Consider the following 115,343-nt stretch of genomic DNA (forward strand, 5'->3'; position numbering starts at 1 on the left):
ATTCGCCCTCGAGCCGCTCCGCCCGCCCGGAGCGGATGTCGGCGATCGATTCCGAGATGCGCTTCAGTGGCGCGAGGCCGAAGCGGACCTGGAATACGGTGGTCAGCAGCAGCACGATGCCGAGCGCCGTAAACGTGCCGCCGAGATAGTAGTCGAAGCTCCGCGTCTCGTCGAAAATCTCGGTGGAATCGCCGGCGACGCTGACGAGAAATTTACCGTCGCCGCCGAGATCGACGGGACGCTCGACCATGCGCAGGTTCTGGCCCTCGGGCCCGTCGACATAGGCGAGCCGGATGCCGGCAGCGGTGAGCTCGGTGCCCAGCTCCTCCAGCTTCGGCAGCTTCTTGTCCCAGAGCGATTTCGACGTGCGCACCTCCGGCTTTTCGGTGTCTGTACGCGTGATCTGCCAATACCAGCCGGACAGCGGCAGCGCGAACAACGGCTCGCCGAGGGATTGGAATTGGCGGTCGGGCGGCTCATCGGGGGTCGCGACCTCCGCGACGAGCGTGCGTAGAGAGAGATTGAGGCGGCGGTCGAAGGCACGCTCGGTGGCGTTCTTGTAGACCGAGGATAGCACCACGCCGGTGATGGCCAGGATCACCACGAGCCAGGCGGTCGCCGACAGGAACAGTCGGTTCGCAAGGGAACTCGCGGGCATCGGAATGATCCCGGAGGCGCGGGGTGGCATGGCGTCGGCGGTCATGACCGGACCAAGGCCCCTGTCGGACCGCGCGTCAAGCCCAGAGGCCTCAAGCAGCCGGCGGAGTCAGGAGATAGCCGAGGCCGCGGACGGTCTGGATGATGTCGACGTCGAGTTTCTTGCGGATGCGGCCGACAAAGACCTCGATCGTGTTGGAGTCGCGGTCGAAATCCTGGTCGTAGAGATGCTCGACCAGCTCGGTGCGCGACACCACGCGCCCGGAATGGTGCATCAAATAGGCCAGAAGCCGATATTCGTGCGAGGTCATCTTGACCGGATTTCCGGAGACGCTGACCCGGCCGGTCCTGGTGTCGAGCGTGACCGGGCCGCAGCTGAGTTCGCTCTGGGCGTGTCCAGTCGAACGGCGCAGCAGCGCGCGGATACGCGCCAGCACCTCCTCGAGATGGAAAGGCTTTGCGACGTAATCATCGGCGCCGGCGTCAAAACCCTGCACCTTGTCGCTCCAGCGGTCGCGCGCGGTGAGGATCAGGACCGGCATGGTGCGGCCGTTGCGGCGCCAAGCTTCCAGCACCGAGATGCCATCCTTCTTCGGCAGGCCGATATCGAGCACCACGGCATCATACGGCTCGTTGTCGCCGAGGTAATGCCCCTCCTCTCCATCGAAGGCGCGATCGACGACATAGCCGGCGTCGGTCAGCGCCTTGGTGAGCTGGCGATTGAGATCGGGGTCATCCTCAACAACGAGCAGGCGCACGCTTCTCTCCAAAGATAGGCTGCAAGGATAGGCCGTGATTGACAGCCTAAGATGAGCAATTCCGGCGTGAACCGAGTATGAACGCGGGGAACCGCTGACGTTACTTTTTGGTCATATACGACTTGTTGGGCCGACGCGACTGCGCCCGCCAGGCCAGCGGACGAGCCGACAGCATGGCGGGCGCAATCTGCCGCGTTACACGGCGAGTCGGAAGACGGATGTCCCGTCAGCTTGCCGTCAGGTTCGGAAGAACACGAACCAGACGACAGCGAGGATCAGGATCGCAAGCCCGGTCGAGATGGCGAGCAGCGCGGCCACCGACGGCCCGGGTTCGCCCTGGCGTGCCTCGGTCGCGGTTTCGACGATCTGACGTTGCTCGCGCGTGGTTGCCATGGTGACCTCAATCTCCGGCTGTCGCCTCCGATTGCCGCGACCTCCTCGCGGCCTGATGTCGGGGGCAACGCCCGATCCGATGCGATGTTCCGACTTTTGCCGCTCGATCAGGCAGCAACCATGCGCCCGGCGACCGGTTAACGCAGTTGCAAGATTCCGCGCCGGGCCGTGTATGATTCGGTGTTCCCCGATGATAACGTAGTCGGTCTGTCCTTATTGCGTTTGGAGTAGCCCATGGCCCCCCGCGCCAATTGGAAGGGTTTTCTGCGTCTCTCGCTCGTGACCTGCCCGGTCGCGCTGTATCCGGCCACGTCGGATACCGAGAAGGTCTCGTTCAACCAGATCAACCGCAAGACCGGCCACCGGATCAAATACCTCAAGGTCGACGCCGAAACCGGTGACGAAGTGACCTCCGAGGACATCGTCAAGGGCTACAAGGTCGACACCGACACCTATATCGAGGTCACCAAGGACGAGCTCGACGACATCGCGCTCGACTCGACCCACACCATCGAGATCGACGAGTTCGTGCCGAAGACCGACATCGACAACCGCTATCTGATCCGCCCCTATTACCTCGTACCCGACGGCAAGGTCGGCCACGACGCCTATGCGGTGATCCGGGAGACCATCCGCAGCATGGACAAGGTCGCGATCGGCCGCGTGGTGCTGACCAACCGCGAGCACATCATTGCGCTGGAGCCGCTCGAGAGCGGGCTGATGGGCACGCTGCTGCGCTATCCCTACGAAGTGCGCAGCGAGACCGAGTATTTCGACGACATCCAGGACGTCAAGCTGACGAAGGACATGCTCGACCTCGCCAAGCACATCGTCGAGAAGAAGTCCGGCGCGTTCGAGCCCGAGCTGTTCGAGGATCATTACGAGACCGCGCTGATCGACCTCATCAACAAGAAACGCGCGGGCACTCCGATCGCGGCCAAGGCGACGCCAAAGAGCGGCGGCAACGTCATCAACCTGATGGATGCGCTGAAGAAGAGTCTCGCAGGCGAGAAGGACGCGGCGCCGGTGGCGAAGGTCGCCAAGGAGACGGTCAAGGCCAAGAAACCGAAGAAGCGCGTCGAGGGCCAGCGCGAGATGCTTTTGCCCATCGCCGGCAAGGGCGGCAAGGAAGCAGCCGCCAAGGAAGCGGCGCCGAAGAAGGCCGAGAAGCCGGTGCGCACGACGGCACGGACGAAAAAGGCCGGCTGACGGCATCGTATCCATCGACCGCCGCGATGCCTCCCCCATCGATCGGGCGGCCCGTCGACAGACAGCCTCAACAATCCGTTAAGCGGGGCCGCCATCTCCGGCGCGACCGCACCATCATGCTGCCCCGGGTATTCATACGGGAGATAAAATTAACGATCGATTCCCCTTGCGCGCAGCATGGTCGCGCCATCGATTGAGCCAAGAACGGCGCGCCCGTGCAGAAGCAGGAAGTCCGGAAGAACTATATCGGTCTCGTGAACGACACGAGCGAGGACGAGCAGACCGCCGACACGGCACTGCGGTCGCAGCCCCACGTCATTGCCTATCTGCTCGGACGCCTCGCAGACGCGCTGAAGGGGCGTCACAAGGGCACACCGGGGCCCATCGCGCGCTGAGACGGCGCGCTGGAGAGACTGACGGTTTGTGTCCACTTGAAGGGGTTCGAGAAACCATAGTTTAACGGGTGTTACCTTATGACGCATCAGGCGAGGTTCGCCGAGCCTGCACGTTTGACGCGCGTAAAACCTAGTCGATCAATTTACCATTTTGATAATGAGCCGAGCATACATTGGACCGAATGATGAGGAGTTGGCGATGACTTTGCTCAGGTCTTTCCTTGCCGATGAGAACGGCGCCACCGCGATCGAGTACGGTCTGATTGCCGCCGGCATCGCACTTGCGATCGTCACGATCGTGCAGAGCACAGGCAGCGCGCTCCTCAACAACAAGTTCAACTCCATCAGCTCGGCGATGAAGTAACGCCGCAATCTCCCCATCGCGAGCGCAGCGAAGCAATCCGGAGTCTTTCCGCGGAAAGGATTCTGGATTGCTTCGCTGCGCTCGCATGACGGCGTGCGGGCGACGGTGCCGTTCTTCCACTCACTTTTCAAACAGCGGACACACCTCCGCGCTCCCGCGGCTCTCGCCCGAGTTTTGCGCTTTGCTCTCGCCCTCATCGAGACAAGGGCGCAGGGAAGGCCGGGCGCCGGCTGGCACCCGAGATCCCGTGTGCGATCAAACGCGCACGGGTGGACCACAGGTGACGCCGGGACATCCCGGCCTTCCCTGCGCGGATGGTTTTAACGGTGTCCTTCGTGCTCTCCCCGGGGAGCGATGCACTATTGCCCCCGTCGCCATGCAGATGGCTGACGCGCGTGCCCGGTCGGGCCGCCACATCACCGCATGACTTGACGCACAGACCCCGGGCGTCAGGACCACACGACTTCTCCGTCCGCGCACATCCCCACTCTTTCATCCGCGACGGCTGGCGTGCGCTCACCATCGCGGCCGAACGGAGATGCTGTCAGCGCCGTGTCGTATCGCGCCTGTGGCTGCTCACGGTCTCCCGCCCTGCAACCAACCTCGCGCGCCGACGCCGTCGCGGCCACCGCACCCCTGCCCGCGTCCCGTGACGGTCGCGAAACGCCCCTTGTGGCGAGCCGAGGTGACGCGACACATACGGTAAAACAGAATTTCTGTAAATACGAATATTTTGACGGCGGCCGATTGACCCGCGGCTTGCGTGTTTTGCCCGTTGGGCAGCACAAGGGATTGTAGCCCGGACGGAGCGAGCGAAATTCGGTCACAGTCACGTAGCCGTGGTCTGGTTCTGCGGTACCTTTATTCAATATGCAATGAACGACATCCGAGGAGTCGGCACCTAACTCCCAACCGTCTCCGACGACTCGACGTCCTCTCGCGAACCAAACAATCGATGACCTAGTGGTTCAAGCGTGCGAACTATCTCTTCCGACAAATCCGCTGCCATAGCCGGATCACTCGATTCAACGTTAGCTCTTAGATTGAAGGCTGCCTTGGCCCACCACTTCCAGAGCACGATCTCATCACGCTGAGCCGCCACGCCGCGCATGTCGGATAACAGAACCCGCGCCATGTGAGGGTCCTGCGATCCAAAATAATATCCCAGATTCACTGCGGTCTGGGCCCACGAGTCCCAGAGCTGAGCGTCGTCACGTAGCACAGCAGCGTGCCAAATCTCTATGAGCAGCGCTCGTGTCGCCGCTAGATCGCTTGATCCAAGTCCCCGGGTGAAATTGATGCAAGCATCACCCCACTGTTCCCAGATCGCAGCGTCGTTACGTTGCGCTGCGACACTGCGCATATCGTCCAGCAAAGCTTGCGCCGCGCCCGGATCAAGCGGCCCGCTGTCGTGCACCAGATTGTACGCAGCCTGAGCCCAAAGTTTCCAAAGTGGGGCTTCGTCTCGGTGTTCCGCTAGGCCGCGCATCTCATCCAGCAAGGCGCGCGCCGCGAGCACATCGTATAATCGGAGGTTAGTTATTAGACGGAAGGCGGCCCTGGCAAATTGTTCCCAGAGCCGTGCACCGCCACGCTCCTTCGCTACGTTGCGCACGTCGTCTAACAAGGACCGCGCTGCGACAAGATCGCTTGATCCATCCGTCAACCAGACGGCGGCCATAGCCCAAAACTCCCAGAGCGAGGCTTCGTCACGCCGCGCTGCCACGTCGCCCAGGTCGTCCAGCAACCGGCGCGCAGTAGCGGGGTCTCGTGCTCCCAAAACCTGGGCCAGATTGACGGTTGCCATGGCCCATTGCACCCAGAGCGCGGACTCGTCACGACGCACAGCCACACTGCCTATATCGTCCAGCAAGGCTCGCGCTGCAGCCGGATCGCGTACTCTCAGGTCAATAGTTAGATTGACGGCAGCCTTGGCCCAAAATTCCCAGAACTGTGCACCGCCATTCTCCGTCGCCAGATCGTGCATATCCTCCAACAAGGCCCGCGCACCTGCTGGATCGCGCAACGGGAGGGTGCTCATCAGATTGACGGCGGCCATTGACCAGGCCAATTGGGGTTTCCGTTCCGCCAATGGACGTTTTCGCACCCAACGAAGCATCTCGTGGCCGGGGAGATCGCGATGCGCTAACAGCACAAACTGTGCCATGCCAAGCGGGTTGGATCGCCATGCGAGTCCGCAGAATCGAGCGCGATCTTCATTCGAGAGATTGCTCTGAGCGAGGCAACCCAGCGCGAAATGCTCACCGACGATGTCCGGCTCCAAAGGCGCAATATCTTCACCGGACTCCCTACCCGTCATCGCGAGAAACATCATCGGATGGCGGTCAACATCCCAAGATGGAAGCAACTTCTCCGCAAGGAGCGACAGCGCTCCAACACGCAGCCCTCCCAACATTGTTGCCAAGGCCAAAAGCCGCTCTTCCTTGGCCGTCATTCCTGCCGGCTTCCAGTATGCTTGGCGATCACGATCGATGACTTGGTCGAGCAAGCGGTCAGCGTCAAAATGACGGATATCGTGGCCTGCAACGATGGCATCAGCGATAAAATACGCAAACAGCGCGCGGCGCTCCCCGTCGATCTGACTAAGAGCCCCCAGCGTTCGGCTCTTTTCCGGCAAAGCTTTTCCAGCCTGCTGGAATACAAACTCGAAAATAGGCCAAGGATCAGAAATAGCCACCAGATGCAAATTAGGGAAGCGGTCAGCGTTGACCTGCGCTCTTGTCGTTCCAATCCCTACTATCTTGTCGAGCCAATCACCCTCGCCCGAGCGTTCGACGAGGAGAACACGTACCGGCGCGGCAAGCTTCAATGTGCCGTCGGCCATGCTTCGCCCAGCCACCGCCCGAAGAATTCGGCCTACACGATCTGTGTCGCGGGCCGCGTAATCGATCACGATGAGCGTCGGCATTAGCGGCTGCCATCGACCCCAATCGGGCTCCTGTCCATCTTGAGATAGAAACCCGGCGTGCCACTCACTATGGATAGCTAGACAAAGCTCTAGTGCCATTCGGCTTTTTCCGACTCCTCCAGAGCCGTGGATCACCATCCAACGAAACCGCTGCTCTAGGTTACCCAGGAAATCCAGTAAAAAACCGACCTCTGTCTCGCGCCCGAAGAACGGCAGCACGCGAGCGCTGTATATAAAGCGTGTGATGTGCCCGGGATTGACGTGATTAAGGCGCAGCAACGGTGCCCGATAGTCTGCCTCGACACCGCCCGGCGGAATACCCTCTACCAGCAAGAATTTCTTCAAGATTAGAAAGCTGGTGCAGCCAGAAGTTGCCGGCTTGACAATAGCGCGGTGGCCAACGCCGCCGACAACCTGATAACTCGGGCTCCAAGGCCCCATAGCGCTTACCGCCCCCACAATGGCGTCGTCCGCTGCTCCAACATATTCGGTGATGACCCGCCTGTCGGCCTTCGCTTGTCCCCACGCGACGCCAAGGGAGTGCAAAAACTCGGAATTGGGATCCAGGTCCTCGGCTTGCTTGCTGGTTAGAGGTATATGCTTCAGCAGGGTGGCGAAGCCGGAGCCTTGATGCGGTGTAGCAAAAGTCAACAAACGGCTCACACGCAACGGCTGACTGCTGTTCAATCTCTCTGCGATATAGTACCGCGCTACAAGGCCTCCCTGACTGTGTGCGATCAGGGCTATGTCAGAATACTCCGCATAGCGGGTTTCGATCTCGGTCTTTAAACTAACTGAGCAGATCGCAAGCGAGGGTTTCGATCCAATCGCCCCGCTGCTGTATTCAAACGTCCTTACATCATACAGCTCCTTAAGCTCTGTATCCTCGCGTATTAATTCGGGAAACCTTTGCCAGGTACCGTTTGCCGTTCCGCCAAGACCATGGATGAATAGCACCAACTTTCTCATTGGAGTCTCGCCTTCGCTCTGCTCCGCAATATCGTCAGTCAAGTATGAGGCCCATTTACACTACCACAACGTGAGAAGCCCCAAACAGCAAATCCGGTTGTAGGCTGAGGAGAAGTTCGGGCTACGGCCGCTATCGCGTTAGCGCGTGCCGAGACCCGCACATTGGATCGCGGAGGAGAATCCGCAGGCGCTTGGCGACGGGTTGATAGGATTTCTGGCCGACGCAAGAACGTAGCCCGGATGGAGCGCGCGGCGAAATTCGGGCGGCTGTCCTCTCATCCCTTGCGAAGCGTCCATCGCTCCTGGGGCTCGTCAGCCCAACAGGCGCCAAGACCAAGCATCGTGATCCAGGTCTCCGCAAGCTTGCCGTCCTCGATACGATAGGCCTGCATACCGGCGCGGCTGCGCGTCTCGCCGGTCGTCTGATCCGGCCAGACAAAAGTGAAGCGGAACCACGCACGATCCGACGTGAAAGAGTGATCATAGACGACGACCCTGATTCCAGGCCGGTCTGTGTGTACGGCCCGCAATTCTGCCGCGTATTCGTCTCGCGTCACGGACCGGTCGCCCTTCTCATCGTGACGAATGTAATGTGGTCCCACGCAGTCTGGGATCAGATCGTATTGGCCTTCATGCCAGACCCGTTCCCAACGATCGAAAAGAGCGCGCACATTGTCGGCCATGTCACCTCCAAAATTGAGATCCAGCTCGCGATTTTAGGCTACACTGCAAATCTCCTGCCGAAATGCAGACCTCACACCGAGAAATCTCGCGAGCCCCCGAAAGATGCGAATGAAAAGCGCGACACTCCTTGCATTCAGTTTTGCACTTGCTGCGCTCTGGTCGCAGGACAGCGCGAGTGCACAGACTTCGGGCGCGCCGCCGGTTTCGCTTGCTCCTCCGTCGAGCAACGCTCCAAAGGTATCGCCACCTCAAGCAGGCACCAAAAATTCCAAACCCTCGGCAAGGCACAATGGCGAGCCGCCATCGGTGGCGAACGACACCCTCCCGCCTCTGCCGCCGCCAAATGCGGCCACCGACTATGACGGCTTCAGTGTCGGCGCCGGCGAAGACAACGACACGCCCGATCAGACGCTGCCTGCCGCGAGGTCTCGCGCGGCAAAAGGCGCCAAGCCCAATCCGGATACAAATGGCGTCGATCAAGAGGATGAGGCGCTGAAACGCAAGCTGACGATCTGCAAGATCTGCAAGTAGAAGCCTCGCCGCATACCTGACCTACCACAACGCAGCGAGCCCGTGCTTTACGCATCGCCAAAATCCTGATCCTCTCTCATCAATCAGCCGGATCAACCGGCCATGCCAGGGAGAGAGACGCCATGAAGCTTGGCACCGCCATTGCGGAAATCATGCGGCGCGAGGGGATCGAGATCCTCTGCGGTTATCCCGTCAATCATCTGATCGAGCACGCGGCAAAAGCCGAGATCCGCCCCGTGATGGTGCGGCAGGAGCGCGTCGGCATCCATATGGCGGACGCGATCTCGCGGGTGACGTCGGGACGCACGATCGGCGCGTTCTGCATGCAGCATGGGCCGGGCGCGGAGAACGCGATGGGCGGCGTCGCGCAATGCTTTGGCGAATCCGTGCCTGTGCTGGTGCTGCCGATGGGCTATCAGCGCAGGCTTTCGCATATCGAGCCGAACTTCAATTCCAGCGAGGCGATGAAACCGTTCTCGAAATCCTCCGAGCCGATCATTCTCGCCGCCGAGGTCGCCAACATCTTTCGACGCGCGTTTACAAAGCTGAAGAACGGCCGCGGCGGGCCGGTGATCGTGGAAATTCCCGCCGACATGTGGAATGAGGAGGTGCCGGAGCCGCTGAACTACACGCCGGTGCTGCGCACCCGCTATGGCGCCGACCCCGTGCACGTGAAGGAAGCCGCCGCTATCCTCGTCACCGCCAAGCGGCCGGTGATCTATGCCGGCCAGGGCGTGCACTACGCGCAGGCGTGGCCGCAGCTCAAACGCCTCGCCGAGCGACTGGCCATTCCCGTCACCACCAGCCTCGGCGGCAAGTCGTCGTTTCCGGAAACGCATCCGCTGTCGCTCGGCTCCGGCGGCCTCGCAGTGCCGCGCGCGGTACCGATGTTTCTTGGCGAGGCCGACGTCATCTTCGGCATCGGCTGCTCCTTCACCGAGACCAGCTTTGGCATCGCCATGCCGAAGGGCAAGACCATCATTCATTCGACGCTCGATCCGAGCCATCTCAACAAGGACGTCGAGACGAAGATCGGCCTGGTCGGCGATGCCGGGCTCGTGCTCGATGCGCTGCTGGAGGAGATCGGCAAAACCGTCACGTCTGATCGCGATGCCTCCGCGGTCGCCGCCGAGATTGCCGCGTCCCACAAGGAATGGCTTGCCAAGTGGATGCCAAAACTCACCAGCAATGATGCGCCGCTCAATCCTTATCGTGTGCTGTGGGACCTCCAGAACACCGTCGACATCAACAACACCATCATCACCCATGATGCCGGCAGCCCGCGCGACCAGATCTCGCCGTTCTGGAGGGCGGTCGAGCCGCTGTCCTATCTCGGTTGGGGCAAGACGACACAGCTCGGCTATGGCCTGGGGCTTGCGATGGGCGCAAAACTCGCAAAGCCCGACAAGCTCTGCATCAATGTCTGGGGCGATGCGGCGATCGGCTTCACGGGAATGGATTTCGAGACCGCGGTGCGCGAGCGCATCCCGATCCTATCGATCCTGCTCAACAATTTCTCGATGGCGATCGAGTTGAAGGTGATGCCGATCTCGACCGAAAAGTATCGCTCGACCGACATTTCCGGCGACTATGCCGCGATGGCGCGCGCCTTCGGCGGCTATGGCGAGCGGGTGACGAGGCCGGAGGACATCGTGCCCGCGATCAAGCGCGGCATCCAGAAGACCAAAGAGGGCACGCCGGTGCTGCTGGAGTTCATCACCAGCAAGGAAACCGAGGTCTCGCGGCCGGGGACCTGAGCGGCCCCCAGAGGATAGCGGGCGGAAGGTGCTTTCATGAATCTGGCGCGGCTCATTCGGCGTCAACTCCTTTCGCTGTCCGGCGTCGGCCTCATGCTGGGCGCGCTGTTTTTCGCGGCCGCGCTGACGCCGACGCTGGTCCCGCGCAGCTATCTCACGCAAGGTGTCCTCACCGGCGGCTGCTTTGCGATCGGCTACCTCGCCGGTGTGCTGTGGCGCCGGCTGTGGCACTATCTCGAGCTGCCCGAGCCTTCAGCACGCGCGAGATCGATGGCGAATGCACTTGCCGCCGTCGTCTGCCTGCTCGTCGTCATCGTCTTCCTCTGGCGTACCGCCGAATGGCAGAACTCGATCCGCGCCGTGATGAAGATGGCGCCGGTCGAGACGGCGCATCCGTTCAAGGTCTGTGTCATCGCGCTAGTCTCGTTCGTCGTGCTGCTGGTGCTGGGGCGGCTGTTCGCTCTTGTCGCCCGCTTCCTCGCAACGCGCACACGGCGCGTCATTCCGCGGAAGGTCGCGAACGTCCTCGGCGTACTGGCTGCAGGCCTGCTGTTCTGGTCGATCGCCAGCAATGTCCTGATCCGCACGGCGTTCAACGCGCTCGACTCCTCCTTCCGCGAGCTCGATGTTCTGCTCGAGCCCGAGCGGCCGCAGCCGACCGCGTCCGACCGGACGGGAAGCCAGGCGTCGCTGGTGAAGTGGAAAGAGCTCGGGCGCATGGGCCGCCGCTTCATTGCCTCAGGCCCGACCGCAGCCGAGATCGGCGCCGTCACAGGACGGCCCGCCCGCGACCCCGTGCGGGTCTATGTGGGCCTCGCCAGCCGCGACACGGCGCAGGCGCGCGCCCGGCTTGCGCTCGACGAGCTCAAGCGCCAGCACGGTTTTGACCGCAAAGTCCTGATCGTGATCACACCGACCGGCACCGGCTGGATCGATCCGTCCGCGATGGATACGGTCGAATATCTCCACCATGGCGACGTCGCGAGCGTCGCGATGCAGTATTCCTATCTCAACAGCCCGCTGTCGCTGCTGTTTCAGCCCGAATACGGCGCAGAGGCGGCGCGCGCGTTGTTTGCGGAGATCTACGGCTACTGGACGACGCTGCCGAACGACAGACGGCCAAAACTGTATTTGCACGGGCTCAGTCTCGGCGCGCTGAACTCGGAAAAATCCGCCGAGCTGTTCGAGACGATCGGCGATCCAATCGCCGGCGCGCTGTGGAGCGGGCCGCCGTTCGAGAGCCGCAACTGGCGCTCGATCACCGCGAACCGCAATCCGGGATCGCCGGCCTGGCTTCCCGAATTCCGCGACGGCCGCTTCGTGCGCTTCATGAACCAGAACGGGCCGACGGTATCTCCAGATGCGCCCTGGGGCCCAATGCGCGTCGTCTATCTGCAATATGCCAGCGACGCGATCACCTTCTTCGCCTATCGCGACGCCTATCAGGCCCCGGCCTGGATGACGGCGCCACGCGGGCCGGACGTGTCGCCGGAGCTGCGATGGTATCCCGTCGTCACGATGCTGCAGCTCGCGCTCGACATGGCGGTTGCGACCAATACGCCGATGGGCTTTGGCCATGTCTACGCGCCCGAGCACTATGTCGATGGCTGGGTCGCGGTGACCGATGTCCATGACTGGTCTGCCGAGGCGCTAGCGCGACTCAGGGAGCAGCTTGCGACGAAGGCGCGGAAGGCGAACACAGGCGATGCCGACGACGATCCAGACCGCGGCGGCTAGCGGTCGCTACTCCGCCATCTCGACCGGCTGCGTGACGGACGGACCGGCCAGCGGCCGTTCCTCCATCATGATCAGGCAGAGCGAGGCGGTGGTCATCAACGCGGTGGCGGCGCCAAAGACGTAGCGGAACGCATGCCGCATATCTTCGACCGGGATCGCCGGGATGGCGCCGGCAGCATGATGTTCACCGGCGAGCGGAATGTCGGCACCGAGCGCGATCAGCAGGATCGCGGCAAACGCTGCGACCATGAACGAAGACATCAGCGAGCGGAAGAAGTTCATCGCCCCGGTGATGGTGCCGACCTGCGGACGCGCGACCGAGTTCTGGAGCGAGACCACGCAGACCGGGAAGGTCGTGCCGAGGCCGAGCGCGAACGCGGCCATCAGCGTCAACAGCCCCCATAGCGGCAAGGCCGTCAGCGTGAGGCCGAGCGCGCAGATCGCGGCCCAGGATGTGCCGACAATGGCGACGCGCTTGTAATGCTTGGCGCGCGCCATGGTGCGGCCGGCGATGGCCGCACCTATGGTCGAGACCGCCGCAAGCGGAATAAGCGCAAGCCCCGCCTCGCTGGCGGTGAGGTGGTAGACCGACTCATAGTAGAGCGGCAGCTGCACGGTAAGGCCGGTCATCGCTCCGAGCGCGCAGCCACCGGCGGTCAGCGCGAACGGCGCGACCGAGCCCGAGAGCAGCGGCAGCGGCAGGAACGGCTCGTCGGCGCGGCGCGCGTGCCATACGAAGGCAACGACGAGCGCGACGGCGGCGCCCACCATCGACAGCACGGTCGGCGACAGCCATTTGTAGCGCGTGCCGCCCCAGGTCAGCACCAGCATGAAGACGACGGCAGAGGCCATCAGCAGCACGCCGCCGAGCCAGTCGACCTTGCGCTTGCGGTGGAACACTGGGATCTTCTTCATCTTCGGCAACAGCAGCGCAAGTGCTGCGGCGGTGAGCGGAAGGTTGATCCAGAAGATCATCGACCAGTGCAGATGCTCGGCGAACACGCCGCCGATCACCGGGCCGAGAATGCCGCCGACCATCCACACACTGGAGAAATAGGCCTGGTACTGGCCGCGCTCGCGCGCGCTCACGACATCGGAGATCACGGTCTGCACCACCGGCATGATGCCGCCGCCGCCGAGGCCCTGAAGGCCGCGCGCGAGAATCAGCATCGGCATGCTCGGCGCGACCGCGCACAGCACCGAGCCCGCGACGAACAGGCTCAGCGAGACGATGATCATGACCTTGCGGCCATAGATGTCGCTCAGCGTCCCGAACACCGGCGCGACCGCGGTCGAGGCGAGCAGATAAGCGGTGATCACCCAGGACAGGTTCGAGACATCCTGGAACTGGCGTCCGATGGTCGGCAGCGCAGTGGCGACGATGGTCTGGTCGAGCGCGGCCAAAAACATCGTCAGCATCAGGCTGATCACGATGGTCCGCACCTCGTCCTTCGACAATGGCGCGGGCGGCGCGAGGGAGGGAGCGTCATCGACGCTCATGACCTCGCCCGGAAGGCGGGTCAATTCCTCGGCGATGTCATCGGGCAAAGTCTGGATATCGGCAGTTTGGCTGCTCTGCCGTGCGATCTTGTTCATTTCGGGCGTGTCAGACGTCGTCTTGGTTGCGGCGCAAAGCCGCGAAGGATTCGTTCTATAAACCCAATCTAGACAGCAAACTTCTTCTCAGGCAGGCACCGCGGCGCATGGGTGCATCCCGCCGCGGGGTCATCCCGAAGACGTGATCTGAGAGTGCGGGCGGATCAGTCCCGATCAGTCCGTTTTCAATCCTTGGGACGGCGCTTCAGGCGTGCCCGCTTCGGCAGCTGCCCCGGCCATTGCACGATGTGGTGCTCGAGCTCCTCGTCCGGGATGTCCCGCTCGCTGCCCTCGACCCGGCCGCGTACGGAGACGCCGGCCTCGTGCACGGTGTTGGGATCGCCGGAGACCAAGGGATGCCACCAATAGAGGTCTCTGCCCTCGGCGACGAGCTTGTAGCCGCAGCTCGGCGGCAGCCAGTTCAGGGTCCGGACATTGGCGGGCGTCAGGCGGACGCAGTCCGGAACCTTGTCGGAGCGATTCGGGTAGTCCTTGCAGGCGCAGCTCGCCCCATCGAGCAGCTTGCAGCCGACATGGGTGAAATAGATGTCGCCGGTATCCTCATCTTCGAGCTTGTTCAGACAGCAGCGGCCACAGCCGTCGCACAGGCTCTCCCATTCGGCGTCCGACATCTCTTCCAACGTCTTGGTTTTCCAGAAGAATCCATCCTGGTCTGAGGGGCGTTTGGGAGCTGCGGTCATGCGTTCGACACGTCTCGAAAGAGCTACGGCTGATGTCATCTACGGCGGGCCTGATGGCGCTGCAAGCAACGCCCTGACAAGGCCCGTAATGAACCGGGGTTCAATTAGGTCTGTTGTTCAAAATGGCGAGCCTGACCATTGGTTTATAGTCCCCACTCGGCTAGAAGAACAGCAAGTCCCCAACGGTCGCGCGCCGGGCGCCTTGGGTTTGCCGCAACATTCCCGCAAGACGTCTCGGTGCCGCCCCGGCCGGGTGCTTGAACGCTTTCGAACCGAGCCTCAAGGGTTCTAGGTGGTCCAGAACACACCATCCAACTGGAAGAGCCGCGTCCGGAATTTCTTTCTGGACCTCGACGCGCGCATCGACTCCTCGCTGTTCTCGTCGGCCAAGGGCATCCGCGAGCTCTACGAGCGCTACTCGACCTTCATGGATCGCTTCTATGTGGGGCGGTGGAAGCGCTGGGTGTTCATCGAGCCGCTGTCGGAGGCTGCGACCATCGGACTCGGCGGCCTGGTGCTGCTGCTGACGCTTGCGATCCCCGCCTTCCGCGAGACCGCGGACGAGGACTGGCTGAAGAAGTCCGACCTCGCGGTGACCTTCCTCGACCGTTACGGCAATCCGATCGGCAGCCGCGGCATCAAGCACAACGACTCGATCCCGCTGGAAGATTTTCCGGACGTGCTGATCAAGGCGACGCTTGCGACCGAAGACCGCCGCTTCTACGACCATTTCGGCATCGACATCGCCGGCACCGCCCGCGCGCTCGTCACCAACGCGCAGGCCGGCGGCGTTCGCCAGGGCGGCTCCTCGATCACGCAACAGCTCGCGAAAAACCTGTTCCTGAGCAACGAGCGCACCATCGAGCGCAAGATCAACGAGGCCTTCCTCGCGGTCTGGCTGGAATGGCGTCTCACCAAGAACGAGATTTTAAAACTCTATCTCGACCGCGCCTATATGGGCGGCGGCACTTTTGGCGTCGACGGCGCGGCGCATTTCTACTTCAACAAATCCGCGCGCGACGTGACCTTGGCCGAAGCCGCCATGCTCGCCGGCCTGTTCAAGGCGCCGACCAAATACGCGCCGCACATCAACCTGCCCGCCGCGCGTGCCCGCGCCAACGTCGTGCTCGACAATCTCGTCGACGCCGGCTTCATGACCGAGGGCCAGGTGTTCGGCGCCCGCCGCAACCCGGCCTTCGCCGTCGACCGCCGCGACGAGGCTTCGCCGAACTATTATCTCGACTACGCCTTCGACGAGATGCGCAAGCTGGTCGACACCTTCCCGAAATCCTACACCGAGCGCGTCTTCGTGGTGCGGCTTGCGATCGACACCAATGTGCAGAAGGCCGCGGAAGACGCGATCGAGAACCAGCTGCGCCAGTTCGGCCGCGACTATCACGCCACCCAAGCCGCGACCGTCGTGTCCGATCTCGACGGCGGCATCCGCGCCATGGTCGGCGGCCGCGATTACGGCGCGAGCCAGTTCAACCGCGCGGTCGACGCCTATCGCCAGCCCGGCTCGTCGTTCAAGCCCTACGTCTACACCACCGCGCTCTTGAACGGTTTCACGCCGAACTCGGTCGTGGTCGACGGCCCGGTCTGCATCGGCAATTGGTGTCCGCAGAACTATGGCCATTCCTATTCCGGCGCGGTGACGCTGACGCAGGCGATCACGCGCTCGATCAACGTCGTGCCGGTCAAGCTGTCGATCGCGATCGGCCAGAAGGAGCAGCCGAAGGCGCCGAACCCGGCCAAGATCGGCCGCGCCAAGATCGTCGAGGTCGCGCGCCGCTTCGGCATCAAGGCTCCCCTGCCCGACACGCCGTCGCTGCCGATCGGCTCGGACGAAGTCACCGTGATCGAGCATGCGGTGGCCTATGCGACGTTCCCGAACCGCGGCAAATCGGTGACGCCGCATTCGGTGCTGGAGGTGCGCACCGGCGCCGGCGATCTGGTCTGGCGCTGGGACCGCGACGGACCGAAGCCGCGGCAGGCCATTCCTGCCAACATCGCCGCCGACATGGCCGGCATGATGAGCCACGTCGTCAGCGAAGGCACCGCGCGCCGCGCCGCGCTCGACGGCATTCCGACCGCGGGCAAGACCGGCACGACGAATGCTTATCGCGACGCCTGGTTCGTCGGCTACACCGGCAATTTCACCTGCGCGGTCTGGTACGGCAATGACGACTATTCGCCGACCAACCGCATGACCGGCGGCTCGCTGCCGGCGCAGACCTGGCACGACATCATGGTCGCGGCGCATCAGGGCGTCGAGGTGCGGGAGATCGCCGGCATCGGCATGGGCCAGAAGCTGCCACCTGAACGCGTTGCCAACGCGCAGGCCAATGCGGCACCGAAGGTGCTGGAGACCAAGCCCGGTCCGCCGCCCGTGCTGACCAAGCGCGGTGCCGACATTCTGGTGCGCGTCGAGAAGCTGCTTGATGACGCCGCCAAGACCGCGACCAAGTCGGCCACCGACGACACGACGAAGCCGGCCAAGCCGGCCTCGGCGTCGAGCGCGCTCGCCTTCCCGCAGAACTACGCGGCGGAAGACAACGCGAACGCATCCACCCCGCGCAAGAACTGACAAGACCCGTGCGGCTGATCCTGATCACATTGACGGCTCTGTTGCTCGCGGGCGTGGTCGGCGTCGGCGCGACCTGGATGACGACGACGCGCGGCACCGAGATCGGCGCGCTGACCATCGGCCCCTGGACGGCGCGCCCGCGCACCGGCACCGCCGACGTCGATCCCTATTCGCGCGCCACCATCGTGCGCAACGGCGAGCTGCCGATCGGCACCGGCGACGGCGTCGCCTTCACCGCGACCGCCGACGACAAGAAGAAGGCGCTCGACGGCCGCTGCGACGTGGTGGTCTCCGGCGTGACGCCGCCGGCGCGGTTCTGGACGCTGACGCTCTACGACCGCAAGGGCCATCTCGTCGCCAACTCGCTGCAACGCTACGGCTTCACCAGCCAGGAGATCATCCGCCAGTCCGACGGCACGTTCGAGATCCGCATCGCATCGCGCTCGCGCGCCGGCAACTGGCTGCCGACCGGCGGCATCGAGCGCTACGCGCTGATGCTGCGGCTCTACGACACCCCTGTCGGCGTTGCGACGCGCACCCAGCGCGACGCGCCGATGCCCACGATCTCGACGGTGGGCTGCTCATGATCCGGCTCGCATTCACGATTCTGGCCGGTGTGGTGCTCGGCCTCGTGGTCCATCTCGTCAGCGTGCTGGCACTGCCGCGGATCGCGACGCAGGACGCCTATTCGCGGCTGACGCCGATGACCAAGCTCAACGGCGTCACGCAGCTTCCGCTGGCCGATCCCAACACCTCGCCGATGCCGTTCATGGACCCGGCCTTTGCGCTCGCGATCTGCCGCTATGATCTTTCCGGAGGGCCGCTGAAACTCAAGGTCCCGGTGAGCCAGGCCTACACCTCGCTGTCCTTTTACACCCGCAACGAGATCGCCTATTACGCCATCAACGACCGCTCGGCCGGCAAGAAGGTGATCGAGCTCGACCTCATGACCGAAGCGCAGCACAACGAGCTGCCCGAGGACGAAGAGGTCACCGCCGCCGACCGCCTGATCATCGATTCCCCGACCCAGACCGGCCTGGTCGTGATGAAGGCGCTGGCCGCCGAGCCCGGCCTGATGCCGCAGGCGCAGGCCTCGCTCGCGGCCGCGACCTGTGCGCCGCAGACGGATGCACCGGCCAAGGCGGAAGCGCCGCGCGGGCGGCGGTGACACGCGGCGGTTTCCGGCAGCTCAAGACAAAAACTGAAAAACAACCCCATGCACAGTAGCTGGGGTGTTGAAACCGTTGGACTAATTTAACGCTCACCCTGATCGCTTGCGCATTGCCTGTGAAGAACCGAGTCCACGGCAAAATTTCTGTTTTATCGAAATAGACTTGACTCGTCGGGCAAAACACTGGCAGAATGGCATCGTCGAAAGTTCGTCACACCCGCGCGGAGCAATCCGTCGCGGGTTTTTTCATGTTGGAGCAAGAATGCCATGATCAAGGAACCATCGTCGTCCGCCGCGGTCATCAAGGCCGCTTTGCCAGCGAATTCAGAATTGGATTTGGAGGGCTGGCCTGGCTGGATTCGCGAAGCGCCTGCATTCGGGCGGACAACTCCGGCATCGCTTGATTGCGAGTGAAGGGAGCTCCAGAATACCAAATTGCGGATCGATAAACTCGAAGGGGAGCCCACATGCATTCAAGGATGGCGCCTTGGGCCTTTGTGCTCGCTGTTCCCGACATCAACCGAAGCTCTCAGTATTTTCACGACGTGCTTGGCTTCGAAATCGGTTGGGAGGATGCAACGGATTGGCGACTGGCCGAACGGGGCGGCGTGCGGATCATGTTGGGCCAGTGCCCGGCCGACATCCATCCGAGCGCGCTTGGTTCTCACAATTGGTTTGGCTATCTGGATGTCGATGATGTCGATGGTTTGCACGCAGAATTTGCGGCGCGAGGAGCGACCTGCTCTGTTCCCAAAGATACTCACTACGGAATGCGTGAGATCGTCGTAACCACAATAGACGGGCACAGGCTTGTGTGCGGCCAACCATTGAAAGGAGGTTGATCTCGACGGCCCGCGTCTGCCCTTAGCCGACTTCCGCAAGTCTCTTCCGTCAGAAACCACAGGCTGCGTAAGTCTTGCGAGCCAGACGGTAATGCGATCCGACTTCAACGAAGTCGACATCGAGGCACTGATTGCCCTCGCGGAAATCGCGGGCAAGCCCTTCACAATTGAGATATTCGATGTTGATCCGCCAGCGATGTTCCTGCGGGTTGTAGGTCGCAAAATCATGCTGCGCTGCGGCCGGCCCCTTGCAAAGCCCGGCGATGTATTGCCGGATCTCCGGAGGCAGATCGGAAATATGGTGCGCGTCCCAGGGGTCCTGCTTGTTCATAGAAGCAGCTTGAACGATCGATCCCTGACATAGCAGGAAAGCCAGCAGGCAGTGGCGCCAAAACATCGGAGCCTCCCTGAGGTCGTTTGATGAGGAGATTAGTCCCCTCACTGCCGGACTTCCAGCCGCTTGCGCTGCCGCCGTTGGCCCGCTCCCGGGGCAGAGTTGAGGCCAGCCCAGCACGTCCGCTTCTCGTTTTCCAAATGCTAGCGCGAGAAGCTGACTGGAGGCTGACGACCGACGCGGTGGAGTGTCGCAGATCGCGGATCGGGGCTCGCCTTTGATTCGTCGGGCAAAACACTGGCAGCATGGCATCGTCGAAAGTTCGTCACACCCGCGCGGAGCAATCCGCCACGGGTGTTTTCATGTTGGCGGCCGGAACGACGACTGAAGGCGGGCCAGCACCTTATTGTCATGGACTGTTCGGTGGGCCATGTTTCTTTTTCGCGGGACCGGATGGAGGAAGAGCTATGACCGAGAGCCGTCAAACCCATTGGCAAGACGTCTACAGCAGGAAGGGTGAAAGAGAGGTCAGCTGGTTTCAGGCAAGCCCGATTCTCTCGCTTGAGCTGATCGAAAAGCTTGGCGCGGTCACGGATTCGTCCGTCATCGACATCGGAGGGGGCGCCTCGCGACTTGTCGATCGCCTCGTCGATCGCGGTTGTCGTGATGTCACGGTGCTCGACCTCGCGGAGGCCGCGCTGCGGACCGCGAAGGGGCGCCTTGGCGCACGTGCCGACCGCGTTCATTGGATCGCGGCTGACGCGACGATCTGGGAGCCCGAGAGGGCCTACGACATCTGGCACGACCGTGCGGCATTCCATTTCCTGACAGAGGAGCGCGACCGCGCGGCATACATTGAGCGGCTCCAGCGGGGCGTGAAAACAGGAGGGCACGCCATCATCGCGACGTTTTCGCTCGACGGTCCTGAGAAATGCAGCGGCCTGCCGGTGATGCGATACGACTCGCAGAGCCTCGGGCTAACCTTCGGGCGAGCATTTGAGCTTGTCGATGCCCGACTCGATGTCCATTCCACGCCCTGGAAATCGGATCAATCGTTTCAATTCAGCGTGTTTCGCCGTTGTCGCTGAGCCGTTGCGGGCCTGACAGTGCTCGGGTGGCGTGAAACTGGACCGCAGGTTCTGCACGCCATGACTTTCGAGCTTGCGCCGGAGCCTCGTTTTCTCAGGAACGTCCCAGCTCATCAGCCGTTTGCCTGCGAAGGAGACTGAGGATGTCTAGAAACAAAACCGGTCACGGAATCCTGACTGACGACAAGGGGCAAGAACAGCCTGCCGACAAGGAACGCGCACAGGAGTCGGGTCATATGCCCAGGCAACCTGGCATACCCAAGCAACCTGACACGGACAAGGATGACGAGATGCAGCCGACCCGAGAGAAGAGCGGTTTCTAGTCAGGTTTGGTCGTGCCTATAGCGTTCGCGCACGATCTGTTCCGCCATCCGATCAGCGGCGCGATTTCGATAACGCCAAGTCAGGGTGCCGTAAATAAGCGCTGTCAGGAGGATCAGAGCGCCAACGAAGTAGACGGCTTCGAGTCCCATAGCTGCCTCCAAGGGGCCGCGCTTCCTATAAGGAGCGTCAGCGGATTTGATCGAGGTTCGCCAGCAAGTCCCGCAGCAGATCACGCGCAACCTCTTGCGGGGTTGGGCGTCTGAAAATGCTGAGGAATCGTTTAAGCATTCAGCTCGAACGAGAATCTTCACCCAGAGTTCCTATCGCGTCATTCACGCCGACTGCATGAGGAACAATGTAAGCGCCCGGAGCATTCAATAGTGTTTCGGGTCAACTTACGGGATAGCCTGGTGACGGTCGCCCACAATCCGCCGCGGATCGCGAAGGCAAACGGTATCGACATCTGTTACGACACCTTCGGCGATGCTCAGTCCGAGCCGCTGGTGCTGATCATGGGCCTTGCAGGCCAGATGGTCCAATGGGACGACGCCTTTTGTGTGCGGCTTGCCGCGCGCGGATTTCGCGTCGTCCGATTTGACAACCGCGACAGCGGCAAATCTTCCAAACTTCCGGGCAAACGGCTGACGTGGTGGGAAGCGCTCAAGGCCCTTGTCCTGCACATGCCGCCGGCTGCCTCGTATACATTGCGAGACATGGCACGCGATACCATCGCGCTGATGGACGTGCTCGGCATTCGATCGGCTCATATCGTTGGTGCGTCCATGGGCGGCATGATTGCCCAGGAGATTGCGATTGCGTTCCCAAAACGGGTTCGGTCGCTGATTTCAATCTCGTCAACCACAGGCAATCCCGATTTGCCGCAGCCGAGTGCCAAGGCCATTGCCTTGCTGAGTGACCCGCAACCCACGGACCGCGAGAAATTCATCGCGCGCTTCAAGCGGATGTGGAAAGTGCTCCGGGCCGGCCGCTTCCCCGAAGATGAAGCTCTCGATCGTTCCCGCGCCGAACTTGTGTATGATCGGGGTGTCAATCCGGTCGGCGTCGACAGGCAGATCCGGGCCGTCCTCGCATCGGGCAGCCGCAAGGAGCTTCTGCGCACGGTCAAGGCTCCGACCCTGGTGATTCATGGCACCGCCGATCCTTTGGTTGACCCGAAGGCCGCTCAGGATACCGCAGCGTCAATTCCGGGGGCTAAACTGATGTTGGTTGCGGGCATGGGGCACGCGCTACCGATAAGGATGTGGCCGCAAATCATCGACGCCATCGACAAGCATGCGCACCAGGCGAGTGCGATCGCAGCGCGAGTCGCGTGAAATTCATATTTCCGCGGCGCTCTGCGCTTCCGTCAGCCTGGTCAAGTGGACGGGCGGTTCGCCCTCAGCTGCCCAGCGCAGACTCGCCGATTTGGCGACCGGGTACACTGACGTGGACCTCATGCCCCTGGCGCAGCGCCAAGGATGCGGCGGCGACCGCCGACTCGAACGCCGCTTCCTTCGTGGCATATTTGCTTTTGACGTCGCCGTCATGCAGCACGCCCCACTCGTCATGCACCGGTACGATCGCGTATTGAGCAAGGCCCATTGTCCATCTCCTATCGCTGCGTGACCTGCGATTGCGCGGCGTTCACCCGCCACACCGTGTTGCCGCTGTCGTCGGCGATCAGCAGCGCGCCGGTCTTGTCGATGGCGACGCCGACCGGACGGCCGCGCGCCTGGCCGTTGCTGTTGAGGAAGCCGGTGACGACGTCCTGCGCTGGCCCGCTCGGCTTGCCGTCCGCAAAGGGTACGTAAACGACCTTGTAGCCGTTCAGCACCTGGCGATTCCAACTGCCGTGCTCACCGACAAAGGCGCCGCTGCGATAGGCGCCCGGCAGGCCGCTGCCGGCGGAGAAGGCGAGCCCGAGCGGCGCGACATGCGAGCTCAGGGCGTAATCGGGCACGATCGCCCTGGCGACGAGGTCCGGCCGCTGCGGCTTGACGCGGGGATCGACGTGCTGACCGTAATAGCTGTAGGGCCAGCCATAGAAGCCGCCGTCTTTCACTGACGTCATGTAGTCGGGCACGAGATCGGGGCCGAGTTCGTCGCGTTCGTTCACCACCGTCCACAACGCGCCGCTCTGCGGCTCGAAGCTGAGGCCGTTCGGATTGCGCAACCCGCTGGCAAAGATCCGCCAGCGGCCACTGGCGCGATCGACTTCGAGGATGTCGGCGCGATTGTGCTCGGCCTCCATCCCGTTCTCGGTGATGTTGCTGTTCGAGCCGACGCCGGCATACAGCTTCGAACCATCGGGGCTCGCAACCAGGCTCTTGGTCCAATGGTGGTCGATCGGGCCGCCCGGCAGCGGCGTGAGCACCGTGCCCGGCGCGGTGATCTTGGTGTCGCCCTCCGAGTAGGGATATCGCACGATCGCGTCGGTATTGGCGACGTAGAGATCGTTGCCGACGAGCGCGACACCGAACGGCGAGTTGAGATGGTCGAGGAAGACGCTTTGCGTATCCGGCACGCCGTCGCCATTGGTATCGCGCAGGAGCGTGATACGGTTGCTCTCACCGGTGTCGCCGCCGGAGGTCGCCCAGGACTCGATGAAGCCCATCACGATCTCCTTGGGGCGCTTGATCGCAGCAGCCTTCGGCGCCTTGGATTCCACCACCAGCACGTCGCCATTGGGAAGTACATACAGCGAGCGCGGATGCTGCAATCCGGTCGCGAAGGCCTTGGCCTGCAAGCCCTGCGCAACCGTCGGCGTCTCGTCCTTCTTCCAGCCGACGATGCGGGCGATGTGCATCGGCGGCAGCAGATATTGCTGGATGTCGGGCAATTTCGGATTGGCGCCGATCTGCGCCTTGGGATCGCCACTCCCGTCATCACAACCGGCGAGACATAATAGCGAAGAGCACAGCAGTGCGCGGGTCAGTTTGGACATCATCGCGCAACTCCCACACCGTGGCGGTAGACCAAAGCCCAGCCGAGCCAACCCGTAACCGGCAAGATCAGCACGGTGAGTGCGGAAAGAACGAGCCCTACCGGCCACACCGACGTCCAGGCGTCACGCGTATGGATCGCCGCATTGAAGATCGCCAGGATCAGCGCGACTGCATTGCCGATCAGATGCGGCCATGCCGGCGCTTGCATCCGCACCAGCCGGTTGCCCAGGAAATCAAACAGGCCCGCGATGGCCGCCAGCAGGCCGAAGAAGACGCCAGCGACTAGAAGCCAAGCGGAGAAATCAGCCCACATGATCTCGGCGGTGACGACATAGGCAATGTCGGTCAGTAATGCCCCGACGAAGCACGCGATCGGTATCGGCACCAACATCGGATGGATTGGATGGCCCGCAATCTCCGCGGTGGACGTCGGACGGACTGCCCCGGAAGAGACATTGCTCATTCACGTTTCTCCAAGGAACGATGCCGCCTCGCGTTGACGAGACGGCAACATTCACTCACTTCTCCGGATGACCGGTGCCCGGCTTCGTGGTCTTCGGCGCCTTGCCGTCTTCGACACGACCTTCATTGCGCAGATCGCGGCCTTCCTGGGCCTTGCGTTGACTTTCCGCGGACTTGCCGTGCTCGTTGATCTCTTCCTTGATATAGCCGGCGCCTTCCTTGATTTCACCCTTAACGCTCATATCGATCTCCCTCTGTTGCCTGTGTCACGATTGATCGTGTCACAAGGGCAATTCATCAGAGATCACCGCGTTCCTAACGACGGCTCGGCTGAACGATTGGGGAACCTCAAACGGGCGTGAACTCCCTTGTTGCGAAGAGCCGAGGAACGTTGCCGATCGGCTCTCACCGCATGAGCGGGCGCAACATCATGCCGATCTGTGCGCTGTCCCGTCGGCCTGCGCTAAAGCCTCGCCTGCGCGACCCGCTCGCGCAGGCGCGGAACGACGAAGTCGACGAAGGCGCGGAGCTTGAGCGGCAGGCGGCTTTGCGTATCGTAGACGAGATGCACCGGACGAAGCTGCGGCTCGAACGCTTCGAGCACCACGGCAAGACGTCCGGCGCGGACATGCCCGGCGATCTGATACGACACCGCGCGAACCAGGCCCGCGCCCGCGAGCGCGGCATCGATGGCCGCGTCGATCGTGTTGACGCTCAAGCGCGACCGGAACGAGACGGTTTTCTCGGCGCCATCGCGCTCGAATGTCCACGTGCTCAGGGCAGACACGCTCTGGAACGAGACCAGGCGATGCATTTCGAGGTCAGCGAGCGTCACGGGAATTCCGCTGGCGGCGAGATAGTCCGGGCTGGCGCAGATGACGTGCCGGACCTCTCCGACGCGCGTCGCGATCAGATTGCTGTCCGGCAGCGGGCCGAGGCGCAAGGCGACGTCGACCTGGTCTTCGAGGAAATGCGCGATGCGGTCGGTCAGGACAAGACCAACGGATACTTCGGGAAAGGCCTCCAGGAAGCGCGTGACGATCGGCAGCACATGCATCCTGCCGAACATGATGGGTGCGGTGACGACGAGGTCGCCCTTCGGCTCGCTGTATTCGCCGGATGCCATGCGCTCGGCCTCGGACAGTTGCTCGAGGATCGATTTTGCTGAGGTGACGTAGGACCGCCCGGCCGGCGTCAGCTCCAGGCCCTTGGCCGAGCGGATCAGCAGCGTCGCCTTCAGATGCGCTTCCAGCTCTGCGACCTTCCGGCTGACGGTTGCCAGCGGGAGCCGCAGCTCGCGGCTCGCCTTGGACAGGCTGCCGCTCTCCACCGCCGCGAGCAGCACGGTCATGGCCTCCAGCCGATCCATAAGGCCTTCCATAAGACGAGAGGGCTCCTCTCGGTCTTAGCAACTTCCGGGCAACGCTGGAAGGCCCCAAAACAGACGCGACGGCAGAACGGCAACGCATCGCCGACGGGCCGATCGCCAAAAAGGGAAGCCCCATGACCCATCAAACCTATCACCGCACGGCCACCGTGAACGGCCGCAAGGTGTTTTACCGCGAGGCCGGCGATCCCGCCGCCCAGACCATCCTGCTGCTCCACGGCCTGCCGACCTCCAGCCAGATGTTCCGTGAGCTGATGCCGGCCCTAGCCGACCGCTTCCACCTCATCGCGCCCGACTACATCGGCTTCGGCCATTCGGACGCGCCGTCTCGCGAGGAGTTCACCTACACGTTCGATAACCTCACGGCGCACATCGCAGGCCTCGTCGATGTGCTCGGTCTGACCTCCTGCATCCTCTACATGCAGGACTATGGCGGGCCGGTCGGCTTCCGCCTGTTCGCGCAGCGCCCCGATCTCGTGAAGGGCTTCATCATCCAGAATGCCAATGCCTATCTGGACGGCGTCGGCGATGCTCCCAAGAAGGTCCTGCTGCCGCTGTGGGAGAACCGCAACGCCGGAACGGAGAAGCCGGCGCGCGACTTCGTCGGCATCGAGGGGACCAAATTCCATTGGCTCGTGGGCGCGAAGAATCCCGAAGCCATCAATCCGGACAACTGGATCCTCGACCAGGCGCTGCTCGATCGCCCCGGCACGCAGGATTACCAGGTCGATTTGCTCGAGAACTACAAGACCAACATCGCGCTCTATCCGGACTGGCAGGCCGCGTTCCGCAAGCACCAGCCGAAGACGTTGATCATCTGGGGCAAGCACGATCCGTTCTTCATCCCGCCGGGCGCCCGCGCCTACCTCAACGATCTCCCGGACGCAAAACTGGTGTGGCTCGATAGCGGGCATTTCGTGCTCGACGAAAATGTTGCGCAGGTCGCCTGCGAGATCAAGGCGCGGTTCGCGCCCGGTAGCGACGCCAAGACCGCTGTCGCCTGAGCGGCACAAGCAATCCAGACCGCAGATCAAGGACAACCACGATGGACCGTCGCCTTCTCGTCCTCTCCATAGGCATGTTCGCGCTCGGCACCGACAGTTTTGTCGTCGCCGGCGTGCTGCCCGAAATCGCCCGCTATTTCGATGTCAGCGTCGGCGCGGCCGGGCAGATGACAACGATCTACTCCGTCACATTCGCATTGCTGTCGCCGACCATTGCCGCGGTCGCGGCCGGCGTCTCACGCAAGACCATGCTGATCGCTGGCGCTGCGATGTTCGTGCTCGCGAACCTTGCGACGGCGATCTCTCCGACCTTCACCATCGCGCTGCTGACGCGGGCGCTCGCCGGCATCGGCGCCGCGATGTTCTCGCCGACCGCCACCGGCTCCGCGGCCATGCTGGTGCCGCCGGAGCGGCGCGGCTACGCGCTCTCCATCGTCGTCGCCGGCCTGACGCTGTCGACGGCACTGGGATCGCCCGCCGGCGCTGTGATCGGCGGTCTTGGTGACTGGCGCTACACGATGCTGTTCGTCGCGGCGCTCGGCACCGCCGCCGGCCTCGGTGTCTGGGCGTTCCTGACCGAGGTGCCGCTGCCGCCGGCGGTCTCGCTGTCGAAGCGCCTCGCGCCGCTGGCCGACTCCCGGATCCTGCTGACGCTTGCGACGACCTTGATCAATCTCAGCGGCATCTTCACGGTTTACACCTATTTCGCGGTCGCCTTCGACCGCGCGATCGGCAATGACGCGCTCGTGCTTGGCGGCCTCCTCGTGCTCTGGGGCGCGGGCGGCACGGTCGCAAACCTCGTCTTCGGCCGGCTCATCGACCGCATCGGCTCGCGCATGGTGATCCTGTCGACGCTCGGCGTGCTCGCCATCGTCAGCGCCTCGATGCCGTGGACCAGCGCCAGCCTGTGGACCGCCGTGCCCGTCGTCTTCATCTGGGGCGCCGCCGGTTGGGGCCTGCTGGTGCCGCAGCAATATCGCCTCGTCGCGCTGGCGCCGTCGATCGCCCCGGTGCTGCTGGGACTCAATACCGCCGGCTCGTTCTTCGGCATGTCGGCGGCGGGCCTGATCGGCGCTGTGGCCATTCCCCTCGTCGGCGCTCATTATCTCGGCTTTGTCGGCGCGGGCCTCGCAGTGTTGGCCTTCATCATCGCCGAACTCGCGACCATGCGCATCGCCGCCGCCGAGAAGAGCCGGAGCACGATCTGTAGCGTGCCGGCTTAGCTGCAAGAACAAGCTTGAGCCGACGCGGACCGGCACGCCGAAATTCTTTTGCGGTGCCGGCAAATTTCAAGGAACTTGGCCGCCCGCGAGGAGTCGAATCCTTTGCTCTCGGCCCCCACCCCAAGCCCCCCAAGCCCCCAGGGGCCGGGAGAAAACCTTCCCACAAGGTTGGCGACCTCGACGGCTATGATGCGCCGGGGTCGTTTGCGCGAGGCGTTTCTGCATTGATCGGAACAAGGACGGCGGCGAATTCGTTGATGCATCATGATCACGCCCGACCAGCTTCCCATCGTCAACGCCTCGCTCGATATCGCCTATGACTATCTCGAGCAGTCCGGACAAGTCGAAAGCCGGGAAACGGCGAGGCGCCTGATCATCGAGAGCATCGCGACACAGCTGCGCACCGGCGAGCGCCGCCCCCTGATGCTGGCGAACCGCGCTGTCGAGAGCTATCAACGGACACGCACCGAGCATCGCTCCGCCGGTATCGCCCGGACGGCGCTGCCGGAATTCTCGTTCCCGTAGTACTGGCGTCCCCACCTAGAATTTCAGGGTCGTTCGCAAGCCGAATACCGCGGCATTTCGCAGCGCCTTTCCGGGCAGTGAACCAGCGGGCAAAGTGGCGCCGCCGCCGGGGTTGACGATGTACTGAAAGTTCGGCTGCACGGTCCAGCCGTCCTTGACCTGATACTGGTACACGGCCGTGAGAAGCCCCTCAAAACTGCGTACCGGCCATTGCGGACCAACCAGGCTGCGGTAATCACTGTCCAGCGCCTGCGCATGCTTCGAGACATGGGCATAGCCGGCCGCGATGCCGAACTTGTCATCCGGACGCGCGTCGCTGAGCCCGATCAGCTCGAGGCCGCCGTCGGCGTAGAGATCGATCAGGTTGCGGTCGGCCGGCGCCCCCGACACGCGCGCGAAAATGCCAACGCCGCGATCGTCGCTGTGAGGCACACGATAGACCTGTTGCTCGAAGACCGCCCATCCGCCGATGTCGCCCGAGAGAAGCAGAGGCTCACCGCTGCTCGTTGGCGCGGCGAGCGAAACGCCGTTCGAGGCAAGGCGCTGATCGGCGAAGGAGCCGAAATGGCGCCAGCCTCCTAACTTGATCTGCCCAGTGAGGTTGGGATCGCCCTTCTTGTTGTTCCAGGCATATTGGATTTGCCCGAGCAGCAGCGGCGGATCGTTGACACGGAAATTCACGCCATAGCGATCACGCTGCTGCGGGTCGCCGGGACCGGGACCGGCCTGATCGCCATCGAAGATGCCGCCGAGAGCGGACAATTGGCTGGTGACATTGACGAGCAGGCGCGCGCCCATGGCCGCCAAAGGCGGCGACGGACCGCCGCTCGGCAGGTCGAGCGAGGTGATGGCCGGCCATCCCATCGAGGAGTTGGTGAAAACGTCAGTATATTTGGTGTTGAAGAACTCGCTGTCGGCCGCGAGTTGTCCGAGCTTGAGCGAGACTTTCTTGTCGCCCCACTGCTTCTCGAAATAGGCTTCGTAGAGCCGGGTCGAAGGCAGAGCTTCGATCCCGCTGGCGACGAAGAAATTCTGCAGATTGGAGCGCGAGAGACCGTCGCCGTGGATCTGGAACATGTTGGCGTGAAAGGTGAGCTTGTCGAGACCGGCAAGCTTGTCGAGATCGACGTCGAGCGCAAGGTTGAGCCTGCCCTCATAGACCGCGCCCTGCTTCAGACCGCCGGTGGGATTGCCGAGAGCCTCGCCGATATAGGTTGCCGCGAACTTCACGCCGTACGTCTGCCAGGGATTGGGTAGCAGTCCCAGCGTCTTTTCCTCGACCGTGCTCTCGCCCGTATCGGGATCGGCCGGCTTGTCGTCGTCGGTCTTCTTGTCCTCTTGGGCGAAGGACTGGGCTGCCGCTGTCAGGTACGCACCAAGCGTCAGGGCGCGCACGACATGTCTGATTGCTTGGGCGCTCACGATCACCTCCCGGGCAATCAGTGACGCATGTTGGCACCCGACAATCAACCAAGTTGATGAGTCGGCGCTGTGTGCACTTTTGAACTTTTCATAGTTCCGGACCCTTGCTCGGGAACCGATGGTGCGATGAGAGCAGCGAGCAAAGTCGCCCGACTTCGGTCAGCCCTTGGAAACGACCGCACGGCCGTAGGGACTCGCGACCGGCGGGTTGGCGGTTTGCGCTGCGAGCTCGCCGATCAGGCGGTCGGCATCGGCCGCCATGCCGTCGGGGGCCTGGATCACCAGCCGCTCCAGCGCCCAGCGATAGGACGAGACGCGCTGCTCGAGCGATTGCTGCACCCACTGGATGATCAGCGAGTTCTCCTGCATGCGCGCGACCGCGTCGGCCTTTTCCTGTGGCGAGAGCGCGGAGACGCGCGCCATGCTTGCTTCGCGCTTCTTGTCGAGATCGATGACGCGGATCGCGCTGGCGAAGAACGGCTCGAAGCGGGTGATGTCGTTGCGGACGTCCTCGATCAGCTGCGCGTAGCGCGAGGAATGCGAGCGATGCGGCTCGTCGATCAGCGTGCGGCCGTACATGGTGCGGTCGAACACGATCTTCTGCCGCCACGGCGACGGCAACGCCTTGTAGTCGCCGAACACGCTCTTCCAGGCGGGGCGCGACAGCGGCGGCTCGATGATGGGATAGGCGAGATCGCGGAGCTGGCGCTCCTCGTCGGTGAGCTGGAATTGCGAAGCCTTCAGGCCGAGGCTGCCGGTGACCTCGGTGCCGAGCCAGCGATGCATGTCGTCGCTGCGCATGCTCTCGCGGGTGCGGCCGAAATCGCCGCCGCTACAGGCGGCGAGCGTCGCACCCACAGCTGCGAGCAGGATGGCCGATACGACGGTGCGGATCTGGCGGATGGCTTCCGGCATTGCGATGTGCCGGACGTCAGCGGCGACGACGACGACGCCCCGGCGCTGTGCCCGCTTCCGGCCCACGATCGCCGCTGGTTTCGTCCGCCTCGCGCTCGATGCGGATCACGGGAAGGATCAGAATCGTTCCCATGTCCGCGCGCGGTGTGACGTCCCCCGACGAGCCCACCCGGCGACCGGCCGGAAATTCGATGATGATCCCCATGTCTGCTCTCTCAATTGCCGCGCGACAAAATGCGCCCCTGCAACATGCGGATCATTAGGATCAGTTTATGGTTAACGGGGTGTAAACGGGGCGTTCGGACCGTAACCGCACGGGCGCGCGCGGGCCGTCCCGTTGCGGCACGACAACAGCTGAAATTGCGCGGCCCGCTTCACATCTCGTTTTCCTTAACGAGGCTTTAAACGAACACCATATAGGCTGAGGCAAGAGTCTTTCCCGAGTTGCGTACGCCTCCATGACCAAGTCGCTGTTTCCCGGATTCGACGGGTTGATGACACTCTCCCGTCGCGAGGGCGTCGATGTTCGTCCGACGCTCTTGCGCGTGCTGACCGACCTCTATGTCCAGTCGGCCGTCCACAGCGAGGACGAGCAGCGGCAATTCGTCGAGCTCGCCACGCGATTGATCGACCAGGTCGACGATGCGACGCGCGCCGCGGTCAAGGCGCGGCTCGCGATCTATCCGCATACGCCGGTCCCGATTCTTCAGAAGCTCGGCCTGGTCGCAGCCCAGGAAGGCCGCAGGATTCCCTTGGCGCGCGAAATCCCCGCTCCTGCGCCGGCCCCTGCGCCTGCCCGCACGCCGACCGAGGCCGAGCTGCGCATGGCCGCCAACATGGCGATGCAGCCAAAGGACGCGGCCGAGATCCACGACATGTTCTTCCGCGCGGGCGCGACCGAGCGCGCGCTGGTCCTGCACAATCTGGCACAGACGCCGCTCAAGGCCGCGCCGCGGATTCCGACCGTGCGCGCCAAGCGCGCCATCCAGATCCTGGAGATGGCGGCGATCGCGGGCGATGTCGAGAACTTCACCTACGAGCTCGGCGACAGCCTGATCCTGCCCTCGCGCGTTGCCGCGCAAATCGTCGACGATGCCGGCGGCGAGGCGCTCGCGGTCGCCGCCCGCGCGCTCGACATGCCGAGCCCCAACTTCCAGCGCATCCTGCTGTTCTTCAAGCCGGAGATCGGCAATTCCGTGGAAATGGTCTACCGGTTGTCGCGACTCTACGACCGCCTCAGCGACCGCTCCGCGCTGGTGATGCTGGCCGCCTGGCGCGGCTCGACGCTCGCCGTCACGCGGGCGAAGTATCAGCCGTCGCTGCATGACAGTGAGCGGCAGCGCGTACGTGCCGGCGCAAGCCAGACGCGACCCGCCGTGCAGCCGGGCTCGAGCCCGGCGGTACGGACAGGCAGCGGCGGATCAGAGCGCTGAAGCTTCCACGTCGTCATTGGGCAGCAGTTACGTCTTCGCCAACTCCAGAAAATGCCGCCCTGCGCGGTCCTCGGTCTCGACGATCCAGGCGTCGGGGTCGAAACGGATTTCCTTGGTCAGGCGCTCCTCGACCGCCGGCTCCGGCATCGGCTGCGGTGCGGCAGGCACGAAGAAGCGATCGACCGGCCGGCCGTCGTCATAAGAGGTCTGCGGCGCCGGCACGTAGAGCATTGCATTGCCGTCGAGCAGCGACACCTTGACGAACACCGCGCCCGCTTCCTCGGCGCCGCGCCGGCGCACCGCGCCGAACACGCCCTCGGTCTGGCAGCGGCGCAAATAGGCCGCGACCCATATGTTTGATTTCAATCGCATCGAGAACACGATAGGCCAGCGCTGCGACCAGCACCAGCCTCGCAAGCGCAACGATTATTCGACGGGATGGCCGATGGCAGCCGCAAGCTCGCGCAGCAGGCGGTCGGAGACCTGGCCGGTGACCGGCATCTTGTGCTCACGCTCGAATTTCTGGATCGCAGATTGGGTCTCGCCGCTCATCGTGCCCGTGACCTTCAGCTGGCCATAGCCATATTCGGACAACGCGCGCTGCACGCCGGAGAGGCGACGCGCCGCGGGGCTCTGCTGCGTCGGGATCGGCGCCGGCGGCCGGGCGACGGCCACGGCCGACGGTGTCGGCGCCGACGTCGTGGCCTTGACCAGATTGGCCATGGGATCGCCCGCGCGCGGCGTCGATGCGGTCGCCTCGACGGCCGGCCCCTTCTCGGCGGGTTTGGGCTCGACGCGAAATTCGGTGGCCTTCGGCTCGAGCGGCGAGGTATCTGCGCCGACGGGCCGCGGCCGTGGCAGGGGATTGGACAGCGGCATCGCCGACGGCGCGGGAAGATTGATCACGGTGCCGAACATCGGCGCCGGATGCCGGCCGGTCTGGAGGAACAGCGCGTTGGCAACGATGGCGCAGACGGCGGCGGCGGCAACGAGGCCGGCCAGCGTGTCCTTGGGACTATGCAGCAGCACGCGCATCACGAGATTGCGCTCGGTCTCGACATCGATGACCGCAGCTTTGGCGCCGCGGCGGCGCGGAGCAGTGTCGTCCTTGGCAGACTTCTTAGGCACTTTTCTTCACCAGAGCAGGTTGATCCTGAACTTCATGACGCAGCACCGGATTGAGCGTCGCGATCTTGCTCTCGGCCGGTTTCGCCTGCGGCGGCGTGTAGACGAGCGGCAGCTTGACGGTGACGGCGGTGCCCTCACTGAGCTTGCTTTGTACCGTCAATTCGCCGAGATGCAACGCCACTAGGCTCTTCACGATCGATAGCCCGAGGCCGGTGCCTTCGTGGCGGCGCTGATAGGTCTTGCCGGCCTGGAAGAACGGCGCACCGATGCGCTTGAGATCGTCGGGCGCGATGCCGACGCCGGTGTCGCTGATGCGCAGCGTCAGCTGCGAGGCGGAGGCTGCCGCCGAGACGGTGACTTGACCGCCGCGCTCGGTGAACTTGACGGCGTTGGCGACGAGGTTGAGCACGATCTGCTTGAACGCGCGCGGGTCGCCGGTCATGACCGGCAGATCCTGCGGCGCATCGGTGATCAAATCGATGCCGTTCTCGCGCGCCTTCAGCGCCAGCAGATTGCAGCAATGCATCAGCGCGGCGCGTGGCGCGAACGGCTCCGACGCAATCTCGAAATTGCCGGACTCCATCTTCGACATGTCGAGGATGCCGTTGACGACCGACAGCAGGTGCTGGCCGGAGGCATTGATCAGCTCGGCATATTCCTTGCGCTGGTGAGCGCCCAGCATCAGGGTCTGCTCCTGCGCGATCATCTCGGAGAAGCCGATGATGGCGTTGAGCGGCGTGCGGAGCTCGTGGCTCATGGTGGCGAGGAAGCGCGTCTTGGCGGCATCGGCCGCTTCCGCGGCGCTACGCGCCTGATCGAGCGCCTGCTCGGACAGCTTGCGATCGGTGACGTCGCGCATCACGGCGACGACTTCGAGCTCGGCCGCCGCGTCGGCGCGTCGCTCCTGCTCGAGCGGACGGCAGCGCATCTCGACCCAGATGAAGTCGATCTGGCCGCGCTCGCTGCCCTCCTGCCGTAGCCGGAACTCGACACTGCGCACATCGCCGCGCGCGGCATCCGACAATGCGGTCAGATAGGCCGGCCGGTCGGCGACATGGACGCGATCGAACAGGCCATGACCGAGCAATTGCGCGACGGGCATGCCGAGCATGGCCTCGGCCGCCTGTGAGATGAACTGCACCGCGCCATTGCGCCGATGCCGCGAAATCACATCGCTCATGTTGCGCGCCAGCAGGCGATAGCGCTCTTCCTCGCGTGACAACAGCGCGACGCCGGTGCGCGCCAGCGATTCGGCACCAAAGGCGAGGCCCGTGGCATAAAGCGTCGCGGACGCAACGCCGAACGCCATCAGCACGCCGCGCTCGGCAGCACTCACATCCGCTTGTGGCAGCCAGCCGAGCTGACTGATGAGGATCAAAGTCCCGGCGCAGGACAATGCGAGCAGCGAGGCAAAGGCCGCGACACGGCGCGAGGCCGACAGCGCGGCTTCCAGGGGAACCACGACCAGCCAGATCGCGGCGAACGATTCGATGCCGCCGGTGCTGCCGGCAATCGCCATGATCAGGCCGGCAAGCGCCAGCGACGACAGCACATGCGCGCCCTCGTAACGGCCGGTGCGCGACAGGAACCAGGACAACAGGATCGGCGCGATCAGCCAGGCGAAGGCTGCGACCTCGATCGCGCTCGGCGCGCCGCGCAGGACGAGATAGACGGGAAATGCGGCAAAGGCGGCCAGGCTTCCGAGAAGCCGCGGCGCCATGAAGGCACGATGGCGCGCTCGCGTCAGCGCATCGTAACGCGCGGAGGGATGCAGCAGCGCATCGAGACAATCGCGGATGATACTCAAAACTGTCACGGGTCTCGCGCTTCGGCTCAATCGTCTCGAGAAGACGCGCCGGAACGCCTCCTTATTGTTGCGCCAACGTGTCAGAGCGACCTTAAACGAGTGCTAAGGCGGATCGGCCTGCCGGCTGACACCGTGTTTTCGTTGAGATTTTTAGGCGATTTGGCGATGTCATCCATGGGGATGGTGAACACAGGGTTTCGCCGTCCCGCTCATGGTTTCGAATTGGTGGACGCGCGGCCCGCAGCACCACGGATGCCCGTATCAATCGAAAATTTACGAGACCGCGATCCGCGACAAATTTTGCGTCAATTTTCCGCGAATTAAGCGGAAGGCAATCACTTGCGATTTATCGAGGATTGCTAGGTCGCTGGCGCCACGCGGAGATCGTCGTGGGCCAGATCTAACATACAGGTTCGAAAAGATGCGCTTTCTGCTCCGCATCACATTCTGGCTCGGGCTGGTGCTCGTGCTCCTGCCGCGGGACAAGACGCCCGAATCGGAGAAGCTGCCGCAAATCGGCGCTGCCGATGCGGTGCAGGCTGCGACCGCGGCCGTCTCCGATGCGAGCCAGTTCTGCAAGCGCCAGCCGGCGGCCTGCGAGGTCGGCGGACAGGCTGCGACGATCATCGGCCAGCGGGCGCAGGATGGCGCGCGCAAGCTCTACCAGATCATCAATGACAAGAAAGAGCAGATCACCAACGGCAAGAACGACAAGATCGACAAGATCGACAAGAAGGCGCCCGACCACACCGGCTCGATCAATGTCGCCGGTGAAGGCGATGCGGCCGCGAGCGAGGCGCCGCGCGACACGCTGTCCCAGGACGATCTCGCGCTGGAATGGCACGGCCCGGAAGCGGCGAATTAGGCCGCAAATCCTATCGATTTCGGCAGCTCCCGTCCCTATATTGGCTTGAACGGGACCAATGGGCCATCATGACGACTATCGACGACATCAGGGACAATTTCGAGCTGCTGGACGATTGGGACGACCGCTACCGGTACGTCATCGAGCTCGGCCGCACCCTGGAACCGCTGCCGGAGGCGGAGCATTCCGCCGAGAACAAGGTGAATGGCTGCGTCAGCCAGGTCTGGCTCCAGAAGCTGATCAATCGCGATGGCGGCGCGCCGATCCTCAGATATCGCGGCGACAGCGACGCGCATATCGTGCGCGGCCTGGTCGCGATCGTGCTCGCGCTCTATTCGGGCCGCACGCCGCAGGAGATTCTTGCAACCGATGCGATCTCGGTGTTCGACGAGTTCGGCTTCCGCGACCACCTGACGCCGCTGCGCTCCAACGGCCTGCGCTCGATGGTCGAGCGCATCAAGACCGATGCGAAAGAGGCGCTGGCGGAGGCGTCGTAAAAATTACTTCCGCTTCCGCTGCTGCTGTCCCAATCCCATCTTCTTTGCGAGTTGCGAGCGCGCCACTGCATAGTTCGGCGCGACCATGGGATAGTCGGCCGGGAGGCCCCATTTCTCGCGATATTGCTCGGGCGTCATGTTGTACTGGGTGCGCAGATGGCGCTTCAGCGATTTGAAGCGCTTGCCGTCTTCCAGACACACCAGATAGTCCGGCGCGATCGACTTCTTCAGCGAGACCGCGGGCTTTGCCGGCTCGAGCGGCGCCTCGACGCGACCCGACGACACCCGCGTCAACGCGCCATGCACCTGGCTGATCAGGTTCGGAATCTCGGCGGCCGGCGTCGGGTTGTTGCTGAGATAGGCCGAGACGATGTCCGCCGTCAGCTCGATGAAATTCTTGGCCCCGGCATCCGACATGGGCTCGACCTTTCTGCAATTTGATTCCGTCGCGCTTCATTGGGCGGCGGCGAAGTATTTCCTGTCAACAATACGTTTGGCCGAAATGCGACGACTGATGAATATGAGCCGATTACTGGTGAGTAGCAAGAAAAGCGGCACTTTACTTGAGCCCGGCGCTCAGGACCTCTGGTCGAGATGGGCGCGCAGCTCGTCGATCGAGGCAAAGCGCATCATGCCCTCAGGCATCTGCGCCTCGATCGAGCCGTCGGAATAGAGCGAATAGGCCATGCCGTCGACGACGCCGGATTTGAGCACCGTCACCGGCGGCTCAACCGCAGGAGGCGGCGGGGCCAGCGGCAGCTCAGGTGCGGGCTGCGGTGCGGCGGGCTCGAAGGTCGACGGCGTGCGTGGCGACGGCGGTGGACGACGCGCCGCGACCGGCTCCGGCGCCCGGGCGCGATCGGGCTTCGGCCAGGCATCGTCGAAGCTCGCGGGTGGAACTTCCGGCGCGGCGGGCGCCGCGAGCTCGGCAGATTCTTGTGGGGGCGCCCCTTCGGTGGTCTTCGCCTCGGCGCGCTCGCGCTCTTTGCGCGAGGTCGAGGCGAACAACAGGTTGCGCCGGCGCGGAGCTTCGGGAGCTGCGGGTTCAGGCGGTTCCGGCTCAGCCGGAGGCTCAACACGCGGGCGCTCGCGCGCGGCTGCTTCGCCCTGCCATGGTGGCGCGGCCGGCGGCGGCGCGGCCGGCATCGCCGGAGCGGGCACAGGCTCGAGCGCAGGCGCGCCAGGCGCCGCGCGACCCGGCAGCACGGGCCTGACTCGAACCTCGGACGGTGCAGCTGATCCGGCCAGCCGGCGGGCAATGGCTTGCAGCTCCAGCACCACGGCGTAGAGGCCGACCAGTAACATTCCGGAGCAGACGCCGATCGTGCCGGAGATTATGAGGGTGCTGCCGAGGCTGAAATCCCTGATCGAATAGCCAAAAGCGACCGCAAGGAGGCCCGCCACCACGGCGAAAATCCCTGCAATCAACAATGCTACGCTCATCGAACTCACCCCCGGCCGCGCATCCATGCGCGGCACCTGTTACGCCACGATACCGTCATACTGCGTTCCTCGCCAACGACCAATTGCCGGCGCCGTTCCTAAAGGGAAGGATATCAGGGACTTATTCACATTCCCTTCAGCATCGACCCGCTAGCTCTTATGGTCTGCCGGTTTTCGGGATTTGCTGCGCCGCATCAGGAATTTAGCCATAATGCCCAATTACTTGGTAATGGAACTGCGCTATAGGGAATCCGGGGAACAGGCCCGCGCGCACCAGCAGGGCCGAGAGGGGCTTCCGGGTCACCAATAGCCATGACATCCATCACGACCTCGGCGATCGACACGCCTCTCGGGCGCTCGGTCGAACGCACCTGCGACGACCTCGCCATGCTGGTGCTGGCAGCCGTCGCCGTCATCGCCGGCCTGACCTTCCGCGACTACGGGCTCGGCTGGGACGACTACACCCACGCCGAATATGCCGATCTGTTGCTGCGCATGTACGGCTCCGGCTTCAGGGACACCGCGGCGCTCTCCTTCGCCAACCTCTATATGTATGGCGGCGGCTTCGACATGGTCGCAGCCCTCCTGCACAAGATCCTTCCGCTCGAGCTGTTCGAGACGCGACGCCTGGTCGGCGCGATCGTCGGTGTGATCGGGCTTGCCGTGACATGGCGGCTCGGCCGCCGCGTCGGCGGACCGCTTGCCGGCCTCGCTACGCTGCTGCTGCTCGCGCTCTGCCCGATCTTCTACGGCCACATGTTCATGAACCCGAAGGATGCGCCCTTCGCGGTGGCGATGATCATCCTGATGCTCGGCCTGGTGCGGCTTGCAGAGGAATATCCAAAACCCTCGCCGCGTACGATCCTGATCGTCGGCTTAGGTGCCGGCCTCTCGATCGGCTGCCGCATCCTCGGCGGGCTCGCGCTGGTCTATGCCATGGCCGGCTTCGCCCCGCTGTTCCTGGAGGAGCTGCGCACCGAGGGCGCGCACGAAGCAGCCCGCCGCTTCGCTCATGTCGTCTATGTGCTGCTTCCCGGCCTCGTGTTCGGCTACCTGGTGATGGGGCTGATCTGGCCGTGGTCGATCATGGAGCCCGGCAATCCCTTCGAGGCTTTGACCTACTTTTCGCACTTCTTCGAGAAGCCCTGGAAGGAGATGTTCGACGGCGCGATCGTGTCCGTGCCTGATATGCCCTGGTCGTATCTGCCGACGCTGTTCGCGCTTCAGCTGCCCGAGGTGATGCTGGTGCTGATGACCGGCGCCGTGTTCAGCACCTTCGCCATGCTGCCGCGCCGCGAGGTTCCGGCGCGCCGCAAGACCATCCTTTTGATGCTGACGCTGGCTGCGACCCTGCCGCTGGCGATCGCGATGGTGAAGCGGCCTGCGCTCTACAACGGTATCCGCCATTTCGTCTTCGTCATCCCGCCGATGGCGGTGCTCGGCGGCGTTGCGTTTGCCTGGACCATGGAACGCCTGCGCGCCAATCACCGCGCCTGGCAGCCGGTCGTGCTCGCGACCTTCTGCTTTGGCCTCGCGCTGCCGCTCGCCGAGATGATCCGGCTGCATCCCTATCAATACACCCATTTCAACCACATCGCCGGCACCGTGCGCGCCGCCGACGACCGCTTCATGCTGGACTATTGGGGCCTCGCGCTGAAGCAGGCCTCTGACGAGCTGCGCGAGCAGCTGATCGAGCGCCAGGAAGTGCCGCCGCGCAATCGCAAATGGAAGGTCGCGGTATGCGGCCCGCAGCGCCCGGCGCAGGTCGCGCTCGGGCCCGACTTCACCATCGGCTGGGATTCCAATGCCGCCGATTTCGCCATGACGCTCGGCGAGTTCTACTGCAAGGGCCTGCCCGCGCCGGTGATGCTCGAGATCAAGCGCGACGACGTGGTGTTCGCCCGTGTCTACGACATCCGCGGCCGCAGCATTTCCAGCCTGCTGTCGATCCCGGCACCGTAGTATTTTTCTCTCGGCTGTAGCCGGATGGAGCAAAGCGAAATCCGGGACCTTTGATGTGGCCCCCACATTACGCTTTCGCTCCATGCGGGCTACGCTTGGCTGCTGCGATTCGACCGCCTTGCCGCCGGCCTCAGCCGAGACTAGGCTGCCTCCCCGCAACAACGAGGTTCGGAGAGATTTGCCATGTCACCAGCGGAAGCGCGCCTGAAGGAAGTGCCGTCGAACATGACGGAGGCGGAGTGGCAACAGCGGGTCAATCTCGCCGCCTGCTATCGCCTGGTCGCGCTGTACGGCTGGGACGATCTGGTCGACACCCACATCTCCGCGCGCGTGCCGGGGCCCGAGCATCACTTCCTCATCAATCCTTACGGGCTGATGTTCGACGAGATCACGGCGTCGAGCCTGGTCAAGGTCGACCTCCACGGCAACCAGCTCACCGAGAGCGAGTACAGCATCAACCCGGCTGGCTTCACCATCCATTCGGCGATCCACGAGGTGCGCGAGGACGCGATCTGCGTGCTGCATCTCCACACCCTCGACGGCACCGCGGTGTCGAGCGCAGCCGAGGGACTGTTGCCGCTGAACCAGACCGCGCAGCTCGTCACCCACGATCTCGCCTATCACGACTATGAGGGCATCGCGCTCGACCACGACGAGCGGCCGCGGCTCCAGAACGACCTCGGCGACCACAACCACATGCTGCTGCGTAACCACGGCACGCTGACGGTCGGCCGCTCGGTCGCCTCCGCCTTCGAGCGCATGTACCACCTCGAGCGCGCCTGCTCGATGCAGGTGCGCACCCGCGCGCTCGGCACGCCGATCTATCCGGTCGAGGAGATCGCGATCGAGAAGAACACCGAGCTGCTCGCCAACCGCGACCGCGCCGAGCTGCGCGCGACCAACCTGGTCTGGCCGCCCTTGCTGCGCAAGCTCGACCGCGAGCTCCCGGGCTACCGGTCTTGAGATTAGTGGAATTTCGTGTAAGGTGGTTGCTAACACCCTCTACACGTTTTGGAATGAAACGCCGCCCAATTCCGGGCGGCGTTTTTGTTTTGACGCTTCGTAGCGTGGGTTAGCGAAGCGCAACCCACCATGGTTCCGCGACTGTGGGACGAAGTTGGTGGGTTACGCTTCGCTAACCCACCCTACGGCACCGGTACCTACTTCACCTCGGCCAATGCCGCGAGGATCCTTGCCCAGGAGCGGATGCCCTTCTGGAAGCTGCGGAGGTCGTATTTCTCGTTCGGCGAATGGATGTTGTCGTCATCGAGGCCGAAGCCGACGAGCAGCGAGTCCAGTCCGAGTGTGCGCTTGAAGTCGGCGACGATCGGGATCGAGGCGCCCGAGCCCATCAGCACGGTCTCCTTGCCCCATTCGTCGGTCAGCGCCTGCTTGGCGGCGGCGAGCGGCTTCATGTTCCAGTCGAGCGCGATGGCGGGCCCGGCGGAATGGTCGCCGAATTCGACCTTGCAGTCTCCGGGGATGCGCGCCGACACGTAATCACGGAAGGCTTTTCGGATCCTGGCGGGGTCCTGGCCTTCGACCAGCCGGAACGAGACCTTGGCCGACGCGATCGACGGAATCACCGTCTTGGAGCCTTCGCCGATATAACCGCCCCAGATGCCGTTGACGTCACAGGTCGGACGCGTGGAAGCTTGCTCGATCAGGAGCCGCCCCTTCTCGCCCGCCGGGATCGACAGGCCGATCGGCTTGAGGAAAGTCTCGGGCGTGAAATCGAGTTTCTTCCACTGCGCCAGGACGTCCGGCGGGGTATCCTTCACACCGTCGTAGAAGCCGGGGATGGTGATGTGGTTGTCATCGTCGAACAGGCCGCCGAGGATCTTGGTCAGCACCCGGATCGGGTTCATCGCGCTGCCGCCGAACACGCCGGAATGCAGATCGCGATTGGCGGCCGTGATCTTCACCTCTTCATAAAGCAGGCCGCGCAGCGACGTCGTGATCGCCGGCGTGTTGCGGTCCCACATGCCGGTGTCGCAGACCAGCACGTAGTCGGCCTTGAACTCGTCCTTGTTGGCCTCGATGAAGGGCACGAAATTCTTCGAGCCGACTTCCTCCTCACCTTCGATCAGGAAGGTGATGTCGATCGGCAGCGAGCCCGTGACCTTCTTCCAGGCGCGGCAGGCCTCGACGAAGGTCATCACCTGGCCCTTGTCGTCCTCGGCGCCGCGCGCGACGATGATCTTGCGTCCGTCGGCATGGTCGGTCACGACGGGCTCGAACGGCGGACGGTGCCAGAGGTCGAGCGGATCGACCGGCTGCACGTCGTAATGGCCGTAGAAGATCACGTGCGGCCGGCCGCCCGCCTTGGTCTTGCCGACGATGGCGGGATGACCGGCGGTCGGCCTCACCTCGGTGGCGACGCCGAGGCTTGCGATATCCTTGGCAAGATGCTCGGCGGCCGCCTTGCAATCCTTGGCGAAGGCCGGATCTGCAGAAATCGACTTGATCCGCAACAGCGCAAACAGACGCTCCAGGCTGTTGTCGAACTCCGTGTCGATGTGGTCGAGCACGGATTGAAGCTGCGCGTTGGCCATGGTCGTATTCCCCGACTTTTGAATCTCAAGACGGCTTAAGTTGAAGACGGTTTGGGTTTTAGCCCTGTCGCGGCCTCAGAGCCAGCCGCAACCGGCGGATGCCGGATGTGCCATGCGAGCGCGACGCCAAGGACCGCCGTGGCCATGAGGTTGTTGCCCCAGGCCTGGATGACGTTGGGAAACAGCTGCAACGACAGCACCATAAGGATGCCGGCGAGGCCGAGCGCAAGCCAGGTTCCCAGCCGAACATTGGCCCGTGCATCGAAGGCGGCACGATGCATCAGCACCGTGATCGGGAAGAACAGCCACATGAAGTAGTATTGCCGCGCCAGCGGCGAGGCCACCGTCATCAGGCAGAACAGGATGCCGAGCTCCTCCGCGTCAGATCGCGGCGTTCGCCGCCGCTGTGGCGGCATGACGGCGAGAAAGCCGAGCCCGAGCAAGGCCGAGACCGCGAGCACGATCCAGTTCGCCGTCTTGTAGTCGACGTCGATGATGTTCATCGTGCGCGGCGGCTTGCCGGGATCTTCCTGATTGTAGTTGATCGGCCGCACCAGCCGATGGGTCACGGCAATGATGGACTGGTTGACCCATGACCAGTTCTGCTCGTCACGCTGACCAAAGCCCTTTTCCGAGCTCGAGCCGACCATGCCTTGATACCAGGTCTTGAGCTCGGCCGCGTTGCGCTCGAAGCCGCGGATCGGGGCCGGCACGACATAGAGAAGGATGCCGATGAAAGCGACCATGCTGACGACGGCCGCCCATTGCCGGCGCCAGATCAGATAGGGCAGCACCGCGATCGGATAGACCTTGATGGCAGTGGCGAGCGCGAACATGAAACCTCCGAGCCAGGACCGCTGGTGCTGGAGGCTCCAGAAGCCGTAGAGCATCATCGCCAGCAGGACGAGGTTCGGCTGGCCGAGATCGAACATGTCGAACACGAAGGTCACGGTGACGATCACCGGCAGCGCTTCCAGCCAGGGGCCGGGCTTGCGATCCGATCCGGTCATGGCATTGGAGAGATTGCCGGTGGACCACCATACCACCGCGTTCAGGACCGACAGCATGGCGTAGAGCGGGATCTTGCCGAACCAGCTCGGGATGGCCAGCAGGATCGCCGGCAGCGGCGGGTAGATGAATTCGAACTGGTGATTGACGTCGCTGGGATAGAGCGGGCCGCCGTGCAGCACCTGCTGCCCGGCCCAGTACCACAGCGCATAGTCCTTGGTCTTGCCGTTGTGGCCAAAGATCTCCGGACCGAGGACATCGGCGGTGAGGATGACGCAGCAGAGCAGGAAGAGCAGATCGAGTGGCGCACGCAGCGACAAGGTTCTGAGCGCGCCGGGTTTGTCGGATGAGTTCGATGAGGTCACATGATGTCCAGTCGGAAACAGATAGCACGTAGCAGACCGACCGGCGCTTGGAGAGCCCCCTCACCCGAATTATTACCTGGCAAAAATGCCGCCGATCCGCGCAACCGGAGCGGACCGGCAGCCCGCAGTCCGGTCGTTCTGTCTACCTTCGTAGCAATCCGCCGAGCGCGCCGCGGACCAGGGTGCGGCCGATCGAGCCACCGAGCTGGCCGGCGACCGACTTGCCGATATTGGCGGCCATTCCCCCGACCACCTGATTGGTCACCGATCGCGTCACGTCGCGCGCGATGACCTGGCCCGTCGACAAGCGACCGCGCTTGACGTTGGTGCCGAAGATGGTGCCGACGATCGAGCCGATCTGCCCGAGGATGCCGCCACCGCCTCCGCCTGCCGAGCCATCCGCCGGCGCTGCGGTGCCGGCGATGCGCTTCTGGATGATCTCATAGGCGGACTCGGAATCGATCGCGGTGTCGTATTTGCCCTTCACCGGACTTGCATCCATAATCGCCTTGCGCTCCTCGGGCGTGATCGGCCCGATGCGGGCCGATGGCGGGCGGATCATCACCCGCTCGACCATGGCCGGCGTGCCGTTGCCTTCGAGGAAGGACACCAGCGCCTCGCCCTTGCCGAGCTCCATGATCACCTTGGCGGTGTCGAGCTTGGGGTTGGGACGGAAGGTCTGGGCGGCAGCGACGACCGCCTTCTGGTCGCGGGGCGTGAAGGCGCGCAACGCATGCTGGACCCGGTTGCCCATCTGCCCGAGCACGCGGTCGGGCACGTCGATCGGGTTCTGGGTGACGAAATAGACGCCGACACCCTTGGAGCGGATCAGGCGGACCACCTGCTCGATCTTGTCCATCAGCGCCTTCGGCGCGTCGTTGAACAACAGATGCGCCTCGTCGAAGAAGAACACCAGTTTCGGCTTGGGCAGATCGCCGGCCTCGGGCAGCTCCTCGAACAGCTCTGACAACATCCACAACAGGAATGTCGCGTAAAGCCGTGGGCTCTGCATCAGCTTGTCGGCAACGAGGATGTTGACCATGCCGCGGCCGTCGCGGTCGGTCCGCATGAAATCCTTCAAGGTCAGCGCCGGCTCGCCGAAGAATTTGTCGCCGCCCTGGTTCTCCAGCACCAGAAGCTGGCGCTGGATGGTGCCGACGGTCGCCTTGGTGACGTTGCCGAACCCCTGCGCCTCCTTCTTGATATCGGCCAGCGGATTGTCCTCGGCGTCGGCGCCCTTCTTGCCGGCATCCGGCACGATGGCATCGAGCAGCGCCCGCAGATCCTTCATGTCGATCAGCGCGAGGCCGTTGTCATCGGCGACGCGGAAGGCCACGTTGAGCACGCCCTCCTGTACGTCGTTGAGATCGAGCATGCGCGCCAGCAGCAGCGGCCCCATCTCGGTGACGGTGGCCCGCACCGGATGCCCCTGCTCGCCGAACACATCCCAAAACACCGTCGAGAACTGGTCGGGCTGGAAGGTCAGCCCCATCTCGGTGGCGCGCTTGACAATAAAGTCCTTGGCCTCCCCGACCTCGGAGATGCCGGAGAGGTCGCCCTTGATGTCGGCGGCGAACACCGGAACACCGGCGCGCGCAAAACCTTCCGCCATCACCTGCAGCGATACCGTCTTGCCTGTTCCGGTCGCACCGGTGACGAGACCGTGGCGGTTGGCAAGCGCCAGCGTCAACCAGGCCTGCTCGTCTCCCTTGCCGACGAAGATCTTGTCGTCGGTATCGCCGAGCTTGTTGTCCTGCGCCGTCATCGCTCTCTCTACTCTGTCTGTCTATCTTGTCGGTTTGTTTCGCATACCTGAAACACGAACGCGCCAGTTCCGTAGTTTAACGCATGTCGCGCGTCGATTGAAACCGTTCAAGACGCCACGGACATGCGACATTGTCGGAGAATGGACGCTCGACATGCGCCGAAAGTCGGAGCGGAGCATTCGCACCGCGGCAATTTCTCATTGATTTCATCTTCGCTCTTGCATCGTTGCAACACTTTTCGCGCGTTCGAGAATGAATCGGAACGTTGCCTGCGTTCATCGCTTGTATTTCACATCACACCGGCTCAAGATCGTTTTTCGAATACTCCGGCATACAAACCGGCTGAGGGGCGGGCCTTATGGACGAGCTGATCGGACGGCTGGCGACAAACGCCAGCATAGATGGTGCTGTGGCTGAAAAGACCGTCGGCATCATCCTGGGTTTCCTCCGCAGCGAAGGCCCTCCCGACAGCGTTCAGGCCCTGATCGACCAGATCCCCGGTGCAGATGCAGCAATCGAGGTCTCGAACAGCGGCGGCGGACTGTCGCGGCTGATGGGTGGCGGCCTGATGGCCGTCGGCACGCGCCTGATGAGCCTTGGACTTGGCATGTCCGAAATTCAAGATGTCGCCCGTGAACTTTTCCGCTTTGGCCGAGACAAAATCGGAGCGGATCAGATGGGCAAGATCATCGCAGGGACGCCGGGCCTCAGCCAGTTCGCCTGAGCGACGCATTTTCATACCGAGTATCATGACATATCCGATCTCCGAGATTGAGGGCCTGCCGGCCTTTGCCGCCAACAAGCTGAAGGCGCACGGTATCCGCACCACCGACGCGTTGCTGGAAGCCGCTAGCACCGCCAAGGGCCGCAAGACGCTCTCCGCCAAGACCGGCATCAGCGAGCAGCAATTGCTGGAATGGGCCAACGTCTCCGACTACATGCGCATTCCCGGCATGGGCCGGGCCAAGGTCGGCCTGGTCCGCGCCGCCGGCGTGACCACCGTGCGCGAGCTCGCCTATCGAAATCCGGCGAGGCTGGCACAGAGCATGCGCGAGGCCAACGAGCGCAAGAAGCTCGTCCGCATCCTGCCTTCCGAGAAGTCGGTCGGCGACATCATCGCCAAGGCCAGGAAGCTGCCGCCGAAGATCACGTATTAGGAGACGCACTCTCGGTGTCGTCCCGGCGAAGGCCGGGACCCATAACCACAGGGAGTGGTTTGCCGAGGATCATCATTCGGTACTCCGACTTTCTGCGACCGATAGATTCCGCGGTATGGGTCCCGGCCTTCGCCGGGACGACGTTGGAGAGGCATTGGTGCAACTGCCCAACATCGTCATTGTCGCAATGCCCATCCCGTCTTGACTCCCCCTCCCCGACCGCGCAATGCCAAGCGCATGAATGGCTCGCCCTCTCCATCCGTCCCGCCGGCCGGCTCGGCCGGGCCGGACCTGCTGCGGACATTGCTGGAACGGCCGCTTCCGGCGGTGATGGGGGTGCTCAACGTCACCCCGGACTCCTTCTCGGACGGCGGCGCGTTCATCGCGCCGGACCAGGCACTGGTGCACGCGCGGGCGATGATTGCTGATGGCGTCGACATCATCGATATCGGTGCGGAATCGACCCGGCCCTACAAGGGCGCCAGGCCGGTCACCGCCGACGACGAGCTCGCGCGGCTGAAGCCGGTGCTGGCAGGCGTCGTCGCGCTCGGCGTGCCCGTGTCGATCGACAGCATGAAGGCCGAGGTCGTGGCCTTTGCGCTCGACCAGGGCGTGGCCATTGCCAACGACGTCTGGGGCCTGCAACGCGATGCCGCGATGGCGCCGCTGGTCGCGGCGAGAGGCGTGCCCGTCATCGTCATGCACAACCGCGACGGCGTCGATCCCGCCATCGACATCATCGCGGACATGAAGGCGTTCTTTCAGCGCTCGCTCGAGATCGCCGCAAAGGCCGGCATCGCACGCGATAAAATCGTGCTCGATCCCGGCATCGGCTTCGGCAAGACCGCCGAACAGAGCATGACCGCGCTGGCGCGACTGCGCGAGCTCGACATGTTCGGCCTGCCAATCCTCGTTGGCGCCTCGCGAAAACGCTTCATCGCCTCGGTGTCGCCGTCGGAGCCGAAAGAACGGCTGGCCGGCTCGCTCGCCGCGCATTTGATCGCCGTGCAGCACGGCGCAAAGATCATCCGGACCCATGACGTCGCCGAGACCTTGCAGGCCCTGCGGGTCGCCAACGCAATCGAGAGCAAGCCAGAGAGCAAGCCATGACCGATACGATCTTCGTGACCGGCCTGTCGATCCATGCCCGCCATGGCGTGATGGATCACGAGACCGAAGTCGGCCAGCGTTTCGTCATCGATCTCGAGCTCTACACCGACCTGTCGGAACCGTCGCGAAGCGACCGGCTCGCCGATACGGTATCCTATGCCGAGGTCGTGGCGACCACGACGGCGGCCTTCAAGAACACCAACTACAAGCTTTTGGAGCGCGCGGCCGGCGCGGTCGCCGATGCCATCCTGTCGCACTTCCCGCGCATCCGCGCCGTGAAGATCACGGTGCACAAGCCGCATGCGCCGATCGCAGCGATCTTCGACGACGTCGGCATCATGCTGACCCGCTCGCGGCACCCCTGATATGGCAAGCGTGCTGATCGCACTCGGCGGCAATGTCGGCGATGTCCGCACGACATTCGGCAAGGCGATCGCGCATGTCTGCGGCATGGCGCAGGCCGCACTGGTCGCGCGCTCGTCGGACTATGCGACGCCGCCCTGGGGCGACGAGGACCAGGCGCCCTTCATCAATGCCTGCATCGAGATCGAGACCAGCCTCGATCCGCATGCACTGTTGTTCGTGATGCAGAAGGTCGAGCAGAAGTTTGGCCGCACGCGGGACAAGGAGCGGCGCTGGGGGCCGCGTACGCTCGACCTCGACATGATCGCCTATGACAATGTCAGCATGGAAAAGCCGGACCTGACCCTGCCGCATCCGCGCCTGTTCGAGCGCGCCTTCGTGCTGGTGCCGCTGGCCGAGATCGCGCCCGATCGCTTAATATCAGGCCTTCGCGTCCGTGACGGGCTCGCCAGCGTCTCAATGCAAGGCATTGAGCGGCTTCCGGATACCGGTTAACCAAAAACGACCGTTTGCAGGGACGGTCCGCCGTGGCAAATTCGCCTGCGCATAACAAGATGTTCGGGAGCCCCTCGCCGCATGACCTCAGTGACTGACGATCTGCCGCTGGCGGCCGATTTTCCCAAGGCGACGGACGCGGACTGGCGCAAGCTGGTCGACGGTGTGCTGAAAGGCGCGCCGTTCGAGAAGCTGACCGGCAAGACCTATGACGGTGTGAGGATCGAGCCGCTCTATCCGCGTGCCAAGAGCGCTGCGCCGGTGGTGGGACGGCCTGCGGCCGCGCCGTGGCAAATCATGCAGCGGATCGATCATCCGGATGCAGCCGCCGCGAATGCGCAGGCGCTGGTCGATCTCGAGAATGGTGCGACGGGGCTGTCGCTGATATTCGCCGGTGGCAACGGCGCGCATGGCTTCGGCCTGGAACCTTCGGCCGATGCAGTCGCAAAGGTGCTGAAGGACATTCATCTCGATGCCGGCATCGGCATCGAGCTCCAGGTCGGTCCGCAATCGCGGATGGCTGCGATCCATGTCGCGGAATATGTGAAGAGCAAGGGCCTTGATCCCGCCGCCTGCGACATCCGGTTCGGGCTCGATCCGCTCGCGGCCTGTGCGGTGTGGGGACATAGCCCCTACAGCTGGGAGGAGATCGTTCCCGCCGTCACGAGCGGGATCAAGGGACTTGCCACGCTCGGCTTCAAGGGGCCGTTTGCCTCCGCCGACGGACGCGTGATCCACGATGCCGGTGGCTCCGAGGTGCAGGAGCTTGCCTTCGTGCTCGCCTGCGGCGTCGCGTATTTGCGCGCGATCGAGAGCGCCGGCGTTCCGCTGGAGCAGGCGCGGGGCATGGTCTATGCGCGGCTCTCCGCGGATGCAGACCAGTTCCTGACCATGGCGAAGTTTCGCGCGCTGCGGCTGCTCTGGGCGCGCATCGAGACCGCGAGCGGGCTGACGCCGAAGCCGCTGTTCATCGCCGCCGATACCGCCTGGCGCATGCTGACGCAGCGCGACCCCTATGTGAACATGCTGCGCGCGACCATGGCGACGTTCGCGGCGGGGCTCGCCGGCGCCAACGCGGTCACCGTGCTGCCGCATACGCTGGCGCTCGGTCTGCCCGATCCCTTTGCGCGGCGCGTGGCGCGCAACACGCAAGCCCTGCTGCTGGAAGAGAGCAACCTCGCCAAGGTCTCGGATCCCGCGGCGGGCTCCGGCGGCATCGAGACGCTGACCGCGCAGCTGTGCGGGGCGGCCTGGACGCTATTCCAGGAGAGCGAGACAGCCGGCGGCGCCTTCGCCGCGCTCCAGCAGGGCCTGTTCCAGAGCAAGGTCGCGGCCGCGCGAAAGGCGCGCGACGCCAACATCGCCAAGCGCCGCGACGTGCTGACCGGCGCCAGCGAGTTTCCGAACCTGCATGAGAGTGCGGCGTCGGTGCTCACGGCTGTGCCGATCGCGCTCGCCTCGTATGGCGAGGCCAAATACAAATTCGATGCGCTCACCCCGATCCGGCTGGCGCAACCGTTCGAGACGCTACGCGACAAATCCGATGCAGTGTTGAAGGCGCGCGGCGCGCGGCCAAAGGTGTTTTTGGCCAATCTCGGCACGCCCGCCGATTTCACTGCGCGCGCAACCTTTGCAAAGAGCTTCTTCGAGACCGGCGGCATCGAGGCCGTCGACAGCGAGGGTTTTGCCGATCCAGCCAGGCTGGCCGCCGCCTTCAAGACCTCCGGCGCGGAACTCGCCTGCCTCTGCTCCAGCGACAAGGTCTATGCCGCTACTGCTGAAGCGGCCGCGCAGGCCCTGCAAAGTGCCGGGGCGCGACATATCTATCTGGCAGGCCGCCCGGCCGAGGCCGAGGCGGCCCTCCGTGCAGCCGGCGTCACGGGCTTTGTCTTCGCCGGGAGCGATGCGCTTGCAACCTTGCAGGACGCCTACCTGCGGATGGAGCAGACATGACCGAGGCCAGCAAACCCGTTCTCACCGGCGGCTGCCAATGCGGCGCGGTGCGCTTTGCGATTTCGGCAGCACCGAACAAGGTGTCGATCTGCCACTGCCGGATGTGCCAGAAGGCGAGCGGCGCGCCGTTCGCTTCCTTCGCCGAGATCGAGAAGGGTGACTTCGCCTGGACCAAGGGCGCGCCATCGGCGTTCCAATCCTCGTCGATCGCGATGCGCGACTTTTGTGTCGCCTGCGGCACGCCGCTGAGCTTCCGCCGCATCGACGGCCCGCGCATCGAGATCATGACCGGCGCCTTCGACCGCCCGGACCGGCTGGTGCCAACGCGCCAGTACGGAACCGAGTCACGCCTCGGCTGGGTGGTCGGCGTCGCCAATCTGCCGAGCCAGACCACGCAGCAGAATTACGGGCCGGACAAGATGGCGACCATCGTCAGTCATCAGCATCCGGATCATGATTGAGGGTCGACGCATCGAGACTGCGACTATGGTAGGCTATTGAGATGCTGCGGGTGCTGGGAAAAATAGTGCTGGGCTTGATCGACTGGAAGGCGAATGTCGGAAACCTGTTCGCGCAGGCGCTGTGGGGCGGCACTGGTGCGATAACTAAAAACCGGTCGGATGATCCCGCATACAAGAAGAATTTGCAGCGGCTGATCGAGCATCACCGCAGGTTTGAGGAATCCAAGGAATGAGCCGCATTCCCAATTTCGCCGATGTCGCCTTTGAGCGGACCGCGACCGCCGCGCCAGCCGGCAGCGCGGAGCCGTGGCTGACGCCCGAAGGCATTCTGGTGAAGCCCGCCTATGGCGAGGCCGATCTGGCCGGGCTCGATTTCCTCGAGACCTATCCGGGCATCGCGCCCTATCTGCGCGGTCCCTACCTGACCATGTATGTCAACCAGCCCTGGACAGTGCGGCAATATGCCGGCTTCTCCACGGCGGAGGATTCCAACGCGTTCTACCGCCGCAACCTCGCGGCTGGGCAGAAGGGCCTCTCGGTCGCCTTCGACCTCGCCACCCATCGCGGCTATGACAGTGATCATCCGCGCGTCGGCGGCGATGTCGGCATGGCCGGTGTGGCCATCGATTCCATCTACGACATGCGAACGCTGTTTGCGGGCATCCCGCTCGACCAGATGAGCGTGTCCATGACCATGAACGGCGCGGTGCTGCCGATCCTCGCGCTTTATGTTGCGGCTGCGGGCGAACAGGGCGTGGCGCCGGAGAAGCTGTCAGGCACCATTCAGAACGACATTCTGAAAGAGTTCATGGTGCGCAACACCTACATCTATCCGCCCGCGCCCTCGATGCGGATCATCTCGGACATCTTCGCGTTCACCTCGCAAAAGATGCCGAAATACAATTCGATTTCCATTTCCGGCTACCACATGCAGGAGGCCGGCGCGACGCAGGACCTCGAGCTTGCCTATACGCTCGCCGACGGCGTCGAATATCTCCGTGCCGGCCTTGCCGCAGGCCTCGACGTCGACCGCTTCGCGCCGCGGCTGTCGTTCTTCTGGGCGATCGGAATGAACTTCTTCATGGAAGTCGCCAAGCTGCGCGCTGCGCGCCTCTTGTGGGCGAAGTTGCTGAAGCCTTTCAACCCGAAGGACCCGCGCTCGCTCTCGCTGCGCACGCATTCCCAGACCTCGGGCTGGTCGCTGACTGCGCAGGACGTCTTCAACAACGTGATGCGCACCACGGTCGAGGCGATGGCGGCGACCCAAGGCCACACCCAGTCGCTGCACACCAACGCGCTCGACGAGGCCCTGGCGCTGCCGACCGATTTCTCGGCGCGCATCGCCCGCAACACCCAGCTGTTCCTCCAGCAGGAGAGTGGCACCACCCGCATCATCGATCCCTGGGGCGGCTCCTATTATGTCGAGCGGCTCACGCGCGACCTCGCCGCAAAGGCCTGGAGCCACATCCAGGAAGTCGAGGAGCTCGGCGGCATGGCCAAGGCGATCGAGGCCGGCGTGCCAAAACTGCGGATCGAGGAGGCCTCGGCCATGACGCAGGCCCGGATCGATGCCGGCAAGCAGGCGGTGATCGGCGTCAACAAGTACAAGCCGACCGACGAGGCACCGATCGACATCCTGAAGGTCGACAACACCAATGTCCGCCGGCTCCAGATCGACAAGCTGACGCGGCTGAAATCGGAGCGCAGCCAGAAGGACGTCGATGCCGCGCTCGCCGCGCTGACGCGCTCGGCCGGAGAAGGCAACGGCAATCTGCTCGCACTCGCCATCGATGCGGCGCGGGCCAAGGCCACCGTCGGCGAAATCTCTGACGCAATGGAGAAAGTGTTCGGCCGCCATCGCGCCGAAATAAAATCCATCACCGGCGTCTACAAGCGGGAGGCGTCCAGCATGGGCAACCGGGTCGAAAAGGTTCAGGCGCTGATCGACGCCTTCGAGGAGGCGGAAGGCCGCCGCCCGCGCATCCTGGTCGCCAAGATCGGCCAGGACGGCCATGACCGTGGCCAGAAGGTGATCGCGTCGGCGTTTGCCGATATCGGCTTCGACGTCGACATCGGGCCGCTGTTTGCGACCGCCGATGAGGCCGCCCGGCAGGCGGTCGAGAACGACGTCCATATCCTCGGCGTCTCCTCGCTCGCCGCCGCCCACCTCACCGCGGTGCCGGAATTGAAGGCCGCGCTGAAGAAGCAGGGCCGCGAGGACATCATGATCATCGTCGGCGGCGTGGTGCCGCCGCAGGATTACGACGCGCTCTACGCGGCCGGCGCCGAAGCCATCTTCCCGCCCGGCACGGTGATTGCGGACGCGGCCGAGGAGCTGATCCGCAAGCTGAACGCCCGGCTCGGGCATAGCGAGGCGGCGGAGTAATTCCGTCGCAGCCGGGCCCCCTGGTATCAAACCAGCAGGTGCCTTGCCGCGACCAATCTTCACGACCCACATCCATGGATAACGAAGTGACATATCGTGCAAATCCGCGCGCGGCCTTGCTTCTGGGCACCATCGCCATCCTTTCGGCCGTCGCTGCGGTCGCCCTCGCCTCGCCCACCTTCGCCGCCGATCCCAAACCCGACGCCGCCATCAAGAACAGGAACATCGAGGCACGGGTGTTCCTCGACGACAAGATCAAGGCGGATGCGGCGCTGGCGGCGGACTGCCTCGCCGATGGCAGGAAGTGGCTCGACAGGAACGCGGCCGATGCGGCCGCCTCGCGCAAGGAGGATCCGCAGCTCTTCAGGGACGGCGGCTGGGATTTTGAGCGGAAATATTCCATCCGCTCGGTGGTCGCCGACCGCTATGTCAGCCTGCTGCGCAACGACTACATGGACACCCACGGCGCGCATCCCAATTCCGACGTCAACACGATCCTGTGGGACAAGGCCGAGAACAAGCGCATCTCGATCCGTCCGTTCTTCGGCGAAACTGCCGATGGCGGTCCCACCATGAAGGCGATGGTGAAGGCCGTGATCGCCTCGCTCAGAATCGAGAAGAAGAAGCGCGATAGCAGCGAGACCGCGACCGACGAATGGTTCAAGGGCGTGGAGCCGAGCCTGCTCAAGATCGGCGCGGTGACGCTGGCGCCCTCGACCGAAGCGGGCAAAAGCTCCGGCCTCACCTTCCACTATCCGCCCTATGCCGTCGGCCCCTACGCCGAGGGCGAATATGTCGCTTTCGTTCCCTGGGAGACGTTGAAGCCCTACCTCACGGCGGAGGGCGCACGCATCTTCGGCGGCGCGCGGCCGAAGGGCGACGCGGACGAGGCGCGGTAGTCGCCTCGTTGCTCACAGCGTCGCGAGCCTGCCGCTTGCGACATCCGTACAAAGCCGCATAAAATGTTGGCTCGACACCAGCCCGATTCCCGAGGGCACCGCCGGGAACATTGATGTCAGGGATTACGCGCCGCGCTTTTGCGGCCTCTTCTGTGGCTGCGGCCACCTCCGCTCTCCTCATGCCTGCGCGCGCGCAAGCCTATCCGGCGCGGCCGGTGACCCTGATCGTGCCATGGGGGGCGGGTGGCGGCACGGACGCAACCGCGCACATGATCGCGACGCTCCTGGAGAAGGAGCTCGGCCAGCCCTTCAACGTCGTCAACCGCACCGGTGGGTCCGGCGTGGTTGGCCATGCCGAGATCGCCACCGCGCCGCCGGATGGCTACACGATCGGCATGCTGACCGTGGAAATCGCGATGCTGCATTGGCAGGCCGTGACGCATCTGACACCGCGGAATTTCACGCCGCTCGCGTTGATGAACGAAGACCCGCCAGGCATCCAGGTCTCGACTTCATCGCCCTACAAGACAGTGAAGGAGCTCATGGACGCCATCAAGGCGGCCCCGCCAGGACGGTTCACGGCATCGGGCACGGGGCAAGGCGGAATCTGGCATCTCGCGCTCGTCGGCTGGATGCAGGCGATGGGACTGCCGGCGAACCAGGTCGTGTGGTCAGCGTCAAATGGCGCAGCCCCGGCTATGCAGGATCTCGCGGCAGGCAGCCTCGATCTCACCACCTGCTCGGTGCCGGAAGCGCGCGCCACCATCGAGGCCGGCCAGGCGCGAAGCCTCGCGATCATGGCGCCGGCGCGCAATCCGATCTTCCCCGATGTGCCGACCCTGAAAGAGGCGCTCGGCGTCGACTATTCCACCAGCTCATGGCGCGGCATCGGCGCGCCCAGGGGCCTGGCTCCGCAGGTCGCCGCAAGGCTGACCGCGGCCTTGAAGAAGGTGTACGACTCCGCCGCGTTCAGGGATTTCATGACCAGGCGCGGCTTCGGCACCGTGTGGCGCGATGCTGGGCAGTTCGCTAGCTTCATGGACCGGGCTGATGGCCAGATGGGTCAGGCCATGAAGGCAGCCGGTTTTGCCAAGGCTTAACTAGAAAGGCCTGATTTGAGGCCTCATCGCAATGCCCGACCTGCGGCAAGACCCTCTGAGCCAAGGAGCCTCGCCTGTCCCCGCCCGTGTGCGTGGGGCGCTATCGCTGGGCCGGGCGCCGACCTTGTGCTAGTATCCAGCGATGACCGAGGTCGCAGACATTCCGCTCGAGACGATTGTCGGGAAGCTACGAGAGCTTGCGCCCTCCCTGCGGGCTGCAGGTGTTGACCGTCTGTACCTGTTCGGATCCCGCGCGCGCGGCGACGCTCGACCCGACAGCGACCTTGACGTCCTAGTCGAGACGACCTCACGCGAAGAAGCACCTCGGTTCGATTACTTTAAGGCCCTGCACCTGATCGAGGATCATCTCGGTCTTCGGGCACAGATATCTGTGCGGGATTTACTCAAGCCGCGCGTGGCCGAACGGATTGCGGACGACCTGGATGAGGTCTTCTGAATGCCGCCGACCATGGAAGATCGGCTGCGGGATATTCTAGAAGCCATCGCCGACATCGAGAATGTAATGCACGGCTTTACATTCGATCGATTTGTCTCTGGAAGAACCGCACGGCTGGCAATCGAACGGCTTCTCGAAATTATCTGCGAGGCATCAAGATTCATCCCGGATGAGGTCAAGCGAGCCGAGTCGGGAATCGACTGGCGCAGGATGGTCGACTTCGGAAATCTTCTGCGTCATGCCTGTCACACGACGAAGGCCGAGATCGTTTGGGACATCATTCAAACCCACCTTCCACCGTTGAAATCCTGCGCTGAAAGACACATTCGCGTGTCGGGCCGCTAGTGGCTGGACGCGAAATCAATAATGACCAATAGCAAATTCATCGACATCGCATCCCTTGCCCGCGACGTTCGCTCTGGCAGCCGCGCGGCGCTGGCGCGCGCCATCACGCTGGTCGAGAGCCGGCGCAGCGACCACCAGGCGCTGGCGCGCGAGCTGGTGCAGACGTTGTTGCCCGACACCGGCAAGGCGGTTCGCGTCGGCATCACCGGCTCGCCCGGTGTCGGCAAATCCACCACCATCGATGCGCTCGGCACCTATCTGATCGAGCAGGGCCACACGGTCGCAGTGCTCGCGGTCGATCCGTCGTCGGCGCGGAGCGGCGGCTCGATCCTCGGCGACAAGACGCGGATGGCACGGCTGTCGGCATCCGACGAGGCCTTCATCCGGCCCTCACCGTCCTCGGGCACGCTCGGCGGCGTCGCCGCCAAGACGCGCGAGGCGATGCTGCTCTGCGAGGCGGCCGGCTTCGACGTCGTGCTGGTCGAGACCGTCGGCATCGGTCAGTCCGAGACCGCGGTCTGCGACATGACCGATTTCTTCCTGGCGCTGATGCTACCCGGCGGCGGTGACGAGCTGCAAGGCATCAAGAAGGGCCTGGTCGAGCTCGCCGACATGATCGCGATCAACAAGGCCGACGGCGATAATCTCAAGCGCGCCAACATCACTGCCGCCGACTATCGCGGCGCGCTGCATATTCTGGCGCCCCGCTCCGAGCATTGGCATCCGCCGGTCGAGACCTATTCGGCGCTCACCGGCGACGGCATCGCAAAGCTCTGGCAAAAGATCCTCGATCACCGCAAGGCGATGAACGCATCCGGCGAATTCGCCGCGCGGCGGCGTGACCAGCAGGTGAAGTGGATGTGGTCGATACTGGAGCAGCGCATGCTGTCGCGGCTGCGCAGCGAAGCGTCGGTGCGGACCAAGGTCAGGAAGATCGAAACTGAGGTGGCCGACGGCCATCTCACACCGGCGCTCGCGGCCGAGCAAATTCTGGGGTTGCTGCAATGAGCGAAAAACTCCGTATTCTCCTCACAGGCTTCGGGCCCTTTCCTGGCGCGCCCTACAATCCGACCCAGCCGCTGGTGGCGCGGCTAGCGCAACTGCGCCGCCCGGGGCTCGATGATGTCGAGCGCGCGAGCCACATCTTTCCAGTGACCTATGCCGCGGTCGACCGGCAATTGCCGGAGGTGCTCACGAACGTCAGGCCGGATGCGCTCCTGATGTTCGGCCTCGCCGCACGAACGCCCTACCTGCGTATCGAGACCCGCGCGCGCAACGCCGTCACCATGCTCTGGCCCGACGCCGCCAACACCCGTTCAAGCAAGCGCGGTATCGATGGCGACGCGGGTGCGATGATGTTCGGTCCGCACACGGCAAAGCTGCTGCGTGCGGCACGCCTCACCGGCATCGATGCGCGTTCCTCGCGCGATGCCGGCGCCTATCTCTGCAACTACCTCAGCTGGCGCGCAATCGAGAATGTGCGGGCCGGTGGACCGCAGCTCGCGGCGTTCATCCATATTCCCCTGCTGGCCCGCAGCGGCGCCGTGCGGCGCAAGGGTGCACCGCGGATCACGCTGGAGGAGCTGGTGGATGCCGGCGAAGCGATGCTGATGGAGATGGTGCAGTTGGCAAGGAAGGAACGGGTCTCGTAGGGTGGGTAAAGGCGCACTTGCGCCGTGCCCACCGTCTCGCTCTGATCTACGGTCAAATGGTGGGCACGCTCCGCTTTGCCCCCTACGGCCCCTCTGCTGGGTAAACATTTAACCCTACCGCGAACAATCCTCACGTCTACCGCCGCCCTGCGCTACCTAACCGTCGCGGACATCTCCCGCGTCCGCCGGAGGACGCGTCATGAACCTCAATCGCCGTCATCTCATTGGGGCCTCGACCGCGGGCATCGCCGGCGCGCTCGCCATGCCTGTCGATGCCGCGCGCGCGGCGCCGCTGACGTCACTGCTCGGCCGCGATGCGACCCAATATGGCGTGCGGCCCGGCGCCAGCGAGGACCAGACGCGTGCGCTCCAGCGCGCGATCGACGAAGCGGCACGCGCACAGATGCCCCTCGCCCTGCCGCCCGGAATCTACCGAACCGGATTGCTGCGACTACCGAACGGCGCGCAGTTGATCGGCGTGCGTGGCGCGACGAAGCTCGTCTTCACCGGCGGCGCGTCAGCAATCCAGAGCGACGGCTCCGATGCGATCGGCCTTACCGGCATCACCTTTGACGGCGGCGGCATTCCGCTGCCGTCGAGGCGCGGACTGATCCACGTGCTCGGCGGGCGCGACGTCCGCATCGCCGATTGCGAGATCACCGGCTCCGGCGGCAGCGGCATCTGGCTCGAGCAGATGTCCGGCGATATCTCCGGCAACATCTTTACGAACATCGCGGTGACGGCGGTGGTCTCGTTCGACGCCAGGGGATTGAGCGTTGCGCGCAACACCATTGTCGGCACCAACGACAACGGCATCGAGATCCTGCGCACGGCAATCGGCGACGACGGCACGCTGGTCGCCGACAACCGCATCGAGGACATCAAGGCGGGCCCCGGCGGCTCCGGCCAGTACGGCAACGCCATCAATGCGTTCCGGGCCGGCAACGTGATCGTGCGCGGCAACCGGATCAGGAATTGCGACTATTCCGCGGTGCGTGGCAATTCGGCCTCGAACATCCACATCACCGGCAACAGCGTCAGCGACGTGCGCGAGGTCGCACTCTATTCCGAGTTTGCGTTCGAGGCCGCAGTGATCGCGAACAACATTGTCGACGGCGCCGCGGTCGGCGTCTCCGTCTGCAACTTCAACGAGGGCGGCCGCATCGCCGTGGTCCAGGGCAATATCATCCGCAATCTGATCCCGAAGCGGCCGATCGGGACTGCGCCGGATGACGATGCCGGCGTCGGCATCTACATCGAGGCGGATAGTTCGGTGACCGGCAACGTGATCGAGAACGCGCCGTCCTACGGCATCGTCGCCGGCTGGGGCAAATATCTGCGCGATGTCGTGATCTCCGGCAATGTGATCCGCAAGGCGCTGGCTGGCATCGGCGTCTCCGTGGTGCCGGGCGCCGGCACCGCGCTCGTCAACAACAACATGATCTCGGAAACCCCGCTTGGCGCAATCGTCGGACTCGAACACGCGCGTGCGGTGACCACCGATCTCTCAGCCGACGGCGCGCAGCGCTTTGCGCAGGTGATGGTCGGCGGGAATGCGGTGCGGCGCTAGAACGCGTTCCGCAGCAGCGGGTACCTCGCTTCCAGGCCGTCGAGGCTGAAGGTGAATTCGACGACACGCTCGGGGGCTGCGACGATTTCGGCGGCCGGCGGTGCAAACTGGGGCAGGAGCGCCGCCATCGCGGCAGGCTTGGTCAGCGGCGACCTCACAGCAGGTGCGGTTAGCGGCGCCCTCGCAGCGGGAGCCTTGAGCGACGGGACATCAGCAGGCGCCGTGAACGATGCCACCGGTGCAGGCGCCGCAAGCGGCACCGTCGGGGGAACCGGCACGAGCGGAGCTTCGGTCACCTCAGGGAGCACGTCCGGCGTCGGCTTGAGCCTGACTGGAATGGCGGTCTCAGGCGCGATGTGGACGGCCTTCGGCTGCACGGTCTGGGCCTGCTCGCGCGGAAACACCCGCGGCATCGTCGCCGGCGACCAGCCGAAGGCAGAGGTCACGCTCGCGGCAGCTGCGGCAACGTCGCCGCCGGTCGCGATGGCGCGCCAGGTCTGGACCGCGCGCTTGGCTTCCTGGATGTTTTCGAGGAACGCGATTTCAGAGTGATAGCGGCGCCAGCGTCCTGTTTCGAACATTTCTGAAAGATGTTCCAGCCGCTGTTCTGCGAGAGCGCACCAGCGTGCCGCAATGTCGCGGCCTCCGGCCGCGCTTTGGCGATGTGTCATGAACCAGCCCGTCAGGAGAAAAATACGGACGCGGGGGACGCAACGCACACGAATCAATTTGGTAGCGACATGAATATTTTGTGGAAAAGTTTCGACTTGTCCAGCAACGACACGGCTGCCGTCATGAAACACCGTAGTCGCGCGGAGATTTGAGCGGTTTTCGAGTCAAGCTTCGCACAAGCATGGCGGGCCTGCGGGACCTGGCCGACCGCTGGCGATGAGCTCGGGCCACTTCAAGCCGAACCCACGCAAGGCTTCGAGAATCCGGCCCCCAAAAAGAAAAGACCCGTCCGGGGGGACAACCGGACGGGTCGAGCCATATGGGCGCTTGGGGTGGATGGGCGCTCGCGCCTGATATGACTTATGGGGAGGGATGACCGCTCCCACATATTTTGGTCGTGGTAGCGGGCCGAATGTTCAAAGCGGCATTCGATTTTTTAACCTTTGGCGAGCGCGCAATCTTGTCGCAGGCGGCTATCGCGACGCCGGCTTATCCACTTGGGAAATCGTGGATTTATCGTCGGCGCTCGACAGCGAGGGCTGCTCGATGGTGCGAATGCCGGGGTCGTCGCGACGCTTCTCGGCATCTTCACGTTTTGTTGTGCCGGATGCAGCCGCAACCGGTGTCGCGCTGTCTGCGGGAACAGCCATGACCGCGGCGAACGCATCGGCCTCGCCGTCACCGAACTGGTCATCACGGCCTGGTGAACCGAGATCGCGCGCGGTCTTCGCAAGCGTCATGCGGAGTGCTTCCGGCTTCAGCGCATAGTTGCGCTCGAGCAGCAATGCCGCGACGCCGGAGACATAGGCCGCCGAGAACGAGGTGCCCGACGTCATCTGGTATTTGCCCTCCGGCGCCGGCAGGAAGATGTCAACGCCGGGTGCGGCGAGCGCAATGTAATTGCCGCGGTTGGAGGCGGTGAAGAGTCTGTCCTGCTGGTCGGTCGCGCTGACCGCGATCACGTTGGGGTTGGCGGCGGGATAGAGCGGCGGCGATTTCGCGCCCGCATTGCCGGCGGCCGCGATCAGCACCAGCCCCCGCGCCGCGGTCGCTGCGATGGCGCGCTCGATCACGGCGTCCTTCGGGCCGGCAAAGCTCATATTGACGATCTGCGCGCCGTGCTCGGCGGCGTAATTGAGCGAGCGCAGGATGATGTAGGACGAGCTTTCGGCGCCGCCGCTGGTGCCGCCGAAAGCGCGAATGGCGATGATGCGGGCTTCCGGCGCGCTGCCCATCAGCCGCGCATGCGCCACGATGGCCCCCGCAATGCCGGTGCCGTGGATGTGCGGCCCCTCGGTGCTGCCGAGCGCATCGAAATTCTCTGCGATGGAGTTTGCGAGCTCGGGATGTCTCGTGTCGATGCCGGAGTCGATCACTGCGATCGTGACATTGGCGCCGTGCGCCAGCGTATGCGCCTGCGGCAGGCGGAGCTTTGCCAGCACGTATTGTGCAGGATCGCCCTCGACCGCCACCGCGGGCTTCTGGTCCTGGAGCATGTAGCGGAAATTTTGCTGGACCGAGCGCACGCTGCCGTCGGCGGCGAATTCGCGCCGCACCGTCTCATACGGCCGGCCATCGGCGATGCGGAACAGGCCGATCGTGGCCCCGATCAGCGGGAAATTCTCGGATGATACGCGCGTCAATCCATGGCGGCGCGCAAGCTCGTCGGCTTCCGCCAGAGACAGCGCGCTGTCGACCTCGGCGACGAATTCGTTGGCGAAACTGCGCAGGGTTACAGCCACCGGGGTGTTATTGCGGCGGCCATTGCCGGCGCTCTTCTTGCCTGACTTGCCGGCGCCGCCGCCTGCATTCGGCTGGGCGAGGCATTCGCCGTCACTGTCGCGATAGGGCGCGCTGCAGGCGGGATAAAGGTTCGGCGAGTAGTGTGCATAGGGCAGCACTGACGTCGGCGCCATCCGCGCCGAAATATGCGCGGTCGGAACCACACGCGGGCCGCGGTCGACGCTTACCGCCCGCGCGGCGACGCTGGGACTGATCGTCGGCGTGCGCGAGGGGACGCTGATGGTGGGCGTGCGCATGATCGCCTGGGCATGGGCAACCTCGATGCCGAGGCAGGCGGCAAGCAGCAGCGCGGCGCCGACCGACGAAGCAAAGGCCCCGTATCTTTCCCCATTCTCATACTTGCGCGTCATGGGCTGAACAGCGCCGTTACGGCGCCGCCACGGCGAGATTGACAAACTTCTCGCGCGACATCCTGCCGAGCAGCGCGGCGAGCTCGTCCTGGCTCATCGCCTTGTCGAACTGGAGGCGGAACATGCCACCCTTGGCATCGCCGATGATCGAGGCCTGGTAGCTGTCGAGCAGCGCGGTGATGTCGGCGACGCGCGCCTCGGGCGTGAAGCGCACCAGCGCCCGCGCGGGAGCACTGACAGCACCGAGCTCGCGCGTGATCGGCGCCCCGGTCGAGAGCGATGCGGTCTGAAAGGTTGCGGTCTGGGTCTTCATCAGCACGGCGCCGATGATGCCGGCCTGGAGCACGAGCGCGATCGCACCCAGGCTCGCCGACCAGGCCAGCGTGCGCGGCGACAGGCTCGCGAAAAAGGTGGCGATGCGCGCCGACAGCGGCAGCGAACCGGTGGCCTGCGCGGGCTCGGCGTCGATCGCGGCGAACAGCTTCTGCATCGCGCGCGCCGAGGGCGCACCCAGGCTCTCGTTCAGGTGGATGGTCTCTTCGTACTCGCCGCGGATCGCGGCATATTGCTTTGCAAGCTGCGGATCGCTGGCAAGCGCTTCCTCGACGCGGCGGGCATCGCGCGGGTTCAGCGTGCCGGCCGCATGCCACGGCAGCAGCAGTTCGATCTCACTGGGCTCTCGCTCCAGCATCTTCTTGCTCAAAGCCATCATGGCCAGCCTCGCTCAATGCCGGCTGCCTTCAGCAGTTCGGCCAATTTCTTGCGCGCATAGAACAAGCGCGTCTTCACAGTGTTCTCGGGGATGCCAACGATTTCGGCCACCTCTTCCACGGACTTCTCGTGGTAGTAGACGAGATCGACGATTTCCCGATGGTCCGGCGAGAGGCCCGTCAGACACTCCCGCAACGCTTCACTGGTATCCTTCTTCTGCACCACCGTCTCCGGATCGTCGGACGAATCCTCGATCGCGTTGGCGGCTTCGTCGTCCAACTCAAAATCCTTCCTGCGCCGGAGCGCAGACAGAGCCTTGAATCGGGTGATTGCCAGCAGCCAGGTGGAAACGGCGGATCGGCCCTCGAACTTGCCGGCTTGGCGCCAGACGTCGAGAAACACCTCGCTGATGAGGTCTTCCGCCGCCTGCTCGTCCCGCACAAGCCTGAGCCCGAACCGATACACCCTGACATGGTGCCGCCCGTACAGCACCTGCATGGCGAGCCGGTCGCCTTGGGCGATCCTGGCGATCAGGACCTCGTCCGTAGCCGCCTGTGTCACGCTCAAAGGCCGTCTCGCAAGATTGGTCGGGTCGATGCGGCGGACGGTTCGACGGGAAGGGTGAAATTCTTCAACCTACCGCAGTCATACGGGGGTTCGTGTGAACTGCCCCACATGCTCGTATTTTCCTTGTCCCACCGGTGGTGGTCGGCTGCCTCACTCCAGAACGGTAACATAATACAGAAGCACTTTCCTGCGGAATGCCGTGGGCCGGCGGGAGGCGGCCCGATCGAGCCTGATCCATAACACGGGCCTGTGCAGCTTATGTCGCACGAGGCCGGGTTTGGTCCGCGATATCGCCTGCGATGCCTAACTGGACGCAAAATTTTCCGCGCTGCACGCGGCCCCTCACCCGCGCCGCGCCTCCTTGGGATTCGGTGCAAAAGGATACCAAACCTAAAGGCTTGCCACGTAGATTTTTTCGGCTGACATCCACCATTGGCGGGACCATGAGCACGGCCGCGACGTCCTTTCCGGAGAGGAATGCCGCAGAGGTCGCGGATCTCGTCCTCGCACCCGAGGCGGCGGCGCCGGAGGTGCTGGCGCGCCGGGTCCGGCAGCGGCGCCAGATGTATGCCGGCCAAGTCGCGAGCTACTCCCTCGGCGCCTCGGTCTTGCTGCTCTACGCCTATGACGGCACCGTTCAGATGAATGTTCCGTCGCTGTTCTGGGTCGGCGGCCTCATGATCATCGGCATCTTCGTCGTGATGTCGGAGGCCGGCGTCGGCGACCGGCACAGCGACCATTATCTCACCGTCTTCCAGATCTCGGCGCATATGGCGCTGCAATTCGTGTTCCTGATCTCGGTGCCCGTGATCGGGATCGCCTTCATCAGCGTGCTGTTCCTGATCTTCGCCTTCGGCACGCTGCGCATGACCTCGGCCCAGGCGATGCTGACCTGGGCCATCGCGACTTGCGCGCTCGCGGCCGTATTCCTCGTCTCCGACCTGCCGATCGGCATGCCGGTTGCGACAAGGCTCCAGCGGATCGCGTCGATGCTGTGCTTCGTGCTGGTGATCGGCCAGTGCGCTTCGCTCGGCCTGTTCGGCGCCACGCTGCGCAAGATCCTGTACCGGCGCAGCATTGAACTAAAGGCCGCCTACCAGCGCATCGAAGAGCTCGCCGAGCTCGACGAGCTGACCGGCTCCTACAATCGCCGCTGCATCATGCGGCTTCTCGACGCAGAGATCGATAAATCGCGACAGGCAGGCGCGCCTTGCGCCATCGCGCTGATCGATCTCGACTGGTTCAAGCGCATCAACGACGCGCACGGCCACCCCGTCGGCGACGAAGTGCTGCGAACCTTCGCCATCACCATGTTCGCCAACATCCGTCCCGACGACCGTTTCGGCCGCTATGGCGGCGAGGAATTCTTGCTGCTGCTGCCGGAGACGGATGGCGGCGCCGCGCTGCGCATGCTCGAGCGGCTGCGCAGCATCGTGGCCGACCTCGACTGGAGCGCATTTGCCGTGGGGATGCGCGTGACGATTTCCGCCGGCGTCGTGACGCTGCGCGACAACGATACTGCCGACACGTATCTCGCGCGCGCCGACAGCGCGCTCTATTCCGCCAAGGCACAAGGCCGCAACCGCATCGCAACGAACTGACCAATCCATTTACTGCCGGCGCGCAAGAAAACGCCGCCGGACCGAACGCTCCAGGACAGGGCCATGAGATCCAAATCCGCCAAGACATCCGAAAACCTGCTCGAGGAATTGCAGTCCGCGCTGTCGCACGGCACCGTCGCGCGCCGGGTCGAGACGCTGCGCCGCGTCACCGATCTCTTCGTCAACAACGCGGTCGATTATTCCGATGACCATATCCGGGTGTTCGACGACGTCTTCCGGTGCCTGATCGAGCAGATCGAGACCTCCGCGAAGGCGCTACTGGCCGACCGGCTCGCGCCGATCGGAGCCGCCCCGCCCCAGATCATCCGCACGCTCGCGCTCGACGACGTCATCGAGGTCGCCGGCCCCGTGCTGACCAAATCAGAACGGTTGGACGAGACCACCCTGATCGAGATCGCGCGCAGCAAGAGCCAGGCGCATCTGAAGGCGATCTCGCTGCGGCGTGTGCTGTCGGAGGCACTGACCGAGGTGCTGGTGTCACGCGGCAACGACGACGTGGTGCAATCGACCGCTGCGAACCCGGGCGCGCAGCTCTCCGAAGGAAGTCTCGCCGACCTCGTCAGCCGCTCCGAGCGCGACGACGACCTCGCCACCTGCATCGGCCTGCGGCCCGACCTGCCGCGCCATCATTATTTGAAGCTGATTGCGAAGGCCTCCTTGAGCGTGCGCCGGAAGCTGGAGGCCGCGCATCCGGAGCTCGCGGGCGAGGTGCCGAGCGTGGTTCAGGAAGCGGCCCAGCGGGTCCGCGCCGCCGCCATGACCAGGCAGACCGAGATGGCGCGCGCGCTCGTGAGATCTCTGCACGAGGACGGCCGTCTCAACGAATTCCAGGTCTCGACCTTCGCCGAGCAGGGCAAGTTCGACGAGACCAATGCGGGGCTCGCGGCCCTGGCAGGCGTCTCGGTCGAGACCGCCGAGAACATGATGATCGAGAGCCGCACCGAGGGGGTGATGATCCTCGCCAAGGTCGCGGGCATGCAATGGTCGACCGTGCGCGCGATCGTCGCGATGCGCGAAAAGCTCTCCGGCGGCTCGCAGACGGACATGATGACGCTGCGCGATACTTACGAGGCCCTGCGCAGCTCGACCGCACAGCAGGTGCTGCGCTTTCAACGCATGCAGAGCGCGACGCCGGCGGCCTGAGCCGGCGGCGGCGACGGCAAGCCTCAAGCTTCCGGCATCCGATCGAGCAACTTGTCGAGCGTGATCGGGTAGTCTCGAACGCGGATGCCCGTTGCGTTGTAAACGGCATTGGCCAGGGCGGCGGCGACACCACATAACCCAAGCTCGCCGATCCCCTTGGCCTTCATCGGCGAAGACATCGGGTCGGTCTCGTCCAGGAAGATCGTGTCCTGATGCGGGATGTCGGCATGGACCGGAACCTCGTAGCCGGCGAGATCATGGTTGACGAAGAAGCCGGCGCGCTTGTCCACGGCGAGCTCTTCCATCAGCGCCGCGCCGACGCCCATCGTCATCGCGCCGATCACCTGGCTCCGCGCCGTCGTCGGATTGAGGACACGGCCCGCGGCGCAGACGGCGAGCATGCGGCGCACGCGGATCTCCGCCGTCGCAACGTCGACGCCGAGCTCGACGAAATGCGCGCCGAACGTCGACTGCTGATGAGTCTTGGCGAGATCGCCATATTCGATCGAATCCTCACCCGTAAGCTCGCCGTCCGCCGCCGCCTGTCCGAGCGGCACGCTGCGGTTGCCCGAAGAGACTTGTCCATCCGCAAAGGCAACGTCGGCGGAGTTGAAGCCGAGCTTTTGGGCCACCACCTGGCGCAGCTTGACGCAGGCTGCGTAGACGCCCGAGGTCGAGTTGTTTGCGCCGAACTGACCGCCGGAGCCCGAGGAAACCGGGAAGCTCGAGTCACCGAGACGCACGGTGACCTTGTGCAGCGGAAGCCCCATCATCTCCGCCGCGGTCTGGGCGATGATCGTATAGCTGCCGGTGCCAATATCGGTCATGTCGGTCTCGACGGTGACGGTCCCGCCCCGATCGAGGCGGACGCGCGCCCCTGATTTCATCAGGAGATTGTTGCGGAACGCAGCAGCCATGCCCATGCCGACCAACCAGCGCCCTTCGCGCTGCGTGCCGGGTCGGGCATTGCGCCCGCTCCAGCCGAAGCGTCCGGCGCCGACCCGCATGCATTCAACGAGCTGTCGCTGCGAGAATGGACGATTGGGATGTTCGGGATCGACCTGGGTGTCGTTGCGCGCGCGGAATTCGATGGGATCAAGGTCCAATCGTTCCGCCATCTCATCCATGGCGATCTCGAGCGCCATCATGCCGGGCGCCTCGCCGGGCGCACGCATGGCGTTGCCTTCCGGCAGGTCCAGCATGGCCAGACGCAGCGCCGTCATGCGGTTCTCGCCGGCATAGAGCAGACGGGTCTGCTGGACCGCCGTCTCCGGCCGGCCTTCCGGCAAATTACCCGACCAGCTCTCGTGCCCGATCGCGGTGATCTTGCCGTCCCGGCCTGCGCCGATGCGGATGCGCTGGATCGTCGCCGGCCGATGCGTCGTGTTGTTGAACATCAGCGGGCGCTGCATTGCCACCTTGACTGGGCGATTGGCGGCACGGGCACCGAGCGCCGCAAGAAGCGCGTCCGAACGAAGGAAAAGCTTGCCGCCGAAGCCGCCACCGATGAACGGCGAGACGAGACGGACGTTTTCCTTCGGCATCCCGAGCGTCTTCGCAACATCGCCGGTCGTCCAGGCGATCATCTGGTTGGATGTCCAGAGTGTCAGCTTGTCGCCGTCCCATACCGCCATCGACGCATGCGGCTCCATCATGGCATGAGCCTGATCAGGCGTGGTGTAGGTCGCATCGAGCTGCACCGGCGCCACGGCAAAGGCGCCGGAGAAATCGCCGACGGAGGTATCCGGCTGGCCGTCGCCTCCGCGCGGTTTGGCCGCGCTGTCGCGTCGGGCCGACAGGTCGAACGATCCGTTCGCCGTGCTGTAATTGATTTGCACCAGTTGAGCGGCAGCGCGCGCCTGCTCGAACGTTTCGGCAACGACCACCGCGACCGCCTGGTGATAGTGATCGATCTCGGGACCGCCGAGCAGCCTCGCCGTGTTGTAATTGCCCTTGCCGAGCTTGCCGGCATTCTCGGCCGTGACGATCGCGATCACGCCCGGGGCGGCCTTGGCGCGCATCACATCCATCGATGTGATGCGACCCTTGGCGATGGCAGAGCCGACGATGTAGCCGTAGGCAGGCCGCGCGGCCGTGTCGTGCCATTCGTAGGCATAGGTGGCCCGTCCCGTGGTCTTGAGAGGGCCGTCGATCCGGCTCGTCGGATGCCCGATGATCCTGAGCTGGTCGATCGGATTCGTGGTTTCAGGTGTATCGAACTTCATGGCTCAACCCTTCGCTTCGGCGAGCACGGCACCGAGAGTGCGCTCGACCAGCGCCAGCTTGAACGTGTTGTCCTTGGTCGGCTTGGCGCCGTCGAGCAGCTGCGTGGCAACGGCTTTGGCGCCGCGCGGCATCGCGGCTTCGGCGGTCTCGACCCGCCATGGCTTGTGCGCGATTCCGCCGACCGCGACCCGTCCAGTTCCATCGCGCTGGACGATCGCCCCAACCGACACCAGCGCGAACGCGTAGGAGGCCCGGTCGCGGACCTTGCGGTAGATCTGCGTTCCACCGACAGGCTTGGGAAGCATCACGGACGTGATCAACTCGCCGGGTGCGAGCGACGTTTCGATGTGAGGCGTGTCGCCCGGCGGCCGATGAAGGTCCGCAATCGGGATGGTGCGCCGCGTGCCGTCCGGGCGAACCGTCTCGACCGTTGCGTCAAGCGCACGCATGGCGACGGCCATGTCGCTCGGATGGGTTGCGATGCAGGCGTCGCTGCCGCCGATCACGGCGTGCTGGCGGGTGATGCCGCCGATGGCGGCGCAGCCGCTGCCGGGGACACGTTTGTTGCAGGGCTGATTGGTGTCATAGAAGTATGGGCAACGCGTCCGCTGCAACAGATTGCCTGCCGTGGTCGCCTTGTTGCGCAACTGGCCGGACGCGCCGGCGAGCAGTGCGCGCGACAACAGGCCATAGTCGCGCCGGACCCGCTCATCGGCAGCCAGCGTCGTGTTGCGCACCAGCGCACCGATCCGCAAGCCCCCATCGAGCGACGGCTCGATCCTGTCGAAGGCAAGGCCGTTGACGTCGATCAAATGGGACGGCGTCTCGATTTCCAGCTTCATCAGGTCAAGCAGGTTGGTGCCGCCGGCGATGAATTTTGCGTTGCTGGTCTTGACGGCCGCGGATGCGGCAGCCGCAGGCGAATTTGCCTTCTCATAGGTGAAAGACTTCATGCGGGTCTCCCGGCAACCTCGGTGATGGCCTCGGCAATGTTGGAATAGGCGCCACAACGGCAGATGTTGCCGCTCATGCGCTCGCGCAGCTCGGCGTTCGTGAATTGCGCAGCCGAATTCAAATCGGTGGTGACGTGGCTGGGAATGCCGGCCCTGATCTCATCGAGCACGGCCACCGCCGAGCAGATCTGGCCAGGCGTGCAGTAACCGCACTGGAAACCGTCGTGTTTGACGAAGGCGGCCTGCATCGGATGCATGTGTTCCGGCGTACCGAGCCCTTCGATCGTGGTGACGCTGTCGCCCTCATGCATCACCGCCAAGGTCAGGCAGGAGTTGATGCGCTGCCCGCCGACGATCACCGTGCAGGCGCCGCATTGGCCGTGATCGCAGCCCTTCTTGGTGCCGGTGAGGTGGAGATGTTCACGAAGCGCATCAAGCAGCGTGGTGCGGGTGTCCAGCTGCAAGGCGCGGACCTCACCGTTCACGTTGATGGAAACCGTCGCCATCGCGGGCTCTGCCGCTCCGGGAGCAGGCAGTCCCGCGATGGAATTCTGGGCCTCGGCGTGCCGAGACGCGGCTCCGATCGCGACCGACGTGGCGGTTCCGATCAGGAGGTTCCGCCGCGACATTTCGAATGCGCTGGGTTTTCGCATGGCTGGGCATATCCCTTGCTACAGCAGCGTCCATCGACGCTCTGGATAGAAAGTCGTCCAACCAAAGTTAGTTTCGGGGCGCGAGCCGGATTAGCCGTTCACAACGGCATGAGCTTATGTGCGTCATTCATGAATGCAGGCCGGGGGTGGCGTGCGTGCGGAGGCAATGCGACAATGCGCGCTAGTAGCGCAGGACCCTCGACCCCACCGCCGCGCCGATCGCGGTCACGATCGCGGTCGCGATCGTGTACCAGGTCGCGACGAACAGCGGCGAGTCATCCGTGCAGTGCGAGGCGTAGAGCGTCGCCGCCAATCCGGCCGACAGCAGGCCTGCAAGCGCACCGGCGAGTGCCGGGCGCGACGGTGCGCCGTGGCGAAGGCCAAACAGCGCACCCGCCAGCAAGGGCAGCGACATCGCGGGGATCGCCGACATGCACCACCGCGAGTTCTTGCCGACCAGCCGCATCGTCATCGGCATCGCCGGCGCCATCATCGCCTCGCTGCCGATCGCGACCGCGAGCAGACCGACGGGCAGCAGCAGCAGCCAGCCCCAGCCGCGCATCAAGGCTTCGGGCCGCGACAGATGCAGGCTGATGATGATCGCGGGGATCGCGAGCGACAGCGTCACCGCGAACTTCGTGTCGAAGAACGGGTTGTGCATCGCCGTCATCACGTCCGGCCGCACGCCGAGGAAGGTGGCGAAGATCAGGATCGAGAACGGTGCCGCCACCAGCAGACCCATGGTCAGCAAGGCGCCAACGCGCGGGGCGCGATGGGCGTTGTCGGCCGCGAGCGTCCGAATGAGTTGATCGGTATCCATGACTAGTGGTCCCGTAGTTTGGCTGTGAGGGTCGACAGCCCCCGATGCAGCGCGACCCGCACCGCACCTTCGCTCATCGAAAACTTCGCCGCCGTATCCTTGATCGAGGCGGCATCGACCGCAATCGACTGCAACACGTCGCGCTGACGCTGCGGCAGAGCGTTGAGGTGGCTTGCGACCTCACCCGCCGAGGCCGTCTCCTGCGGCGCCTCGCCGGGAAGCGTCTCGGCGAAATCGTCGATATTGACGAAGATCCGCCGGCCGCGCCGCCGCAGCGTATCAATCAGCTTGTTGCGGGCGATCGCGAACAGCCAGGGGGCGAAAGGTGCTTCGCTATCCCAGGTGTGCCGCTTCAGATGCACCGCCAACAAAATTTCCTGCACGATATCCTCGGCCTGATCGGGAGGCTGCCCGGCTCTCGCCAGGCCACGCCTCGCGGCAGCGCGCAGCACCGGCGTGACCGCCCTCAACAGGCGATGATACGCCGCATCATCGCCTGCCATGGCCGACCGCATCAGGCCGGTCCATTCGTCCTCACGTCCGCGCACGCGCGCTCCTACACGGCAATTCGGCCGCTCTTTCAATTTGTTACGTTGGCGGTCCAAGGATCACGAAGTCGTGATCAAAGCGCGCCAAAGAATCCGATCCGGCCGTAAAAGCCCCCGAGGCTCATAACACCGATCGGTCCGCACTGCACCCGGCAGGCCGGCAAGCGAAGCCGGTTTGCCCCGTTTTTGCCCGGTGTAGCCCGAAGATTCCCATTTTTTGCCCCGCTGTCGTCATGGGTCGGGGTCTCTGTTCGCTTCCGGGACGGGCGAATTGGGGAGATCGTCAACATGATGAAAGCCAGCGGGCGCGCGGCATTGATTACTCTGGCGGGACTATTCCTGCTGTTCGGCGGTGTGGCGCAGGCCGCGCCGAGCTCGGCCGCGAGCGCCAAGCCGGACAGCGCGAGCAGGCAAACCGACACGGTCAAGCCGACCAAGCAGCGGCGGCACTATTCTCATCGGCACGGCGACAGCAAGACAGCGCAGAAATCCGACGACAAGGCCGACAAGCAGGACGCCGCAGCCAGGACCGACCAGGCCAGCGGCAGCAATGACGTGCCGGCCTCGAGCCAGATGCCGCCGGAAGTCGCCAACGCCAACGCGCAGCTCGCTGCCGCCGATGCGCCCCCCGCAGCCGCAGCCTCCGCGATGTCGGGTCGGGCCAACGACAATGTGCAGGCCGCAGCTGATAATGCCGCAGCCCCCAATGCCGAGAACCAATTGGTGGCGCCCGACCAGCTCAATGATCTCGACCGCGCCCTGCCGCAGGACAACCCGCCGGCGCAAAAGGCGGTGGTGGCCGCGACCGACGCGCAGCCGCGTCCGGCGCCGGTGATGGCCAGCAGCCAGCCGAGCTCGGCCTGGGACCAGAGCTCCCTGATCGGCAAGATCTTCATTGGCGTCGGCACGCTGCTAACACTGGCGTCCGCTGCCCGCATGTTCATGGCCTGATTTCGAGGCCCGTCCGGGGCGGGTTCACCTGCGCGCTCCGGCCCCCTTGAAGCCCACCCCGCCAGCGGGCACATTGCCCGCTCAATCAAAAGCGTGGGTGGAGCATGAGCACGTTCGAACACATCATCGTCGAAAGCATCGGTGCGGTCGGCATCATCAAGCTGAACCGGCCAAAAATGCTCAACGCGCTCTCCTTCGGCGTCTTTCGCGAGATTGCGGCCGCGGTCGACGATCTCGAGGCCGATGACGGCATCGGCTGCATCGTCGTGACCGGCAGCGAGAAGGCCTTTGCCGCCGGCGCCGATATCAAGGAGATGCAGCCGAAGGGCTTCATCGACATGTTCTCCGAGGACTTTGCCGCGATCGGCGGCGACCGTGTCGCGCGCTGCCGCAAGCCGACCATTGCGGCGGTCGCGGGCTATGCGCTCGGCGGCGGCTGCGAGCTCGCCATGATGTGCGATGTCATCATCGCGGCCGACACCGCCAAATTCGGCCAGCCCGAGATCACGCTCGGCACCATCCCCGGCATCGGCGGCACCCAGCGCCTGACCCGTGCGATCGGCAAGTCCAAGGCGATGGATCTCTGCCTCACCGGCCGCATGATGGATGCGGCCGAAGCCGAGCGCTCGGGCCTCGTCAGCCGCATCGTGCCCGCCGACAAGCTGATGGACGAGGTGATGGCGGCGGCCGAGAAGATCGCCTCGATGTCGCGGCCCGCAGTCGCGATGGCGAAGGAAGCCGTGAACCGCGCTTTCGAGACCACGCTCGCCGAGGGCATGAGCGTGGAGCGCAATTTGTTCCATTCGACCTTCGCGCTCGAAGACCGCTCCGAGGGCATGGCCGCGTTCATCGAGAAGCGCAAGCCGGTGAACAAGAACCGGTGAGGTCTCTCTATCCGGCACGGCTCCGCGCCAGGGCCGCGCTCACCAGCGCGCGATAACCGCGCTCAGGCCAGGTTTTGGGACGATCGAGGCCGAGGCGTGCCAGGCATGCCTCGTCCGCAGCGTCGGGCATTCGCATCAGCCCCTGCCACAGCAAGCCTGCGAGCGCCGGCGGCGAACGTTGGGCGCCCTGCAAGATCTCCAGCGCGGGAATGAGGCGCAGCTCGACGTCGGTGAAGTCGCAGCCGAACGGAAACGATGGCAGCAACCCGGCATCACGCGCCGGCTTCACTGCGGCTGCGATCCGCTCGGGATGGTTTTCGCGGTACGCCGCCGGGATGTCGTAGCCGCGTGGCAATTTGCCGGCGTCCTTGGCGTGGCGCGCCAGTTCGTCCTGGAAGCGCGAGTCGGAGATTGCGAGCATGGCCGCGATCACGTCGACGTCCGACTTACCCCGCAGATCGGCAACGCCATATTCGGTGACGAAGACATCGCGCAAATGCCGCGGGATGGTCTCGTGTCCATAGTGCCAGAGGATATTGGATTTCAGCGCGCGGCCGGCCTGCCGCGTCGCCTCGAGCGCGAGGACCGATCGCGCCCCCTTGAGCGCAAAGGCCTGCGCCACGAAATTGTACTGCCCACCGACGCCGCTCACGACCTGGCCGTCATCGAGGCCGTCGGAGACGGCCGCACCCAGCAGCGTCGCCATCATCGTGTTGTTGACGAAACGCGCGTCGATCCGGGCGCGGCGCTTCTGCTCCTCGTCGCCATAGAGCTCGTTGGTGAACGACACCGGCACCATCTGGATGCGCGCGATCTGATCCGGCGGCATCTCGCGCAGCGCGCGATAGAACGATTTCGGACCGAGAAAGAAGGCGCCGTGCAGCACGACGCCGTCGACGGCGCGCTTGAGAATATTGGCGTCGATCAAGCCGATGAACGCCTCCGTGAGCATCTCGCTGACACCATAAAGGCCGGTCTCGAAGGCGCCGGCTTCCTGCGCGACGGCCGGTCGCACCGGCGACAGCCGAGCCATGACCTCGTGAAACGCCTTGCCGTCGCGATGGCGCAGGATCAGGCCCTGCGCCAGCGCATCGCCGATCTGGCCGATGCCGATTTGAAGCGTGCCGCCATCGCGCACCAACGATGCCGCGTTCAGGCCGATGGCGTATTTGGCGTCGGAGATCGGCTCCGACGGCGGCGCAAACAGCGGAAAATCGGTCGCCGCACTCTCCAGCACGGCGCTGAACTCCTCCGCCGCAAGATCGCCCGCGCCCGGCATGAACGGCAGCTCGGAATTCACCTGCGCGATCAGCTTGAACGAGGCGCGTCCGGCGCGGCGCTCGCGCAGCACGTCGAGCGTCGTGTCGGTGTTGCAGGACAGGCTGTAGCGCGGCTCGCCCTCCACGATGCGCCTGGCCACCAGTTGCGTCACGACATTGAGCCCGCGCGCCAAGAGATAGCTCGCCGCATGGGTATAGTTGGCCGAGATGTAATTCTGCTGCGCGACTGGCACGTGCAGCCAGCGTCCGGCGAGAAAGAAGAATTCGATGACGTTGATATTGGGCGGCAACCGACCCGCGCGCAGCGCATCCGCATAGGCCAGATCGGGATACCCACCGAACAGGCGGTCGATCACGGGCGTGATGAAGCGATGCTCGATCAGGCCCTTCGGTCGCGGCTTTTCCAATGTCAGTGCCGACAGCAATGTCAGCTTGATGTCAGGATCGGCGCAGGCCCGCGCATAAAGCGCGTTGACGACGTGATTGGCCTTGCCGAGGCCGAGCGGCAGTCCGACCACCAGATCGGTTCCGACGTCGCGAATGATCTCCTCCGCAAGCGCATCGGGATCGGAGAAGAGTTTCGGCATCATCCGCGGGGTCCGGACTGCATGACAGGCACCTGACGGAATTCCTATAGCGCATTCGGGATGGGATAAGTGTGTGACGCACCTGCAACAAGCACGGTTTTCATGGGAGTTTTCCCCGCGGCAGTTTGCCTGCGGGACCGGCGCTGGCTAAACAGTTAAGAGAGCCGCCATCGGCGGGGCGGACGGCCGGGGTTTTGCGGGATTTCATGATTGGGCGTGCCGCCAGAGCTGGTCGCGTCGTGACGCGATATCGATCGGGCGTGGGTCCTGTCCTGGCGACATGGACCACGCTGGCGCTCTGTTGCGCCCTGCCCGCTATGGCCCGGGCGGAAGCCCTGCCGGAGGCACTGGTCAAGGCCTACCAGACCAATCCGCAGATCAATGCCGAGCGCGCGCGGCAGCGCGCCACCGACGAGAACGTGCCGCAGGCGCTCGCCGGCTACCGGCCGCAGATCGTGGCGAGCCTCAGCGCCGGCCTGCAAGCGGTTCGCAACCTGCTGCCGGACAACACCATCCAGACCGCGACGCTCAAACCCTGGACCATCGGGGTCACGGTGTCGCAGACCCTTTTCAACGGCTTCCGGACCGCCAACAGCGTGCGGGTCGCGGAACTCCAGGTGCAGTCCGGCCGCGAGGCCTTGCGCAATGTCGGCCAGGGCGTGCTGCTCGATGCGGTGACCGCCTACACCAACGTGCTGGCGAACCAGTCGCTGGTCGATGCGCAGCGCTCCAACGTCGCCTTCCTGCGCGAGACGCTCTCCGTCACCCAGCGCCGCCTCAATGCCGGCGATGTCACCCCGACCGACACCGCGCAGGCCGAGGCGCGTCTCAGCCGCGGGCTTTCCGATCTCAACGCCGCCGAGGTCGCGCTCGCGGTGAGCCAGGCCACCTACGCCCAGGTGATCGGCAATGCTCCCTCCGCGCTTCGGCCCGCCGAAGTGGTCGACCGCTATCTGCCGAGGAGCCGCGAGGATTCGATCTCCATGGCGATCCGCGAGCATCCGGCGGTCATGGCTGCGGGCTTCGACGTCGACGTCGCCTCGACCAATATCCGCGTCGCCGAAGGCGCGCTGCTGCCGAGCGCCAGCCTCCAGGGCAGCGTCAGCCGCAGCCGCGACAGCGACCAGACGCTCGGCACCTTCGCCACCGACCAGGCCTCGATCGTCGCCAACGTCACGGCGCCGATCTACGATGGCGGCCAGGCGGCCTCGCAGACAAGGCAGGCCAAGGAAGTCACCGCGCAAAGCCGGCTCGTGCTCGACCAGGTGCGCAACCAGGCGCGCACGGCCGCGGTCAGCGCCTGGGTCGCCAATGAAGGCGCCAAGATCGCGGTCTCGGCCTCGGAGTCCGAGGTCAAGGCCGCAACCGTCGCGCTCCAGGGCGTACAGCGCGAGGCCGCCGGCGGACAACGCACGACGGTCGACGTGCTGAACTCCCAGGCCGACCTGATCCAGGCCAAGGCCCGGCTGATCGGCGCGCTGCGCGACCGTGTGATCGCCTCCTACACGCTGCTCAGCGCCGTCGGCCATCTCGACGTCAAGACGCTGAGCCTGAACACGCCGGACTATCTGCCTGAAGTCCACTACCAGCAGGTCCGCGACGCCTGGCACGGCCTGCGCACGCCGTCGGGGCAGTAGTCGTTCTACTCGCGCGCCGCTTTGCCCGCCGCCCAATAAAAATGCCGAAAACAACCCCATGCACAGTAGCCGATGATGCCGTGCGACGCTTGCGGATTTTACGAATCAATTTGACGCGTCGGGCAAAACAGGAGCACAATGTCATCCTCGCAATGTGTGGGTTTGTAGAGCCGCTGCGAAACACGTCGATATGGACGTAGCCTGATCACTTCCGGTCGAGAGAGGTGAGGTAGCATCGGACGCAAGGGGGCTCGCACTGCCTCACCGCCGGAGCGGTCATGACCGACAAAATTTACGCGCGCGCTGCGCAACCCGCGACGCCGAACAGTTTCGACGTCCCGGCCCATGCCTGCGACTGCCATACCCACATCCACGGCAATATTGAAAAGTTTCCGTTCTTTGCGGGGCGCGTCTATACGCCGGGGCCGGCGAGCCCCGAGGAAATGGCGGCGCTGCACAAGGCGCTGCATGTCGAGCGTGTGGTGATCGTCACACCAAGCGTCTATGGCACCGACAATTCCTCCAGCCTGTTCGGCATGAAAGCGCGCGGCTCGACTGCGCGCGGGGTCGCGGTGATCGACGACAAGACGACGGAGGCCGAGCTCGATGCGATGCAGGCGGACGGCTTTCGCGGCATCCGCGTCAATCTCGCGACCGACGGCGTCAACGATGCCGATACCGGCCGGAGCCGCTTTGCCGCGGCTGTCGAACGCGTGAATGCGCGCGGCTGGCATGTGCAGCTCTACACCACGTTGGCGATGATCTCGGCAATCAAGGATCTCGTGCTCGCTTCACCGGTGCCGGCCGTGTTCGACCATTTTGGCGGCCTGGACGCTTCGCTCGGACTGGAGCAGCCGGGATTTGCGGACCTGATCGAACTCGTCAAATCCGGCAAGGCCTATGCGAAGATCTCGGGCGCCTATCGCTCCTCGAAACTTGCATCCGACTATCAGGACATGGTGCCCTATGCGCGTGCGCTGATCGCGGCGAACCCGGACCGCATCGTCTGGGGCACCGACTGGCCGCATCCGGATTCGGCTCAGGTGCCGGGACGGAAAGCGACCGACATCGCGCCATTCCATCCGATTGACGACGGTCGCCTGCTCAACCAGCTTCCGGTGTGGGCGCCGGATGCGAATGTGCGCAAGAAGATCTTGGTCGACAATCCTGCGCGGCTTTACGGGTTCTGACGGCCGCCAAAGCGCGATGAGATGGGATGAATCGTCATCGCGCTTCAGGTTGCCGTTCGAGCATGATCTTTTCGGAAAACCGCTGCGCACTTTTCCGGATCATGCTTTAGCGCGCGCGGCGCGAGAAGAACGAGATCAGGACCGGCAGCGTCACCAGGATGACGACCGGCGCCAGCATCATGCCGGTGACGACGACGACCGCGAGCGGCTTCTGCACCTGCGAGCCGATGCCTTCCGACAGCGCGGCGGGCAGCAGGCCGACACCGGCGACCACGCAGGTCATCAACACCGGGCGCAGCTGCAACTCGCCGGTGCGGATCACCGCGCCCATGCGGTCCATGCCTTCCTCGATCAGCTGGTTGAACTGCGAGATGATGATGATGCCGTCCATCACGGCGATGCCGAACAGCGCGATGAAGCCGATCGCGGCCGAGACGCTGAAAGCGGTCCCGGTGATCAGGAGACCGAGCACGCCGCCGAAGATCGCCATCGGGATCACGCTCATCGCGAGCAGCGTGTCGGTCATCGAGCCGAAATTGAACCAGAGCAGGATGCCGATCAGCGCCAGCGAGATCGGTACCACGATCGACAGCCGCCGGATCGCGTCCTGGAGATTGCCGTACTCGCCGACCCATTCCATGTGCGAGCCGGGCGGCAATTGCACCTGGCTGGCGATCTTCTGCTGAGCCTCGCGGATGGCGCTGCCGAGGTCGCGCTCGCGCACCGAGAACTTGATCGGCAGATAGCGTTCCTGCTGCTCGCGATAGATGTAGGCCGCACCCGAGACGAGGCTGATGGTGGCGACTTCGCTCAACGGAATCTGCGTGACGGTGCCGTTCGGCCCGGGCGCGCCGATCCGGATATTCTGAATCGCCTCCGCGCTCCGGCGGTATTCCGGCGCGAGACGAACGATGATCGGGAAGTGGCGGTCGCTTCCGGGCTCGTAGAGATCGCCCGCGGTGTCGCCGCCGATCGCGACCTTGATGGTGGCGTTGATGTCGCCCGGTGCAAGCCCGTAGCGCGCGGCCTTGGCGCGGTCGATGTCGATCTGAACGGTCGGTTGCCCGAGCGAGGTGAACACCGCAAGGTCGGTGATGCCCTGCACGGTCGACAGCACCGACTTGATCTTGTTGGCGGTGTCGGTCAGCGCCTGAAGATCGCTGCCGAACAGCTTGATCGAGTTCTCGCCCTTCACGCCGGAGACGGCTTCGGAGACGTTGTCCTGGAGATATTGCGAGAAGTTGAATTCGACGCCGGGGAAGCGGTCGTCGAGCTGCTTGAGCAGCTCCGCGGTCAGCTCTTCCTTGTCATGCGTGCCCGGCCACTCGCTCGCGGGCTTCAGCGGCGCGAAGAATTCGGCGTTGAAGAAACCGGCGGCGTCGGTGCCGTCGTCGGGACGGCCGTGCTGCGACACCACGGCATCGACCTCAGGCCGGGAGCGGATCAGCCTGCGCATCTCGTTGACGTAGGTGTTGCCTTCCTGGAGCGAGATGGTCGGCGGCAGCGTGGCGCGAATCCAGAGATTGCCCTCCTCCAGCTTGGGCAGGAATTCGAGGCCCAGCAGCCGGCCGAGCGCAACCGTCATCAGCACGAGGCCCACCGCGGCACCAAGCATGATGTTGCGGTTGGCGACCGCCCAATGCAGCACCGGCATGTAGATCCGGTGCAGGATCGACATGATCCTGGTCTCGGTCTCCTCGACATGCGCCGGCAGGATGATCGCGGACAGCGCAGGCGTGACGGTGAAGGTCGCAAGCAGGCCGCCGGCGAGCGCGTAGGCATAGGTGCGCGCCATCGGTCCGAAGATGTTGCCTTCGACGCCGGAGAGCGTGAACAGCGGCAGGAAGGCAGCGATGATGATCGCGGCGGCAAAGAAGATCGAGCGCGACACGTCGGCCGCGGCGCTGAGGATGGCGTGGCTCTTCATGCCGAACAGCGTCTCCGGCGACATCTGCTCGGATTCGCTCGTCGGCGTGGTCTGCGTCAGGCGGCGGAAGATCGCCTCCACCATGATCACGGTGGCATCGACGATGAGGCCGAAATCGATCGCGCCGACCGACAGCAGGTTCGCCGACTCCCCGCGCAGCACCAGGATGATCACGGCAAAGAACAGCGCGAACGGAATAGTAGCGCCGACGATCAGCGCACTGCGCAAATCGCCGAGGAAGATCCACTGCAACAGCACGATCAGCAAAATGCCGACCACCATGTTGTGCAGCACGGTGTGGGTGGTGAGGTCGATCAGATCCTTGCGGTCGTAGATGCGCTCGATGCGCACGCCCGGCGGCAGGATGGTGGAGTTGTTGATATCGGCAACGAGCTGCTCGACCCGCTTGATGGTCGGCGTGCTCTGCTCGCCGCGCCGCATCAGGACGATGCCCTGCACGATGTCGTCGGCCTCGTCGAGGCCGGCGATGCCGAGCCGGGGCTTCTGGCCGACGGTGACGGTGGCGACGTCCTTGACCAGCACCGGATTGCCGTTGGTCTGGGCGACCATGGTGTTGGCAAGATCGTCGATCGACTTGATCAGGCCGACGCCGCGCACCACGGCCGATTGCTGGCCGATATTGACGGTGTTGCCGCCGACATTGACGTTGGAATTGCTGACCGCCTGGAGCAATTGCGGCAAAGTCAGGCCGTTGGCGACCAGCTTGTTGTTGTCGACCTGGAGCTCATAGGTCTTGCTCTTGCCGCCCCACCCGGTCACGTCGATCACGCCGGGCACGGCGCGGAAGCGGCGCTGGAGGATCCAGTCCTGGATGGTCTTGAGGTCGAGCACGCTGTAGTTCGGCGGGCCGACCAGGCGGTAGCGGAAGATTTCGCCGATCGGGCTGAGCGGCGATATCTGCGGCTGCACGTTGCCCGGCAGCGGCGCGAGCTGCGCCAGGCGGTTCAACACCTGCTGCAACGCCTCGTCATAGGTGTAGGCGAAGGAGAACTGGAGTTTGACGTCGGAGAGGCCATAGAGCGAGATGGTGCGGATGGTCGTGAGGTTCTTCAGACCCGCGACCTGGGTCTCGATCGGGATCGTGATGTAGCGCTCGATCTCTTCGGCCGACAGGCCCGGGCTCTGGGTCACGATGTCGACCATCGGCGGGGTCGGATCGGGATAGGCCTCGATGTTGAGCTGGTTGAAGGCAATCAGGCCGCCGATGAGCACGGCGACGAACATGCCGACCATCAGGTAGCGCCGGTTGACGGCAAGGGCGACGAGACGATCCATTCAGGGCTTCAGTTTCTTGGGTCGTTGATCAGCTACCGGACGCCGCGCGGTCGATGAACAGGCTGCCCTTGACGACGACCTTCTCGCCGGGTTTCAGGTTGCTGGTGACCTCGACGAAGTTGCCGTTGATGAGGCCGATCTTGATCTGGCGCAGCTCGACCGACTTGTCCTCTCGCGCGACCCAGATGCGGACCTGGTCGCCTTCATAGATCAGCGCCTGCTTCGGTACTGCGGGCGCGGCGCGGTCACCGGCCGAATAGATCGTGACGTTGGCGAACATTTCCGGCTTGAGCAGGCCATCCTTGTTGTCGATGGTGGCGCGGACCAGCAGGCGGCGGGTGTTGGGATCGATCGCGGCGGCGACGTAGTTGATCTTGGCGGTCAAGGGGCGACCCGGCAGCGCCATCACATTGACGGCGATGTCCTGCCCGACGCTGACGGAAGCCGCATCGCTCTCGCGCACGAAAGCAGTGAGCCAGACCGTAGAGAGGTCGCCGATCACGAAGACCGGATCGCTGGCGCCGGCGCTGACATACTGACCGGGTCCGACCTTGCGCTGCACGACCGTGCCCGAGATCGGTGCATAGATCGTGATCTCGGGATTGATGGTGCTCTTGTTCTGGAACGCCTTGATCGTCTCGTCAGTGAAACCCAGGATGCGCAGCTTGTTGTTTGCGGCCTCCAGCGCCGTCACTGAGGAGCGCATGTCGTTCTGCGCCTGGACCTGAGTCGCTTCCGCCTGCTGATAATCCTTCAGCGGAATGGCGCGCCCCTCGTAGAGATCCTTGGCGCGCCTGAATTGGATGTCGGCAAGCTCAAGCGCCGACTTCGCCTTGTTCTGCGACGTCATCGCCGTGATGAAATCGTTCTGGGCCTGCACGGTGTCGGCGGCCTCGATCGTGAACAGCGGTTGCCCCTGCATCACGCTCTCGCCGGGCTTCGCGAGCAGCTTGGTCACGCGGCCCGCATAAGGCGAGAACACCGGCGTCGAGCGGTCCTCATCGACCGCGACCTTGCCTTCGGTGACGTATTCGGCCCGGAAGGTCTTGGCATTGACCGGCTCGATCGTCAGCGTCGCCCATTCGGATGGTGTCGGTGTGAAATTCTGGGCGTTCCTGCGCGACTGGCTGGAGACTTCGGAGTGGTTCTTCTCCTTGGCGCCTGCATAGAGGAAGCCATAGGCGCCGGCCCCGGCAAGCGCCAGTAAAACTACGGATGTGATCACCCGTTGTTTTGTAAGCAACTGCAAACGCTTGGTATTTTCAGCTACCATGGGGCCCGGTCGTGTCTGCGACGATCTCGGCAGACGGCTGCCTCATCGGTCGCGCTAATAGTGCCGAATTGAGATTTCAAACAACCTAAAAAACGCTGGCGGTCCTTCGGTTTGCGTTAAAATTTTGCGACACGTCAGCTTCCCGTCAGCTTCAGCGCGGCCATTGCGGCGGGTGGCTGCCGAGCGGCGTCGCCGGACGGCTCCATCGCGCCGGCGTTGCCGACAGCACGGCCGAATGGCGCACCGCGCTCAACGTGCCGAAGCCAGATGACACGGCTTCCATGAACGCAGGATGTACGTCAGCGCCCGTAAGATCCGGGGTGTTGAGACCGCTATCGAGCCGGCCGAGAGTCCACAGCCAGCGTCCGGTCTGCGCCAGCGACACGCGCACATGCCAGCTGCCGCCTTCGCGGGCCTGGCGCGCCTTGGCCATCATCGCGCCGAATGCCATCAGATAGCCGGTAGCGTGGTCGAGCATCTGCGCCGGTAATTCCTTCGGTCCATCGATGCCGGCGGCCTTCCCTTCCGCATCGTTGAAGCCGGTCGTGGTCTGCACCAGCGAATCGAAGCCGCGCCGCTCCGCCCAAGGGCCGGAATGGCCGTAGGCCGACAGCGTGACATAGACGATACCGGGATTGATGCTGGCTAAGTCCTCCGGCGAGAAGCCGAGGGCCGCGAGCGCGCGCGGGCGATAGCCCTGCGAGAAGATGTCGGCGTCCTTCAACAGCTCGCGCAGCTGCGCGCGTCCCGCCTCGCTCTTCAGTTCGATGAAAGTGGTGAGCTTGCCGCGGCCGGTGTCGATGGTGAGCCAGGGAATGGCGGGCAGCTCGGGCCCTGAGACGAGCAGCACGTCCGCGCCATGGGCGGCGAGCGTGCGACCAGCGACCGGACCTGCGATGACGCGGGAGAGATCGAGTACGCGGAGGCCGGCCAGCGGGCGGTCGCCTTGCGGCCACGGCTTCGGCGGTGCGTCGCCGATCTTCTCGACCGAGACCAGCGGCAGCTCGGCGAGCGCACGCGATTGCGGCAGCGCCGACCATTCGTCATGGCTGCGCATCAGCGCCACGACGCCGCCGGCAGCATAGGCTGCGGTTTCAAAATCCGCACCCTTCCATTGCATCAGCGCGGCCTGCACCTTCTCGCGTTCCGGCTCGCAGCCGAGCACGTTGCAGACGGCGTCACGATGATGCGGGAAATTCGTGTGGCAACGGACGAAGCGGTTGTCGCCGGTCCTGTAGACACCGGCGATGGCGTCCCAGGCCGGGGGCGGCGGCTTGTCGTCGACGCGCAAATAGCGCTCGGAGCGGCATTCGACCACGGCGTGGCGCATGTCGACGGACACATCCTGCGCCTCACCGCTGCGCAGCTTCCAGAGCTCGGCGGCGGCAAGGCCGGCGGCTGCGATCGTCGTTTGTCCGGCGACGGCGACGCGAAACGAGGACGGGATTTGCGGCTCCTCACCCGTCAGGCGCACACGCGCAAGCGCTGCCGCATCGCCGCCGGCGGAGGTCCAGATGTCCTTGAGAATTTGGGTGGGGCTTTGCATGGCCGCTTCTCTCCCTTAGTTTTTACGACCTTCCATTACCACATAAGGGAATGCAATGGCCGCCATCGATCCCCTCACCGCAGGCGCCGTATTCATCGCAACGGCGGCCACCGACGCAGTCTATGTGATGTTCACTTCGGCCGTGATTGCGCGCAAGCGCGTGCCGGCAGCGAACTGGAGCGCAGTTTGGTATCTGCTCTCCTCCTACGCCGTGATCAGCTACACCGAAAACGCCTTCTATGTCGCGTTCGCGGCGATCGGCTCCTGGGTCGGCGCCTATGCGTCGCTGACCTTCCTGCACCGCCCGCCTGGCGGCCCGCCGGTGGGGGCTGCGCCGGAGTGAGGAGCGGCATCATTGCGGAAACCGTAATCGAGGGCTCAAGACCCCGGCGACAAGGACGCGCGCTGTCGCCGTCTGCGGATGAGCCACGTCGCCCATCTGATCAGCCAGTTCGGAGCATTCAGGTAGCGCAAGGTTTCCATCTCGCCTTCCTGACGTCGCCACTGAAAATTCCTGTCAGAGTAAAAGTCATGATTGCCGGCACACCACTCCAACGCACGCGCAATTTCATCCTGCAAGGGCTCGCTGGCAGGCAGCTTCGCGAGGAAACTCAACTCGCGCCGGAGACATACCACTTCGATCCGGGTACGCATTGCCTCAAGATACTGGATGCCCCATCCTTCCAATCGGGCATGAGTCGCTTCATGAACGATCGTGGAAGCGAGCTGCTCAAGCGTCATCGTCTCGCTGAGAACGTAACGTTCATCGAGGGCGCAGGCGTTCAATGACCGATCGTAGTGCGCCTGAGCGCTGGGGAGCAGGTGCACCCATATTCGGTCGAGGTTGCGGGTGATACGGGAATAGTTGAGTGTGTCGTGGCGCTTGATGAGCTGGAGAGCCGCTTCCACGCGGCGCAACGCCGGGTAAGGTTTGCTTTCGGTTGTCCCGATCCAAAGCCTGTCGATCGTGTGGCTCTTGGATAACCAGAGGCCCAGCCTATCGATCCGTGAGGATCTTCGATCCGGCTTTACGGCGACGGCGAGGCCGCGCGGTCGTTGCGGCGATTCCAGTTGCTGCAAACATCACCCCGTCATGTCGAAATCGGGCACGACGAAGGATATAGGCGTGTCTCGCTTTCGGGTTGCTTAGAGACTTAATTCAAATCGTATTGATCGTTGGACGGGATCAACCGATCCTTGCAGTTGTTCACGACTCCTCAATGGAAATCCCGCGACGGCGGCAGGATGCGGACATTGCGGGGGTGGCGGATTTTTTGCGCCGGCATATCAGCGTGGTCGCGGCGGTCGTCGTTGAGCGGCTCGTCCACAGTGGCGCCTGTCGGCACCGGGTGCTTGCGGCTCAGGGTATCATTGGCAAGACCGACCAGATCGTGCGAGCGGTCGATCATCCTCTGGGCGATGAGATGCGTCACCTTCTCCGGACTGCTCTGGATATAGCCCTCGACCAGGATGAGGCGGGCGCCCATCACCTCTTTGCGGTACTGCTCCATGATCTTGGGCCACACCACGACATTGGCGATGCCGGTTTCGTCCTCCAGCGTCATGAACACCACGCCGCTGGCGCTGCCCGGCCGCTGCCGCACCAGCACCACGCCGGCACAACGGACACGGCGCCGCTCGTTCTCGTGGCTGATCTCCTTGCAAGGCACGATCCGCTCGCGCGAAAACATCTCGCGCAAGAACTCCATCGGATGGCCTTTGAGCGACAGCCGAATGGTCTGGTAGTCGGCGACGACCTGTTCGGGGCGCGGCATCAGGGGCAACGGCTTGGCCTGCTCGTCCGGCTGCTCGCGCGCGGTCGCAGCTTCGAACAGCGGCAGTACCACATCGTCCGGCAGCCGCCGCACCTGCCACAGCGCCTCGCGGCGATCGAGCCCGAGCGAGCGGAACGCGTCGGCGTCCGCGAGCAGGATCAGCGCGCGCTTGGGCAAGCCGGTATCGCGGGCAAAATCCTCGAGCGAGGTGAAGGGGCGTCGGTTGCGGGCGGCGACGATGCGGTCGGCCCAGTCGGATGCTCCGTCATTCCGGGGCGCGCCACTTGGCGCGAGCCCGGAATCCTTTCCTCCTCCAGGCGTATGCGGACCGATGGATTCCGGGTTCGCGCGACGCGCGCCCCGGAATGACAGCTGAGAGCGCTTTAAGCGCTCTTCATCCTCATCAAGCCAGTGAAAGCCATCGATCTGACGGAAGCCAAGACGCACGGCGCAATATCTGTCGTCGGTGTTCTCCAGCGTGTTCTGCGCAAAACTGTAGGACACGTCGATCTCGCGCACCTCGACGCCGTTCTTGCGGGCGTCGCCGACGATCTGGGCCGGCGCGTAAAAACCCATCGGCTGGGAATTCAGCAAGCCGCAGCAGAATGCGTCGGGGTGATAATGCTTCAGCCAGGAGGAAATGTAGACAAGTTGCGCGAAGCTCGCCGCATGGCTCTCGGGAAAGCCGTAACTGCCAAAGCCCTTGATCTGCTCAAAACAATTCCTGGCGAATTCCGGCGCATAGCCGCGCGCGATCATGTTGCCGATCATCTTGTCTTCGAACTTGCCGATGGTGCCGACATTGCGGAACGTCGCCATCGAGCGGCGCAGGCCGTTGGCCTCCTCTGAGGTGAATTTTGCAGCCTCGATCGCGATGCGCATCGCCTGCTCCTGGAACAGAGGCACACCCAACGTTTTGTGCAGCACCTTGTAGAGTTCGTCCGGCTCCCCATGCTCGGGTGACGGCGCCGGATATTTTTCCTCCTCGACCCCGTTCCGCCGCCGCAAATACGGATGCACCATGTCGCCCTGGATCGGTCCCGGACGCACGATCGCGACCTCGATGACGAGATCATAGAAGGTCCGCGGCTTCAGCCGAGGCAGCATGTTCATTTGCGCGCGGCTCTCGACCTGGAAGACGCCGAGCGATTCTCCATCACACAGCATGTTGTAGACCTTGGGATCGTCCTGCGGGACGCTCGCCAGAACCCACCGCTCGCCCTTGTGCCGGTCGATCAGATCAAAACATTTGCGAATGCAGGTCAGCATGCCCAGCGCGAGCACGTCGACCTTCATCATGTTGAGCGCGTCGACGTCGTCCTTGTCCCATTCGATGAAGGTGCGATCCTCCATCGCGGCATTGCCGATCGGCACATAGGTGTCGAGCCGGTCCTGCGTCAGCACATAGCCGCCGACATGTTGCGAAAGGTGGCGCGGGAACTCGATCAGCTCGGTCGCAAGCTCGACCGCGAGATTGATCATGGGATTTTGCGGATCTAGCCCGGCCTGCCGGACCTGCATGTCGTTGAGGCCCTTGCCCCAGCTGCCCCAGACGGTGTCGGCGAGCGCGGCGGTGACGTCCTCGGTCAGGCCGAGCGCCTTGCCGACGTCGCGGATGGCGCTGCGCGGGCGATAATGGATGATGGTGGCGATGATCGCGGCGCGGTGGCGGCCGTAGCGGCGATAGACATATTGCATCACCTCTTCACGCCGCGAATGCTCGAAATCGACGTCGATGTCGGGCGGCTCCAGCCGCTCCTTGGAGATGAAGCGCTCGAACAGCAGATCGACCTTGGTCGGATCGACCGAGGTGATGCCGAGCACGTAGCAGACGGCCGAATTCGCCGCCGAGCCGCGGCCCTGGCACAGAATGTTCTGGCTGCGCGCGTAGTGGACGATGTCGTGCACGGTGAGGAAATAGTGCGCGTATTTCAGCTCGGCGATCAGCGCGAGCTCTTTCTTGAGAGTGGCAAGAAGCTTCTCGTCGATTTTGGCGATGCCGCCGAAATATTTGTCGACGCCGGCCCAGGTCAGGTCCTCCAGATGCCCCTGTGCCGTCTTGCCCGGCGGCACCGGCTCGTCCGGATATTGATATTTGAGCTGATCGAGCGAAAACTCGATCTTGTCCGCAAAGCGCGTGGTCTCCGCGATGGCCGCGGGAAAATCGCGAAACAACCGTGCCATTTCGCGTGGAGTTTTAAGAAAACGCTCGGCATTGGCTTCCAGCTTCCGCCCGATCGCTTCGATCGTTGTCTTTTCCCGGATGCAGGTCAGCACGTCCTGAAGCGGACGGCGGCCGGGATCGTGATACAGCACCTCGTTGGTCGCGAGCAGCGGCACCTTTGCTTTTGCTGCGAGATCATCGAGCTGCGCCAGGCGACGCCGATCGTCGCCGCGATAGATCAGGCTTGCCGCGAGCCACACGCCCTCGGCGCGGCTCGCCTTGAGCTTTGAAAGAACATCCAGCGCCTGCGTCGGCTCGAAACGATGCGGCAGCGTCAGGACCAGGAGCTGGCCTTGCGAAAATTCCAGGAGATCGGCGAAGGTCAGGTGACACTCGCCCTTCTCGATCCGCGTGATGTCGTTGCCGCGCTTGCCCCTGGTGAGAAGCTGGCACAGCCGGCCATAGGCGGCGCGGTCGCGCGGATAGATAAAAATGTCGGGCGTGCCGTCGACGAAGACGATGCGCGTGCCGATCAGGAGCTTTGGCTTGTGCAGCACCTTGTCATTGTCGAGCTCCTTGTAGGCCCGCACCACGCCGGCCAGCGTGTTGTGATCGGCGATGCCGATCGCGGCAACTCCCAAGATGCTCGCCTGATGCACATAGGCGCGCGGGTCCGAGCCGCCGCGCAGGAAGGAGAAATTGGTGGTGATGCCGATCTCGGCATAAGCGGGCGAGGTCATGCGAAGAGCCCATGCACATACCATTTGGGAGGAACCGGCTTGCCGTCGTCGTCGACGCATTCCCCTTCATAGAGCCCGTCGCGAAAGATCCAGAAGCGCAGGCCCTCGGCATCCTCGATCCGGAAATAATCCCGCGTCAGCTGCTTGCCGTCCTGCCGCCACCATTCCATGGCGATGCGCTCGGGTCCCTCCACCCGCACCACCGCATGCAGCGCGCGCCGCCAGGTGAATTGATGCGGCGGGCCGTCCGGCACGGTCGCGAACGGCACTGTGACCGGCTCCGGCCTGTCGAACAGCCGCAGCGGACGCAGCGGTGGCTCGCTCTCGACGCGCACAGGCCATGTGGCCTGCGCAGCGGCCGCGAGATGATGCTGCGCCGATGCAGCCAGCACCGCGTGCTCGGGGATATGGGTGTCCTGCGGCAGGTGCACGACGACGCGCTTACCGCCGATGCGGGCGGCGATGCGATCGATCAGTGCGGTGAGCTCGTCATTGTCGTGGACATGCGCGTCGAGATCGCGCTGCTCCTGTACCACGATCTCGGTGCGGCTCGCCGACAGCCGCACCATGTCGAAGCCGAAGCCGGGATCGAGGGGATCGGCGAGCGCGTCGAGCCGCTCGCGGAACAGGCGGTCGATCACCGCGCTTCGCGTCACCGGCCGCCCGGTCTCGACCATGATCGCGCGCACCACGCCGTCGGTGCGGAAGAAGGCGGCCTCCAGCCTCCGCGCGCCCTTGCCCTGCTTCTCCATGGACGTAACAAGCGTGTCGGCGAGCCGCGACAGCGTCATCGCGATCATGGTGTCGGTCGCGATCGGCTCGGCGAAGCGTTTTTCCACGATGTAATCGGGCAGCGGCTTGCGCGGGCTGATCGGCGCATCGCCCTGCCCGAGCGCATGCGCAAGCAGGGTTGAAAACCGCGCCCCGAACCGCGCCGTGATCTCATGCGGCTCGCGCGAGGCGACATCGCCGATGGTTTTCAGGCCTGCGCGGCGCAGGCCGGTGGTGATCGCCTCGTCCGCGCCGAGCGCGGACACCGGAAGCGTGCGGATCGCATCCGCCTCCCCGCCATCGGCGACGATGGTGCCGGAGGCCTGCCGCGTCAGCGTGCGCGCGCAGACCGAGGTGCCGGCGATCGCCGCGCTGACGGCAAAGCCCTGGCGGGCGAGCGCGCGGACCAGCGTCCGCAACAGCGCCGCCTCGCCACCGAACAGATGGGCGCAGCCAGTGATGTCCAGGAACAGCCCGTGCGGCGGATCGAGCGCCACCAGCGGCGTGAAGCGGTCGCACCAGTCGGCAATGTCGCCAAGCGTCTTTGCATCCGCCACGACATCGGCGTCGAACACTTTCAAGTCCGGACACATCGCCCGCGCATTGGCCAGGGGCTGACCGATATGCAGACCGAGGCGCTCGGCGACATCGTCGAGCGCATAAATGACCAGCGCATTGTTGTCCTTGATGACGACAATGTTCGGCTCATTGCTCTTAACTAGCCCGGCGCCGTTGAAGAACCGCTGGATCCGGTCGATGGGCAGGCGCGGCAGCCACAGGCTGAGGATACGCCGACGGTTCACTGAACTGGCACTCATCACATTTCCATTCCATGATCCACCGGCCGCACGGGCCATGACGATTGCGCAACAGCTCGACATCGAAGCGCGGCGCGCCCCAGGCGCTCCACGCCGGGCCTGGCGGCGAATGCGCCGCGCGCAGCATCCATCGCGTCTCCGCGGTCGAGGGCAGCGGCTGCGCGGCCATCCGCAGCAGCAGGCCGGTGACGCCGGAAGATTGCGCGGCCAGCGTCAGCTTGCGGCTCGCCACGAGATCGAACTGTCGCGTCTCACCCCAGAGCTCGAGCACGACCGCGCCGAGCGCATCGCAGGCGAGCGCATCGGCCGAGGTGCGCAGCGCGCTCTCCACGTCAGCCGCACGCACCATCACCACGCGGCGCGGATCGAGGCCGAGCTCGGCGAGCCCGCTCATCGACAACGCGCCGGTTTCAAGTTCGGAAAAATCCTGCCGCACCCACAGCAGCGGCCGGCGCGCCGTCACGCGGCCCGCAAGCCCGGTGACGAATCCCGTCGCGGCCGCGCCTTGAGACCCAGCGCAAAACACCTCGTGGATCGCCGCGCGCGCGAGCCCGCCTTGCAGCGCGCAGTCCACCTCGCCGTAGCCGAGCGCGACGCGATCGCGATGGTGCACGACCTCCGCCGTCTCGATCCGTTCGATCTGGCTGCGCAAGGTCGCAAGCGCGCTCATGCGTGCGCTCATGCTCGCCGCTCCTTCAGGGGTGATTGCCGAGGCTCGCAAAAATAAGAACCTGCGGCTGGCTCATTTGTTCATGATATGTTCTAATATAAAGCTAACAGGCCGGCTTGAGTCAATCGAATTGGCGTTCAGTCGGATTCGTAAGCTGAATCAAAGGGATTTTGGGATGGACGTACAACGCAAGCTGGAGATTCTGGCGGACGCCGCCAAATACGATGCGTCCTGCGCCTCCAGCGGCACCGAGCAGCGGGATTCCAGCGACGGCAAGGGCATGGGCTCGACCGCACCGGGCATGGGGATCTGCCATTCCTACGCGCCGGACGGCCGCTGCATCTCCCTGCTCAAGGTGCTGCTGACCAACGCCTGCAATTACGACTGCCTCTATTGTGTCAACCGCGCCTCCTCCAACGTGCCGCGCGCCCGCTTCACCATCGACGAGGTGGTCAAGCTCACGCTCGACTTCTACCGGCGCAACTACATCGAGGGACTGTTTCTCTCCTCCGGCATCATCCGCAGCCCTGACTACACGATGGAGCAAGTGGTCAGCGTCGCACGAAAGCTGCGCGAGGAGCATCACTTCCGCGGCTACATCCATCTGAAGACCATTCCCGAAGCCGACGACGCGCTGATCGCGGAGGCCGGCAAATATGCCGACCGCCTCTCCATCAATATCGAAATGCCCGAGGAGACGAGCCTCCAGCAATTCGCGCCGGAGAAGGACGTGCGCGCGATCCGTCGCACCATGGGGCGGCTGCGGCTGAAGCTCGACGAAGCCGAGGACAGCCGCAGCGCGAAGACGAAAGCAAAACCGCAGCGCTTTGCGCCGGCCGGCCAGAGCACGCAGATGATCGTCGGCGCCGACGGTGCGAACGACCACACCATTCTCCGCACCAGCGCCAATCTCTACGGCTCCTACCGGCTGCGGCGCGTCTATTACTCCGCCTTCAGCCCGATTCCCGATGCCAGTCGCGCCTTGCCGCTGCGCGCGCCGCCGCTGCTGCGCGAGCACCGGCTCTACCAGGCCGACTGGCTGATGCGGTTCTACGGCTTCGACGTCGGCGAGATCGTCGACGACAGCGCGATGCTGCCGCTCGACATCGATCCAAAACTCGCCTGGGCGCTCCGCCACCGCGACCGCTTTCCGCTCGATGTCAACCGCGCCAGCCGCGAGGAGCTGTTGCGCGTGCCCGGCTTCGGCACCAAGGCGGTCGAGCGCATCATCGCGACGCGACGCGCCACCACGATCCGCCTCGCCGATCTGGCGCGGCTGCATGTGCCCCGACACAAGGCGCTGCCGTTCATCGTGCTGAGCGATCACCGGCCCGCGCCGCATCGTCTCGATGCAGCCGGGCTGATCGAGCGGTTCAAGCCGAAGGCAACGCAATTGGGATTTGGCTTCTGATGCAGTACATCACCCTCGATACCGAAACCGATTTCGACGGCTGGCGCAAAGCCGCGCGTAGCCTCGTGCTTCACCACGTGACGCCCACCGATGTCACCTGGACCGTGCAGGGCGGCGAAGCGGAATTGTTCGCGCCGCCAGCACCGTCTCCGATCCTTGAGGTGAATGACGGCACTTTCAACGTCTCGGCAAAATTCGTCGACCTCGCCCAGGCTGCAATCCTGCATTGCGATCCCGAGCGCTTTGCGATCCTCTATCGCCTGCTGTTTCGGCTAAAGGACAATCACGATCTCATCGAGGTCGCGACCGATCCCGACGTCGCGCAGGTCACGGCGATGGCAAGAGCCGTTCATCGCGACGAGCACAAGATGCACGCCTTCGTGCGCTTCCGCGAGATCGGCAGGGAGCGTGCGGCACATTACGTCGCCTGGTTCGAGCCGGAGCATCACATCGTCGAGCTCGCCGCGCCGTTCTTCGCCAAGCGCTTTGCCGACATGCCCTGGTCGATCCTGACGCCCGACCTCTGTGCGCATTGGGATGGCCACGCGCTCTCGTTCACGCCGGGCGTCAGCAAGAGCGAGGCGCCCGGCGAAGACCGGCTTGAGGAAACCTGGCGGCGCTACTACGCCAGCATCTTCAATCCGGCGCGGTTGAAGGTGAAAGCGATGCAGACCGAGATGCCGAAGAAATACTGGAGGAACCTGCCCGAGGCATCGATCATTAAGCCCCTGATCGAGGACGCCGAGCGCATGACCGGCGCCATGATCGCCAAAGCCGCCGCCGATCCGCACAAGCCTCAAAAACGACCGGAGGCTCCGATGACACGCAAGCCCGCAGCCGACGATCTCGACGCGCTCCGCGAGGAAGCCGCCCATTGCCGCGCCTGCCCGCTCTACAAGGACGCGACCCAGACCGTGTTCGGCGAAGGTCCGAAAGACGCCACCATCATGCTGGTCGGCGAGCAGCCCGGCGACAAGGAAGACCTCGTCGGCCATCCCTTCGTCGGCCCGGCCGGCCAGATGCTCGACCGGGCGTTGGAGGAAGCGGGCGTCGACCGCAAGACGGTCTATGTCACCAATGCGGTCAAGCACTTCAAATTTCTGCCGCGTGGAAAAATCCGCTTGCATCAGAAGCCGGCAACGCCGGAGATCAAAGCCTGCCGGCAATGGTATGAGCGCGAAGTCTCGGCGATCCAGCCCGATCTCATCGTGGCGATGGGCGCCACCGCCGCGCAAAGCGTGTTCGGCAAGATCACCCCGGTTGGCAAGACCCGCGGCCGGCTGATCGACCTTCCCGACGGTCGCAAGGCGCTGGTGACGGTGCATCCGTCCTATCTGCTCCGGTTGCCGGGCCCGGAAGCCAAGGCACTGGAATATCAGCGCTTTGTCGAAGATCTAAAGATCGCCGCCGCTTTGCAGAAGAAAACCCCGCGCGCGGCTTGACGCGCGTTCGCGCAGCATTGCGAGAGGCGGTGGAAAAGTTCCGCCATATCAACAGTTTTTCAACCATTTCAACTGGCTGTCACATGCCGCGCGCAAAATCGGAGGACTTGGGACAGGAGAATTTCCAATGAGTGACGTTGCTTTGCCAGGCTCGATCGAGCCGGCCTTGCGTAAGGGCCCCGACCTCGACGGCGGATTTCATCCGCTAACCGGCGTTATTTACATGGGCGTCGTCGCCGCGGCGCTGCTTTTCGTCGCCTACAGCATCTATGCCGACGTCGACGCGACCGGCACGCAGGTCAAGTCCATTGCACCCTTCCTCTTGCTCTTCGTGGCGCTGTTGATCGCGCTCGGCTTCGAGTTCGTGAACGGCTTCCACGATACCGCGAACGCAGTCGCGACCGTGATCTACACCCGCTCGCTACCTGCCCACATCGCCGTGGTTTGGTCCGGCATGTTCAACCTGTTCGGCGTTCTGCTCTCCTCGGGCGCGGTCGCCTTCGGCATCGTGTCGCTGCTGCCGGTGGAATTGATCCTTCAGGTTGGCTCCGGCGCCGGCTTCGCGATGGTGTTCGCGCTCTTGATCGCAGCGATCATCTGGAACGTCGGCACCTGGTATTTCGGCCTGCCGGCCTCGAGCTCGCACACGTTGATCGGCTCGATCATGGGCGTCGGCATCACCAACGCGCTCTTGCGCGGCCGCAGCGGCACGTCGGGCGTCGACTGGTCGCAAGCAACCAACATCGGCAAGGCGCTCCTGCTGTCGCCGCTGTTCGGCTTCGCGCTCGCTGCGGTCCTGCTCTTGATCCTGCGCAGCGTGCTGCTGCGCGCCACGCCCGCCCTGTTCGGCGAGCCGAAGGGCGATCAGCCGCCGCCGTGGTGGATCCGCGGCATCCTGATCCTGACCTGCACGCTGGTGAGCTTCTTCCACGGCTCCAATGACGGCCAGAAGGGCATGGGCCTGATCATGCTGATCCTGATCGGCACAGTGCCGACCGCCTATGCGCTCAACCGCGCGCTGCCGGCGAGCCAGATCGAAGCGTTCACCAAGAACTCGCAAGCCGCCAGCAAGGTCGTCGAAGCCAAGGCCGCCGGCTACAACGTAATCGGCGATCCGCGCCCCGCAGTGACCAGCTACGTCGCCACACGCGAAGTCAACGGGGGCACCTTCCCGTCACTCGCCGTGCTCATTCGCGATATCTCGACCCAGGTCACCAACTACGGGTCCTTCGCCAAGGTGCCGGCGGAACTCGTCGCCAACACCCGCAATGACATGTACCTCACCTCGGAAGCGCTCCGCTTCCTGATGAAGGACAAGGAAGCCGAGCTCAATGCCGACGACGTCGCCACGCTCAACGCCTACAAGGGCTCGCTCGACAGCGCCACGAAGTTCATCCCGGGTTGGGTGAAGATCGCGGTCGCCATCGCGCTCGGCCTCGGCACCATGGTCGGCTGGAAGCGCATCGTCGTCACCGTCGGCGAGAAGATCGGCAAGACCCATCTGACCTATGCGCAGGGCGCCTGCGCCGAGATCACGGCGGCCGCCACCATCGCCGCCGCCGACGGCTACGGCCTGCCGGTGTCGACCACACACGTCTTGTCGTCAGGCATCGCGGGAACGATGGCCGCCAACGGCTCGGGCCTGCAAATGGCAACGATCCGCAACATCGCCATGGCCTGGGTGCTGACACTGCCGGTCGCCATGATCATCTCCGGCGCGCTCTACTACTTCTTCTCGCACGTCTTCTGAGCGATCACGTTACTCAACGACAAAGGGCCCGCGCTCATCACGCGGGCCCTTTTCCATTCGAACCGACTTGAGGCTTACGACGCCGCGAGCTGTTCCTCGACCAGCTTGACCCAGTAGGACGTGCCGAAGACGATCGCCTCGTCGTTGAAATTGTAGGCGGGGTGATGCAGGCCGGCGCTGTCGCCGTTGCCGCAGAAGATGAAGGCGCCGGGGCGCGCTTCCAGCATGTAGGCGAAATCCTCGCCGCCCATCAGCGGCGGCATCTCGTGGACGTTGGTGTCGCCGGCAACCTGCTTGGCGATGCGCGTCGCCACCTCGGTCTCCGCCGCATGATTGTTCACCACGGGATAATTGCGCTTGTAGTGCAGGTCGATCTTCGCACCGGTGATCTGCGCCACGCCCGCCACCACCTCGTGTACGCGTTTCTCGACGAGCTTGCGCACGTCGGCCGAGAGCGTGCGGATGGTGCCGCGCAGCTCCGCGGTCTGCGGGATCACGTTGCGGGCATTGCCGGCGTGGAACTCGCAGATCGAGATCACGGCGGATTCCAGCGGATCGACGCTGCGCGAGACGATCGACTGCAACGCGGTGATCACCTGCGCACCAACCAGGACGGAGTCGATACATTTGTGCGGGCGCGCGGCGTGGCCGCCGAGGCCTTCGATCTTGATGTCGACCTCGTCGGTCGCCGCCATGATCGGACCCGGCCGGATCGCGAACGAGCCGATCGGAATGCCGGGACCGTTGTGCATGCCGTAGACCTGCTCGATGCCGAAGCGCTCCATCATGCCGTCCTTGACCATGGCCGCGCCGCCGGCGCCGCCCTCTTCGGCCGGCTGGAAGATCACGATCGCGTCGCCGGCGAAATTGCGGGTCTCGGCGAGGTAGCGTGCAGCGCCGAGCAGCATCGCGGTATGGCCGTCATGGCCGCAGGCGTGCATCTTGCCCGGGTTCCTGGAAGCGTAAGGCAGGTTGGTCTGCTCCTCGACCGGCAGCGCGTCCATGTCGGCGCGCAGGCCGATCACCTTGAGTCCCTCGCCCGCCGGCTTGTTGCCCTTGATCAGACCGACCACGCCGGTCTGGCCAATGCCGGTCACCACCTCGTCGCAGCCGAACTCGCGCAGACGGTCCGCGACGAATGCTGCGGTGCGGTGGACATCGTATAGCAGCTCGGGGTGCTGATGGATGTCCCGCCGCCAAGCCTGGATATCGGGTTGAAGATCGGCGACGCGGTTCACGATGGGCATGGAGGGTCTCAAGCTTTGTTGGAAATACAGGACTGTCTACCATGCAAGTGGCAGTCCACCCAACAGCCCCATGCCGGGGCCTAGCCCTGTCCACCCGACATGGCCGGGCTTGTCCCGGCCATCCACGTCCGACTATTAGGACGGAAAGCGCGTGGATGCCCGGGACAAGCCCGGGCATGACGCCTGTTTGGGTGGAAGCAGAATGCCAAGGCGGCTCGAAGGTGAGTTTGACTACGTTGTCGTGGGCGCCGGCACGGCGGGCTGCATCATCGCCAACCGCCTCTCCGCGGATTCCGGCCATCGCGTGCTGATCCTCGAGGCCGGCGGCGATGACAACTGGATCTGGTTCCACATCCCGGTCGGCTATCTCTTCGCGATCGGCAATCCGCGCTCGGACTGGATGTTCAAGACCGAGGCCGAGCCGGGTCTGAACGGCCGCGCGCTCGCCTATCCCCGCGGCAAGGTGATCGGGGGCTGCTCCGCGATCAACGCCATGATCTCGATGCGCGGACAGGCAGCCGACTACGATCACTGGCGTCAGCTCGGCATGACCGGCTGGGGCTATGACGATGTGCTGCCGCTGTTCAAGCGGCTGGAAGATCACTTCCTGGGCGCAAGCGAGCATCACGGCACCGGCGGCGGCTGGCGCATCGAGGCGCCGCGGCTGTCCTGGGAGGTTCTCGATGCCGTTGGCGATGCCGCAGAAGAAATGGGCATCAAACGCATCCCTGATTTCAACACCGGCGACAACGAAGGCACAAGCTATTTCCACGTCAACCAGAAGCGCGGCCGGCGCTGGTCGTCGGCACGCGGCTTCCTCAAGCCGGCGCTGAACCGGCAAAATCTGCGGCTCGAGAAGCACGTCCTGGTCGATCGCCTGATCATCGAGCAGGGCCGCGCCACTGGCGTACGCTTCATCCAGAATGGCGAGATCATCGAGGCGCGCGCAAAGCGCGAGGTGATCCTCTCGGCCGGTGCGATCGGCTCGGTGCAGGTGCTGCATCGCTCGGGCATCGGGCCCGCCGACTGGCTGTCGCCGCTCGGCATCGACATCGTGATGGACAAGCCCGGCATCGGCCACAATCTCCAGGACCACCTCCAGCAGCGCGCGATCTACAAGGTCGAGGGCGTGCGCACGCTGAACGAGACCTATTACAATCTGTTCCGCCGCGGCCTGATGGGGCTCGACTACGCCTTTCGCCGTCGTGGGCCGCTGACCATGGCGCCGTCGCAGCTCGGCATTTTCACGCGATCCGACGCGACGCGTGCGCGCGCCAACATCCAGTTCCACGTGCAGCCGCTGTCGCTCGACAAGTTCGGCGATCCCCTGCACCGCTTTCCCGCGATCACGGTCAGCGCCTGTAATCTCCAGCCGACTTCGCGCGGCACTGTTCGGCTGCGCGCAGCAACGCCCGATGAAAAGCCGATCATCGCGCCGAATTATCTGTCGACCGACGACGACCGCCAGGTCGGTGCCGACGCCATCCGCACCACGCGCCGGCTGATGCAGCAGAAGGCGCTGGCAAAGTATCGCCCGACCGAATATCTGCCCGGTCCCTCCGTTGGTGATGACGACGCCTCGCTGGCAAAAGCTGCCGGCGATATCGGCACGACCATCTTCCATCCGGTCGGCACCGCGAAGATGGGAACGGCGAACGATCCGATGGCCGTGGTCGACGAGCGCCTGCGCTTCTACGGCCTCGGCGGCTTGCGCATCGTCGACGCCTCGATCATGCCGACCATCACGTCAGGCAACACCAACACGCCGACGGCGATGATCGCAGAGAAGGGCGCAGCGATGATTTTGGAGGATGCGAAGTAGCGTCTTGCCAGCATGATCAATCCGCACCGCTTTTCCATCGGCCCCGCCGACGCACAAATCGCCATGTTGCAGTCCGCGCCATGGCACTGATCCCACACGCCCGCGCCCTTGGCCTCGACGGCGTCGGCCATTGCGCGGCTCAGGAGGCACCCGCCGCTATATTGCACGCGGCCCGGGAATATTCGGCCTAGACGGCTGTTCCTCTTCCTCGCCCCGGATGCAGCGTGGGGTCCCGGCTTTGCGACGCACCGCCAGCAGGCGCGGCGCAGCAGCCGGCCGACGCCTTTTCGCTCACGAAAACGTCATCGCCCCCCGCGAATAAACCCGCCCCTCCCCCAATCACCTCCCCGAAGCCCAATTCCGGGCCAAAGGAGACGCGCGATGAGCGGACACGACCACGGGGAAGACGGCGTCAGCCGCCGCAAAGTGCTGGAGTGCATGACATGGGCCGGAACGGGCGTGCTCTGGACCATCACGGGCGGCGTGCCCCGCTCGCTCGGCATCATCGATTCCGCTGAAGCCGCGACTGCGGCCGCGCCCGGCATGACCTTCCTCCAGATCAGCGACAGCCATGTCGGCTTCGACAAGCCGGCCAATCCCAATGCGCTGGGCACGCTGGAGGAAGCCGTCAACAAGATCAACGCAATGCCGGTCAAGCCGTCGTTCATGATCCACACCGGCGACATCACCCATCTGTCCAAGGCCGCCGAGTTCGACAATGCCGACCGCATCATCTCGCAATCCAAGCTCGACGTGCACTACGTGCCCGGCGAGCATGACTTCCTCGACGAGGAGGTGAAGTTCTATCGCGAGCGCTACGGCCGCGGCACCAAGGGCCAGGGCTGGTACTCCTTCGACGCCGGCGGCGTGCATTTCATCGGCCTCGTCAACGTCGTCGACCTCAAGGCCGGCGGTCTCGGCAATCTCGGCGCGGAACAGCTCGCCTGGCTCGAGGACGATCTCCGCGGCAAGTCCAAATCCACGCCTGTCGTATTGTTCGCGCATATCCCGCTCTGGACCGTCTATCCGGAATGGGGCTGGGGCACCGAGGATGGCGGCCGCGCGCTTGAGTACGTCAAGGGTTTTGGCTCGGTCACCGTGCTGAACGGCCACATCCACCAGGTGATGCAGAAGGTCGAAGGCAACGTCACCTTCCACACCGCACGCTCCACCGCCTTTCCGCAGCCGGCGCCGGGGACCGCCTCCTCGCCGGGACCGATGAAGGTCGAGGACGCCAAGCTCCGCTCCATGCTGGGGGTGGCCAGCATCGACTTCAAGCAGAACGAGCAGCGGCTCGCGATCATCGACACGCCGCTGCAGGGTTGAACGGAAGCTGACCAATGAAGACACTCAATCGCCGCGACTTCGCCGTCGATCTCGGTCTCTCCCTGGCCGCGGCCGTTCTGCTGCCCGTCACAACCGCCCGTGCCGACGACACCAGCATGGAGGTGCATATCGACAATTTCGTCTTCCAGCCGCCCGAGCTGAAGATCAAGGTCGGTACCACCGTGACCTGGACCAACCGCGACGACATCCCCCACACGGTGGTGTCGGCCGGCAAGTTCAGGTCCAAGACCCTGGATACCGACGACAAGTTCTCGTTCACCTTCACCGATGCGGGTGACTACAAGTATTTTTGTTCACTGCACCCGCACATGACCGGGATGATCAAGGTTGAGTAACATCTCAAACCAAGGCATCTCTGTCCTGCCCGGCCGGTGGTCCCACGCCGGCCGGGCTCGCGCGCCTTCGGTCAGGCCAAAAAACGAAACGACTTACCAAACGCAGCAAGAGGCAAAGCGAGAGGCGATGCCCGTCAGCGACGATTTGCAGAAGGCGCAGCGCTTCCGCGAGGCGGCCTTGCCCTATCTCGACGACGTCTACACGCTCGCGCGCTATTTGCTGCGCGACGCCTCCGACGCCGAGGACGCGGTGCAGGAGTGCTATCTGCGCGCGCTGAAGCATTTTGACAGCTATCGTGGCCCGGCAATGAAGCCGTGGCTGTTCGCGATCCTGCGCAACGTCTGCAACGCCGAATATGCAAGGCGCGCGCATTCGCATGCCGCGATCGAGGACACGCCCGGCGCCGCCGACCAGACGCCGATGTGGCAGGAGAGCGAGGCGAGCCCGGAAACCGAAGTGCTGCGCGGCCGGGATGCCGGCGCGATCCGCAAGCTGATTGACGCGCTGGCCGAGCCGTTCAAGGAAACTTTCGTGCTGCGGGAGATCAACAACCTGTCCTATCGTGAAATTGCAGAAGCCGTCGGCGCCCCCGTCGGCACCGTGATGTCCCGCCTCGCACGCGCCCGCGCCATGCTGCGCGCGGCCTGGATGGCGGAAGAGGAGCATTTGAGATGACCTGCGACGAAGCAAAGATCCTGCTTCACGCGCTGCTCGACAACGAGCTCGATGCCGGCCACGCGCGCGAGGTCGAAGCCCATATCGCAAGCTGCCCGTCCTGCGCAGCCGAGCTCGCGGCGCAGCGGGAGATGAAGCGTGTGCTGGCCGATACCAAGCTGGGCTATACGGCACCGGCGAGCCTGCGCGCCCGCATCGAGGCATCGCTGCCGCAAGCAAGACCGCAGCCAAGCCGGCGCTCCGTGCTGCGCGGTTTTGCGATGGGCTCTGCCGTCTCGGCGCTCGCCGCCTCGGGCGTCGTCGCTGTCGTGCTGCGCCAGGACGACCAGCAGCGCATCCTATCGGAGGTGGTCTCCGCCCACCTGCGCTCGCTCCAGGCCGGCCACCTCATCGACGTAGTCTCGACCGACCAGCACACGGTCAAGCCGTGGTTCAACGGCAAGCTCGACGTTGCGCCACCCGTGATCGATCTCACCGCGCAAGGCTTTACGCTGGTCGGCGGCCGGCTCGACTATATCGATGCACGCGCGATCGGCGCCGTCGTTTACAAGCGCCGGCAGCACGTCATCAACCTGTTCGTATCGCAGACCGCGAGCACCGAGCGTCGGCCGCCGAAGACCCAGACCATGCAGGGCTTCAACTGCCGCCGCTGGGGCGAGCGCGGCCTGAATTTCTGGGCCGTCAGCGACATCGGCGGCGACGAGCTCGCCGAGTTCGTCGACAAGTTCGAAGCAGCGATGAAGGCGAATGTGGAGGGGTAATTGTCTCCGCCGTCATTGCTGAGATAGATCGCGAACTTACGCCGACCGTCGCACCGCGTTGTCCACCAGCGTCTTGCCGAGCGACCAGATCGCGCCGGGGACCTTGTGGCTGCCGGCGATGACGTCGTCGAAGGCGCGCTCGATCCAGTTACAGTCTTCTTCGGTGATGGTGAGCGGCGGCAGCAGCTTGATGGTGTGGCTGCCGTGACCGGCGACCTGGGTGAGGATCTTGTGATCCTTGAACAGCGGCACGGTGATGAGCTGGCAGAACAGACCCTTGTTGGCAGTCTCCAGCACGTTCCACGACGCCCGCAGGCGGAGTGACTTCGGCGGCCCGAACTCGATGCCGATCATCAGGCCCTTGCCGCGCACTTCCTTCATCAGCTCGTAGCCGGGCACCATGCGGGTCAGCGCGAGGCGAAGCTCGGCGCCGCGCTTGGCGGCGGACTCGATCAGCTTCTCGGATTCCATGACATCGAGCGTGGCAATGCCCGCGGCCATCGCCAGATCGTTCTTGGAGAAGGTCGAGCCGTGCACCACGGCGCGGTCCATCTGGTTGAAGATCTTGTCGAAGATGCTCTTGCGCGTCAGCACGGCGCCGACCGGCACGTGGCCGCCCGACAGCGACTTCGACAGCAGCACCATGTCGGGCTCGACATTCCAGTGCTCGACCGCAAGGAAGCGGCCGGTGCGGCCCATGCCGGTCTGGATCTCGTCGGCGACGAACAGCGTTCCGTATTTCTTGCAGAGCGCGGCCGCGCCCGGCAGGAACTCGTCGGTGGGCATGTTGACGCCCTTGCCCTGGATCGGTTCGACGACGAAGGCCGCGACCTCGCGGGAGGCCAGCGCCTTTTCCAGCGCAGCGAGATCGTTGAACGGGATCGAGGTGCAGCCCGGCAGCAGCGGCTCGAAGCCGGTGCGGAAGTTCGAGTCGCCCGTCAGCGACAGCGCACCATAGGTCAGGCCGTGATAGCCGTGGGCGCAATAGACGATGCCCGGCCGGCCGGTAGCGCCGCGGGCGAACTTGATCGCCGCCTCGACGCATTCGGCGCCGGAATTGGCGAAGAACGCCTTGTCGAGATAGGGAACATATTTCAACAGCCGCTCGGCGAGCACGCCGGCGAGTACCGACACGTCGAACTGGACGAGATTGGGCAGGTCGGCGTCGATCACGCTTTTCAGCGCCTCGCGCATCACCGGATGATTGCGCCCGATCGCGAACACGCCAAAGCCGGACAACAGGTCGAGATAGCGCGCGCCCTCGCGGTCGTAGAGGTACTGCCCCTGCCCCTTCTGGAAGCCGACATCGTAGCCGATGGTCTTGAGGACCCGAACGAACTGCTCGTTCAGGTACCGATTATGCAGGGAGCTGCGCTGGGCCTGTCGGTCCGCGAACAGCTGAGACATGTCTGGATTTGGACTGTTCATCCGCTACATACTTCGGTTGAGGGCCGCTTCGTCAACTGAAAACGGTCAGTAAACGGAAAAGGGTCTGTACGGCCTTTTGCCCTTTTTCGGACCATCTTCGCAAGCACAGCTTTAAACCATGTTGCACCGCCAAGGAACACTCATGCGTTTGGCCATTTTCACCGGAATAATACTGGCTGGCAGTTACACCAGCCTGACTCCTGCGCTCGCCGCCGATCCTACCGGCGACTGGCGGGTCGCCGACGGCGTCGCCAACGTTCGCGTCGCCCAATGCAACGGCAGCATGTGGGGTGCGGTTTCCTGGGAAACGCAGCCCGGCGGCCGCGACGAGAACAACCCGGATGTCTCAAAAAAGAACAGGCCGACACTGGGTATGGCGATCCTGATCGACATGAAGAAGAAGCCCGGCGCGGAGCAGTGGGAGGGGCAGGTCTACAACGCCAAAGACGGTCAGATGTACAGCGCGACCATCACGCCGGTCGGCACCGACCAGATGGAGATCAAGGGCTGCGTGATGGGCTTCCTTTGCGGAGGCGAGACCTGGACCCGGGTCGGCCCGCCAATCCCCTCGAGCGCCGCCAATGCCATGGCCAAGGGCGCGCCGAAGACCACCGGTGTGGCGCCCAAGGCCGCACCGGTGGCCGCCGCGCCGGCGCCGACAACGGGAGCTCAGAAGAGCACCGCCGCCGCCAAGCCCGGTCAGAAAGGCACCGCCGATGCTGTCGGCGACATCTGCCTACTCCCTGAGATTGCGGGGTTTGCCCATTAGGGCCGGCTGGAACAGCAGCACTGCCGCGAGCGTCGTCACCAGCGACAGTGCCAGCAGCTTGCCCATGCTGGATGTACCGGGATGGCTCGACAGCCACAGGCTGCCGAACGCGGTCGCGGTCGTCAGCGCACTGAAAAAGATCGCGCGTGTCAGGCTGGTCTGAAGCAGGTTCGTCCTGCCGGAGCGCCAGGCCACGACATAATAGATCTTGAAGGCGACGCCGACGCCAAGCAGCAGCGGGAACGCGACGATGTTGGCGAAGTTGAGCGGCAGGCCGATCAACACGCAGATCTCGAGTGTCACCGCGCCCGCAACCAGAAGCGGCACCAGCGTCATCGCGACGTCGACCAGGCGGCGCAGTGTGATCCACAGCAACAGGCCGATGACCAGAAGCGCGTAGATGCCGGCGTGGACGAACGCGGCCACCACGGTGTCGCCGGATTTCAGGATTGAGACAGGTCCCCCGATTGCCGTCGGCTCGGCGGCAAGCACGGCTGCCGCGAACTTCCGCAGCGTATCGTTGTCGTTGGGATCTCCCTTCGGCTGTGCCTCGACGCGGATAATCCCGTCCTTGCTCTTCCAGACATTGACGAGATCGGGCGGCAGCGACTTCAGGGTCACCGGCTCGGCCTGCATCGCCCTCCTGAGCTGGTCGAACACGATCTTCATCGGCGTGACGAAGACGTCCTGCGCCTTGTTGCGCGTTGCCTCGTCGGCATTGGCGAGCTTTTCGAGCGCGTCCGCGAGATGCCGCGAGGCGACCGCACCCGAACCCTTGGCGTCGCCGGCGGTCCTGCGCAGATTGTCGACCGAGGATTTCAGCGACTCGACGTTTTCCTGGTCGGACGGTGCCGCGTCGACCTGGTCCGGGTTGAGCGCGGGATTCAGCGCCTTGGCGCCCTGCGCGATCAGCTTCAGCTTCGGCTGCTGGTCCTCCGGTACGAAGCTGTCGAGCGACATGACCCGCAGCACTTCCGGCACCTTCTCGAGCCTGGCCTCGACCTGCTTGGCCTGCTCTTCCGTGGTGACCATCACGTTGATGGCATTGGCGCCGGTGTTGGGATCCTTGCGCAGGTCGAGGAAGGTCGCGATCGATTCCGCCTTCGGGTTGCGCAGGTTCATCGGGTTGAAGTCGAACTTCATGAAGTAGAGCAGCGGCAGGCCGGCGAGCGCAAGCAGCAGCGTGCCACCCACGACCAGTACGCGATACTTCTCCAGGAAGTGGTCGAGCGGTGCCAGGAAGGCGTAGCCGACCGGCTCCTTCTCGCCGGGCGGGTTGAGAAGCTTCAACAGCGCCGGCAGCACCGTGATGCTCGAGATAAACGCGACCAGCATGCCGACACCAGCGATCTGGCCGAGCTCGGAGATGCCCTTGTAGGCGGTCGGCAGGAAGCAGAGGAAGCCCGCTGCCGTCGCCATCGCCGCGAGCGACAGCGGCACCGCCGAGCGCTTCGCCGCCAGCACCAGCGCGCCGGAGAGATCGTCGTGCTTGTAGCGCTCCGAACGGTAGCGAACGCTGTACTGGATGCCGAAATCGACGCCGAGACCGACGAACAGCACTGCAAACGCAATCGACAGCAGATTGAGCGAGCCGACCATCATCAGGCCGGCCGCGGTTGTCAGCGCAAGACCGACGAAGAGATTGACGAACACGGCAAAGATGATCTTCGAGGAGTGCAACGCCAGCCACAGGATCAAGAGCACGACGAGGACGGTGCCGACGCCGTTGACGAGGGCGCCTTCCTGGACGGTGGCGTATTCCTCGTTCGCAATCGGCACCGGGCCGGTCAGGCGCACCCGCGCCTGGTATTTGGTCGGGAAATCCAGGTCGGAAGCGGCCTTGCGGATCGCGTCGGTTGCGCCCTTGCCGGGCTCGAGCGCGTTGTAGTCGAGGACCGGCTTGAACTCGATGAAGGCGCGCTTGTCCGCATCCGACAGCGGCTGGTCGCTGACGAGCTCGCGCCAGGAGAAGCTCGCATTGCCCTTGTTGAGCACGGTCTCGACCGTCTGGGCGATCTGGTTGAAGGGCCGCTCGGTGTTGTCGAGCTTGACCTGGCCGCGCTTGACGCCGGCAAGCCCGGTCTCAAGCGCGCCGGTCAGGCCGCGGATCGACGGATCTCCCGCCATGATCTCGATCAGCGGTGCTGCGGATTCAAACTGGCTGATGGTCTTGCCGACTTCCTCGGTCGGCAGGAACAAGAGGCCGTTCTTCTCGAAGAACTCGCCGGTGCCGAGCTGCTGCATCGACTGGAAGTCGGCCTTGTTGTCTTTCAGCTTTGCATAGAGCGCATCAGCGGCCGCGGTCGCCATCTCCGGCGTCTTGGCCTCGACCACCGCGAGAATCGTCGCGTCGCGGTCGAAGGCACGGTCGAATTGCTGGTCGCGCTGGCGCCAGTCCAGATTCTGGTCAATCAGCGAATTGATGTCGGTGTTGATGGCAAAGTGCTGGGACGTGTAATAGCCCGCCCCCACTGCCAGCAGGAGCCCGAGCACGACGACGAGAGAGGCAAACCGGGTACAGGCCCTGACGATGGCAACGACTACGCTTTGCAGCACATCTTTTCTTTCTAGTGTTAACAGCTTGCCGGAAACGCCCGCTGTTTAGCGGAGTTCCCGGGCGAAACCTATTGCCGTTTTGGGTCGTTCTCGCCGGAACAAGGTTCGAGGTAAACGGCGGCAGACGATGGAAAAATCATGCGGGGCGGCCGGTATAGCCGGGGAGTTGAGGCGGGAAAGTGACGAAGCGGTGAGCACAAATGTCGCCGGTTTGCTCACGCGGCCCTCCATACTATGGTACCCTAAAATTCATCCCGCCGGGAGCCCAGGGTTCATTCCTCCTTTCCTTACTGCCGATTTTTTGACACAAAGTGCTGTACCTGCATGCGCCGGGCTCAGGTTGGGTGGGCGGTTACCGCGGTCGCGGAACCAATGGTGCGGATATTGCAGCGTTGGCCAGTTATCGGGGTCCGCCGGGGACAATTGAGCGGATTGGTGCAATTTGCGTGATGGGCGTCCAATGGAAGTTTATCTAGCGCAGCCGCGCGGCTTTTGCGCGGGCGTGGTGCGCGCAATCGAGATCGTGGAAAAGGCCCTCGAGAAGTACGGGCCGCCGGTCTACGTGCGCCATGAGATCGTGCACAACAAATACGTCGTCGAGAGCCTGAAGGCCAAGGGCGCGATCTTCGTCGAGGAGCTGTCCGAGGTTCCGCCGAAGGCAGTGACCGTTTTCAGCGCCCATGGCGTCGCCCGCAGCGTCGAGGAGGAGGCCGCGGCACGCGACCTTCCGGTGCTGAACGCCACCTGCCCCCTGGTCACGAAAGTTCACAATCAGGGGAAGCGGTACATCACCAAGGGCCGCACGCTGATCCTGATTGGACACGCCGGCCATCCCGAGGTCGAGGGCACGATGGGCCAGGTTCCCGGGCCCGTCCTGCTGGTTCAGAGCGTTGCAGAAGTTAACGCGCTGACGCTGCCGGCGGACACGCCGGTCGCCTACATCACCCAGACCACGTTGTCGGTCGATGACACCAGGGACATTATCGGCGCCCTCCAGGCCCGTTTTACAGATATTCAAGGCCCGGACATCCGGGATATCTGCTATGCGACACAGAACCGCCAATCTGCGGTAAGGGACTTGAGCAAGCTGGTCGACGTGATCTTGGTGGTGGGCGCTGCCAATAGCTCGAATTCGAACCGGCTCCGCGAAATCGGCACAGAGGCTGGCGTCGCGAGTTATCTGATCGCCGATGGCCGCGAGCTCAATCCGGAGTGGTTGAAAGGTGCCAGAACCGTCGGTCTTACGGCCGGCGCCTCGGCGCCCGAGGTGTTGGTGGATGACGTGATCGAAGCACTGCGGCGGATCGGACCGGTGACGGTGTCGGTGCTCCCGGGCCGCGAGGAAAACATCGAATTCAGGCTTCCGGCCCAACTGGCTGCGAGCTGACCTACCCGAATTCCAAGCCCAGAAAGAAACCTGTAATGGCAATCCCCTTCTTCAAGGAAATGCGTATCGGCGGCTATTTGCTCAAGCAGAAACTGCTTGGCCGCAAACGCTATCCTCTCGTGCTGATGCTGGAGCCGCTGTTCCGCTGCAACCTCGCCTGCGTCGGCTGCGGCAAGATCGACTACCCCGATGCGATCCTCAACCGCCGCATGACGGCGCAGGAGTGCTGGGACGCGGCCGACGAATGCGGCGCGCCGATGGTGGCGATCCCCGGCGGCGAGCCGCTGATCCACAAGGAGATCGGCGAGATCGTGCGCGGCCTCGTCGCGCGCAAGAAGTTCGTCTCGCTCTGCACCAACGCGCTGCTGCTCGAGAAGAAGCTCGATCTGTTCGAGCCCTCGCCGTACCTGTTCTTCTCGGTCCATCTCGACGGCCTCAAGGAGCATCACGACAAGGCGGTGTCGCAGCAGGGCGTGTTCGACCGCGCCGTCTCCGCGATCAAGGCGGCGAAGGCGCGCGGCTTCACCGTCAACGTCAACGCCACCATCTTCGACGGCCATCCGGCCGAGGAGATCGCGAAGTTCCTCGACCTCACCGTCGAGCTCGGCGTCGGCGTCTCGATGTCGCCCGGCTACGCCTATGAGCGCGCGCCGGACCAGGAGCACTTCCTCAACCGCACCAAGACCAAAAAACTGTTCCGCGACGTCTTTGCGATGGGCAAGGGCAAGAAGTGGAACTTCATGCATTCCGGCCTGTTCCTCGACTTCCTCGCCGGCAACCAGGAATACGAGTGCACGCCGTGGGGCATGCCCGCGCGCAATATCTTCGGCTGGCAGAAGCCCTGCTATTTGCTCGGTGAAGGCTACGCCAAGACCTTCAAGGAGCTGATGGACACCACCGACTGGGAGACCTACGGCACCGGCAAGTACGAGAAGTGCGCCGACTGTATGGCCCATTGCGGCTACGAGCCGACGGCAGCGACCGCAGCGCTGAACAACCCGATCAAGGCGATGTGGGTGTCGCTGCGCGGCATCAGGACCTCAGGCCCGATGGTGCCGGAGATCGACATGTCGAAGCAGCGTCCGGCGCAGTATATCTTCTCGGCGGAAGTGCAGAAGCGCCTGTCGGAGATCCGCAAGGACGAGGCCGAGGCTGCACAGGCGAAGGCGGCGCGGAAGGCTTCGACCGCCGCGTAAGCGCGCAAGCCGGCAGCAACGAACAAGGCCCGGTCGCCAATGGCGGCCGGGCCTTTTTTTGTTCTTTTGTCCGGCTCAAGTCCAGGGGAAGCGCAGAGTCAACGCACGGACTGCGCTCCCTGCCCTCATTGCCGTGTCGGACGGGACCGAGCCCCTGCAAAAAGTCGAAAACAACCCCATGCACAGTAGAAGCACGTCCGCCGAACGGCACCAGGTCCGTCCGATCGAGCCATTGCCGCGTCGCGCAAATCATTGGCAAATCGGCAATGGCCAGGGATTCCGCAGTGCTGTGTCGCAATTCGAGGCGCGCGGCCAGTTCACGCGCAATCAAACGCCGGCTCACATTTTCGTATTTTACGAATCCGATTTGACCCGTCGGGCAAAACAGTGGCATTATGCCATCGTGGCCCTTCGGAAGCGGAAACGGCCATTCGCCGCAGGCGACGCGCGGAGTCCCCGCCTTCGCGATATCCAACCTCCGGGCAAACAGTGCGATAGGCGAATCGCGTGCCTGTCACTGCAATTGCCCTGTCTCACTTCAGGGGTGCAGTCCTTGGGTGTCACCGTAATTCCGGGCACGCCGAACACAGGCGATGCGGCGCCCGCAGCGCCGCATCCTGGCCTCAGCGGCGCGCGATACGCGCCGCCCGGTGAAGACGACGACCACGGGATTGTCGCAGAACGTGCCGAACGCCGGCCAGATGGCACCATCGGGATGCGTTCGTTACGGACCAGGGCAGGCGTTACGGGCCGGGCGGGTCGGACCGATGCCTGTCAAATGCCTCGCCAATCGCGAGCACGGCGGCGATCTGCTCTTCGATCGCCGCGTCCGCGTTTAAAGGCTTCAGCATCGTCACGAACTGGAGACCGGTGAAGCACCTGGCCAGCAACGCCCGCAATTCGAACCGTGGATCATCGTCCGGGTGGACGGCTCTGTCTTTCAGGGCTGACGCCAATCTTTCCCGAATGCTGTCGATTTCGTCGAATATGGGTGCGACGCTTCCGCGGATCTCTGCGATGGAATCGACCAAGCTCTTGAGCTCTGTTGGATGGTCGTGGTCGGCGAAGTACCGGGCCAAGAGGAGGAGCCGCTGCAAGTTCATCGCGAAATCGGTCAACAGCTTGAGCGCCATGTTTGCGATCAGCGTGTTGAGCTGCAGCTGACGATCCCGGAACATGTCCCGGTCGGCCCGGTTTTCCGCGGCAAATGACGGCGGGGCGGGCGGGTCCAGCGGCCGCGCGATGAACGAGGCTATCCTGGGGAGGTGACTCCAGGGGTCCTTCCCTGTCCGCCGCGTCAGCAGCTCGATTTGCTCGTCGATATCACGGCACGCGTTGAGGTCCTCCAGCAGCGCACGAAAGTAGGCTAGCGCCGGCGGGAAAAACGCGTTTGCCGCCTGGGTGAGAATGAACTCGGAATCGTTGGCCTTCACGATCGCGTCCAGGTGCTGCTCCGCGAGCTGTCGTTGCCTTGGCACGTCTGACGCCCTTTGTCTCGCGCGCTCGATGATGGCGGCGAGTGTCGGATCCTGCTCGAGGCTGGACAGGTCGGGCAGCGGCTCGGGTTCAGGCTCGAGCAGATCGGCGAGCTTGAACGTGGTCCAGCCCGGTTCGAGGCTGAGGCGCGCCAGATCGACCGGCAGGGTTTTTTCAGCGGCACGCCGCCCGAACTCCGGATAGCCCAGTCCCTGGAAGACGCGGGAGACGAATTCGGAACAGAACAGGTGGAAGGCTTCGCGACCGGCCGGCTTCGGCAGCATGAACTTCCAGTTGTAGCGCGCACCATAGTAGTACCTGGCCCCTCTGAATACGTCGTCGAGCCTGGTTCGGTCTTTCGGCCGCAGGACGAGGCCGCTCGCCATTTCGATGTTCTCCAGGAATTTCTGGAGAGACTTGATTCTCACGCCGTCCTCGGTGAGAGACTCGGCAATGAGATCCCCGCCAAGGCTGAGCGCTACGTGACTGAACGACGAGCGCGGCGTAAGCCGGACCACGGCCTGGAGGAGACGGTTGATGCGCGGCATGACCTTCTGGGGCGACGTGACGAGCAAGATGTCTCCCGGGAGCAGGATGCGCTCGTTGTCAGCGACTTGACGGTCGGACTGCACTGCTGCGCCGTCGTTTGTCATGCCAAGCCTGCCTGCATCTTGCCGAGACTTTCACGAGAGCAGCCATTCTAGTCGAGGTTGTGTCGATTTTCGGGCCAAATGGCCGCAGCGAAGCTGCGTTCGTGGCGTGCGGCGGTTCTGTTGCCGTCGGACGAAACACGCCTGAACCATCCCAAAACCAGATTGTCCGGGAGTAACGAGTAACGGTGACAGTGCACTAAACTAATTAGTGCACTGTCACCGTAACTTAGCACTGTCACCGTAACTCCACCGTAACTCTATCTCGTCTCAGATTTTCGCAACTGGCCGCCGCGCGACGAGGACGGTGTTGATGCATTGCAGCACTATTTCGCGCTTTTGATTGCGGAGGTGAATTTGATTGCGGACGATACCTCGGTCGGAGTTCGACTTCGACTCGCGTCTCTCCAGAACGGCCACATCGAGATCAAGCTCGTCTCCCGGACGCACCGGGGTCGGCAACCTGAGTTCATCCCAGCCGAGCCCGGCCAGTATCCGGAGCGAATAGGGCTGTGCTCTGGGTAGCAAGCAGATAACTATCGCAAATGTGTGGGCCCCCGAGGCTGTTAGGCCTGCGAAGACCGAACTCACTGCAGCTGCCTCATCGATGTGAAAAGGCTGCGGGTCGTACTTTTTGGCAAATTCGATGATTTCGTCCTTTGAGACGAGATACGGGCCAGCCGTACGCAATTGGCCGACCTCAGCATCTTCAAAATATAGGATGGCCATCAATGATCCCTCGCGCAGATTTGGCTAAACAGGGAGTAACCTAGCTTATCCCGCCGCTCACGTCAGCAGGTCAGCTTTTTGGCCCTTTTCGGAAGTACCGCGACTTATGACTTAGGTCCGAAATGAACGCCAAAGCGGACATCTGGCTCACGCGTTTTTCACGCGCTTGGTTCTCTTGGCGGATTCATGATTACGGTGACAGTGCACTAAACTATTCATCATCGCCGCCATCGTCCCGACTTTGAGGCTTCGGTCCTCTCTTCTCGGGCTTGAGAGCCCGCCCGGTCAGTTTCTCCAGGCGGGCCATGAAGCGGTCGCCACCGAGTGGCCGGCCGATGCTTTCCGCGGCGCGCAGCCGGTCGAACAAATCGTCGTCCGGAACCTCGCCGAGCAGATCGGCGAAGCGCGGGAAGCGATCCCTGATCGGCGCCAGCGCAGTCACTCCATCGCGCTTGCCGCGCAGATGCGCGCGCGTGCTCGCCCAGCGCCAGTCCTGCGCCCGTGCGACCAGCCGGGCGCGCACCGGGTTGAGCGACACGTAGCGCAGCGCCGCCGCGAGATGCTCCTCGTCCATCGCGACCGCGCCGAACCGGCCCTGCCAGAAATGCCCGGTGCGGCTGCGTCGCGCCTGGATCGCGCCGGCATAAGAGCGATGCACCCGCGAAAGAGCGCGGCGCAGCCCGTCGGCATCGGACGGCACCAGGATCAGATGCACGTGGTTGGGCATCAGGCACCAGGCCCACACCTCGACGCCGGCGGCTTTGCAATTCTCAGCGAGCAGGTCGCGATACAGCGCATAGTCGCCGTCCTCGAAGAACGTGCGGGCGCGGCCATTGCCGCGCTGGGTGACATGGTGGGGATGACCGGGGACGACGACGCGGGCGAGACGGGCCATGCCGCAATATGCACGCGGAAGCACGTGGAGTCAATTTAGTGCACTGTCACCGTAATTCAATTCTCAGCGAGCAGGTCGCGATACAGCGCATAGTCGCCGTCCTCGAAGAACGTGCGGGCGCGGCCATTGCCGCGCTGGGTGACATGGTGGGGATGACCGGGGACGACGACGCGGGCGAGACGGGCCATGCCGCAATATGCACGCGGAAGCACGTGGAGTCAATTTAGTGCACTGTCACCGTAATTCTCGTTTTATCGTCACGTGGAGCTTGGCAACTTCCGGCCGATTGGGCGAGCGATCAATCCGATGATGGTCGCGACTACGGAGAGCGGTGATCGAGAAGAGATGGGTTTCGCAAGGGCTCAACCCATCCTACGAAGTGACGCGAAAACCCCGCTCAGGCCGCTTTGGACACCAGCGCCTCGCTCTCGACGAGCTCCGTCCCGATCAAATAGTCGCGGCAGCCGCGCAGGCTCCGCAGCGCGCGGTTGAAGTCGATGCCGGTCGAGACCAGGGCGTGCAGCGTGGCCGGATTGCGGACGATGCCGCGCAGCACCGCGGCGAGGTCGATCTGGCCGTTCGGCTTGATCGCGGCGCGCGCCAGCGCCGGCAGCGCGCGGTGGGCGGGATCGCTGATGACGCGGACCGCGGCGAACGGCAAGCCGGCTTCAGTGGCGTAGGCAGCCGCGATGTGGCTCTCCATGTCGACGGCGGAGGCGCCGGTCTCCGAATGCAGCGCGGCCTTGGAGGACGAGCCCGTGACCACTTCCTCGGCACCGGCGAGACTGCCGCGCACGACGCGGCGGCGGCCGGAGGTGAGCTTGTCGATGAGGTCGGTGCCGAGCGACAGGCCGGCGCCCCAGCGGGCGTCGCCCGCGAGCACCTCGGTCGCCACCACGACGTCGCCGGAGCGCAGCGTCGGGTCGAGCCCGCCGGCCACGCCGAACGAGATCACGCCGCGAATGGTTTTGGGATCGACCACCGTGAGAAGCGCGCGCAACTGGGTCGGGCTGCTGGACGAGCAAATGACCGCCATCCCGGGCCCGGCCGCAATGCGGGCCTCCTGGACCAGTCCGGTCACGATCAGGATTGGCCGCCGGTCGATCGCTTGACCAGCGGTAACATAGTCCCCCGTCCCCAAAGTCACATTCCGACCCCTACCACCCTGCTGTTGGTGCTCCGCAAGTTCCGATACCGCGCCAGCGCCCACAGCGGGAAGAACTTCGCGTAACCATGATAACGTAGGTAGAACACGCGGGGGAAGCCTGTGGCGGTGTAGCGGCTCTCGTCCCACAGTCCTTTTTGGTTCTGTGTTGCAATCAGGTACTCCACCCCGCGGGCGACGGCCGGGTGATCAACCTCGCCCGCGGCCATCAGGGCAAGCAAGGCCCATGCCGTTTGCGAGGCGGTCGAGGGAGCGGCCTCCCAGCCCTTGTAATCGAGCCGGTAGCTGACGGCGTCCTCGCCCCAGCCGCCGTCCTTGTTCTGGATCGAGGCCAGCCAGTTGGCCGCCTTGCGCATCATCGGATCGTCGTGGCGGATCCCGGCCATGTTGAGGGCGCACAGCACCGACCAGGTTCCGTAGATGAAGTTCATGCCCCAGCGGCCGTACCAGGACCCCTCCGGGTGCTGGGTCTTGCGCAAATAGGCGACACCATCGGCCACGTGCTTGCTGGTCTTTTCGGTCTCGCCGAGCTGCCCCAGCATCGAGATGCAGCGCGCGGTGACGTCCTCGGTCGGCGGATCGAGCAGCGCGCCGTGGTCGGAGAACGGGATGTTGTTCAGATAGTACTCGAAATTGTTGACGTCGAAGGCGGCCCAGCCGCCGTCGTCGCTCTGCATGCCCTCGATCCACTCTCGCGCGCGGTCGATCGCGGCGTCATAGCCGGCGGTGCCGTGCTCGCGGCGCATGCGATCCATCGACATCACGACCACGGCGGTGTCGTCGAGATCGGGATAATGGGCGTTGTTGTACTGGAAGGCCCAGCCGCCCGGGCGCACGTCGGGCCGCTTCACCGCCCAATCGCCCTTGACCTCGAGCTCCTGCTTCGGGATCAGCCAGTCGAGACCTTGCTTCGCCGCCGGCACCGCCTTGTCACCGCCGGCTTCCAGCAGTGCATGGGCCGTCAGCGTCGTGTCCCAGATCGGCGAGACGCAAGGTTGGCAATAGGCCTCGTCGTCGCCGATCACCAAGAGCTTGTCG

105 protein-coding genes (2 of these 105 running past the window's edge) are annotated in these 115,343 nt (G+C 64.2%); 54 read left to right on the plus strand and 51 right to left on the minus strand.

What is annotated here, in order from left to right:
* The 3 genes from IC761_RS23895 to IC761_RS23905 form a co-directional block, all read right to left on the minus strand.
* Positions 1–658: the 5' portion of an ATP-binding protein gene (locus IC761_RS23895; RefSeq protein ID WP_195799074.1), read on the minus strand. 719 nt of this gene lie to the left of the window's left edge; 658 of the gene's 1,377 nt are visible here — the first part of the coding sequence; the start codon lies at positions 656–658; the stop codon falls past the left edge of the window.
* A gap of 91 nt (positions 659–749) precedes the next feature.
* Positions 750–1,415 carry a response regulator transcription factor gene (locus IC761_RS23900; protein WP_018315821.1) on the minus strand — a complete coding sequence of 222 codons (666 nt, stop codon included), beginning with the start codon at positions 1,413–1,415 and terminating at the stop codon, positions 750–752.
* A gap of 237 nt (positions 1,416–1,652) precedes the next feature.
* Positions 1,653–1,808 carry a hypothetical protein gene (locus IC761_RS23905; RefSeq protein ID WP_195799075.1) on the minus strand — a complete coding sequence of 52 codons (156 nt, stop codon included), beginning with the start codon at positions 1,806–1,808 and terminating at the stop codon, positions 1,653–1,655.
* A gap of 234 nt (positions 1,809–2,042) precedes the next feature.
* On the opposite strand from IC761_RS23905, the gene ku reads away from it, so the two are divergent.
* From ku to IC761_RS23920, 3 genes are all read left to right on the plus strand, one after another.
* A complete protein-coding gene (ku, locus tag IC761_RS23910) occupies positions 2,043–3,017 on the plus strand; it encodes a non-homologous end joining protein Ku (protein WP_195799076.1) in 975 nt (324 codons plus the stop codon).
* 215 nt (positions 3,018–3,232) lie between these two features.
* Positions 3,233–3,412, plus strand: a complete 180-nt coding sequence (locus tag IC761_RS23915; protein ID WP_195799077.1) for a hypothetical protein — start codon at positions 3,233–3,235, stop codon at positions 3,410–3,412.
* Positions 3,413–3,611: 199 nt separating this feature from the next.
* Positions 3,612–3,776: a Flp family type IVb pilin gene (locus IC761_RS23920; RefSeq protein WP_195799078.1), complete on the plus strand. Its 165-nt coding sequence runs from the start codon at positions 3,612–3,614 to the stop codon at positions 3,774–3,776.
* 901 nt (positions 3,777–4,677) lie between these two features.
* Here IC761_RS23920 and IC761_RS23925 read toward each other — a convergent pair.
* Both IC761_RS23925 and IC761_RS23930 read right to left on the minus strand, forming a co-directional pair.
* Complete coding sequence (locus IC761_RS23925) at positions 4,678–7,716, minus strand: DUF7379 domain-containing protein (RefSeq protein ID WP_195799079.1); 3,039 nt, start codon at positions 7,714–7,716, stop codon at positions 4,678–4,680.
* Between the two features lie 233 nt (positions 7,717–7,949).
* Positions 7,950–8,357, minus strand: a complete 408-nt coding sequence (locus tag IC761_RS23930; RefSeq protein WP_195799080.1) for a nuclear transport factor 2 family protein — start codon at positions 8,355–8,357, stop codon at positions 7,950–7,952.
* A gap of 307 nt (positions 8,358–8,664) precedes the next feature.
* Here IC761_RS23930 and IC761_RS36170 point away from each other — a divergent pair, with 307 nt between their 5' ends.
* The 3 genes from IC761_RS36170 (at position 8,665) to IC761_RS23945 (ending at position 12,383) form a co-directional block, all read left to right on the plus strand.
* Complete coding sequence (locus IC761_RS36170) at positions 8,665–8,889, plus strand: hypothetical protein (protein ID WP_368367067.1); 225 nt, start codon at positions 8,665–8,667, stop codon at positions 8,887–8,889.
* A gap of 122 nt (positions 8,890–9,011) precedes the next feature.
* The gene (locus tag IC761_RS23940) at positions 9,012–10,646 is read left to right on the plus strand and encodes a thiamine pyrophosphate-requiring protein (RefSeq protein ID WP_195799082.1); all 1,635 of its coding nucleotides are present in this window, start codon (positions 9,012–9,014) and stop codon (positions 10,644–10,646) included.
* 36 nt (positions 10,647–10,682) lie between these two features.
* Positions 10,683–12,383 (plus strand): alpha/beta hydrolase, encoded by a 1,701-nt coding sequence (locus IC761_RS23945; protein WP_195799083.1) that lies wholly within the window; start codon positions 10,683–10,685, stop codon positions 12,381–12,383.
* A 6-nt stretch (positions 12,384–12,389) separates the two neighbouring features.
* Here IC761_RS23945 and IC761_RS23950 read toward each other — a convergent pair whose 3' ends face one another.
* Positions 12,390–13,979 carry an MDR family MFS transporter gene (locus IC761_RS23950; RefSeq protein WP_195799084.1) on the minus strand — a complete coding sequence of 530 codons (1,590 nt, stop codon included), beginning with the start codon at positions 13,977–13,979 and terminating at the stop codon, positions 12,390–12,392.
* 185 nt (positions 13,980–14,164) lie between these two features.
* The gene (locus tag IC761_RS23955) at positions 14,165–14,680 is read right to left on the minus strand and encodes a YcgN family cysteine cluster protein (RefSeq protein WP_195799085.1); all 516 of its coding nucleotides are present in this window, start codon (positions 14,678–14,680) and stop codon (positions 14,165–14,167) included.
* Positions 14,681–14,972: 292 nt separating this feature from the next.
* On the opposite strand from IC761_RS23955, the gene IC761_RS23960 reads away from it, so the two are divergent.
* The 4 genes from IC761_RS23960 (at position 14,973) to IC761_RS23975 (ending at position 19,280) form a co-directional block, all read left to right on the plus strand.
* Positions 14,973–17,267 (plus strand): transglycosylase domain-containing protein, encoded by a 2,295-nt coding sequence (locus IC761_RS23960; RefSeq protein ID WP_195799086.1) that lies wholly within the window; start codon positions 14,973–14,975, stop codon positions 17,265–17,267.
* Positions 17,268–17,275: 8 nt separating this feature from the next.
* On the plus strand, positions 17,276–17,854 hold the full coding sequence (locus IC761_RS23965; protein WP_195799088.1) for a DUF1214 domain-containing protein: 579 nt from the start codon (positions 17,276–17,278) through the stop codon (positions 17,852–17,854).
* Positions 17,851–18,435 carry a DUF1254 domain-containing protein gene (locus IC761_RS23970; protein WP_195799089.1) on the plus strand — a complete coding sequence of 195 codons (585 nt, stop codon included), beginning with the start codon at positions 17,851–17,853 and terminating at the stop codon, positions 18,433–18,435. Before IC761_RS23965 ends, IC761_RS23970 begins: the two co-directional genes overlap by 4 nt.
* 470 nt (positions 18,436–18,905) lie before the next feature.
* Complete coding sequence (locus tag IC761_RS23975) at positions 18,906–19,280, plus strand: VOC family protein (protein WP_195799090.1); 375 nt, start codon at positions 18,906–18,908, stop codon at positions 19,278–19,280.
* A gap of 49 nt (positions 19,281–19,329) precedes the next feature.
* On the opposite strand, the gene IC761_RS23980 is transcribed toward IC761_RS23975, so the two are convergent.
* Entirely contained in the window at positions 19,330–19,677 is a 348-nt protein-coding gene (locus tag IC761_RS23980) for a hypothetical protein (protein WP_195799092.1), read from the minus strand.
* A 404-nt stretch (positions 19,678–20,081) separates the two neighbouring features.
* On the opposite strand from IC761_RS23980, the gene IC761_RS23985 reads away from it, so the two are divergent.
* Positions 20,082–20,702 carry a class I SAM-dependent methyltransferase gene (locus IC761_RS23985; RefSeq protein ID WP_195799093.1) on the plus strand — a complete coding sequence of 207 codons (621 nt, stop codon included), beginning with the start codon at positions 20,082–20,084 and terminating at the stop codon, positions 20,700–20,702.
* Between the two features lie 323 nt (positions 20,703–21,025).
* Here the strand turns inward: IC761_RS23985 and IC761_RS23990 are convergent, their stop codons facing one another.
* Positions 21,026–21,175 (minus strand): hypothetical protein, encoded by a 150-nt coding sequence (locus IC761_RS23990; RefSeq protein WP_195799094.1) that lies wholly within the window; start codon positions 21,173–21,175, stop codon positions 21,026–21,028.
* A gap of 258 nt (positions 21,176–21,433) precedes the next feature.
* On the opposite strand from IC761_RS23990, the gene IC761_RS23995 reads away from it, so the two are divergent.
* The gene (locus tag IC761_RS23995; protein WP_195804759.1) at positions 21,434–22,360 is read left to right on the plus strand and encodes an alpha/beta fold hydrolase; all 927 of its coding nucleotides are present in this window, start codon (positions 21,434–21,436) and stop codon (positions 22,358–22,360) included.
* A gap of 64 nt (positions 22,361–22,424) precedes the next feature.
* On the opposite strand, the gene IC761_RS24000 is transcribed toward IC761_RS23995, so the two are convergent.
* From IC761_RS24000 to IC761_RS24020, 5 genes are all read right to left on the minus strand, one after another.
* Positions 22,425–22,628, minus strand: coding sequence for a hypothetical protein (locus IC761_RS24000; RefSeq protein WP_195799096.1), 204 nt, complete (start codon positions 22,626–22,628; stop codon positions 22,425–22,427).
* Between the two features lie 10 nt (positions 22,629–22,638).
* Positions 22,639–23,973 (minus strand): PQQ-dependent sugar dehydrogenase, encoded by a 1,335-nt coding sequence (locus IC761_RS24005; RefSeq protein ID WP_195799097.1) that lies wholly within the window; start codon positions 23,971–23,973, stop codon positions 22,639–22,641.
* Positions 23,970–24,434: a DUF2231 domain-containing protein gene (locus IC761_RS24010; protein WP_195799098.1), complete on the minus strand. Its 465-nt coding sequence runs from the start codon at positions 24,432–24,434 to the stop codon at positions 23,970–23,972. The genes IC761_RS24005 and IC761_RS24010 overlap by 4 nt, the downstream gene beginning before the upstream one ends.
* 55 nt (positions 24,435–24,489) lie before the next feature.
* On the minus strand, positions 24,490–24,675 hold the full coding sequence (locus tag IC761_RS24015; RefSeq protein ID WP_195799099.1) for a hypothetical protein: 186 nt from the start codon (positions 24,673–24,675) through the stop codon (positions 24,490–24,492).
* Positions 24,676–24,896: 221 nt separating this feature from the next.
* Complete coding sequence (locus IC761_RS24020) at positions 24,897–25,802, minus strand: LysR family transcriptional regulator (RefSeq protein WP_195799101.1); 906 nt, start codon at positions 25,800–25,802, stop codon at positions 24,897–24,899.
* A gap of 134 nt (positions 25,803–25,936) precedes the next feature.
* Here IC761_RS24020 and IC761_RS24025 point away from each other — a divergent pair, with 134 nt between their 5' ends.
* The 3 genes from IC761_RS24025 (at position 25,937) to IC761_RS24035 (ending at position 28,572) form a co-directional block, all read left to right on the plus strand.
* Entirely contained in the window at positions 25,937–26,824 is an 888-nt protein-coding gene (locus IC761_RS24025; protein WP_195799102.1) for an alpha/beta fold hydrolase, read from the plus strand.
* 41 nt (positions 26,825–26,865) lie between these two features.
* Positions 26,866–28,047, plus strand: coding sequence for an MFS transporter (locus IC761_RS24030; protein WP_195799103.1), 1,182 nt, complete (start codon positions 26,866–26,868; stop codon positions 28,045–28,047).
* 264 nt (positions 28,048–28,311) lie between these two features.
* On the plus strand, positions 28,312–28,572 hold the full coding sequence (locus tag IC761_RS24035) for a hypothetical protein (protein ID WP_195799104.1): 261 nt from the start codon (positions 28,312–28,314) through the stop codon (positions 28,570–28,572).
* 15 nt (positions 28,573–28,587) lie between these two features.
* Here IC761_RS24035 and IC761_RS24040 read toward each other — a convergent pair whose 3' ends face one another.
* From IC761_RS24040 to IC761_RS24050, 3 genes are all read right to left on the minus strand, one after another.
* Positions 28,588–29,994 (minus strand): carbohydrate porin, encoded by a 1,407-nt coding sequence (locus tag IC761_RS24040; protein ID WP_246791309.1) that lies wholly within the window; start codon positions 29,992–29,994, stop codon positions 28,588–28,590.
* Positions 29,995–30,153: 159 nt separating this feature from the next.
* Positions 30,154–30,909, minus strand: a complete 756-nt coding sequence (locus IC761_RS24045; RefSeq protein ID WP_195799106.1) for a hypothetical protein — start codon at positions 30,907–30,909, stop codon at positions 30,154–30,156.
* Positions 30,910–30,925: 16 nt separating this feature from the next.
* Positions 30,926–31,114 (minus strand): hypothetical protein, encoded by a 189-nt coding sequence (locus IC761_RS24050; protein ID WP_195799107.1) that lies wholly within the window; start codon positions 31,112–31,114, stop codon positions 30,926–30,928.
* A gap of 253 nt (positions 31,115–31,367) precedes the next feature.
* Here IC761_RS24050 and IC761_RS24055 point away from each other — a divergent pair, with 253 nt between their 5' ends.
* A complete protein-coding gene (locus tag IC761_RS24055; RefSeq protein WP_195799109.1) occupies positions 31,368–32,342 on the plus strand; it encodes a DUF2336 domain-containing protein in 975 nt (324 codons plus the stop codon).
* Between the two features lie 27 nt (positions 32,343–32,369).
* Here IC761_RS24055 and IC761_RS24060 read toward each other — a convergent pair whose 3' ends face one another.
* From IC761_RS24060 to IC761_RS24070, 3 genes are read right to left on the minus strand one after another with little or no spacing between them, the layout of a single operon-like run.
* Complete coding sequence (locus tag IC761_RS24060) at positions 32,370–32,714, minus strand: DUF1491 family protein (protein ID WP_195799110.1); 345 nt, start codon at positions 32,712–32,714, stop codon at positions 32,370–32,372.
* 54 nt (positions 32,715–32,768) lie between these two features.
* Positions 32,769–33,470 (minus strand): peptidoglycan-binding domain-containing protein, encoded by a 702-nt coding sequence (locus tag IC761_RS24065; protein WP_195799112.1) that lies wholly within the window; start codon positions 33,468–33,470, stop codon positions 32,769–32,771.
* Complete coding sequence (locus IC761_RS24070) at positions 33,463–35,286, minus strand: PAS domain-containing sensor histidine kinase (protein WP_195799113.1); 1,824 nt, start codon at positions 35,284–35,286, stop codon at positions 33,463–33,465. The genes IC761_RS24065 and IC761_RS24070 overlap by 8 nt, the downstream gene beginning before the upstream one ends.
* Before the next feature lie 412 nt (positions 35,287–35,698).
* Here IC761_RS24070 and IC761_RS24075 point away from each other — a divergent pair, with 412 nt between their 5' ends.
* Together IC761_RS24075 and IC761_RS24080 are read left to right on the plus strand one after the other, a co-directional pair.
* Positions 35,699–36,142: a DUF5330 domain-containing protein gene (locus IC761_RS24075; RefSeq protein WP_195799114.1), complete on the plus strand. Its 444-nt coding sequence runs from the start codon at positions 35,699–35,701 to the stop codon at positions 36,140–36,142.
* 68 nt (positions 36,143–36,210) lie between these two features.
* The gene (locus IC761_RS24080) at positions 36,211–36,639 is read left to right on the plus strand and encodes a SufE family protein (protein WP_195799115.1); all 429 of its coding nucleotides are present in this window, start codon (positions 36,211–36,213) and stop codon (positions 36,637–36,639) included.
* Positions 36,640–36,642: 3 nt separating this feature from the next.
* Here the strand turns inward: IC761_RS24080 and IC761_RS24085 are convergent, their stop codons facing one another.
* Positions 36,643–37,056, minus strand: a complete 414-nt coding sequence (locus IC761_RS24085) for a Ros/MucR family transcriptional regulator (protein WP_195799116.1) — start codon at positions 37,054–37,056, stop codon at positions 36,643–36,645.
* A gap of 159 nt (positions 37,057–37,215) precedes the next feature.
* Positions 37,216–38,082, minus strand: a complete 867-nt coding sequence (locus tag IC761_RS24090) for a DUF308 domain-containing protein (RefSeq protein ID WP_195799117.1) — start codon at positions 38,080–38,082, stop codon at positions 37,216–37,218.
* Between the two features lie 312 nt (positions 38,083–38,394).
* On the opposite strand from IC761_RS24090, the gene IC761_RS24095 reads away from it, so the two are divergent.
* Complete coding sequence (locus IC761_RS24095) at positions 38,395–40,044, plus strand: glycosyltransferase family 39 protein (RefSeq protein WP_195799118.1); 1,650 nt, start codon at positions 38,395–38,397, stop codon at positions 40,042–40,044.
* A gap of 183 nt (positions 40,045–40,227) precedes the next feature.
* Positions 40,228–41,007, plus strand: coding sequence for a class II aldolase/adducin family protein (locus IC761_RS24100; protein WP_195799119.1), 780 nt, complete (start codon positions 40,228–40,230; stop codon positions 41,005–41,007).
* A gap of 197 nt (positions 41,008–41,204) precedes the next feature.
* On the opposite strand, the gene IC761_RS24105 is transcribed toward IC761_RS24100, so the two are convergent.
* From IC761_RS24105 to IC761_RS24115, 3 genes are all read right to left on the minus strand, one after another.
* Positions 41,205–42,599: a M20/M25/M40 family metallo-hydrolase gene (locus IC761_RS24105; RefSeq protein ID WP_195799120.1), complete on the minus strand. Its 1,395-nt coding sequence runs from the start codon at positions 42,597–42,599 to the stop codon at positions 41,205–41,207.
* A gap of 35 nt (positions 42,600–42,634) precedes the next feature.
* Entirely contained in the window at positions 42,635–43,972 is a 1,338-nt protein-coding gene (locus IC761_RS24110; protein ID WP_195799121.1) for a glycosyltransferase family 87 protein, read from the minus strand.
* A gap of 142 nt (positions 43,973–44,114) precedes the next feature.
* Entirely contained in the window at positions 44,115–45,737 is a 1,623-nt protein-coding gene (locus IC761_RS24115) for a helicase HerA-like domain-containing protein (RefSeq protein ID WP_195799123.1), read from the minus strand.
* A 359-nt stretch (positions 45,738–46,096) separates the two neighbouring features.
* On the opposite strand from IC761_RS24115, the gene IC761_RS24120 reads away from it, so the two are divergent.
* The 16 genes from IC761_RS24120 (at position 46,097) to IC761_RS24195 (ending at position 59,686) form a co-directional block, all read left to right on the plus strand.
* Positions 46,097–46,462, plus strand: a complete 366-nt coding sequence (locus IC761_RS24120) for a DUF2267 domain-containing protein (RefSeq protein WP_195799124.1) — start codon at positions 46,097–46,099, stop codon at positions 46,460–46,462.
* A 25-nt stretch (positions 46,463–46,487) separates the two neighbouring features.
* Positions 46,488–46,895: a DUF4332 domain-containing protein gene (locus IC761_RS24125; protein WP_195799125.1), complete on the plus strand. Its 408-nt coding sequence runs from the start codon at positions 46,488–46,490 to the stop codon at positions 46,893–46,895.
* Positions 46,896–47,132: 237 nt separating this feature from the next.
* Entirely contained in the window at positions 47,133–48,005 is an 873-nt protein-coding gene (gene folP, locus IC761_RS24130) for a dihydropteroate synthase (protein WP_195799126.1), read from the plus strand.
* Positions 48,002–48,370: a dihydroneopterin aldolase gene (gene folB / locus IC761_RS24135; RefSeq protein ID WP_008553485.1), complete on the plus strand. Its 369-nt coding sequence runs from the start codon at positions 48,002–48,004 to the stop codon at positions 48,368–48,370. Before folP ends, folB begins: the two co-directional genes overlap by 4 nt.
* Position 48,371: 1 nt before the next feature.
* Positions 48,372–48,863, plus strand: coding sequence for a 2-amino-4-hydroxy-6-hydroxymethyldihydropteridine diphosphokinase (gene folK, locus IC761_RS24140; protein WP_195799128.1), 492 nt, complete (start codon positions 48,372–48,374; stop codon positions 48,861–48,863).
* A gap of 81 nt (positions 48,864–48,944) precedes the next feature.
* A complete protein-coding gene (locus IC761_RS24145; protein WP_195799130.1) occupies positions 48,945–50,816 on the plus strand; it encodes a methylmalonyl-CoA mutase subunit beta in 1,872 nt (623 codons plus the stop codon).
* Complete coding sequence (locus IC761_RS24150) at positions 50,813–51,277, plus strand: GFA family protein (RefSeq protein ID WP_195799131.1); 465 nt, start codon at positions 50,813–50,815, stop codon at positions 51,275–51,277. The genes IC761_RS24145 and IC761_RS24150 overlap by 4 nt, the downstream gene beginning before the upstream one ends.
* Before the next feature lie 41 nt (positions 51,278–51,318).
* Entirely contained in the window at positions 51,319–51,510 is a 192-nt protein-coding gene (locus IC761_RS24155) for a hypothetical protein (protein ID WP_195799132.1), read from the plus strand.
* A complete protein-coding gene (gene scpA, locus IC761_RS24160; protein WP_195799133.1) occupies positions 51,507–53,663 on the plus strand; it encodes a methylmalonyl-CoA mutase in 2,157 nt (718 codons plus the stop codon). The genes IC761_RS24155 and scpA overlap by 4 nt, the downstream gene beginning before the upstream one ends.
* 122 nt (positions 53,664–53,785) lie before the next feature.
* Entirely contained in the window at positions 53,786–54,562 is a 777-nt protein-coding gene (locus IC761_RS24165) for an RsiV family protein (RefSeq protein ID WP_438265148.1), read from the plus strand.
* Positions 54,563–54,675: 113 nt separating this feature from the next.
* The gene (locus IC761_RS24170) at positions 54,676–55,662 is read left to right on the plus strand and encodes a tripartite tricarboxylate transporter substrate binding protein (protein ID WP_195799135.1); all 987 of its coding nucleotides are present in this window, start codon (positions 54,676–54,678) and stop codon (positions 55,660–55,662) included.
* A gap of 142 nt (positions 55,663–55,804) precedes the next feature.
* The gene (locus IC761_RS24175) at positions 55,805–56,119 is read left to right on the plus strand and encodes a nucleotidyltransferase family protein (protein ID WP_195799136.1); all 315 of its coding nucleotides are present in this window, start codon (positions 55,805–55,807) and stop codon (positions 56,117–56,119) included.
* Positions 56,120–56,464, plus strand: coding sequence for a HepT-like ribonuclease domain-containing protein (locus IC761_RS24180; protein WP_195799137.1), 345 nt, complete (start codon positions 56,120–56,122; stop codon positions 56,462–56,464). It begins immediately after the preceding gene.
* Positions 56,465–56,485: 21 nt separating this feature from the next.
* A complete protein-coding gene (meaB, locus tag IC761_RS24185) occupies positions 56,486–57,472 on the plus strand; it encodes a methylmalonyl Co-A mutase-associated GTPase MeaB (protein ID WP_195799138.1) in 987 nt (328 codons plus the stop codon).
* On the plus strand, positions 57,469–58,116 hold the full coding sequence (locus tag IC761_RS24190; protein WP_195799139.1) for a pyroglutamyl-peptidase I: 648 nt from the start codon (positions 57,469–57,471) through the stop codon (positions 58,114–58,116). Before meaB ends, IC761_RS24190 begins: the two co-directional genes overlap by 4 nt.
* A gap of 199 nt (positions 58,117–58,315) precedes the next feature.
* The gene (locus IC761_RS24195; protein ID WP_195799141.1) at positions 58,316–59,686 is read left to right on the plus strand and encodes a TIGR03808 family TAT-translocated repetitive protein; all 1,371 of its coding nucleotides are present in this window, start codon (positions 58,316–58,318) and stop codon (positions 59,684–59,686) included.
* On the opposite strand, the gene IC761_RS24200 is transcribed toward IC761_RS24195, so the two are convergent.
* The 4 genes from IC761_RS24200 to IC761_RS24215 all read right to left on the minus strand — a co-directional run bounded on the left by IC761_RS24200 (position 59,683) and on the right by IC761_RS24215 (position 63,789).
* Positions 59,683–60,357, minus strand: coding sequence for a TIGR03809 family protein (locus IC761_RS24200; RefSeq protein WP_195799142.1), 675 nt, complete (start codon positions 60,355–60,357; stop codon positions 59,683–59,685). The two genes, IC761_RS24195 and IC761_RS24200, sit on opposite strands and share 4 nt — an antisense overlap.
* Positions 60,358–60,831: 474 nt before the next feature.
* Positions 60,832–62,511 (minus strand): S8 family serine peptidase, encoded by a 1,680-nt coding sequence (locus IC761_RS24205; RefSeq protein WP_195799143.1) that lies wholly within the window; start codon positions 62,509–62,511, stop codon positions 60,832–60,834.
* Positions 62,512–62,527: 16 nt separating this feature from the next.
* Positions 62,528–63,223: a hypothetical protein gene (locus tag IC761_RS24210; RefSeq protein WP_195799144.1), complete on the minus strand. Its 696-nt coding sequence runs from the start codon at positions 63,221–63,223 to the stop codon at positions 62,528–62,530.
* A complete protein-coding gene (locus tag IC761_RS24215) occupies positions 63,220–63,789 on the minus strand; it encodes a sigma-70 family RNA polymerase sigma factor (protein WP_195799146.1) in 570 nt (189 codons plus the stop codon). The genes IC761_RS24210 and IC761_RS24215 overlap by 4 nt, the downstream gene beginning before the upstream one ends.
* 443 nt (positions 63,790–64,232) lie before the next feature.
* On the opposite strand from IC761_RS24215, the gene IC761_RS24220 reads away from it, so the two are divergent.
* Positions 64,233–65,390 (plus strand): GGDEF domain-containing protein, encoded by a 1,158-nt coding sequence (locus tag IC761_RS24220; protein ID WP_195799147.1) that lies wholly within the window; start codon positions 64,233–64,235, stop codon positions 65,388–65,390.
* 63 nt (positions 65,391–65,453) lie between these two features.
* Entirely contained in the window at positions 65,454–66,554 is a 1,101-nt protein-coding gene (locus tag IC761_RS24225; protein WP_195799149.1) for a DUF2336 domain-containing protein, read from the plus strand.
* A 23-nt stretch (positions 66,555–66,577) separates the two neighbouring features.
* On the opposite strand, the gene paoC is transcribed toward IC761_RS24225, so the two are convergent.
* From paoC to IC761_RS24250, 5 genes are all read right to left on the minus strand, one after another.
* Positions 66,578–68,779, minus strand: a complete 2,202-nt coding sequence (gene paoC / locus IC761_RS24230) for an aldehyde oxidoreductase molybdenum-binding subunit PaoC (protein WP_195799150.1) — start codon at positions 68,777–68,779, stop codon at positions 66,578–66,580.
* A gap of 3 nt (positions 68,780–68,782) precedes the next feature.
* Complete coding sequence (locus IC761_RS24235; RefSeq protein WP_195799152.1) at positions 68,783–69,733, minus strand: FAD binding domain-containing protein; 951 nt, start codon at positions 69,731–69,733, stop codon at positions 68,783–68,785.
* A complete protein-coding gene (paoA, locus tag IC761_RS24240; protein WP_195799154.1) occupies positions 69,730–70,386 on the minus strand; it encodes an aldehyde dehydrogenase iron-sulfur subunit PaoA in 657 nt (218 codons plus the stop codon). The genes IC761_RS24235 and paoA overlap by 4 nt, the downstream gene beginning before the upstream one ends.
* 181 nt (positions 70,387–70,567) lie before the next feature.
* On the minus strand, positions 70,568–71,206 hold the full coding sequence (locus IC761_RS24245; protein WP_195799155.1) for an NrsF family protein: 639 nt from the start codon (positions 71,204–71,206) through the stop codon (positions 70,568–70,570).
* A 2-nt stretch (positions 71,207–71,208) separates the two neighbouring features.
* On the minus strand, positions 71,209–71,754 hold the full coding sequence (locus IC761_RS24250; protein WP_195799156.1) for a sigma-70 family RNA polymerase sigma factor: 546 nt from the start codon (positions 71,752–71,754) through the stop codon (positions 71,209–71,211).
* A 288-nt stretch (positions 71,755–72,042) separates the two neighbouring features.
* On the opposite strand from IC761_RS24250, the gene IC761_RS24255 reads away from it, so the two are divergent.
* Together IC761_RS24255 and IC761_RS24260 are read left to right on the plus strand one after the other, a co-directional pair.
* The gene (locus IC761_RS24255; RefSeq protein ID WP_195799158.1) at positions 72,043–72,705 is read left to right on the plus strand and encodes a hypothetical protein; all 663 of its coding nucleotides are present in this window, start codon (positions 72,043–72,045) and stop codon (positions 72,703–72,705) included.
* Between the two features lie 104 nt (positions 72,706–72,809).
* A complete protein-coding gene (locus IC761_RS24260; protein WP_195799159.1) occupies positions 72,810–73,589 on the plus strand; it encodes an enoyl-CoA hydratase in 780 nt (259 codons plus the stop codon).
* Between the two features lie 7 nt (positions 73,590–73,596).
* Here IC761_RS24260 and IC761_RS24265 read toward each other — a convergent pair whose 3' ends face one another.
* Positions 73,597–75,456 carry an acetyl-CoA hydrolase/transferase C-terminal domain-containing protein gene (locus IC761_RS24265; protein ID WP_195804761.1) on the minus strand — a complete coding sequence of 620 codons (1,860 nt, stop codon included), beginning with the start codon at positions 75,454–75,456 and terminating at the stop codon, positions 73,597–73,599.
* 206 nt (positions 75,457–75,662) lie between these two features.
* Here IC761_RS24265 and IC761_RS24270 point away from each other — a divergent pair, with 206 nt between their 5' ends.
* Both IC761_RS24270 and IC761_RS24275 read left to right on the plus strand, forming a co-directional pair.
* Positions 75,663–77,093 carry a TolC family outer membrane protein gene (locus IC761_RS24270; protein ID WP_195799160.1) on the plus strand — a complete coding sequence of 477 codons (1,431 nt, stop codon included), beginning with the start codon at positions 75,663–75,665 and terminating at the stop codon, positions 77,091–77,093.
* Between the two features lie 278 nt (positions 77,094–77,371).
* Complete coding sequence (locus IC761_RS24275; protein WP_195799162.1) at positions 77,372–78,283, plus strand: amidohydrolase family protein; 912 nt, start codon at positions 77,372–77,374, stop codon at positions 78,281–78,283.
* A gap of 106 nt (positions 78,284–78,389) precedes the next feature.
* Here the strand turns inward: IC761_RS24275 and IC761_RS24280 are convergent, their stop codons facing one another.
* The 3 genes from IC761_RS24280 to IC761_RS24290 form a co-directional block, all read right to left on the minus strand.
* Positions 78,390–81,506: an efflux RND transporter permease subunit gene (locus IC761_RS24280; RefSeq protein WP_195799163.1), complete on the minus strand. Its 3,117-nt coding sequence runs from the start codon at positions 81,504–81,506 to the stop codon at positions 78,390–78,392.
* Between the two features lie 28 nt (positions 81,507–81,534).
* Positions 81,535–82,779: an efflux RND transporter periplasmic adaptor subunit gene (locus IC761_RS24285; protein WP_195799165.1), complete on the minus strand. Its 1,245-nt coding sequence runs from the start codon at positions 82,777–82,779 to the stop codon at positions 81,535–81,537.
* 151 nt (positions 82,780–82,930) lie between these two features.
* Positions 82,931–84,325: a CoA transferase gene (locus IC761_RS24290; RefSeq protein ID WP_195799167.1), complete on the minus strand. Its 1,395-nt coding sequence runs from the start codon at positions 84,323–84,325 to the stop codon at positions 82,931–82,933.
* Positions 84,326–84,380: 55 nt separating this feature from the next.
* Here IC761_RS24290 and IC761_RS24295 point away from each other — a divergent pair, with 55 nt between their 5' ends.
* Positions 84,381–84,668 carry a hypothetical protein gene (locus IC761_RS24295; protein ID WP_195799168.1) on the plus strand — a complete coding sequence of 96 codons (288 nt, stop codon included), beginning with the start codon at positions 84,381–84,383 and terminating at the stop codon, positions 84,666–84,668.
* 35 nt (positions 84,669–84,703) lie between these two features.
* Here the strand turns inward: IC761_RS24295 and IC761_RS24300 are convergent, their stop codons facing one another.
* The 4 genes from IC761_RS24300 to IC761_RS24315 all read right to left on the minus strand — a co-directional run bounded on the left by IC761_RS24300 (position 84,704) and on the right by IC761_RS24315 (position 91,275).
* Positions 84,704–85,405 (minus strand): hypothetical protein, encoded by a 702-nt coding sequence (locus tag IC761_RS24300; RefSeq protein ID WP_195799170.1) that lies wholly within the window; start codon positions 85,403–85,405, stop codon positions 84,704–84,706.
* A gap of 137 nt (positions 85,406–85,542) precedes the next feature.
* Positions 85,543–89,004, minus strand: a complete 3,462-nt coding sequence (locus tag IC761_RS24305) for an error-prone DNA polymerase (RefSeq protein ID WP_195799172.1) — start codon at positions 89,002–89,004, stop codon at positions 85,543–85,545.
* A complete protein-coding gene (locus tag IC761_RS24310) occupies positions 89,001–90,593 on the minus strand; it encodes a Y-family DNA polymerase (protein WP_195799174.1) in 1,593 nt (530 codons plus the stop codon). The genes IC761_RS24305 and IC761_RS24310 overlap by 4 nt, the downstream gene beginning before the upstream one ends.
* Positions 90,490–91,275 carry an ImuA family protein gene (locus IC761_RS24315; RefSeq protein WP_195799175.1) on the minus strand — a complete coding sequence of 262 codons (786 nt, stop codon included), beginning with the start codon at positions 91,273–91,275 and terminating at the stop codon, positions 90,490–90,492. The genes IC761_RS24310 and IC761_RS24315 overlap by 104 nt, the downstream gene beginning before the upstream one ends.
* A gap of 163 nt (positions 91,276–91,438) precedes the next feature.
* Here IC761_RS24315 and IC761_RS24320 point away from each other — a divergent pair, with 163 nt between their 5' ends.
* The 3 genes from IC761_RS24320 to IC761_RS24330 all read left to right on the plus strand — a co-directional run bounded on the left by IC761_RS24320 (position 91,439) and on the right by IC761_RS24330 (position 95,866).
* Positions 91,439–92,674, plus strand: coding sequence for a putative DNA modification/repair radical SAM protein (locus IC761_RS24320; RefSeq protein WP_195799177.1), 1,236 nt, complete (start codon positions 91,439–91,441; stop codon positions 92,672–92,674).
* Complete coding sequence (locus tag IC761_RS24325) at positions 92,674–94,116, plus strand: UdgX family uracil-DNA binding protein (protein WP_195799179.1); 1,443 nt, start codon at positions 92,674–92,676, stop codon at positions 94,114–94,116. Before IC761_RS24320 ends, IC761_RS24325 begins: the two co-directional genes overlap by 1 nt.
* A 127-nt stretch (positions 94,117–94,243) precedes the next feature.
* Positions 94,244–95,866, plus strand: a complete 1,623-nt coding sequence (locus tag IC761_RS24330) for an inorganic phosphate transporter (RefSeq protein ID WP_195799180.1) — start codon at positions 94,244–94,246, stop codon at positions 95,864–95,866.
* Positions 95,867–95,940: 74 nt separating this feature from the next.
* Here the strand turns inward: IC761_RS24330 and IC761_RS24335 are convergent, their stop codons facing one another.
* The gene (locus IC761_RS24335) at positions 95,941–97,113 is read right to left on the minus strand and encodes a M20 aminoacylase family protein (protein ID WP_195799182.1); all 1,173 of its coding nucleotides are present in this window, start codon (positions 97,111–97,113) and stop codon (positions 95,941–95,943) included.
* 202 nt (positions 97,114–97,315) lie between these two features.
* Between IC761_RS24335 and IC761_RS24340 the strand changes: the two genes are divergently transcribed.
* From IC761_RS24340 to IC761_RS24360, 5 genes are all read left to right on the plus strand, one after another.
* Positions 97,316–98,935, plus strand: coding sequence for a GMC family oxidoreductase (locus IC761_RS24340; protein WP_195799184.1), 1,620 nt, complete (start codon positions 97,316–97,318; stop codon positions 98,933–98,935).
* A gap of 381 nt (positions 98,936–99,316) precedes the next feature.
* On the plus strand, positions 99,317–100,261 hold the full coding sequence (locus IC761_RS24345) for a metallophosphoesterase family protein (RefSeq protein ID WP_195799185.1): 945 nt from the start codon (positions 99,317–99,319) through the stop codon (positions 100,259–100,261).
* Between the two features lie 14 nt (positions 100,262–100,275).
* Positions 100,276–100,617, plus strand: coding sequence for a cupredoxin domain-containing protein (locus tag IC761_RS24350; protein ID WP_195799187.1), 342 nt, complete (start codon positions 100,276–100,278; stop codon positions 100,615–100,617).
* A 127-nt stretch (positions 100,618–100,744) separates the two neighbouring features.
* The gene (locus tag IC761_RS24355; protein ID WP_195799189.1) at positions 100,745–101,293 is read left to right on the plus strand and encodes a sigma-70 family RNA polymerase sigma factor; all 549 of its coding nucleotides are present in this window, start codon (positions 100,745–100,747) and stop codon (positions 101,291–101,293) included.
* Positions 101,290–102,054 (plus strand): anti-sigma factor family protein, encoded by a 765-nt coding sequence (locus IC761_RS24360; RefSeq protein WP_195799191.1) that lies wholly within the window; start codon positions 101,290–101,292, stop codon positions 102,052–102,054. The genes IC761_RS24355 and IC761_RS24360 overlap by 4 nt, the downstream gene beginning before the upstream one ends.
* Positions 102,055–102,090: 36 nt before the next feature.
* Here the strand turns inward: IC761_RS24360 and hpnO are convergent, their stop codons facing one another.
* The gene (gene hpnO, locus IC761_RS24365) at positions 102,091–103,482 is read right to left on the minus strand and encodes an aminobacteriohopanetriol synthase HpnO (protein WP_195799193.1); all 1,392 of its coding nucleotides are present in this window, start codon (positions 103,480–103,482) and stop codon (positions 102,091–102,093) included.
* A gap of 142 nt (positions 103,483–103,624) precedes the next feature.
* Between hpnO and IC761_RS24370 the strand changes: the two genes are divergently transcribed.
* A complete protein-coding gene (locus IC761_RS24370) occupies positions 103,625–104,251 on the plus strand; it encodes a DUF2147 domain-containing protein (protein ID WP_195799195.1) in 627 nt (208 codons plus the stop codon).
* Here the strand turns inward: IC761_RS24370 and hpnN are convergent.
* The gene (hpnN, locus tag IC761_RS24375; protein ID WP_195799197.1) at positions 104,219–106,807 is read right to left on the minus strand and encodes a hopanoid transporter HpnN; all 2,589 of its coding nucleotides are present in this window, start codon (positions 106,805–106,807) and stop codon (positions 104,219–104,221) included. The genes IC761_RS24370 and hpnN overlap by 33 nt on opposite strands.
* 460 nt (positions 106,808–107,267) lie before the next feature.
* On the opposite strand from hpnN, the gene ispH reads away from it, so the two are divergent.
* Positions 107,268–108,194, plus strand: coding sequence for a 4-hydroxy-3-methylbut-2-enyl diphosphate reductase (gene ispH / locus IC761_RS24380; protein ID WP_195804762.1), 927 nt, complete (start codon positions 107,268–107,270; stop codon positions 108,192–108,194).
* 35 nt (positions 108,195–108,229) lie between these two features.
* Positions 108,230–109,390 (plus strand): adenosyl-hopene transferase HpnH, encoded by a 1,161-nt coding sequence (gene hpnH, locus IC761_RS24385; RefSeq protein WP_195799199.1) that lies wholly within the window; start codon positions 108,230–108,232, stop codon positions 109,388–109,390.
* A 743-nt stretch (positions 109,391–110,133) separates the two neighbouring features.
* Here hpnH and IC761_RS24390 read toward each other — a convergent pair.
* From IC761_RS24390 to shc, 6 genes are all read right to left on the minus strand, one after another.
* The gene (locus IC761_RS24390) at positions 110,134–111,441 is read right to left on the minus strand and encodes a C40 family peptidase (RefSeq protein ID WP_195799200.1); all 1,308 of its coding nucleotides are present in this window, start codon (positions 111,439–111,441) and stop codon (positions 110,134–110,136) included.
* Positions 111,442–111,786: 345 nt separating this feature from the next.
* A complete protein-coding gene (locus tag IC761_RS24395) occupies positions 111,787–112,245 on the minus strand; it encodes a MaoC/PaaZ C-terminal domain-containing protein (RefSeq protein ID WP_195799202.1) in 459 nt (152 codons plus the stop codon).
* A 211-nt stretch (positions 112,246–112,456) separates the two neighbouring features.
* Positions 112,457–113,140 (minus strand): transposase, encoded by a 684-nt coding sequence (locus IC761_RS24400; RefSeq protein ID WP_195799204.1) that lies wholly within the window; start codon positions 113,138–113,140, stop codon positions 112,457–112,459.
* Positions 113,141–113,196: 56 nt separating this feature from the next.
* The gene (locus IC761_RS36100; RefSeq protein ID WP_283814446.1) at positions 113,197–113,328 is read right to left on the minus strand and encodes a hypothetical protein; all 132 of its coding nucleotides are present in this window, start codon (positions 113,326–113,328) and stop codon (positions 113,197–113,199) included.
* A 209-nt stretch (positions 113,329–113,537) separates the two neighbouring features.
* Positions 113,538–114,287 carry a phosphorylase gene (locus tag IC761_RS24410; protein ID WP_195799206.1) on the minus strand — a complete coding sequence of 250 codons (750 nt, stop codon included), beginning with the start codon at positions 114,285–114,287 and terminating at the stop codon, positions 113,538–113,540.
* Positions 114,284–115,343, minus strand: the 3' portion of a protein-coding gene (gene shc / locus IC761_RS24415) for a squalene--hopene cyclase (RefSeq protein ID WP_195799207.1). 908 nt of this gene lie beyond the right edge of the window; the window shows 1,060 of its 1,968 coding nt (coding positions 909–1,968); its start codon lies off the right edge, out of view; it ends in the stop codon at positions 114,284–114,286. Before shc ends, IC761_RS24410 begins: the two co-directional genes overlap by 4 nt.

Source organism: Bradyrhizobium commune, from assembly GCF_015624505.1.
GTDB classification, from domain to species: Bacteria; Pseudomonadota; Alphaproteobacteria; order Rhizobiales; family Xanthobacteraceae; genus Bradyrhizobium; species Bradyrhizobium commune.

Bases quoted from the DNA above. Each gene is read 5' to 3' on its own strand.
- folB (WP_008553485.1), top strand. From the start codon at position 48,002: ATGACCGATACGATCTTCGTGACCGGCCTGTCGATCCATGCCCGCCAT.
- hpnH (WP_195799199.1), top strand. From the start codon at position 108,230: ATGGCAATCCCCTTCTTCAAGGAAATGCGTATCGGCGGCTATTTGCTC.
- scpA (WP_195799133.1), top strand. From the start codon at position 51,507: ATGAGCCGCATTCCCAATTTCGCCGATGTCGCCTTTGAGCGGACCGCG.
- IC761_RS24220 (WP_195799147.1), top strand. From the start codon at position 64,233: ATGAGCACGGCCGCGACGTCCTTTCCGGAGAGGAATGCCGCAGAGGTC.
- IC761_RS24335 (WP_195799182.1), bottom strand. From the start codon at position 97,113: ATGCCCATCGTGAACCGCGTCGCCGATCTTCAACCCGATATCCAGGCT.
- IC761_RS24100 (WP_195799119.1), top strand. From the start codon at position 40,228: ATGTCACCAGCGGAAGCGCGCCTGAAGGAAGTGCCGTCGAACATGACG.
- IC761_RS24005 (WP_195799097.1), bottom strand. From the start codon at position 23,973: ATGATGTCCAAACTGACCCGCGCACTGCTGTGCTCTTCGCTATTATGT.
- IC761_RS24090 (WP_195799117.1), bottom strand. From the start codon at position 38,082: ATGAGCGTAGCATTGTTGATTGCAGGGATTTTCGCCGTGGTGGCGGGC.
- IC761_RS24355 (WP_195799189.1), top strand. From the start codon at position 100,745: ATGCCCGTCAGCGACGATTTGCAGAAGGCGCAGCGCTTCCGCGAGGCG.
- IC761_RS24305 (WP_195799172.1), bottom strand. From the start codon at position 89,004: ATGACCTCGCCCGCTTATGCCGAGATCGGCATCACCACCAATTTCTCC.
- IC761_RS24325 (WP_195799179.1), top strand. From the start codon at position 92,674: ATGCAGTACATCACCCTCGATACCGAAACCGATTTCGACGGCTGGCGC.
- IC761_RS24060 (WP_195799110.1), bottom strand. From the start codon at position 32,714: ATGCGATTGAAATCAAACATATGGGTCGCGGCCTATTTGCGCCGCTGC.
- IC761_RS24270 (WP_195799160.1), top strand. From the start codon at position 75,663: ATGATTGGGCGTGCCGCCAGAGCTGGTCGCGTCGTGACGCGATATCGA.
- IC761_RS24155 (WP_195799132.1), top strand. From the start codon at position 51,319: ATGCTGCGGGTGCTGGGAAAAATAGTGCTGGGCTTGATCGACTGGAAG.
- IC761_RS24285 (WP_195799165.1), bottom strand. From the start codon at position 82,779: ATGGTAGCTGAAAATACCAAGCGTTTGCAGTTGCTTACAAAACAACGG.
- IC761_RS23920 (WP_195799078.1), top strand. From the start codon at position 3,612: ATGACTTTGCTCAGGTCTTTCCTTGCCGATGAGAACGGCGCCACCGCG.
- IC761_RS24245 (WP_195799155.1), bottom strand. From the start codon at position 71,206: ATGGATACCGATCAACTCATTCGGACGCTCGCGGCCGACAACGCCCAT.
- IC761_RS24275 (WP_195799162.1), top strand. From the start codon at position 77,372: ATGACCGACAAAATTTACGCGCGCGCTGCGCAACCCGCGACGCCGAAC.
- IC761_RS23970 (WP_195799089.1), top strand. From the start codon at position 17,851: ATGATCCGGCTCGCATTCACGATTCTGGCCGGTGTGGTGCTCGGCCTC.
- folK (WP_195799128.1), top strand. From the start codon at position 48,372: ATGGCAAGCGTGCTGATCGCACTCGGCGGCAATGTCGGCGATGTCCGC.
- IC761_RS23905 (WP_195799075.1), bottom strand. From the start codon at position 1,808: ATGGCAACCACGCGCGAGCAACGTCAGATCGTCGAAACCGCGACCGAG.
- paoA (WP_195799154.1), bottom strand. From the start codon at position 70,386: ATGCGAAAACCCAGCGCATTCGAAATGTCGCGGCGGAACCTCCTGATC.
- IC761_RS24210 (WP_195799144.1), bottom strand. From the start codon at position 63,223: ATGATGGCTTTGAGCAAGAAGATGCTGGAGCGAGAGCCCAGTGAGATC.
- IC761_RS24095 (WP_195799118.1), top strand. From the start codon at position 38,395: ATGACATCCATCACGACCTCGGCGATCGACACGCCTCTCGGGCGCTCG.
- IC761_RS24190 (WP_195799139.1), top strand. From the start codon at position 57,469: ATGAGCGAAAAACTCCGTATTCTCCTCACAGGCTTCGGGCCCTTTCCT.
- IC761_RS24000 (WP_195799096.1), bottom strand. From the start codon at position 22,628: ATGGGCCTTGCTCAATACGCGATCGTACCGGTGCATGACGAGTGGGGC.
- IC761_RS24310 (WP_195799174.1), bottom strand. From the start codon at position 90,593: ATGAGTGCCAGTTCAGTGAACCGTCGGCGTATCCTCAGCCTGTGGCTG.
- IC761_RS24395 (WP_195799202.1), bottom strand. From the start codon at position 112,245: ATGGCCATCCTATATTTTGAAGATGCTGAGGTCGGCCAATTGCGTACG.
- IC761_RS24235 (WP_195799152.1), bottom strand. From the start codon at position 69,733: ATGAAGTCTTTCACCTATGAGAAGGCAAATTCGCCTGCGGCTGCCGCA.
- IC761_RS24170 (WP_195799135.1), top strand. From the start codon at position 54,676: ATGTCAGGGATTACGCGCCGCGCTTTTGCGGCCTCTTCTGTGGCTGCG.
- IC761_RS24260 (WP_195799159.1), top strand. From the start codon at position 72,810: ATGAGCACGTTCGAACACATCATCGTCGAAAGCATCGGTGCGGTCGGC.
- IC761_RS23945 (WP_195799083.1), top strand. From the start codon at position 10,683: ATGAATCTGGCGCGGCTCATTCGGCGTCAACTCCTTTCGCTGTCCGGC.
- IC761_RS24280 (WP_195799163.1), bottom strand. From the start codon at position 81,506: ATGGATCGTCTCGTCGCCCTTGCCGTCAACCGGCGCTACCTGATGGTC.
- IC761_RS24330 (WP_195799180.1), top strand. From the start codon at position 94,244: ATGAGTGACGTTGCTTTGCCAGGCTCGATCGAGCCGGCCTTGCGTAAG.
- IC761_RS24205 (WP_195799143.1), bottom strand. From the start codon at position 62,511: ATGACGCGCAAGTATGAGAATGGGGAAAGATACGGGGCCTTTGCTTCG.
- IC761_RS24320 (WP_195799177.1), top strand. From the start codon at position 91,439: ATGGACGTACAACGCAAGCTGGAGATTCTGGCGGACGCCGCCAAATAC.
- IC761_RS24225 (WP_195799149.1), top strand. From the start codon at position 65,454: ATGAGATCCAAATCCGCCAAGACATCCGAAAACCTGCTCGAGGAATTG.
- IC761_RS24150 (WP_195799131.1), top strand. From the start codon at position 50,813: ATGACCGAGGCCAGCAAACCCGTTCTCACCGGCGGCTGCCAATGCGGC.
- IC761_RS24045 (WP_195799106.1), bottom strand. From the start codon at position 30,909: ATGCCGGAAGCCATCCGCCAGATCCGCACCGTCGTATCGGCCATCCTG.
- IC761_RS24030 (WP_195799103.1), top strand. From the start codon at position 26,866: ATGGACCGTCGCCTTCTCGTCCTCTCCATAGGCATGTTCGCGCTCGGC.
- IC761_RS24055 (WP_195799109.1), top strand. From the start codon at position 31,368: ATGACCAAGTCGCTGTTTCCCGGATTCGACGGGTTGATGACACTCTCC.
- IC761_RS24015 (WP_195799099.1), bottom strand. From the start codon at position 24,675: ATGAGCGTTAAGGGTGAAATCAAGGAAGGCGCCGGCTATATCAAGGAA.
- IC761_RS24370 (WP_195799195.1), top strand. From the start codon at position 103,625: ATGCGTTTGGCCATTTTCACCGGAATAATACTGGCTGGCAGTTACACC.
- ispH (WP_195804762.1), top strand. From the start codon at position 107,268: ATGGAAGTTTATCTAGCGCAGCCGCGCGGCTTTTGCGCGGGCGTGGTG.
- IC761_RS24180 (WP_195799137.1), top strand. From the start codon at position 56,120: ATGCCGCCGACCATGGAAGATCGGCTGCGGGATATTCTAGAAGCCATC.
- folP (WP_195799126.1), top strand. From the start codon at position 47,133: ATGAATGGCTCGCCCTCTCCATCCGTCCCGCCGGCCGGCTCGGCCGGG.
- IC761_RS24295 (WP_195799168.1), top strand. From the start codon at position 84,381: ATGGCCGCCATCGATCCCCTCACCGCAGGCGCCGTATTCATCGCAACG.
- IC761_RS23955 (WP_195799085.1), bottom strand. From the start codon at position 14,680: ATGACCGCAGCTCCCAAACGCCCCTCAGACCAGGATGGATTCTTCTGG.
- IC761_RS24345 (WP_195799185.1), top strand. From the start codon at position 99,317: ATGAGCGGACACGACCACGGGGAAGACGGCGTCAGCCGCCGCAAAGTG.
- IC761_RS24255 (WP_195799158.1), top strand. From the start codon at position 72,043: ATGATGAAAGCCAGCGGGCGCGCGGCATTGATTACTCTGGCGGGACTA.
- hpnO (WP_195799193.1), bottom strand. From the start codon at position 103,482: ATGAACAGTCCAAATCCAGACATGTCTCAGCTGTTCGCGGACCGACAG.
- IC761_RS24315 (WP_195799175.1), bottom strand. From the start codon at position 91,275: ATGAGCGCACGCATGAGCGCGCTTGCGACCTTGCGCAGCCAGATCGAA.
- IC761_RS23985 (WP_195799093.1), top strand. From the start codon at position 20,082: ATGACCGAGAGCCGTCAAACCCATTGGCAAGACGTCTACAGCAGGAAG.
- IC761_RS24175 (WP_195799136.1), top strand. From the start codon at position 55,805: ATGACCGAGGTCGCAGACATTCCGCTCGAGACGATTGTCGGGAAGCTA.
- ku (WP_195799076.1), top strand. From the start codon at position 2,043: ATGGCCCCCCGCGCCAATTGGAAGGGTTTTCTGCGTCTCTCGCTCGTG.
- meaB (WP_195799138.1), top strand. From the start codon at position 56,486: ATGACCAATAGCAAATTCATCGACATCGCATCCCTTGCCCGCGACGTT.
- IC761_RS24105 (WP_195799120.1), bottom strand. From the start codon at position 42,599: ATGGCCAACGCGCAGCTTCAATCCGTGCTCGACCACATCGACACGGAG.
- IC761_RS24195 (WP_195799141.1), top strand. From the start codon at position 58,316: ATGAACCTCAATCGCCGTCATCTCATTGGGGCCTCGACCGCGGGCATC.
- IC761_RS24350 (WP_195799187.1), top strand. From the start codon at position 100,276: ATGAAGACACTCAATCGCCGCGACTTCGCCGTCGATCTCGGTCTCTCC.
- IC761_RS24025 (WP_195799102.1), top strand. From the start codon at position 25,937: ATGACCCATCAAACCTATCACCGCACGGCCACCGTGAACGGCCGCAAG.
- IC761_RS24145 (WP_195799130.1), top strand. From the start codon at position 48,945: ATGACCTCAGTGACTGACGATCTGCCGCTGGCGGCCGATTTTCCCAAG.
- IC761_RS23980 (WP_195799092.1), bottom strand. From the start codon at position 19,677: ATGTTTTGGCGCCACTGCCTGCTGGCTTTCCTGCTATGTCAGGGATCG.
- IC761_RS24035 (WP_195799104.1), top strand. From the start codon at position 28,312: ATGATCACGCCCGACCAGCTTCCCATCGTCAACGCCTCGCTCGATATC.
- IC761_RS24010 (WP_195799098.1), bottom strand. From the start codon at position 24,434: ATGAGCAATGTCTCTTCCGGGGCAGTCCGTCCGACGTCCACCGCGGAG.
- IC761_RS24120 (WP_195799124.1), top strand. From the start codon at position 46,097: ATGGACGAGCTGATCGGACGGCTGGCGACAAACGCCAGCATAGATGGT.
- IC761_RS24115 (WP_195799123.1), bottom strand. From the start codon at position 45,737: ATGACGGCGCAGGACAACAAGCTCGGCGATACCGACGACAAGATCTTC.
- IC761_RS24400 (WP_195799204.1), bottom strand. From the start codon at position 113,140: ATGGCCCGTCTCGCCCGCGTCGTCGTCCCCGGTCATCCCCACCATGTC.
- IC761_RS24360 (WP_195799191.1), top strand. From the start codon at position 101,290: ATGACCTGCGACGAAGCAAAGATCCTGCTTCACGCGCTGCTCGACAAC.
- IC761_RS24290 (WP_195799167.1), bottom strand. From the start codon at position 84,325: ATGCAAAGCCCCACCCAAATTCTCAAGGACATCTGGACCTCCGCCGGC.
- IC761_RS36100 (WP_283814446.1), bottom strand. From the start codon at position 113,328: ATGGCCCGTCTCGCCCGCGTCGTCGTCCCCGGTCATCCCCACCATGTC.
- IC761_RS24125 (WP_195799125.1), top strand. From the start codon at position 46,488: ATGACATATCCGATCTCCGAGATTGAGGGCCTGCCGGCCTTTGCCGCC.
- IC761_RS24050 (WP_195799107.1), bottom strand. From the start codon at position 31,114: ATGGGGATCATCATCGAATTTCCGGCCGGTCGCCGGGTGGGCTCGTCG.
- IC761_RS23990 (WP_195799094.1), bottom strand. From the start codon at position 21,175: ATGGGACTCGAAGCCGTCTACTTCGTTGGCGCTCTGATCCTCCTGACA.
- IC761_RS23930 (WP_195799080.1), bottom strand. From the start codon at position 8,357: ATGGCCGACAATGTGCGCGCTCTTTTCGATCGTTGGGAACGGGTCTGG.
- IC761_RS24265 (WP_195804761.1), bottom strand. From the start codon at position 75,456: ATGCCGAAACTCTTCTCCGATCCCGATGCGCTTGCGGAGGAGATCATT.
- paoC (WP_195799150.1), bottom strand. From the start codon at position 68,779: ATGAAGTTCGATACACCTGAAACCACGAATCCGATCGACCAGCTCAGG.
- IC761_RS23975 (WP_195799090.1), top strand. From the start codon at position 18,906: ATGCATTCAAGGATGGCGCCTTGGGCCTTTGTGCTCGCTGTTCCCGAC.
- IC761_RS23940 (WP_195799082.1), top strand. From the start codon at position 9,012: ATGAAGCTTGGCACCGCCATTGCGGAAATCATGCGGCGCGAGGGGATC.
- IC761_RS24340 (WP_195799184.1), top strand. From the start codon at position 97,316: ATGCCAAGGCGGCTCGAAGGTGAGTTTGACTACGTTGTCGTGGGCGCC.
- IC761_RS24075 (WP_195799114.1), top strand. From the start codon at position 35,699: ATGCGCTTTCTGCTCCGCATCACATTCTGGCTCGGGCTGGTGCTCGTG.
- IC761_RS24020 (WP_195799101.1), bottom strand. From the start codon at position 25,802: ATGGATCGGCTGGAGGCCATGACCGTGCTGCTCGCGGCGGTGGAGAGC.
- IC761_RS24085 (WP_195799116.1), bottom strand. From the start codon at position 37,056: ATGTCGGATGCCGGGGCCAAGAATTTCATCGAGCTGACGGCGGACATC.
- IC761_RS24200 (WP_195799142.1), bottom strand. From the start codon at position 60,357: ATGACACATCGCCAAAGCGCGGCCGGAGGCCGCGACATTGCGGCACGC.
- IC761_RS24080 (WP_195799115.1), top strand. From the start codon at position 36,211: ATGACGACTATCGACGACATCAGGGACAATTTCGAGCTGCTGGACGAT.
- IC761_RS23950 (WP_195799084.1), bottom strand. From the start codon at position 13,979: ATGAACAAGATCGCACGGCAGAGCAGCCAAACTGCCGATATCCAGACT.